113 protein-coding genes (2 of these 113 running past the window's edge) are annotated in these 115,343 nt (G+C 35.1%); 60 read left to right on the plus strand and 53 right to left on the minus strand.

The window, feature by feature from the left end:
- The 5 genes from KORDIASMS9_RS18465 to KORDIASMS9_RS18485 all read right to left on the minus strand — a co-directional run.
- A protein-coding gene (locus KORDIASMS9_RS18465) for an aconitate hydratase (protein ID WP_114904267.1) crosses the window boundary here: on the minus strand, positions 1-492 show its 5' end (the start). The gene continues 1,779 nt to the left of window position 1, outside the view; only the first 492 of its 2,271 coding nucleotides appear in the window; the start codon lies at positions 490-492; its stop codon lies off the left edge, out of view.
- 246 nt (positions 493-738) lie between these two features.
- A complete protein-coding gene (locus KORDIASMS9_RS18470) occupies positions 739-1,692 on the minus strand; it encodes a MoxR family ATPase (RefSeq protein WP_114904268.1) in 954 nt (317 codons plus the stop codon).
- Positions 1,693-1,700: 8 nt separating this feature from the next.
- A complete protein-coding gene (locus KORDIASMS9_RS18475; protein ID WP_240321082.1) occupies positions 1,701-3,122 on the minus strand; it encodes a peptidylprolyl isomerase in 1,422 nt (473 codons plus the stop codon).
- 1 nt (position 3,123) lies between these two features.
- Positions 3,124-3,972 (minus strand): peptidyl-prolyl cis-trans isomerase, encoded by an 849-nt coding sequence (locus tag KORDIASMS9_RS18480; protein WP_114904270.1) that lies wholly within the window; start codon positions 3,970-3,972, stop codon positions 3,124-3,126.
- A 5-nt stretch (positions 3,973-3,977) separates the two neighbouring features.
- Positions 3,978-5,960 carry a peptidylprolyl isomerase gene (locus tag KORDIASMS9_RS18485; RefSeq protein ID WP_114904271.1) on the minus strand — a complete coding sequence of 661 codons (1,983 nt, stop codon included), beginning with the start codon at positions 5,958-5,960 and terminating at the stop codon, positions 3,978-3,980.
- A 235-nt stretch (positions 5,961-6,195) separates the two neighbouring features.
- Here KORDIASMS9_RS18485 and KORDIASMS9_RS18490 point away from each other — a divergent pair, with 235 nt between their 5' ends.
- From KORDIASMS9_RS18490 to KORDIASMS9_RS18505, 4 genes are all read left to right on the plus strand, one after another.
- A complete protein-coding gene (locus KORDIASMS9_RS18490) occupies positions 6,196-6,936 on the plus strand; it encodes a T9SS type A sorting domain-containing protein (RefSeq protein WP_114904272.1) in 741 nt (246 codons plus the stop codon).
- Between the two features lie 99 nt (positions 6,937-7,035).
- The gene (locus tag KORDIASMS9_RS18495) at positions 7,036-7,272 is read left to right on the plus strand and encodes a hypothetical protein (RefSeq protein WP_240321083.1); all 237 of its coding nucleotides are present in this window, start codon (positions 7,036-7,038) and stop codon (positions 7,270-7,272) included.
- Between the two features lie 36 nt (positions 7,273-7,308).
- Positions 7,309-7,971: a DUF2461 domain-containing protein gene (locus tag KORDIASMS9_RS18500; RefSeq protein WP_114904274.1), complete on the plus strand. Its 663-nt coding sequence runs from the start codon at positions 7,309-7,311 to the stop codon at positions 7,969-7,971.
- A gap of 172 nt (positions 7,972-8,143) precedes the next feature.
- The gene (locus KORDIASMS9_RS18505) at positions 8,144-8,665 is read left to right on the plus strand and encodes an OmpH family outer membrane protein (RefSeq protein ID WP_162820045.1); all 522 of its coding nucleotides are present in this window, start codon (positions 8,144-8,146) and stop codon (positions 8,663-8,665) included.
- An 85-nt stretch (positions 8,666-8,750) separates the two neighbouring features.
- On the opposite strand, the gene guaB is transcribed toward KORDIASMS9_RS18505, so the two are convergent.
- The 4 genes from guaB to KORDIASMS9_RS18525 all read right to left on the minus strand — a co-directional run bounded on the left by guaB (position 8,751) and on the right by KORDIASMS9_RS18525 (position 12,775).
- The gene (gene guaB, locus KORDIASMS9_RS18510; RefSeq protein WP_114904276.1) at positions 8,751-10,226 is read right to left on the minus strand and encodes an IMP dehydrogenase; all 1,476 of its coding nucleotides are present in this window, start codon (positions 10,224-10,226) and stop codon (positions 8,751-8,753) included.
- Positions 10,227-10,476: 250 nt separating this feature from the next.
- A complete protein-coding gene (locus tag KORDIASMS9_RS18515; protein ID WP_114904277.1) occupies positions 10,477-11,340 on the minus strand; it encodes a hydroxymethylglutaryl-CoA lyase in 864 nt (287 codons plus the stop codon).
- 70 nt (positions 11,341-11,410) lie between these two features.
- Positions 11,411-12,148 (minus strand): hypothetical protein, encoded by a 738-nt coding sequence (locus tag KORDIASMS9_RS18520; protein WP_114904278.1) that lies wholly within the window; start codon positions 12,146-12,148, stop codon positions 11,411-11,413.
- A gap of 6 nt (positions 12,149-12,154) precedes the next feature.
- Positions 12,155-12,775 (minus strand): LysE family translocator, encoded by a 621-nt coding sequence (locus KORDIASMS9_RS18525; protein ID WP_114904279.1) that lies wholly within the window; start codon positions 12,773-12,775, stop codon positions 12,155-12,157.
- Between the two features lie 124 nt (positions 12,776-12,899).
- Here KORDIASMS9_RS18525 and KORDIASMS9_RS18530 point away from each other — a divergent pair, with 124 nt between their 5' ends.
- Positions 12,900-13,805, plus strand: coding sequence for a spondin domain-containing protein (locus KORDIASMS9_RS18530; RefSeq protein ID WP_162820046.1), 906 nt, complete (start codon positions 12,900-12,902; stop codon positions 13,803-13,805).
- A 9-nt stretch (positions 13,806-13,814) separates the two neighbouring features.
- Here the strand turns inward: KORDIASMS9_RS18530 and KORDIASMS9_RS18535 are convergent, their stop codons facing one another.
- The gene (locus tag KORDIASMS9_RS18535) at positions 13,815-14,834 is read right to left on the minus strand and encodes a quinone-dependent dihydroorotate dehydrogenase (protein WP_114904281.1); all 1,020 of its coding nucleotides are present in this window, start codon (positions 14,832-14,834) and stop codon (positions 13,815-13,817) included.
- 257 nt (positions 14,835-15,091) lie between these two features.
- Here KORDIASMS9_RS18535 and KORDIASMS9_RS23450 point away from each other — a divergent pair, with 257 nt between their 5' ends.
- The 4 genes from KORDIASMS9_RS23450 (at position 15,092) to KORDIASMS9_RS18550 (ending at position 18,266) form a co-directional block, all read left to right on the plus strand.
- Complete coding sequence (locus KORDIASMS9_RS23450; RefSeq protein ID WP_162820047.1) at positions 15,092-15,295, plus strand: hypothetical protein; 204 nt, start codon at positions 15,092-15,094, stop codon at positions 15,293-15,295.
- A gap of 116 nt (positions 15,296-15,411) precedes the next feature.
- Positions 15,412-16,647, plus strand: a complete 1,236-nt coding sequence (gene pepT, locus KORDIASMS9_RS18540; protein ID WP_114904282.1) for a peptidase T — start codon at positions 15,412-15,414, stop codon at positions 16,645-16,647.
- Positions 16,648-16,764: 117 nt separating this feature from the next.
- Positions 16,765-17,592 carry a mechanosensitive ion channel family protein gene (locus tag KORDIASMS9_RS18545; RefSeq protein ID WP_114904283.1) on the plus strand — a complete coding sequence of 276 codons (828 nt, stop codon included), beginning with the start codon at positions 16,765-16,767 and terminating at the stop codon, positions 17,590-17,592.
- Between the two features lie 74 nt (positions 17,593-17,666).
- Positions 17,667-18,266, plus strand: coding sequence for a YdeI family protein (locus KORDIASMS9_RS18550; RefSeq protein ID WP_114904284.1), 600 nt, complete (start codon positions 17,667-17,669; stop codon positions 18,264-18,266).
- A 127-nt stretch (positions 18,267-18,393) separates the two neighbouring features.
- On the opposite strand, the gene KORDIASMS9_RS18555 is transcribed toward KORDIASMS9_RS18550, so the two are convergent.
- From KORDIASMS9_RS18555 to KORDIASMS9_RS18575, 5 genes are all read right to left on the minus strand, one after another.
- Positions 18,394-19,791: a transposase gene (locus KORDIASMS9_RS18555; protein ID WP_205318008.1), complete on the minus strand. Its 1,398-nt coding sequence runs from the start codon at positions 19,789-19,791 to the stop codon at positions 18,394-18,396.
- A gap of 207 nt (positions 19,792-19,998) precedes the next feature.
- The gene (gene yajC / locus KORDIASMS9_RS18560; protein WP_256387000.1) at positions 19,999-20,280 is read right to left on the minus strand and encodes a preprotein translocase subunit YajC; all 282 of its coding nucleotides are present in this window, start codon (positions 20,278-20,280) and stop codon (positions 19,999-20,001) included.
- An 18-nt stretch (positions 20,281-20,298) separates the two neighbouring features.
- The gene (locus KORDIASMS9_RS18565; RefSeq protein WP_114904286.1) at positions 20,299-20,892 is read right to left on the minus strand and encodes a DUF1573 domain-containing protein; all 594 of its coding nucleotides are present in this window, start codon (positions 20,890-20,892) and stop codon (positions 20,299-20,301) included.
- A gap of 42 nt (positions 20,893-20,934) precedes the next feature.
- The gene (gene nusB, locus KORDIASMS9_RS18570; RefSeq protein WP_114905290.1) at positions 20,935-21,843 is read right to left on the minus strand and encodes a transcription antitermination factor NusB; all 909 of its coding nucleotides are present in this window, start codon (positions 21,841-21,843) and stop codon (positions 20,935-20,937) included.
- 125 nt (positions 21,844-21,968) lie between these two features.
- A complete protein-coding gene (locus KORDIASMS9_RS18575; RefSeq protein WP_114904287.1) occupies positions 21,969-23,072 on the minus strand; it encodes a Glu/Leu/Phe/Val dehydrogenase in 1,104 nt (367 codons plus the stop codon).
- 138 nt (positions 23,073-23,210) lie between these two features.
- Here KORDIASMS9_RS18575 and KORDIASMS9_RS18580 point away from each other — a divergent pair, with 138 nt between their 5' ends.
- Together KORDIASMS9_RS18580 and KORDIASMS9_RS18585 are read left to right on the plus strand one after the other, a co-directional pair.
- Entirely contained in the window at positions 23,211-24,965 is a 1,755-nt protein-coding gene (locus KORDIASMS9_RS18580; RefSeq protein ID WP_114904288.1) for an ABC transporter ATP-binding protein, read from the plus strand.
- 80 nt (positions 24,966-25,045) lie between these two features.
- A complete protein-coding gene (locus tag KORDIASMS9_RS18585; RefSeq protein ID WP_114904289.1) occupies positions 25,046-25,432 on the plus strand; it encodes a PUR family DNA/RNA-binding protein in 387 nt (128 codons plus the stop codon).
- 117 nt (positions 25,433-25,549) lie between these two features.
- Here KORDIASMS9_RS18585 and KORDIASMS9_RS23455 read toward each other — a convergent pair whose 3' ends face one another.
- Both KORDIASMS9_RS23455 and KORDIASMS9_RS18590 read right to left on the minus strand, forming a co-directional pair.
- A complete protein-coding gene (locus KORDIASMS9_RS23455) occupies positions 25,550-25,723 on the minus strand; it encodes a hypothetical protein (RefSeq protein WP_162820048.1) in 174 nt (57 codons plus the stop codon).
- A 346-nt stretch (positions 25,724-26,069) separates the two neighbouring features.
- Positions 26,070-26,423, minus strand: a complete 354-nt coding sequence (locus KORDIASMS9_RS18590) for a 4Fe-4S dicluster domain-containing protein (RefSeq protein WP_114904290.1) — start codon at positions 26,421-26,423, stop codon at positions 26,070-26,072.
- Between the two features lie 134 nt (positions 26,424-26,557).
- Here KORDIASMS9_RS18590 and KORDIASMS9_RS18595 point away from each other — a divergent pair, with 134 nt between their 5' ends.
- From KORDIASMS9_RS18595 to KORDIASMS9_RS18620, 6 genes are all read left to right on the plus strand, one after another.
- Positions 26,558-27,625, plus strand: coding sequence for an acyl-CoA reductase (locus tag KORDIASMS9_RS18595; protein ID WP_114904291.1), 1,068 nt, complete (start codon positions 26,558-26,560; stop codon positions 27,623-27,625).
- Between the two features lie 23 nt (positions 27,626-27,648).
- Positions 27,649-28,389, plus strand: coding sequence for a hypothetical protein (locus tag KORDIASMS9_RS18600; RefSeq protein WP_114904292.1), 741 nt, complete (start codon positions 27,649-27,651; stop codon positions 28,387-28,389).
- A 122-nt stretch (positions 28,390-28,511) separates the two neighbouring features.
- Positions 28,512-29,576 (plus strand): 3-phosphoserine/phosphohydroxythreonine transaminase, encoded by a 1,065-nt coding sequence (gene serC, locus KORDIASMS9_RS18605; RefSeq protein WP_114904293.1) that lies wholly within the window; start codon positions 28,512-28,514, stop codon positions 29,574-29,576.
- A gap of 44 nt (positions 29,577-29,620) precedes the next feature.
- Positions 29,621-30,574 (plus strand): D-2-hydroxyacid dehydrogenase, encoded by a 954-nt coding sequence (locus tag KORDIASMS9_RS18610; RefSeq protein WP_114904294.1) that lies wholly within the window; start codon positions 29,621-29,623, stop codon positions 30,572-30,574.
- A 189-nt stretch (positions 30,575-30,763) separates the two neighbouring features.
- A complete protein-coding gene (locus tag KORDIASMS9_RS18615; protein ID WP_114904295.1) occupies positions 30,764-31,441 on the plus strand; it encodes a DUF937 domain-containing protein in 678 nt (225 codons plus the stop codon).
- A gap of 337 nt (positions 31,442-31,778) precedes the next feature.
- A complete protein-coding gene (locus tag KORDIASMS9_RS18620) occupies positions 31,779-32,030 on the plus strand; it encodes a hypothetical protein (RefSeq protein ID WP_114904296.1) in 252 nt (83 codons plus the stop codon).
- 159 nt (positions 32,031-32,189) lie between these two features.
- Here KORDIASMS9_RS18620 and KORDIASMS9_RS18625 read toward each other — a convergent pair whose 3' ends face one another.
- Positions 32,190-32,876 (minus strand): M48 family metallopeptidase, encoded by a 687-nt coding sequence (locus KORDIASMS9_RS18625; protein ID WP_114904297.1) that lies wholly within the window; start codon positions 32,874-32,876, stop codon positions 32,190-32,192.
- Between the two features lie 36 nt (positions 32,877-32,912).
- Entirely contained in the window at positions 32,913-33,503 is a 591-nt protein-coding gene (locus KORDIASMS9_RS18630) for a sigma-70 family RNA polymerase sigma factor (protein WP_114904298.1), read from the minus strand.
- Positions 33,504-33,653: 150 nt separating this feature from the next.
- Here KORDIASMS9_RS18630 and KORDIASMS9_RS18635 point away from each other — a divergent pair, with 150 nt between their 5' ends.
- The 3 genes from KORDIASMS9_RS18635 (at position 33,654) to KORDIASMS9_RS18645 (ending at position 39,871) form a co-directional block, all read left to right on the plus strand.
- The gene (locus KORDIASMS9_RS18635; protein ID WP_114904299.1) at positions 33,654-35,312 is read left to right on the plus strand and encodes a T9SS type A sorting domain-containing protein; all 1,659 of its coding nucleotides are present in this window, start codon (positions 33,654-33,656) and stop codon (positions 35,310-35,312) included.
- 123 nt (positions 35,313-35,435) lie between these two features.
- Complete coding sequence (locus tag KORDIASMS9_RS18640) at positions 35,436-36,959, plus strand: T9SS type A sorting domain-containing protein (RefSeq protein WP_114904300.1); 1,524 nt, start codon at positions 35,436-35,438, stop codon at positions 36,957-36,959.
- Complete coding sequence (locus KORDIASMS9_RS18645) at positions 36,956-39,871, plus strand: CHAT domain-containing tetratricopeptide repeat protein (RefSeq protein WP_114904301.1); 2,916 nt, start codon at positions 36,956-36,958, stop codon at positions 39,869-39,871. The genes KORDIASMS9_RS18640 and KORDIASMS9_RS18645 overlap by 4 nt, the downstream gene beginning before the upstream one ends.
- A gap of 7 nt (positions 39,872-39,878) precedes the next feature.
- Here KORDIASMS9_RS18645 and KORDIASMS9_RS23460 read toward each other — a convergent pair whose 3' ends face one another.
- The 3 genes from KORDIASMS9_RS23460 to KORDIASMS9_RS18655 all read right to left on the minus strand — a co-directional run bounded on the left by KORDIASMS9_RS23460 (position 39,879) and on the right by KORDIASMS9_RS18655 (position 41,074).
- A complete protein-coding gene (locus KORDIASMS9_RS23460; RefSeq protein ID WP_162820049.1) occupies positions 39,879-40,073 on the minus strand; it encodes a hypothetical protein in 195 nt (64 codons plus the stop codon).
- 283 nt (positions 40,074-40,356) lie between these two features.
- Entirely contained in the window at positions 40,357-40,587 is a 231-nt protein-coding gene (locus KORDIASMS9_RS18650; RefSeq protein ID WP_114904302.1) for a hypothetical protein, read from the minus strand.
- A 118-nt stretch (positions 40,588-40,705) separates the two neighbouring features.
- Positions 40,706-41,074 (minus strand): hypothetical protein, encoded by a 369-nt coding sequence (locus KORDIASMS9_RS18655; protein WP_114904303.1) that lies wholly within the window; start codon positions 41,072-41,074, stop codon positions 40,706-40,708.
- Between the two features lie 212 nt (positions 41,075-41,286).
- On the opposite strand from KORDIASMS9_RS18655, the gene KORDIASMS9_RS18660 reads away from it, so the two are divergent.
- From KORDIASMS9_RS18660 to KORDIASMS9_RS18685, 6 genes are all read left to right on the plus strand, one after another.
- Positions 41,287-41,730 (plus strand): DUF6146 family protein, encoded by a 444-nt coding sequence (locus KORDIASMS9_RS18660; protein ID WP_240321084.1) that lies wholly within the window; start codon positions 41,287-41,289, stop codon positions 41,728-41,730.
- A 40-nt stretch (positions 41,731-41,770) separates the two neighbouring features.
- Positions 41,771-42,298, plus strand: coding sequence for a DUF6787 family protein (locus tag KORDIASMS9_RS18665; RefSeq protein WP_114904304.1), 528 nt, complete (start codon positions 41,771-41,773; stop codon positions 42,296-42,298).
- 312 nt (positions 42,299-42,610) lie between these two features.
- Entirely contained in the window at positions 42,611-42,943 is a 333-nt protein-coding gene (locus KORDIASMS9_RS18670; protein ID WP_114904305.1) for a hypothetical protein, read from the plus strand.
- A gap of 42 nt (positions 42,944-42,985) precedes the next feature.
- Complete coding sequence (locus KORDIASMS9_RS18675; RefSeq protein ID WP_205318009.1) at positions 42,986-45,388, plus strand: TonB-dependent receptor domain-containing protein; 2,403 nt, start codon at positions 42,986-42,988, stop codon at positions 45,386-45,388.
- Between the two features lie 13 nt (positions 45,389-45,401).
- A complete protein-coding gene (locus tag KORDIASMS9_RS18680) occupies positions 45,402-45,959 on the plus strand; it encodes a type 1 periplasmic binding fold superfamily protein (protein ID WP_114904307.1) in 558 nt (185 codons plus the stop codon).
- Between the two features lie 153 nt (positions 45,960-46,112).
- The gene (locus tag KORDIASMS9_RS18685; protein ID WP_114904308.1) at positions 46,113-47,240 is read left to right on the plus strand and encodes a DUF6438 domain-containing protein; all 1,128 of its coding nucleotides are present in this window, start codon (positions 46,113-46,115) and stop codon (positions 47,238-47,240) included.
- A 53-nt stretch (positions 47,241-47,293) separates the two neighbouring features.
- On the opposite strand, the gene KORDIASMS9_RS18690 is transcribed toward KORDIASMS9_RS18685, so the two are convergent.
- The 3 genes from KORDIASMS9_RS18690 to folE all read right to left on the minus strand — a co-directional run bounded on the left by KORDIASMS9_RS18690 (position 47,294) and on the right by folE (position 51,393).
- Entirely contained in the window at positions 47,294-49,387 is a 2,094-nt protein-coding gene (locus tag KORDIASMS9_RS18690) for a BNR-4 repeat-containing protein (protein WP_114904309.1), read from the minus strand.
- An 83-nt stretch (positions 49,388-49,470) separates the two neighbouring features.
- Complete coding sequence (locus KORDIASMS9_RS18695; RefSeq protein WP_114904310.1) at positions 49,471-50,754, minus strand: DUF885 domain-containing protein; 1,284 nt, start codon at positions 50,752-50,754, stop codon at positions 49,471-49,473.
- A 42-nt stretch (positions 50,755-50,796) separates the two neighbouring features.
- Entirely contained in the window at positions 50,797-51,393 is a 597-nt protein-coding gene (gene folE, locus KORDIASMS9_RS18700; protein WP_114904311.1) for a GTP cyclohydrolase I FolE, read from the minus strand.
- Positions 51,394-51,608: 215 nt separating this feature from the next.
- On the opposite strand from folE, the gene KORDIASMS9_RS18705 reads away from it, so the two are divergent.
- Positions 51,609-54,089 carry a DUF5916 domain-containing protein gene (locus KORDIASMS9_RS18705; protein ID WP_114904312.1) on the plus strand — a complete coding sequence of 827 codons (2,481 nt, stop codon included), beginning with the start codon at positions 51,609-51,611 and terminating at the stop codon, positions 54,087-54,089.
- Positions 54,090-54,138: 49 nt separating this feature from the next.
- The gene (locus tag KORDIASMS9_RS18710; RefSeq protein WP_114904313.1) at positions 54,139-54,801 is read left to right on the plus strand and encodes an ABC transporter ATP-binding protein; all 663 of its coding nucleotides are present in this window, start codon (positions 54,139-54,141) and stop codon (positions 54,799-54,801) included.
- Positions 54,802-54,845: 44 nt separating this feature from the next.
- On the opposite strand, the gene KORDIASMS9_RS18715 is transcribed toward KORDIASMS9_RS18710, so the two are convergent.
- Entirely contained in the window at positions 54,846-55,982 is a 1,137-nt protein-coding gene (locus tag KORDIASMS9_RS18715; protein WP_114904314.1) for a hypothetical protein, read from the minus strand.
- A gap of 195 nt (positions 55,983-56,177) precedes the next feature.
- Here KORDIASMS9_RS18715 and KORDIASMS9_RS18720 point away from each other — a divergent pair, with 195 nt between their 5' ends.
- Positions 56,178-56,750, plus strand: coding sequence for a hypothetical protein (locus tag KORDIASMS9_RS18720; RefSeq protein ID WP_114904315.1), 573 nt, complete (start codon positions 56,178-56,180; stop codon positions 56,748-56,750).
- 12 nt (positions 56,751-56,762) lie between these two features.
- Here KORDIASMS9_RS18720 and KORDIASMS9_RS18725 read toward each other — a convergent pair whose 3' ends face one another.
- On the minus strand, positions 56,763-57,773 hold the full coding sequence (locus KORDIASMS9_RS18725; protein WP_114904316.1) for a carboxypeptidase-like regulatory domain-containing protein: 1,011 nt from the start codon (positions 57,771-57,773) through the stop codon (positions 56,763-56,765).
- Positions 57,774-57,837: 64 nt separating this feature from the next.
- Between KORDIASMS9_RS18725 and KORDIASMS9_RS18730 the strand changes: the two genes are divergently transcribed.
- Positions 57,838-58,599: a TIGR02757 family protein gene (locus KORDIASMS9_RS18730; protein ID WP_114904317.1), complete on the plus strand. Its 762-nt coding sequence runs from the start codon at positions 57,838-57,840 to the stop codon at positions 58,597-58,599.
- Positions 58,600-58,694: 95 nt separating this feature from the next.
- Here the strand turns inward: KORDIASMS9_RS18730 and KORDIASMS9_RS18735 are convergent, their stop codons facing one another.
- Positions 58,695-59,120: a hypothetical protein gene (locus tag KORDIASMS9_RS18735; RefSeq protein WP_114904318.1), complete on the minus strand. Its 426-nt coding sequence runs from the start codon at positions 59,118-59,120 to the stop codon at positions 58,695-58,697.
- A gap of 105 nt (positions 59,121-59,225) precedes the next feature.
- On the minus strand, positions 59,226-60,782 hold the full coding sequence (locus KORDIASMS9_RS18740; protein ID WP_114904319.1) for an NAD(P)/FAD-dependent oxidoreductase: 1,557 nt from the start codon (positions 60,780-60,782) through the stop codon (positions 59,226-59,228).
- 232 nt (positions 60,783-61,014) lie between these two features.
- Here KORDIASMS9_RS18740 and KORDIASMS9_RS18745 point away from each other — a divergent pair, with 232 nt between their 5' ends.
- The 6 genes from KORDIASMS9_RS18745 (at position 61,015) to KORDIASMS9_RS18770 (ending at position 65,257) form a co-directional block, all read left to right on the plus strand.
- Positions 61,015-61,950 (plus strand): hypothetical protein, encoded by a 936-nt coding sequence (locus tag KORDIASMS9_RS18745; protein ID WP_114904320.1) that lies wholly within the window; start codon positions 61,015-61,017, stop codon positions 61,948-61,950.
- Positions 61,951-61,955: 5 nt separating this feature from the next.
- Positions 61,956-62,693 (plus strand): hypothetical protein, encoded by a 738-nt coding sequence (locus KORDIASMS9_RS23770; protein ID WP_205318010.1) that lies wholly within the window; start codon positions 61,956-61,958, stop codon positions 62,691-62,693.
- Between the two features lie 441 nt (positions 62,694-63,134).
- A complete protein-coding gene (locus tag KORDIASMS9_RS18755) occupies positions 63,135-63,383 on the plus strand; it encodes a type II toxin-antitoxin system ParD family antitoxin (RefSeq protein ID WP_114904321.1) in 249 nt (82 codons plus the stop codon).
- Positions 63,376-63,675: a type II toxin-antitoxin system RelE/ParE family toxin gene (locus KORDIASMS9_RS18760; RefSeq protein WP_114904322.1), complete on the plus strand. Its 300-nt coding sequence runs from the start codon at positions 63,376-63,378 to the stop codon at positions 63,673-63,675. The genes KORDIASMS9_RS18755 and KORDIASMS9_RS18760 overlap by 8 nt, the downstream gene beginning before the upstream one ends.
- 81 nt (positions 63,676-63,756) lie before the next feature.
- Entirely contained in the window at positions 63,757-64,416 is a 660-nt protein-coding gene (locus KORDIASMS9_RS18765) for a hypothetical protein (protein ID WP_114904323.1), read from the plus strand.
- Positions 64,417-64,582: 166 nt separating this feature from the next.
- On the plus strand, positions 64,583-65,257 hold the full coding sequence (locus tag KORDIASMS9_RS18770) for a hypothetical protein (protein WP_114904324.1): 675 nt from the start codon (positions 64,583-64,585) through the stop codon (positions 65,255-65,257).
- A 112-nt stretch (positions 65,258-65,369) separates the two neighbouring features.
- Here KORDIASMS9_RS18770 and KORDIASMS9_RS18775 read toward each other — a convergent pair whose 3' ends face one another.
- The 3 genes from KORDIASMS9_RS18775 to KORDIASMS9_RS18785 all read right to left on the minus strand — a co-directional run bounded on the left by KORDIASMS9_RS18775 (position 65,370) and on the right by KORDIASMS9_RS18785 (position 70,309).
- On the minus strand, positions 65,370-66,446 hold the full coding sequence (locus KORDIASMS9_RS18775) for an NAD(P)/FAD-dependent oxidoreductase (protein WP_114904325.1): 1,077 nt from the start codon (positions 66,444-66,446) through the stop codon (positions 65,370-65,372).
- Positions 66,447-66,759: 313 nt separating this feature from the next.
- Positions 66,760-68,874 (minus strand): LodA/GoxA family CTQ-dependent oxidase, encoded by a 2,115-nt coding sequence (locus tag KORDIASMS9_RS18780; RefSeq protein ID WP_114904326.1) that lies wholly within the window; start codon positions 68,872-68,874, stop codon positions 66,760-66,762.
- 367 nt (positions 68,875-69,241) lie between these two features.
- Entirely contained in the window at positions 69,242-70,309 is a 1,068-nt protein-coding gene (locus KORDIASMS9_RS18785) for a methyltransferase (protein ID WP_114904327.1), read from the minus strand.
- A gap of 149 nt (positions 70,310-70,458) precedes the next feature.
- Here KORDIASMS9_RS18785 and KORDIASMS9_RS18790 point away from each other — a divergent pair, with 149 nt between their 5' ends.
- The 4 genes from KORDIASMS9_RS18790 (at position 70,459) to KORDIASMS9_RS23950 (ending at position 73,795) form a co-directional block, all read left to right on the plus strand.
- Entirely contained in the window at positions 70,459-70,893 is a 435-nt protein-coding gene (locus KORDIASMS9_RS18790) for a MarR family winged helix-turn-helix transcriptional regulator (protein WP_114904328.1), read from the plus strand.
- Positions 70,894-70,930: 37 nt separating this feature from the next.
- Positions 70,931-72,265 carry a S41 family peptidase gene (locus KORDIASMS9_RS18795; RefSeq protein ID WP_114904329.1) on the plus strand — a complete coding sequence of 445 codons (1,335 nt, stop codon included), beginning with the start codon at positions 70,931-70,933 and terminating at the stop codon, positions 72,263-72,265.
- A 467-nt stretch (positions 72,266-72,732) separates the two neighbouring features.
- Positions 72,733-73,671 carry an IS1595 family transposase gene (locus KORDIASMS9_RS18805; protein ID WP_114904331.1) on the plus strand — a complete coding sequence of 313 codons (939 nt, stop codon included), beginning with the start codon at positions 72,733-72,735 and terminating at the stop codon, positions 73,669-73,671.
- Positions 73,664-73,795: a hypothetical protein gene (locus KORDIASMS9_RS23950; protein ID WP_256387001.1), complete on the plus strand. Its 132-nt coding sequence runs from the start codon at positions 73,664-73,666 to the stop codon at positions 73,793-73,795. The genes KORDIASMS9_RS18805 and KORDIASMS9_RS23950 overlap by 8 nt, the downstream gene beginning before the upstream one ends.
- A gap of 266 nt (positions 73,796-74,061) precedes the next feature.
- Here KORDIASMS9_RS23950 and KORDIASMS9_RS18810 read toward each other — a convergent pair whose 3' ends face one another.
- Positions 74,062-74,532, minus strand: a complete 471-nt coding sequence (locus KORDIASMS9_RS18810; RefSeq protein WP_114904332.1) for a hypothetical protein — start codon at positions 74,530-74,532, stop codon at positions 74,062-74,064.
- 271 nt (positions 74,533-74,803) lie between these two features.
- Here KORDIASMS9_RS18810 and KORDIASMS9_RS18815 point away from each other — a divergent pair, with 271 nt between their 5' ends.
- The 8 genes from KORDIASMS9_RS18815 to KORDIASMS9_RS18850 all read left to right on the plus strand — a co-directional run bounded on the left by KORDIASMS9_RS18815 (position 74,804) and on the right by KORDIASMS9_RS18850 (position 80,936).
- A complete protein-coding gene (locus KORDIASMS9_RS18815) occupies positions 74,804-75,244 on the plus strand; it encodes a JAB domain-containing protein (protein ID WP_162820050.1) in 441 nt (146 codons plus the stop codon).
- The gene (locus tag KORDIASMS9_RS18820) at positions 75,180-75,971 is read left to right on the plus strand and encodes a hypothetical protein (RefSeq protein ID WP_205318011.1); all 792 of its coding nucleotides are present in this window, start codon (positions 75,180-75,182) and stop codon (positions 75,969-75,971) included. The genes KORDIASMS9_RS18815 and KORDIASMS9_RS18820 overlap by 65 nt, the downstream gene beginning before the upstream one ends.
- 121 nt (positions 75,972-76,092) lie before the next feature.
- On the plus strand, positions 76,093-76,335 hold the full coding sequence (locus tag KORDIASMS9_RS18825) for a type II toxin-antitoxin system ParD family antitoxin (RefSeq protein ID WP_114904335.1): 243 nt from the start codon (positions 76,093-76,095) through the stop codon (positions 76,333-76,335).
- Positions 76,332-76,631, plus strand: a complete 300-nt coding sequence (locus tag KORDIASMS9_RS18830; protein ID WP_114904336.1) for a type II toxin-antitoxin system RelE/ParE family toxin — start codon at positions 76,332-76,334, stop codon at positions 76,629-76,631. Before KORDIASMS9_RS18825 ends, KORDIASMS9_RS18830 begins: the two co-directional genes overlap by 4 nt.
- 138 nt (positions 76,632-76,769) lie before the next feature.
- Complete coding sequence (locus KORDIASMS9_RS18835) at positions 76,770-78,695, plus strand: BatA domain-containing protein (protein WP_114904337.1); 1,926 nt, start codon at positions 76,770-76,772, stop codon at positions 78,693-78,695.
- The gene (locus tag KORDIASMS9_RS18840) at positions 78,692-79,945 is read left to right on the plus strand and encodes a dihydroorotase family protein (RefSeq protein ID WP_114904338.1); all 1,254 of its coding nucleotides are present in this window, start codon (positions 78,692-78,694) and stop codon (positions 79,943-79,945) included. Before KORDIASMS9_RS18835 ends, KORDIASMS9_RS18840 begins: the two co-directional genes overlap by 4 nt.
- Positions 79,945-80,271 (plus strand): hypothetical protein, encoded by a 327-nt coding sequence (locus KORDIASMS9_RS18845; protein ID WP_114904339.1) that lies wholly within the window; start codon positions 79,945-79,947, stop codon positions 80,269-80,271. The genes KORDIASMS9_RS18840 and KORDIASMS9_RS18845 overlap by 1 nt, the downstream gene beginning before the upstream one ends.
- An 11-nt stretch (positions 80,272-80,282) precedes the next feature.
- Entirely contained in the window at positions 80,283-80,936 is a 654-nt protein-coding gene (locus KORDIASMS9_RS18850; RefSeq protein WP_114904340.1) for an alpha/beta hydrolase, read from the plus strand.
- 71 nt (positions 80,937-81,007) lie between these two features.
- On the opposite strand, the gene KORDIASMS9_RS18855 is transcribed toward KORDIASMS9_RS18850, so the two are convergent.
- The 6 genes from KORDIASMS9_RS18855 to KORDIASMS9_RS18880 all read right to left on the minus strand — a co-directional run bounded on the left by KORDIASMS9_RS18855 (position 81,008) and on the right by KORDIASMS9_RS18880 (position 86,091).
- Positions 81,008-81,346 carry a bulb-type lectin domain-containing protein gene (locus KORDIASMS9_RS18855; protein ID WP_114904341.1) on the minus strand — a complete coding sequence of 113 codons (339 nt, stop codon included), beginning with the start codon at positions 81,344-81,346 and terminating at the stop codon, positions 81,008-81,010.
- Positions 81,347-81,719: 373 nt separating this feature from the next.
- Positions 81,720-82,172, minus strand: a complete 453-nt coding sequence (locus KORDIASMS9_RS18860; protein WP_114904342.1) for a Na(+)-translocating NADH-quinone reductase subunit F — start codon at positions 82,170-82,172, stop codon at positions 81,720-81,722.
- Between the two features lie 199 nt (positions 82,173-82,371).
- Positions 82,372-83,034 carry a hypothetical protein gene (locus KORDIASMS9_RS18865; protein WP_205318012.1) on the minus strand — a complete coding sequence of 221 codons (663 nt, stop codon included), beginning with the start codon at positions 83,032-83,034 and terminating at the stop codon, positions 82,372-82,374.
- 179 nt (positions 83,035-83,213) lie between these two features.
- The gene (locus KORDIASMS9_RS18870) at positions 83,214-83,948 is read right to left on the minus strand and encodes a hypothetical protein (RefSeq protein WP_114904344.1); all 735 of its coding nucleotides are present in this window, start codon (positions 83,946-83,948) and stop codon (positions 83,214-83,216) included.
- A gap of 541 nt (positions 83,949-84,489) precedes the next feature.
- Positions 84,490-84,888: an acyl-CoA thioesterase gene (locus tag KORDIASMS9_RS18875; RefSeq protein WP_114904345.1), complete on the minus strand. Its 399-nt coding sequence runs from the start codon at positions 84,886-84,888 to the stop codon at positions 84,490-84,492.
- Positions 84,889-85,191: 303 nt separating this feature from the next.
- Positions 85,192-86,091, minus strand: a complete 900-nt coding sequence (locus KORDIASMS9_RS18880) for a DUF72 domain-containing protein (RefSeq protein WP_114904346.1) — start codon at positions 86,089-86,091, stop codon at positions 85,192-85,194.
- A 157-nt stretch (positions 86,092-86,248) separates the two neighbouring features.
- On the opposite strand from KORDIASMS9_RS18880, the gene KORDIASMS9_RS18885 reads away from it, so the two are divergent.
- From KORDIASMS9_RS18885 to KORDIASMS9_RS18895, 3 genes are all read left to right on the plus strand, one after another.
- Positions 86,249-86,668: a glyoxalase gene (locus tag KORDIASMS9_RS18885; protein WP_114904347.1), complete on the plus strand. Its 420-nt coding sequence runs from the start codon at positions 86,249-86,251 to the stop codon at positions 86,666-86,668.
- Positions 86,669-86,736: 68 nt separating this feature from the next.
- Positions 86,737-87,336 (plus strand): hypothetical protein, encoded by a 600-nt coding sequence (locus KORDIASMS9_RS18890; RefSeq protein ID WP_114904348.1) that lies wholly within the window; start codon positions 86,737-86,739, stop codon positions 87,334-87,336.
- Positions 87,337-87,465: 129 nt separating this feature from the next.
- Positions 87,466-87,705: a hypothetical protein gene (locus KORDIASMS9_RS18895; protein WP_114904349.1), complete on the plus strand. Its 240-nt coding sequence runs from the start codon at positions 87,466-87,468 to the stop codon at positions 87,703-87,705.
- Here KORDIASMS9_RS18895 and KORDIASMS9_RS18900 read toward each other — a convergent pair.
- From KORDIASMS9_RS18900 to KORDIASMS9_RS18915, 4 genes are read right to left on the minus strand one after another with little or no spacing between them, the layout of a single operon-like run.
- The gene (locus KORDIASMS9_RS18900; RefSeq protein WP_114904350.1) at positions 87,702-88,385 is read right to left on the minus strand and encodes a DUF2461 domain-containing protein; all 684 of its coding nucleotides are present in this window, start codon (positions 88,383-88,385) and stop codon (positions 87,702-87,704) included. The genes KORDIASMS9_RS18895 and KORDIASMS9_RS18900 overlap by 4 nt on opposite strands.
- Positions 88,386-88,437: 52 nt before the next feature.
- Positions 88,438-88,671 (minus strand): hypothetical protein, encoded by a 234-nt coding sequence (locus KORDIASMS9_RS18905; protein WP_114904351.1) that lies wholly within the window; start codon positions 88,669-88,671, stop codon positions 88,438-88,440.
- A 17-nt stretch (positions 88,672-88,688) separates the two neighbouring features.
- Positions 88,689-89,810: an NAD(P)/FAD-dependent oxidoreductase gene (locus KORDIASMS9_RS18910; protein ID WP_114904352.1), complete on the minus strand. Its 1,122-nt coding sequence runs from the start codon at positions 89,808-89,810 to the stop codon at positions 88,689-88,691.
- Positions 89,797-91,752, minus strand: a complete 1,956-nt coding sequence (locus KORDIASMS9_RS18915; RefSeq protein WP_114904353.1) for a LodA/GoxA family CTQ-dependent oxidase — start codon at positions 91,750-91,752, stop codon at positions 89,797-89,799. Before KORDIASMS9_RS18915 ends, KORDIASMS9_RS18910 begins: the two co-directional genes overlap by 14 nt.
- Before the next feature lie 193 nt (positions 91,753-91,945).
- Here KORDIASMS9_RS18915 and KORDIASMS9_RS18920 point away from each other — a divergent pair, with 193 nt between their 5' ends.
- On the plus strand, positions 91,946-93,265 hold the full coding sequence (locus tag KORDIASMS9_RS18920; RefSeq protein ID WP_114904354.1) for a DEAD/DEAH box helicase: 1,320 nt from the start codon (positions 91,946-91,948) through the stop codon (positions 93,263-93,265).
- A 638-nt stretch (positions 93,266-93,903) separates the two neighbouring features.
- Here KORDIASMS9_RS18920 and KORDIASMS9_RS18925 read toward each other — a convergent pair.
- The 3 genes from KORDIASMS9_RS18925 to KORDIASMS9_RS18935 form a co-directional block, all read right to left on the minus strand.
- Positions 93,904-94,692: a tRNA pseudouridine(38-40) synthase TruA gene (locus tag KORDIASMS9_RS18925; protein ID WP_114904355.1), complete on the minus strand. Its 789-nt coding sequence runs from the start codon at positions 94,690-94,692 to the stop codon at positions 93,904-93,906.
- Positions 94,693-94,822: 130 nt separating this feature from the next.
- The gene (locus tag KORDIASMS9_RS18930) at positions 94,823-95,206 is read right to left on the minus strand and encodes a hypothetical protein (RefSeq protein WP_114904356.1); all 384 of its coding nucleotides are present in this window, start codon (positions 95,204-95,206) and stop codon (positions 94,823-94,825) included.
- A gap of 124 nt (positions 95,207-95,330) precedes the next feature.
- Positions 95,331-96,362 carry a hypothetical protein gene (locus KORDIASMS9_RS18935; protein WP_114904357.1) on the minus strand — a complete coding sequence of 344 codons (1,032 nt, stop codon included), beginning with the start codon at positions 96,360-96,362 and terminating at the stop codon, positions 95,331-95,333.
- Positions 96,363-96,541: 179 nt separating this feature from the next.
- On the opposite strand from KORDIASMS9_RS18935, the gene KORDIASMS9_RS18940 reads away from it, so the two are divergent.
- The 3 genes from KORDIASMS9_RS18940 to KORDIASMS9_RS18950 all read left to right on the plus strand — a co-directional run bounded on the left by KORDIASMS9_RS18940 (position 96,542) and on the right by KORDIASMS9_RS18950 (position 101,149).
- Positions 96,542-97,792 carry a hypothetical protein gene (locus KORDIASMS9_RS18940; protein WP_162820052.1) on the plus strand — a complete coding sequence of 417 codons (1,251 nt, stop codon included), beginning with the start codon at positions 96,542-96,544 and terminating at the stop codon, positions 97,790-97,792.
- 531 nt (positions 97,793-98,323) lie between these two features.
- Entirely contained in the window at positions 98,324-99,592 is a 1,269-nt protein-coding gene (locus tag KORDIASMS9_RS18945) for an amidohydrolase (protein WP_114904359.1), read from the plus strand.
- 6 nt (positions 99,593-99,598) lie between these two features.
- Positions 99,599-101,149: an FMN-binding glutamate synthase family protein gene (locus tag KORDIASMS9_RS18950; protein ID WP_114904360.1), complete on the plus strand. Its 1,551-nt coding sequence runs from the start codon at positions 99,599-99,601 to the stop codon at positions 101,147-101,149.
- An 87-nt stretch (positions 101,150-101,236) separates the two neighbouring features.
- Here KORDIASMS9_RS18950 and KORDIASMS9_RS18955 read toward each other — a convergent pair whose 3' ends face one another.
- Positions 101,237-102,772 (minus strand): tetratricopeptide repeat protein, encoded by a 1,536-nt coding sequence (locus KORDIASMS9_RS18955; protein ID WP_162820053.1) that lies wholly within the window; start codon positions 102,770-102,772, stop codon positions 101,237-101,239.
- A 247-nt stretch (positions 102,773-103,019) separates the two neighbouring features.
- Between KORDIASMS9_RS18955 and KORDIASMS9_RS18960 the strand changes: the two genes are divergently transcribed.
- The gene (locus tag KORDIASMS9_RS18960; RefSeq protein ID WP_114904362.1) at positions 103,020-104,834 is read left to right on the plus strand and encodes a hypothetical protein; all 1,815 of its coding nucleotides are present in this window, start codon (positions 103,020-103,022) and stop codon (positions 104,832-104,834) included.
- A gap of 7 nt (positions 104,835-104,841) precedes the next feature.
- Positions 104,842-105,831, plus strand: a complete 990-nt coding sequence (locus KORDIASMS9_RS18965; RefSeq protein WP_114904363.1) for a hemagglutinin protein — start codon at positions 104,842-104,844, stop codon at positions 105,829-105,831.
- 198 nt (positions 105,832-106,029) lie between these two features.
- Here KORDIASMS9_RS18965 and KORDIASMS9_RS23465 read toward each other — a convergent pair whose 3' ends face one another.
- Both KORDIASMS9_RS23465 and KORDIASMS9_RS18970 read right to left on the minus strand, forming a co-directional pair.
- Entirely contained in the window at positions 106,030-106,188 is a 159-nt protein-coding gene (locus KORDIASMS9_RS23465) for a hypothetical protein (RefSeq protein WP_162820054.1), read from the minus strand.
- A 64-nt stretch (positions 106,189-106,252) separates the two neighbouring features.
- On the minus strand, positions 106,253-106,723 hold the full coding sequence (locus KORDIASMS9_RS18970) for a hypothetical protein (protein ID WP_114904364.1): 471 nt from the start codon (positions 106,721-106,723) through the stop codon (positions 106,253-106,255).
- 91 nt (positions 106,724-106,814) lie between these two features.
- On the opposite strand from KORDIASMS9_RS18970, the gene KORDIASMS9_RS18975 reads away from it, so the two are divergent.
- Positions 106,815-107,339, plus strand: coding sequence for a hypothetical protein (locus KORDIASMS9_RS18975; RefSeq protein WP_114904365.1), 525 nt, complete (start codon positions 106,815-106,817; stop codon positions 107,337-107,339).
- Here the strand turns inward: KORDIASMS9_RS18975 and KORDIASMS9_RS18980 are convergent.
- On the minus strand, positions 107,336-109,510 hold the full coding sequence (locus KORDIASMS9_RS18980) for a M1 family metallopeptidase (protein ID WP_114904366.1): 2,175 nt from the start codon (positions 109,508-109,510) through the stop codon (positions 107,336-107,338). The two genes, KORDIASMS9_RS18975 and KORDIASMS9_RS18980, sit on opposite strands and share 4 nt — an antisense overlap.
- Positions 109,511-109,708: 198 nt before the next feature.
- Here KORDIASMS9_RS18980 and KORDIASMS9_RS18985 point away from each other — a divergent pair, with 198 nt between their 5' ends.
- Positions 109,709-110,548, plus strand: a complete 840-nt coding sequence (locus KORDIASMS9_RS18985) for a hypothetical protein (RefSeq protein WP_114904367.1) — start codon at positions 109,709-109,711, stop codon at positions 110,546-110,548.
- A 79-nt stretch (positions 110,549-110,627) separates the two neighbouring features.
- On the opposite strand, the gene KORDIASMS9_RS18990 is transcribed toward KORDIASMS9_RS18985, so the two are convergent.
- Complete coding sequence (locus KORDIASMS9_RS18990; protein ID WP_114904368.1) at positions 110,628-112,247, minus strand: PQQ-dependent sugar dehydrogenase; 1,620 nt, start codon at positions 112,245-112,247, stop codon at positions 110,628-110,630.
- 24 nt (positions 112,248-112,271) lie between these two features.
- Positions 112,272-114,566 (minus strand): TonB-dependent receptor domain-containing protein, encoded by a 2,295-nt coding sequence (locus KORDIASMS9_RS18995; RefSeq protein WP_114904369.1) that lies wholly within the window; start codon positions 114,564-114,566, stop codon positions 112,272-112,274.
- Positions 114,567-114,743: 177 nt separating this feature from the next.
- On the opposite strand from KORDIASMS9_RS18995, the gene KORDIASMS9_RS19000 reads away from it, so the two are divergent.
- Positions 114,744-115,247, plus strand: a complete 504-nt coding sequence (locus tag KORDIASMS9_RS19000; protein WP_114904370.1) for an SMI1/KNR4 family protein — start codon at positions 114,744-114,746, stop codon at positions 115,245-115,247.
- A gap of 44 nt (positions 115,248-115,291) precedes the next feature.
- On the opposite strand, the gene KORDIASMS9_RS19005 is transcribed toward KORDIASMS9_RS19000, so the two are convergent.
- Positions 115,292-115,343: the end of a hypothetical protein gene (locus KORDIASMS9_RS19005; RefSeq protein WP_114904371.1), read on the minus strand. Its footprint extends 218 nt past the window's final position; 52 of the gene's 270 nt are visible here — the last part of the coding sequence; its start codon lies off the right edge, out of view; the stop codon is at positions 115,292-115,294.

The following is a 115,343-nucleotide window of genomic DNA, read 5'->3' on the forward strand; positions in this document are numbered from 1 at the left end:
TACCGTATGTGAATCTGTTCCGATCATCATTCCGCCTGGAAAGGCATAATTTTCTAATACTACTTGGTGAATGATTCCTGCGCCTGGCTTCCAGAATCCGATTCCGTATTTGTTTGATACTGACTCTAAGAAATTGAATACTTCACTACTGTTATTCATGGCAGATTGTAAATCGGTAGTTGCACCCACTTTTGCTTGAATTAAGTGATCACAGTGAACCGTTGTAGGAACGGCAACTTTGCTTTTCCCAGCTTGCATAAATTGTAGTAATGCCATTTGTGCGGTTGCATCTTGGCACGCAATACGATCGGGAGCAAAATCTACATAATCTTTTCCTCTTACAAACGCTTTGCTTGGCGTTCCATCCCACAAGTGAGCATATAGTATTTTTTCTGAGAGAGTTAATGGTTTACCAGTAATTTCGCGTGCTTTGTCTACACGTTCCACTATTGTTTCGTAAACCTTTTTTATCATGTCAATATCAAAGGCCATATATTTCTTTTTTTAGTGTTTTGAAAGTCCTGCGAAATTACGAAATTATCTTGATTTTTGAAAATTAACAGCATCCCATTATTTTGAGTACATTTTTTTTATCGAAAAATTAAATTCATTGAATTAAATTCAAAATAAGATATAAAAAAAGCTTCAAATTATGAATTTCATAATTTGAAGCCTTATTTTTTAGATACTTGTAAAAGTGTGCATTTTTACAAAATCTGTTATTGTAAAATAGTTCGCCTAAAACAAACTTTCTATTATTTTTTTTATCGTAATTCCTTCCGCTTCTGCTTTGTAATTACGAATGACTCTGTGTGATAAAATTCCAATGGCAACCGCTTGCACATCTTCAATGTCTGGAGAAAATTTTCCGTTGATTGCCGCATGTGCTTTTGCTGCTAAGATTAGGTTTTGCGAAGCTCTTGGTCCTGCGCCCCAATCTACATATTGCTTTACAATGTCAATAGCACTTTCTTCTTTCGGACGTGTTTTAGACACCAACGTCACCGCGTATTCTATAACGTTGTCTGCTACAGGAATTTTACGAATCAGTTTTTGAATGGCAATGATTTCTTGCGCATTGAATAATGCTTTTACAGAAGCTTCCACATCTGTAGTAGTTGCTTTTACAACTTGTACTTCTTCTGCAAATGTTGGATAGGTTAAGTGAATGGCAAACATAAAACGGTCTAACTGCGCTTCTGGTAACGGATAGGTTCCTTCTTGCTCAATTGGGTTTTGTGTTGCCAATACAAAGTATGGTAAATCTAGTTTGTAATGATGTCCTGCCACTGTCACCGCGCGTTCTTGCATTGCTTCTAATAAAGCAGCTTGCGTTTTTGGCGGCGTACGGTTGATTTCATCTGCCAAAATGATGTTGGCGAAAATAGGCCCTTTGATAAATTTGAAACTTCGAGATTCATCTAAGATTTCGCTTCCTAAGATATCACTCGGCATTAAATCGGGCGTAAATTGAATGCGTTTAAAATCTAATCCTAACGTTGTTGCAATGGTATTTACCATGAGTGTTTTAGCCAATCCAGGAACACCAATTAATAACGCATGTCCACCAGAAAATATGGAGAGTAATATTTGATCGATTACTTTTTCCTGACCTACAATGATTTTAGAGATTTCATTCTTGAGTTCCTTGTGTTTTTTTACAAGGTTTTCAATAGCAGCAACGTCTGACATAGCGTTTTTTATTTTTTTAACCAGTTATTTTGAAATTCACATTTACGGTTGTCGGAATTGACATTGATGTAGGTGTCTTTTATTTTTTGAGCGATCCATTTTCCAACTTCTTTGAGCTGTTTTTCTTTGAGCGCTAAGTTTTTGATTTTGATGTAATCTTTGGAATAATCAGCTATGTGTTCGTCAAAACGATTGGTTACTTTCAGTAATTTGAATCTTTTTTGACCTGTACGTGTTTCGTCAATTAATGGAATCGAGATTTCGCCACCTTTTAAAGGTTCGATTTGCGAATATTGCTCTGGATCCATTTTTGTCAATTCGAAATGTGTATCAAATGTTGCTGGATTGATCAATTTTCCGCCATTGTTACGGGTTTCTTTGTCATCAGAAAATGAACGTGCTGCATCTTCAAAGGTCAATTCTCCATCGAGAATACGTGTACGCAGTGTGTCAATTTCTTTACGCGCTTCGTCTAGTTTTTTCGAAGAAATTTCTGGAATTAGTAGAATATGTCGTACATCGCGTTCTTGTCCACGTACTTTATCAACCATGACAATGTGCCATCCAAAATCCGTTTTAAATGGATCTGAGATTTCACCTTGTTGTAGTGAAAACGCCATGTCTTTAAATTCTTTTGCTAATGGCATTCTTTTGTTAATCGGCATCAAACCTCCTTGACGTCCAGAAACTCTATCTTTAGAGTATAGAATCGCTTTGGTACCAAAACTAGAACCTGCTTCAACTTCTGCTTTGATGTCTTTGAGTTTTTTAATGACTTTATCAACGGCTTCTTTAGATGGTTCTGGTTCAATGATGATTTGAGAGACTTCCAGTTCTACTCCAATTCTAGGACGTTGTTCTTCAGGAATTCTTTCAAAGAATTGACGTACTTCTTCAGGTGTAATTTCTACATCACGTACTACTTTCGATTGCATGCGCTGCGTTAAGAATTGTATTTTTGTAATTTCCGTTAAACGCTTACGAAGAGAAGCTTCATCTTCCATGGCATAGAATTTCAATAATTTGTCCATGCCTCCGATTTGCTCACTAAAGTATTCTATAGATTGATTTACACGATCTCTAATTTCACCTTGAGATACATCAATACTATCTTGAATGGCATGATGTGCATATAATTTGTCTTCCATTAATTTCCCTAGCAAACCACATTTGGTCAAATCTGCTGAATTGACACCTTGTTGTTTCAAGTCTAGTAAAAATTTATCCACATCAGATTCTAAAATGACAAAATCACCCACTACGGCAGCAACGCCGTCAATTTTTACACGCTTTACATTCGATTTTGTGGAATCGTTTGCTTGCGTTTTCGCTTCCGTCATGGTTTCAGTTACCACCGTTGCATCGTCCTTTTCCTGCGCTTGCATACCAAATGCTACAAGCAGCATAAGTACATATATACCTTGCTTCATGTTAATTATATGTTTCAAACTGTTTTTGCTTAATTGCATCTTTTGTGATGTCTTTTTCTAATTTTCTGATAAATTCAAGTTTGCGTTTGTTCAGAATGATTTGTCGTACTGTGGGGCGAACATACGCGAGTGGCGCAATATCATTCCTACCGATTTTATCTTCAATTCGCACCAAATATAGTTCTAATGAATCTTCTATCTGAGAAAATTGTGATTTTTTTAAGTATTTCTCTTTGTTTTCGGTATTTATGACTGGGATTTTATTGAAAATCTGCGTTTGTTTTACCCAAATAGAATCGTTTAAAGAGTAATTGTTAAACTGAATCGCTAACGAATCTAACACGAATTTATCTTCTGTATCAAAACGCTCAAAACGCTCCGTAATTTCTTCTATATTAGAGTTGTCTTTGGCAATGTTAATGTACCGCAGTTTTAACAACTCTTCATTGAGTTTAAAGTTTTCTTTATTGGTTGTATAATATGCCGCTTCATCAAACGCCGTAACCGTGGTATCAATAGATTGCTTGACCAAGGCTTCTTTGTAGGCTTCAATGTATAAATCGTTGCGATATTCTTCCACCAATTCGTCAAAAGCATCTAGTTTTTCTTGTGGCAAATTGAACTTAGCGCGCTGAATGAACAGTTCTTGCGTAGCCCAACGATCAATATAATTGTTGACGATCATCGTGCTGTCTTCGGAAGAAATATTATCAGAAAGTAATGGCAGAATATCACTTTCATACAAATAACTTTCCCCAACTCTGGCAATTGGTTCGCCCACATTCGTCGATTGAAAGTATTCGCACGAAAAACATAGCAACACGAGCAGTATGACACTTACGTTTCTCAATATGATTATTTTACGAGTTTTTTAAGTTTGCGATAGGTACGTTTGTTAATCTTAACTTCGTAGTTTTCCTTTAACGTTTTTACCCATTCTTTTTCAAGATATACTTGGTAGTCGCTGATGACTTTCCCTTTGATTTCAGAGAGCTTTTTGTCGCTCGCAGGCATGATTTCGTTAACTTTTACAATCGTGAAATCTGTACTGCCATCATTAAAAATTTTAGAAACACCTTGCTCCAGTTTGAAGCCTTTCGGCAAATTTCGATGTCCTTCTTCATACACACCTGGCGAAAAGATAACACTTACCTTACTGTCTTTGTTGATTTCTTGTTTAATTTCATCCAAAGACTTCCCTTCTTTGAGTAATTGTTGTACGTTTTCGGCAGCTTCTTTTTGTGTACAAGAAGCAATGACGCCTTCTATACGTTTTTTCCATTGGTAATCTTCTTTATGGTTATTGAAGAATTTTTCTAGACCAATTGTGTCCGTTTTGGCTCTTTCCCAAATTTCTGTTTCCATCAAATCAAAAAGCAACAATCCATCGCGATATTCACCATAAATAGCGGCAAAATCTTCACTAATGTTTTCTAAGTCATTTTCATAAAAAGCCATCAATTCTTTATCTCTAAATTCCTTGTAATAACGGTTGATAAATCCTTTTGCTTCTGGCTTTTTTACCATGGTACGCGCACGGTTTTTTAATAAAAATGTTGCAAAATCTTTGTACGTAACTTTCGCATCTTCAATTTGAAAAAGCGTTTTGTTTAAAAATGTTTCGTCTGTTGGAAGTTTCCAGCTTTTACTGAAGAATGTTGCATCTGCCAAATTGTAAAAATCAGATTTCGCATTTTCGTTTTCTGTGATTGTATATGTGTTTCGAATTTTTTTAAGAATAGACGAATTGATCACACCTGCACGCTTGTCATTTTTTATTCTGCGTTCTAAGTTTGGCTTTTCTTCCTCATAACTTTTCATTCCATGTTTTGAGATGAGTTTTACAATGTGCCAACCAAATTCTGATTGAAATGGTTTTGAAATTTCGCCTAGTTCTTTTAAAGAAAAAGCCACTTCTTCAAATTCCTTTGAGCGCAAACGTCCACGACCAAATTTTGGTAATTTTCCATCATTTACTCCAGAACTTCTGTCTTCGGAATACCGTTTTGCCAATTTTCCAAAATCAGCACCTGATTGAATCTGCGAATAAATATCTTTTATTTTTTGCTGTGGATCTTCTTTACTTTCGTTTTGCTTTATATTTAATAGCAAAATATGCGCTACGATTACTTCGCCCACATTGGCGCGAATGTCTTCTGTTTTGATGATATGGTAGCCGAATTGTGTGCGAATTGGCATGGAAACTTCGCCTACTTTCGTGTTGAACGCTGCCGATTCAAACGGATACACCATGCGAAATGCTGAAAAATAGCCCAAATCTCCTTTATTAGCAGGAATTCTGTCGTTTCCTTTCGCAGAAGGATCATCAGAATGTTGCATTGCCATTTGACCAAAGTCGGCACCTTCTATGATCGATTTGCGCACGCTCATCGTTTTTTGATACGCTGTCAAGGTGTCTTGCGGAGAAGCATCTTGCGAAACGTTGATGAGAATATGACTTGCTTTTACTTCTTTTTGCAAACGATCATACGCTTCTTTTACTAACTTTTCAGTAGCGTTTGCATCCGTAAGGTAATTTCTTGATAATTGTTTGCGATAGCCTGCTAATTCTTTTTTGTATGCATCTTTTTCGTGTAGCTTCAACTTCTCGGCTTCTTTTAATTTTAATTTATACTCGAGAAACAAATCAAAATACTCTTTAATTTCTTTTTGATCTTTTTCATCAATAATATCTAGATTCTTTTTGTAAACTCTTGAAAATTCAGAAACGTAGGTCGGTTCGTCTTCAATGGTAAACAACACTTTGTCTTTTTCATTTTGTCCAAAACTTGTGAAGGTCACAAAAAGGAGTAAGAATAATTGAATGTTCTTTTTCATAATGTATATTTATTTCTATCAGCTGTAATGTATGTTATTATGCAAACATTTTTGCTTGGAATATTTTTGAGAAAGACAAAAATAACAATTCATCAATATATAGCAACTAAATAGAAAGGCTATTATTGCCTGCTTTTTATATTTTGGCGCAATTGTTGAAGTTTTAAGAAAAAAATATGAACTTTCAACTTTGAAATAGTTTGTATTTAGATTAATTTTACAAAAAACTATATCTATGAAAAAAAATTACCTCTTTTTACTTTTAATGCTATTTGCTAGTATGAGTTACGCACAGGAAGTGATTAGCTTTTTAGGATATGATGGTGTCGGAAGTACCCAAACAGCAGCTACGGCTACTATTAATGATCCTATTACGCTTCGATTTGAAGACAATGATATCATTAATAACTTCTACACAGAAAATCAAACATTTATCCATGTATACTTAGGTTTGAGTACTGCTAGTGGAGATTTTCAAGCTGTTCCTGGTGCTTTTAGCGACCTTTCTTGGCAACCTGTGTTAAACTTAACGGATGGAGATGCTGCAACAGCTACAAATACCTATGAAATTACATTTACACCAGGACAATTATTTCCATCATTAGTGAATGAAAATGTGTTAGGAATTAATTTGTTATTTCAAAACCAATTTGGTGGTGGCGGAAACAATCAATCTGTCGATTTGTTTATTGATTTGGTGGATGATACGCTAAACAGTAGTACGCTAAGTATAGGTAACAACTCAAAAAATAGCGTAAAAACTATGTATAATAATGGACGACTGGAAATTTCTGGTATCAATACCACTTCTAATATCGCTATCTACAACCTATTAGGTCGCCAAGTAGTAGACTTGAAGAATGTAGCGATTAATGGAACGTTTAGTAAGTTTTTAGATTTACCAAAGAATAATATTTACATCGTAAAAATTTCGTCATCCACATTTTCAAAGACATTTAAAATTGTAGCAAAATAAGTTTGGTACACACAATTATATACAAGAGCGGATGATTTTCATTCGCTTTTTTTATGTTTTGAAATGAGTTCAATATGTATTTTTGTAAAAAAATTAACCATGGGAAAAGTCAAACTCATCTGGGATTTTAGAGGTCCTAACGGAAAACGCACAGCAGCACATCATTGCATTCACTTGACTGATTTTGTGAAGATGGAAAACGTGCATGGAGAAGCCATTAAAGTTGTGGAATTTTCCGAAATGCACGCAGCAGCCACTATGATTATCAACGAAGAAGATGTTTCGTTGATGCGTGAAAAACTGAAACCGCATCGTGGACAACGTGTAGAAGAATAAATTTTCTCAAGAAAAGTTTTTCAATCAATATGTGCAATGAACAAGAAAAAATATATTTTTAAGTTTTTAGATGAATTGTCTCGTAACAATTCTAAAAAATGGATGGACGAAAATAGATCCACGTATCAACTTGCCAAAACGTATTGGTTGAGCGAAGTTGAAAAAATGTTGGAACGTTTGTGTAAATACGACTCACATTTTGAAATGTTTACTCCAAAAAATACCATACAGCGCATTACCAACAACCGAATGTTTCATCCTGAAAAGCCTATCTACAAAACTAAATTTGCATTTTCTCCTACGCGAAAAAAAGACGAATACGCGCCTATTTTTTTCTCTATCGGTGCTGCCGAATCACTTGTTGGCGGTGGCATTTGGCGACCAAATACTGATATTTTAAAAAAAGTAAGAGCGCACATTGATACAGATGAAAACAAACTTCAAAAAGCTATTTCTTCTAAAGAATTTGTAACTTTTTTTGGTGGTTTGCGAGAAGATGATCAAAAACTAAAAACAGCTCCTCGCGGCTACGATTATGAACATCCACATATTGAATTGTTACGTTATAAAAATTTTACCGCGGGCATTGAACCAACGAGAGAAACAATAATCAATAAAGATTTGGCAGATATTGCAGAAGAAGTATACTTGAAATTGAAACCGATGAACGACTTTTTCCATGAAGCTTTACACAAATAGTCAAATTATTTTTAAAAAATCAATAATTAAGTATTTCTTTCTATTTCAGTCACATACAGCATTGCTTTTTAAAAAAACCTTCATTGCAAACGTTAATTTTATGCAAGTTTATTTTTTTGGTATGATGTTTTCATTACTTTAGCCAACTTTGAAAAACAAAAAATTTAATCTGATGAAAATTAAACATTTACTGTACACATTCGCTATTGTATTTTGTTCATATACAGCTACGGCACAAACGAAAGTTGGAACTGTTAACGTGAATATTTTGGTATCTAAATTGCCAGAAATTGCACAAGTACAAAAAGGAATGGAAGCGTATGAAAAGGAGTTAGAAGCTGATTTAAAAGCAAAATTAGCAGCTTACGAAAAAGAAGTCAAAGAAGCCAATGCGGCTTTTAAAGAAATGACTGATGAAGCTAAAAAGAAAAAACAACAAGAAATTTTCGAATTGGAAAACGACATCCAAAAGTTCCGACAAAATGCGGTACAATTGGTACAGTTGCGACAAGATGAATTGATGCGTCCGTTGTATAAAAAAGTTGGAGTAGCTTTATCTGCCATTGCAAAAGAAGAAAAGTTTACACAAGTTTTTACACTTGATGGCAACGAATTGGCGTATATAGATCCTAACTTTGATTTGACGTTAAAAACGGCTGCAAGACTTGGTATTACGGTCGAAGACAAAAAATAAAAATAGCAGTATAACAATTAGTATCTAAAAAAAGAGGCTGTCCAAATCAATGGACAGCCTTTTGTATGTTTAAAAACTATTTATTTTACCTTCTTGAATAGTTGGGTGCTTCTTTCGTTATCGCTACATCGTGTGGGTGACTTTCATTGATTCCACTTGCGGTGATGCGTACAAATTGTCCAGTTTCTTTCAACGTTTCAATGTCTTTGGCACCACAATAGCCCATTCCTGCGCGCAATCCGCCAATAAATTGATGAATACTTTCGTCCAAGTTTCCTTTGTACGGTACACGACCTACAATACCTTCTGGCACTAACTTTTTGATATCAGCTTCTACATCTTGGAAATACCGGTCTTTGGAACCTTGTTTCATGGCTTCTACAGAACCCATTCCACGATATGATTTGAATTTTCTTCCTTCGTAAATAATCGTTTCTCCAGGAGATTCCTTAGTTCCAGCCAATAACGAACCTAACATTACTGTATCGGCTCCTGCGGCGATCGCCTTTGGAATGTCTCCCGTATATCGAATTCCTCCATCCGCAATGACAGGAACGCCACTACCTTTAATGGCTGCTGCTACTTCTAATACTGCTGAAAATTGTGGAAATCCAACACCAGCTACCACTCTCGTCGTACAAATAGATCCTGGACCAATTCCAACTTTTACGGCATCTGCACCCGCATCTACCAAATAACGTGCGGCAGCACCTGTAGCAATGTTTCCAACAATCACTTCTAGGTTTGGAAACTTTGCTTTCACTTCTTTTAAAACGCTTACCACACCTTTTGTATGTCCGTGTGCGGTATCAATCACAACTGCATCTACACCTGCTTTTACCAATGCTGCTGCTCTATCTACAGCATCTGCTGTAACTCCTAAAGCGGCTGCTACACGCAAACGCCCATAAGAATCTTTGTTTGCAATTGGTTTTTGAGTCACTTTGGTAATGTCTCTAAACGTAATGAGTCCTTTTAGTTTGTAATGCTCATCAACAATTAAAAGCTTTTCAATTTTATGCTTTTGCAGAATTGCCTCAGCATCTTTTAAGGAAGTTCCTTCTGGAGAAGTGACTAAGTTTTCGCTCGTCATCACTTCTATGATTGGTCGTTGACTGTTATGTTCGAAACGTAAATCTCTATTTGTAACTATTCCTTTGAGCGTTCCGTCATTGTCTACGATTGGAATTCCGCCAATGCTATGTTCTTTCATATTGGCGTTGGCATCTGCTACCGTTGCCGTTAATGGCAAGGTTACAGGATCGATGATCATTCCGCTTTCAGCACGTTTTACTTTTCGTACTTTTTGTGCTTGTCGTTCAATCGTCATGTTTTTGTGTAACACGCCGATGCCACCTTCACGCGCCATCGCAATTGCCATGGAAGATTCTGTAACAGTATCCATCGCGGCCGAAATTATGGGCACATTAATGGTGATGTTTCTCGTAAATTTTGTTTGAATGCTGACTTCTCTTGGAAGAACTTCTGAAAACGCAGGAACTAATAAGACATCGTCATAAGTTAATCCTTCGCCTAGAATTTTGTTGTTGTGTGCTGTCATTATGCAATTAAAATATAATTGCGTGCAAATATACTGCTTTTTATACAATTAATACTATTTGTTATGGTAGATAACAATTTGTTAATGGATTTGTTATGAAACTTTCTGCTTCAAAACGTTAACTCTTAAACTTCATTTTTGTTTATTGTAGACTTGTTTATTCGATTGGACTTCGACTCCACTCAGTCCAAGCTTTGAAACTTCTCAATACTCAATACTCACTACTAATATCTCACTACTCATAAACTAACTAATGATATTGATTGAAAATTTTTGAAGCTTCATTGTAAGCAGACTCAAAACTCATAGTTTGAACATTTGTGTTTGCCTTTGCAGCCGTAAAGTAGGAAACCATCTTTTCTGTAGGCATGTTTCCTGTGAGTTCGTCTTTTGCCATCGGACAGCCGCCAAATCCTTGAATAGCGCCATCAAAACGTCTGCAACCTGCTTTGTACGCTGCATCTACTTTTTCGTGCCATGAAGTTGGTGTGGTGTGTAAATGTGCGCCAAATTCAATTTCTGGATATTTTGGAATGAGATTCGAATACAGATATTCAATGACGTCTGGTGTGGAAGAACCAATCGTATCTGAGAGCGATAAAATTTTCACGCCCATGCTGGAAAGCTTTTCTGTCCAATTTCCGACAATATCTACATTCCAAGGATCTCCGTACGGATTTCCAAATCCCATAGAAAGATACGCTACAACTTCTTTATTTGTTTTTGTAGCAATGTTTAGGATTTCTTGTAAGGTTTCTATGGATTGCGCAATGGTTTTGTGTGTATTCCGCATTTGAAAGTTTTCTGAAATGGAAAACGGATAGCCTAAGTATTGAATTTCTGGATGCGTACTTGCATCGTTTGCTCCACGAACATTGGCTACAATAGCGAGCAGTTTGCTTTCAGTGGTTGACAAGTCTAATTTTGATAAGACTTCGGCCGTATCTACCATTTGTGGAATGGCTTTTGGCGATACAAAACTACCAAAATCAATAGTATCAAAGCCTACACGCAATAGAGATTGAATGTATTGAACTTTTTTTTCTGTAGGAATAAACATTTTGATACCTTGCATGGCATCACGTGGACATTCTATTAATTTAATGTTTTCCATAGGATGCCAAAGATAATCAACGAAAACGTTTTAGGAACTATTTTTTGTGAATAAAAATGACTCCAATTTTTTAAAATAACCAAGGTCCTAAAAACTCAAACCAAAGAATAAATCCAACAATACTTCCCACAAAACCTGCCAAAATAAAGGTGATTCGATATTTTTTGGGCACAATCATAAAGATGACAAAACTTGCGATGATCGCTCCTAAAATTGCGGTCATGATCGGAATTGTCCATTGATTCAATCCAAGATAGGTTGAGATGCGAAATTCATCTCCACTGAAAAATGTACTTCCTTTCAAAAGATACGTTCCTCCTGCCATGACTGTATTGAACACTTCACGCAAAATAAATAACGATAGAAAAACCGCCAGCCAATCTGTAAGCTTGAAATTTTCTTGTTTGTTTACATTTCTATATGCTAGGATAAAAAGCCCGAAAAAACTGGTTAAAATCGTTTGTATTGGTCCGCCCAACGTAATGTAGAAGTCATCTGTTGGATTGGAAGGGAATTTTTCTTCTATTTTTTTGAATAATTGGTCTGCTTCCTCTTTTTTGATTTCAGAAAAATCATCAAACGATTCCACATTTTCAAATATTTTTCGCCACGCAATGACGTCTTCATCTTCTGAAAATCCTTCAAAATTATACGTCATACTGCCATAGTTGAGCGTAGTTTCATAACCTAAAGCTTCTGCCATAGCTATATGACCCAATTCATGCGTTTGTGTTCCCACAATAGTGGAAATGAAGAATGCCAACACAAACCAATAAAAGTATTTTTTATCTATTTTAAGAAACCTCATCACAGTTTAGGTACACATGATAAAAATAGCAATTCCCACAAATACAACAATTTGCAGCCATTTCATATATACGCCAATGTTTTTATTTTTTTGAATGGATTCAGAAATGATTCCCCCAAAAACTGCAACCGCACCAAAAACAAAAAACGAAACTAAAATGAATAGAAAGCCCAATACGTAAAATTGTAGCACTTCGCTCATCGTATCACTAAAAAGAAATCCTGGAAACAGTGCCAAGAAAAACAGTGTGACTTTCGGATTGAGCACATTCATGATAAATCCTTGCTTGAATAACTCAAAAACGGACTTTTTTGGAACGGCACCATTTCCCAATTCAATAGCTCCAGAACTTTTGTACACTTTGTACGCCAAGTACACCAAATACAACGCTCCTAGAAGCTTCACGATAAAAAATAAGGTTGGATTTTGTTTTAAAATGGTAGAGGCTCCAAAAGCCACTAAAGTCGTGTGAATGATACAACCTATCATCAATCCTAAAACGGTGGCAATTCCGTATTTACGACCATTTACAATACTTTGCATGAGCACGTAAATATTGTCTGGCCCGGGCGAAATTGCTAGTAAAAATGTAGCTGTGACAAATCCTATGAGTATTTCTATATTCAATACAACTGAATTTTTTTTTGAGCGTATAAAAATATATCTTTTTATTTTAACAATTCACATTGTAATGAACTTAGTTGTGCTAACGACAGAGTTTATATAACTATTGATCTAAACGATGAAAACAATGAAAGTATATATAAATATTTTGATGCTGTGTTTGGTGTTTACTGTACACGCACAAACAGCAAACGCTAATTATACCATTTCATTTGAAGGAACATGGAGTGCCAGTACGCATCCGCATGCTAATTTTTCCGTAAATGCACATTGGTCAAATTTAGTAGGCGCAATGCATAATAGCAATGTTGTTTTTGTGAATCCAGGCTCACTGGCTTCTGCAGGAATTGAAGATGTGGCTGAAAATGGTCAAAATGATGCCATACAGCTAGAAGTTCAAAATGCGATGAATGCTGGAAATGCAAATCTTTTTTTCAATCAACCGTTTGATGCATTTTCTCCAACAGCAACAGCTGCCACAAGTATTGTTGCAGATCAAAATTTTCCACTACTTTCCTTAGCTTCGATGATTGCGCCAAGTCCCGATTGGATGATTCAGGTAAATAGTATCTCGTTATTGGATACTAATGGCGATTGGATACCGTCTATTGTCATGGATTTATTTCCTTATGATGCAGGAACGGAAGATGGCAATATGTATGCTTCTAACAATCCTGATACTGTGCCGCAGCAACCGATTAGTAGTTTGCAGAATATTGCACCTTTTTCCAATGCAAAAGTTGGTACTTTAACGATTTCATTGGTTTCCTTGAGTACGACAGAATTCAACATTAATACCGCTTTTTCTGTTAGTACGAATGCTGCGAATAAGTCTATTCAAATTTATAATGCTGACAGAAAAACGATGCAACAAATTGAGATGTATGACGCCTTTGGCAATCTTTTGAAACGCTATGCAAATCCTTCAAACGAAGCCATGAAAACCTTTACATTTCCGAACACAAAAAGCGGATTATACATTGTAAAGATTACGACTGATACTAGTACTGTTATTAAGAAAGTATTGTTGTAGCAGTATTTTTTATGCTCTTTTTAAAAGTTCTTTGTTGATATTTTTAATGAGATTTGGACCTTCATAAACAAATCCTGTGTACAATTGTACCAAATCTGCACCGGCGTCCAATTTTTCAAGCGCATCTTTTGCCGTGTGAATGCCTCCTACTCCAATAATTGGAAAGGCTTTGTTACTTTTTTCTGCTAAGAAACGAATCACTTCTGTAGAACGGTTGGTGAGTGGTTTTCCGCTCAATCCACCCATTTCTTCCTTGTCGGGAGATTGTAAACCTTCGCGGGAAATGGTGGTGTTTGTAGCAATGACGCCTGCAATGTTGGTATTTGCCACAATTTCGATAATGTCTTCCAATTGTTCATTGGTTAAATCGGGTGCAATTTTGAGTAGAATTGGCTTTGGCGAAGCCTTTTCTCTATTCATTCCTTGCAAAGTAGACAACAACGCTGTTAGCGGTTCTTTATCTTGTAATTCACGTAATCCTGGTGTATTTGGCGAACTTACATTCACCACAAAATAATCAACATGTGGAAATAAAGCTTCAAAGCATATTTTGTAATCTTCAACAGCGTCTTCGTTTGGTGTCACTTTATTTTTCCCAATGTTTCCGCCAATTAGCACGCCTTTGTTCTTTTTTAAACGTTCTACGGCTTCATGAACGCCGCCGTTATTGAATCCCATACGATTGATAATGGCTTCGTCTTGTTTCAAGCGAAAGAGACGTTTCTTAGGATTTCCTACTTGTGGTTTCGGTGTTAAGGTTCCTATTTCTATAAAGCCAAATCCGAAATTGGAAAGTTCGTTGTAGAGTTTTGCATCTTTGTCAAAACCCGCAGCCAAACCGACAGGATTTTTAAACGTTAAGCCAAAAACCGTACGTTCCAAACGTTTGTCATTCACTACATACATTCTTCTAAAAATGCTAGAAACAAAAGGAATTTTGCAAAGTGTTCTAATCAATGAAAAGGTAAAATGATGCACTTTTTCTGGATCGAAGCGAAAAAGGATAGGTTTTACAAGAAATTGGTACATGCTGTTTTGTTTGTGCAAAAATAGTTTAAATTTTAGAAGTGAAATCTTTTTGTCTGTTATTTTATGTATGAAGTTTCACTTTTTTTAACTTTCGTAAAAGCAGCTCTAACATCTGTTTTGAAAAGTGGCGGTACTTTCATTCTACATAAATAATCAACTTATTTTTATACTTACAATTCATAAAACCAGAGATCTAAAGTTTTCTTTTCAAACTGTTGTCTTTTAATTTTATAAATAATAAATCAAAAAAAAATATCATGAAAAAAAAGAATTTAACATCGTTATCACTAAACAAAAGATCAATCTCTAAAATCCAAGGTCAAGGACTTCACGGTGGAAGTAGTATACTTACAGGACTTTGGAATAGTTGTCGCGCAATTGAATGCCTTTCAGAAGATTGTACTTCTATTGACTGTTTTGTCAGGGAATCTGAAAACCCAACGTGTACAAGTCAAAATTAAAAAATAACTTAGTCAACAAAATGCTTCTTCTTTAAGGAGCATTTTTTTTTGAAAAAGCTTTTGAATTGTGCGTTATTTTTTTTCAGAATCTACTATTTTTGAAAAAAAGACTTCACATGCAACATATTATAGACAGATTTATCAGTTATGTTACGATTGATACCGAATCTGATCCAACTTCTGACACGACACCAAGTACTGAAAAACAATGGAATTTAGCCAATCTATTGGTAGATGAATTGAAACGAATTGGGTTGTCTGATGTTACAATAGACAACAACGCATATATTATGGCAACGTTGCCAAGCAATGTAGATCATGACGTGCCAACGATCGGATTTGTGTCGCATTTTGATACGTCTCCAGATTTTACAGGCGCCAATGTAAATCCTCAGATTATACACAATTATGACGGAAAAGATATTGTGCTAAATGCCGCAGAAAATATTGTGCTTTCGCCAGATTATTTTGACGACTTGTTATTTTACAAAGGAAAAACCTTAATTACTACGGACGGAACTACATTGTTGGGTGCCGATGACAAAGCAGGGATTTGCGAAATTGTGTCTGCAATGGAATATTTGATCAATCATCCAGAAATAAAACATGGAAAAATTCGTATCGGCTTTACACCAGATGAAGAAATTGGTCGTGGTGCACACAAGTTTGATGTGGAAAAGTTTGGTGCGGATTGGGCATATACGATGGATGGAAGCCAAATTGGTGAGTTGGAATACGAAAATTTCAACGCTGCAAGTGCTACAATTGAAATTAAAGGAAAAATTGTACATCCTGGCTATGCAAAAAATAAAATGATCAATTCCATTTTGATTGCGAACGAAATCATAAATTCATTGCCATCACATGATGTTCCGCAAGAAACCACCGATCGTGAAGGCTTTTACCATTTACATACGGTGACAGGAAGCGTAGAAGAATCGTCTTTGGCATACATTATTCGTGATCACGACAAAAATAAGTTTCAAGCGCGTAAAGAGTTGTTAGAGAAAATTGCGGCTGATATTAACAGTCGCTACACGTATGATCCTGTACAATTGACGATCAAAGATCAGTATTACAACATGAAAGAAAAGGTTGAACCTGTGTTTCATATTGTAGAAATTGCCGAAGAAGCCATGAAAGCGTTAGACATTACGCCAATTATTAAGCCTATTCGCGGTGGAACTGATGGTTCGCAATTGTCATTTATGGGCTTGCCGTGTCCAAACATTTTTGCGGGCGGACATAATTTTCATGGACGTTATGAGTATGTTCCTGTAGAAAGTATTCAAAGTGCGATTGAAGTGATTGTTAAAATTGCGGAATTGACAGCGGCAAAGTACCAAAAATAATCCATTGGTCGATTTTTTGTATTCCTACAACGATTGTTCAACATTTATTTTTTTGTAAGAATTAATCCACTGCAGTAGTATTTATTTTTGAGGAAATAACCTTAAAAATAAAGAATTATGGGAACTATTTCAGAATCGTTAAGTACATTTTATGACACTATTGCCGAAGGAATTGGCGATTGGGGATTGAAACTAATTGGTGCATTAGCAGCTTTAATTATTGGCTTTTGGATCATCCGAATGATTATGAAAGCTATTGGAAAAGCTTTTGAAACGCGCCATGTGGATGAAACTTTGCGCCCATTTTTACTGACGGTGATTGGATTTATTCTTAAACTCGTTTTACTAATTTCCATTGCTGGGATTGTTGGAATTCCAACCGCTTCTTTTGCAGCATTGATTGCTGGGATTGGTATTGCTATTGGTGCCGCTTTCAATGGTTCTCTTGGTCATTTAGCTTCTGGTGTAATGCTATTGATCTTCAGGCCTTTTAAAGTGGGCGATTTGATCAAAACAAATGATGCTTTTGGTTTTGTAAAAGAAATTTCAGTGTTTGTGACAGTAATAGAAACATTTCAAAACGAAACCGTGATTGTACCTAACGGCGCAATTACCGCAAATAAAATTACAAATCTTACGAAAATAGGAAATCTTCGTATCGACATGCCTTTTGGGATTCAATATGGAACAGATATTCAAAAAGCAAGAGACATTGTTGCAGAAGTTTTAAAAAATGATAAAAATGTATTGGCTGAGCCAGCTCCGAGAGTTGCTGTGAATAATTTAGGAACCAATGGTGTTGAATTGTTAGCCATGCCGTATGTTGATTGTAATAACTATTGGGATGTATATTGGGATACACGTCAAAAAATCGTAGAAGCCTTAGGAGCAGCTAAGTATGACGCACCTTTTGCACAACGTATTGTAACGATGAAACAGTTGTAAACAAAAATCATTAAAAATATATGAAAGCCGTCCTTTTTGGATGGCTTTTTCTATTTTAGTAAAAAATATTCCCCATGAAAAAGTTTACTTCCGTAGAAAGTTACATCCAAAGTTTCCCTGAATGGGAAGCGAAATTACGTTTGTTACAAAATAGTATTCTTAAAAATTCGAATGTAACGGAAACGCTCAAATGGAGTATTCCCGTGTATACGGTCAACGGAAAAAATGTATTGGGAATTGGCTGTTTTAAATCGCACATCGCCATTTGGTTTTTTCATGGAGCGTTGTTAAAAGATGAAGCGAATATGCTCGTAAACGCGCAAGAAGGCAAAACACAAGCCATGCGCCATTGGAAGTTTACAGCTTCTGATCGTATTGATGAAGCTTTGGTACAACAGTATGTAAACGAAGCCATTCAGCATCAATTGGAAGGCAAAACAGTTGTATTTAAAAAAGAGTCAACTGTCACTCTTCCTGAAGCTTTGGCAAATGCATTTACGACAAATACAGCATTGAAAGAAGCGTTTCAAACATTAACCAATTATAAACGAAAAGAATACATAGAACACATTGCCACAGCCAAAAGAGAAGCAACGCAGCAACGGCGCTTAGAAAAAATTATTCCGATGAGGCGCATTCAGAAAATAGCTCACTTAAAGCTAACAAGAACATAAAAATCCAAGATTTGATCTATTTCATTTCTTGGATTTTTATTTTGGACTGTTTTTATGTTCTTTTTAGTGAGTTTTGTTAACGATAAGACATACCTATGCCATAGTTTTGGTAAACTATTTTAAAAATTTATGCTGCTATTTGTTGCTTTTTGTAGATTCTTCTTCCGATTTCTAAGGCATTAGCGGTATGTATACCAAAGAATATCCACAGGGTTTCTGTAAGCTTTGTTTTTGCTTTTATTTTTTTGAGATGATAATACTCTTTTTCCTTGCCAAAGCTACCTTCTAATCGCGTAGCTCTTTCTTTTGTGATTAAGCTCTTTAATTTTTTCTCTTGCTTGTAGTCTTTAGGAGGCCTTCCTTTTCTTTTGAAGTCGGTTTTAATCTTGTGCTTTGTGACAAAGTTTCTATTCTTGTTTGTGGCATATATAGCATCTGCTCCAATGATCTTGGTTTTTCTATGGGTAAGATCTTGTGCTTTATAGATCGTAGCTTGCAGTCGCGTTCCCTCATTGAAGGCATGAAAACTTAGGTGTTCTATAAAGCTAATTCCATCGATTTGTAGTTTGTTAACTTTGGCTCCGAACTCTACGGGTTTGATTTCTTTTCCTCGAACGATAGGTCGTAAGTAGTCCTTTGCAATACTTACAATACGGTCTTTAATCTTATTACCTGTTCTGAAGTGATATTCTTGTTGAGAGTAAACTTTTTTGATTGTAGCTACTCTGCGATAGTATTGTACACTGCCTCGTAGATGATCATAGCTACGAAGTTCAGCTTCAAAGTCGATAAACTTCTTTAATAACCCTAAAAGTGAACGTGTTAGTGATTTTCGTTTTGACTTGGTCTTGCGACGCATCTTGCTAAAATTGTGATAGCGTCGCTTCCATTTCAGGTATTTGCTCCGTATCATTTTTACTCCCACTACCTTGGCATTTTTACGGAGTTGCTTATACATCCAGTTCACAGCTTCCCATAGTAGCTTTTGGTTGGAAGGATACCGCAGTTCACTCTCGTAACAAGTGGCATCTACGGTAAGCTGATTAGGATTCTCAATATAATCAGACCAGTGTACATATAGACATTTTTGCAATACATCAATGTTTAAGCTAGCAGATAGCTCACATCGTATTTGACTTACGATTTTATAATTAGTGATACGGTCAAAACCCAAATGTAAATCACAAAAAAACTGATAATCAATATTACTGTTGAGTTGTTCTATAAGTCGCTTATCACTGCAACAGGCATAATGTTTTAAAAACATCAGCGCAATCCGACCTTGTGGACTAAAGGACATTTTAGCTCCTTTAGAAGATTCTTTAAGGTCAAAATATCTAACCAAATCAGACCAAGGAATGGCAGTGTAAATCTTACCAAGATCACTCTCTAAAAATCGAACATAATATGCATCAAAATTTTCAACAGAAGATAAAAAGGAAAATTTGTGCTGAAACTCACTAATTCTTTGTATTTTCATAGCTAGAGAAAAAAGAAAACCCCGTTTTTGCACCATATAGGTCATTTTCGGGGTTTTATGTTTCTTTAATTTACAAAGAAATACTAGTATTTACAAGGCTTTAGATATTTTCTGAATGCGCCCGATGATTTTGAAAGGCAAAGGATTGAATGATAAATATAAGTGATTTTTATAGCTAAAATTTGCGGTTACAATTTAAAACAAAAAAAGCACCACTTTCGCGGTGCTTTTGAGTTATATAAAAATAACATATTATTTTTTTGCTGGAGGATTGTTGAGTCTTGCAGAAGCTTCTACTGAAAGTGCTGCGCGTTCAAACTTGATTTTTCCTGCGCCAGTTTCAATAACACACGTAAAATCTTTATCGTTCAATTCAACAATTTTTCCATGAATTCCGCTTTTAGTGATCACTCGATCACCTTTTTTTACAGATGCCATGAATTTTTTCTCCTTTTTTTGTTTCTTTAATGAAGGTGCTATGATTAAAAAATATAGCACGGCAATCATTAATAATAACGGTAAAATCTGTTCCAATCTTTCTAATATAAGTGATTAATGATTGTGTCCTTCGTGACCCGTTTGCTGAGTTTTAGTCGCTCCGTTTTTAGCGGCTGCTGCTTGTTGTGCTGCTTGCTGCTTTTTCATACGTGCTTCTCTTTCCGCTTTTGCTTTTGCTCTTTTCGCTTCCATTTCTGGGTTTGGAGTTGCAAATGCTTTGATACGAACTACTTCTCTTCCTTTTTCAGTATTTGCCGTAATCGTTACCGTATTTGTTTTAAGATTTGGCTTTCCGTTAGAGTTGTACTTTACCGTAAATTGTCCGCTTGCCCCTGGTGCAATTGGTTCTTTTGGCCAATCGTTAGGAACTGTACATCCACAGCTTCCTTTAATGTTTGAAATCAATAATGGTGCATTTCCTGTATTTTCAAATTTAAACACAGTTTCCACTTGATCTCCTTCGTTGATTGTTCCAAAATCGTACTCTGTTTTGTCAAACGTCATTGCTGCAAAGTTTGTAGCAACGGCATCTCTTTTTGCTGCATCTGCAACATTAGCACTTTGTATCTTCTTTGTAGCATCGTCTTTACAAGAAGTAAATAAGACTACCGTCATAGCTCCTAATAGTAAAAATCCTTTTTTGATCATAGTATTTAAAATTTTATGGGGTAAATTTAATAATTGTTTTTGTTACATCAAACCGCGACCGATTTTATTTAACTTATTTTCTTTTTTATATTCTTTAATTAACTTATCTAATATTCCGTTTACAAACATACTACTTTTTGACGTAGAATATTCTTTTGCGAGTTCAATATACTCGTTTATAGTGACTTTTACAGGAATTGAAGGAAATTTTAAGAATTCGCAAATCGCCATTTTTAAGAGAATTAAGTCCAAATTTGCAATTCTATCCTTGTCCCAGTTTGGTGTTTTCCCTTGAATTTCTGCTGTCAACATTTCATCATTTAGTACAGTTTTTCTAAATAAATCCCTCACAAAGGCTTTATCTTCATCATCTTTGTACAATTCTGAAAGAAAAATTCGCTCTTTTCCTTTTTTTGCTTGTTTGATTGATTTTAAGATTAATGTATTCACTACAGGCAAATCATCCAACCATGTTAATTTTTGATCTTCAAAGTATTCATACAGCTTTTCATTAGGTGCAATGATTTGCGAAAATAGTTTCACCACAAAGGCACGATCTTTATCGTAACTAGTGTCTGTGTCTGCCATGTACTTTTTATACACATCACTTTCCAACATCGCTTCAAAAATGACACGTACATATTCATCATTCAATTCCCAATCATCCAATTTACGATCGTGAACGGCATCTTTTAGCTGTTCATTTTCTGCCAAATGGCGAATGATAGCATTTTGAATAAATTTTTTGTTCGGATTTTTGTCTTCAGAAGTCGCTAAGTATTTTTTTTGAGATAATTCAAGTTGATTTTCCGCGTACGCGCTCAATTTTACAAATAAATCTAGCGTGAGCACATGCAAGTCGTGCATATTCGCGATACTCATATTGATAAACTTCAACTCTTTGTCTACCTGATCACTTTGTGATTGATACAATGCATAAATAGATTGCATTACTTTAACTCGAATATGTCTTCTTGTTAGCATCTACGTCAGAACTTTAATTTTATAAAAATAAAAGGGCGAAAAGAGTTTCCTCCTTTCGCCCGCAAAAATATAATTATTTTAAAAAAATGCTACTATTTATGTGCTTCTTTTTTTCTTGTTGCAATTCGATCTAAGGCAATGCTTAATGCAGAGTTGTGTGGAGTGGAATTGTTATCTTCAGAATGTTTGAATATTTCCAACGTCGTATTGTAAATATTTTCTGTTTTACGGATGATTTCTGTTTTCCCGTACCCTTCTAATTCGGCATACACATTGATGATTCCACCTGCGTTGATTAAAAAATCTGGTGCGTAGGCAATACCTTTATCTTTCAACATGGCTCCATGACGGTTTTCATCTTTTAACTGATTGTTAGCAGCTCCAGCAATAATCTGTGCTTTTAACTTGTAAATACTATCGTCATTTACGGTTGCTCCTAACGCACATGGTGCATAAATGTCCATTTCTTCTGTGTAAATATCTTCACCACGATAAATAGTAGCGCCATATTTTTTACTAACAACTTGTAAACGCTCTTCATTGATATCGGCAATCATCACCTTAGCACCTTCATTGGTTAAATGTTCTACCAACGCTTCTCCTACATGTCCAATTCCTTGTACATACACGGTACGATCTTCCAAAATAGCTGAGCCAAATTTATATTTTGCCGCAGCTTTCATTCCCATAAAAACACCATATGCTGTAATTGGAGAAGGATTTCCTGCGCCACCTTTGGCTTCTGAAATTCCAGTGACAAACGGAGTAACGCCGCGAACAATATCCATGTCGCTCGTTTCCATTCCCACATCTTCGGCAGTAATGTAACGTCCGCTTAAAGAATGTACAAATTCTCCAAACTTACGCATTAACTCAGGTGTTTTTTGGGTTTTTGCATCGCCAATAATGACTGCTTTTCCACCACCTAAATTCAATCCTGTTATCGCTGATTTAAACGTCATTCCGCGCGACAAGCGAAGTACATCGTTTAAGGCTTCCCATTCGTTTTTGTATTGCCACATTCGAGTTCCTCCAAGTGCGGGTCCTAAAACTGTGTTATGGATTCCTATTATTGCTTTTAATCCTGTATCTTTGTCATTGCAAAAAACAACTTGTTCATGATTATCAAAAGATAATTGTCCAAAAACAGGGTCAACCTTGTGTAATTCACGGGTATTAATGACGTCTGAAACCATAGGCTTTTATGTGTTATAATTATGATATATATAAAAAATAGACTGCAAAAATAGTGATAATTCAAATTTATGCAACAAACATGTTGTTAAAATGAATATAATTCAAAATAAACCTCAACTAGTTTCGATTTATAACGAATGAAAGAATTACAGCATTTAAACAAATATTTCCTCAAATATAAAGGAAAATTACTTTTAGGAGTTCTGATAACTGTCATTGCGCAAATTTTTGCACTCATTACTCCCAAACTTATTGGAAACTCGCTTACCGCTGTTGATGAGTACATTCATGGAGAAATTACCGATTTGGCCGTTGTAAAAAACGAACTTTGGGTAAATATTCTAATTATTATAGGTGCTGCTGTATTGGCTGGTTTTTTTACATTTTTGATGCGACAAACCATTATTAACATTTCTAGATATGTAGAATACGACCTGAAAAACGAAGTTTACAGGCAATATCAAAACTTATCAACAAATTTTTATAAAAAAAATCGTACGGGTGATTTGATGAATCGAATCAGTGAAGATGTTGGAAAAGTACGTATGTATGCAGGTCCTGCCATTATGTATAGCATTCGAACAATTACGTTGTTTGCCTGTTTGATCCCTTTGATGTTCATTACGGCGCCAAAAGTAGCAATTTATACTTTAGTTCCGCTACCAATTTTATCATTTTTAATTTATAAACTGAGTCGTGCTATTCAAAAACGAAGCACGATTGTTCAGCAATTTCTATCCAAGCTTTCCACATTTACACAAGAATCTTTTTCAGGAGTTTCTGTAATCAAAGCCTACGGAATAGAACCACAAATTAAGGAAACCTTCAACGAAATGGTAATTGAAGGAAAAACAAAGAACATGGACTTGGTAAAGGTAAATGCTTGGTTTTTTCCCATGATGATTTTGCTGATTGGTGCGAGTAATATTTTAGTTATTTATATTGGTGGCTTACAATATATTGAAGGACACATCAAATTTGGAGTGTTGGCAGAATTTATCATGTATGTAAACATGCTTACGTGGCCTGTAGCTACCATTGGTTGGGTAACTTCTATTATTCAGCAAGCGGAAGTATCGCAACAACGTATCAATGAGTTTTTAAAGGTTCAACCTGAAATTCAAAATTTAGTCGCAGAAAAAACGCCCATTACAGGTAATATTGAATTCAAAAATGTATCATTTACGTATGATGATACTAATATTACCGCGTTAAAAAATATTTCGTTCTCGTTGCATTCTGGCGAAACACTTGCCATTGTTGGGAAAACAGGTTCAGGAAAAACCACGGTGTTAGATTTGATTAGTAGAATGTATGATACAGATCAAGGTGTGATTGAAATTGATGAAATCCCGATTAAAAAACTGAACTTAAATAATTTGCGAAACGCAATTAGCATTGTACCACAAGATGCTTTTTTATTTTCGGAAACTATCAAAGACAATATAAAGTTTGGTAAAGAAGATGCTTCTGATGAAGAAGTGATCGCGGCTGCAAAATTTGCATCCGTGCATAAAAACATTGTCGGATTTAAAAAAGGATACGACACCATTTTGGGAGAACGTGGAATTACCTTGAGTGGTGGACAAAAACAGCGTGTTTCCATTGCAAGAGCCATCATCAAAGATCCTAATATATTATTGCTGGACGATTGTTTGTCTGCTGTAGATACCGAAACAGAAGAAGAAATCCTTTCCAACATAGAACGCATTACACAACATAAAACCACAATTATTGTAAGTCACCGAATTTCTTCTGCTAAAAATGCAGATAAAATTATCGTCTTAGACAATGGAAATATCATACAAAATGGTAGCTATGACGATCTTATAGAACAAGATGGATACTTTAAAGAGCTGTATTTAAAACAGCTTTCCGAAAAAGATTTGTAAGATTTTGTTGTTCAGTTAATTTTTTTTTTACATTTTTGAGGGAGATTAACAAACAACTAAAATTTTAGAAAAGAGGGATTATGAGTGATAAAGATTTACTAGAGAAAGAAGAAATTTTCTCCAAAGTACTTAGGGCAGGAAGGAGAACTTATTTCTTTGACGTCAGAGCTACCAAAGCTGGCGACTATTACCTAACCATTACTGAAAGCAAAAAGTTTACGAACGACGATGGATCTTTCCATTACAAAAAACACAAAATCTATTTGTACAAAGAAGATTTCTCAGCATTCTCTGAGATTTTAAGCGAAATGACGCAGTACATTGTGGATGAAAAAGGAGAAGAAGTGATTTCTGAACGTCATCAAAAAGATTTTAAAAGAGAGTACAACACAGAAGATGCCACAGCGTCTGCAGAACCGAATAAAGATGTTGATAACTTTACAGATATCAACTTCGAAGATATTTAAGCAAAAATTACAACCAACCCAAAAACGATAAAAGCCACTGAATGAAACATCATTAGTGGCTTTTTGCTTGTGTAAAATTGGTATTATACCAATTTACATTTAAAATGGTGTTATTTACTACTTTTCCATGTAAAAGCAACGTCCGTCACCTGAACAGGAACCTCCACACGAACGTAAACATTCAAAATACGCTGGATTGTTAAATGGTTGACCGTTTCCGCCAATAATTGATTTTTGTGCTGTTTTAGAAATTGCCACAGCTCCGCTTACTTGTTTTAAGTTTTTTAACATCGTATATTTCTTTTATGGTTAATGTCGCAAAGTTAAGAGTACAATAGGTCTTAAAACAACTACGATTAACCCAAATTGTCTAATTTAAGGAGCTGAAATTACAGGAAATCCCTTTGTGTATACTGTTTTTATCTTTTTGGAACCCATCAACTCGAATAGAAGAAAAATGTAAAAAACGACACTTTTCACCATCAAAAAAGTCACTATATCAAAATGATACGTGACTTTTATATCTTAGCTGTTTGCTTTTAGCTGTTGGCTGTTGGCTGTTAGAAATAAACTTTTCAACTCATAAACTTCTCAACTCATAAACTTCTCAACTCATAAACATTACAACTCCAAAAAACTACTCTTCTGGATGCATAAATGCTTGTTTTCCTAACAATTCTTCTTCTGTTTCTACAATATCTTCATCAGGTACACAGCAATCTACTGGACATACCGCAGCACATTGTGGCTCTTCATGGAAGCCCATACATTCTGTACATTTATCGGGAGATATATAATAAATTTCGTCTGAAATTGGTTCTTGCGCTTCCTCAGCATCCACTTCTTTCCCGCTAGGTAATACAATAGTTCCCGTTAAGGAAGTTCCGTCTGCGTAGCGCCAATCGTCAGCACCTTCATAAATTGCAGTATTCGGACACTCTGGCTCGCAAGCACCACAATTAATACATTCATCAGTTATAATAATAGCCATTATTTCTTCGTATTTCGTTTACAATCTTTTTCGCTTCTACCATGATTGCGGTAAAAGTTTTATAAATTCGCCAAAAATTAGTTGACGCATTAGATTGCAAAAATAACGCCTAAACTATTCATAAACAAATTCAGATGGCTTTAGCAGAAAGAATTAACGCTTTTGTAAAATTGGGAGACTTCATAAATCAATTTTCAATAGTAAATCCGGTACAAAATTTTGAAGTAATTCTCAACGATCCTTTTTTTGATGGAATGAAACATCAATTGAAACTAGCGCAAGAACAAAATGGTTGGTTTACAAAAGAAAATATCTGTTTTGCTATCAAAAATTGGGCACGATCGCTGCAAAAAGAAACGCTAGAACGTTGGACAGCCAACTATACTATTGATAATGTTTCGCCTAAAAAAATAGCGATTGTCATGGCGGGAAACATTCCGTTGGTAGGTTTTCATGACTTTTTATCGGTCTTACTTGCGGGACATGAAGTTTTAGTAAAACAATCGTCCAATGATAAACATCTCCTTCCCTATTTGGCAAAGTACTTAGAATATGTGGAACCGTCATTTAAAGGAAAAATTACCTTTACAGACGAGAAACTAAATGATTTTGACGCCGTCATCGCCACGGGAAGTAACAATACCGCACGCTATTTTGAATATTATTTTAAAGACAAACCAAATATTATTCGTAAAAATAGAAACTCAGTTGCCATCTTAACAGGAAGCGAAACCGCAGCACAATTAGAAGCGTTGAGTGACGATATTTTTACCTATTTTGGGTTGGGTTGTAGAAGTGTTTCCAAACTTTTTGTACCAAAAGGTTACAATTTTCAAGACTTTTTTGGCGGCATGTACAAAAAAAGCGACGTAATGAATAGCGCCAAATACGCCAATAATTACGATTACAACAAGGCAGTTTATCTAATGAGTCTCTTCGATATTTTGGAAAATGGTTTCCTAATGATCAAAGAAGATACACAATATGCCTCACCCATTGCGACGGTTTTTTATGAATATTACGATGATATAGCATCGCTTCAAGCAAAACTAACAACAGACGCCGAACACATACAATGCATTGTGGCAGATATCGGTATGAATAACGAAGTTAAATTCGGTCAAACACAACATCCAGCATTACATGATTATGCCGATGGTGTTGACACGATGGAGTTTCTAACGAATTTAGATCCGCAGTAAAAGCATTAGCAAACCACACATACATGATAAGAATCTTTAAAGAATTCCGTAAAAAACTACTACCAAAAAGTAAGTTCGCAAAATATATATCGTACGCAATTGGTGAAATTGTCTTAGTGGTTATCGGAATTGTAATTGCCTTGCAAATTGACGGCTGGAAAGCGCAACAAGAAACCTATCAGCACGAAAGCAACATCCTTGAAAATTTATACAGAGACTTAACTGCCACAAAAAAAGAGTTGCTAAGAGACATCAAAGCGAATCAGCAATCTAAAGAAAATCTTGAACTTGCGCTGCAACATTTAGACAACAAAACTGCGTATACAACTGCGATGGACACGCTCTTTCCTGCTATTGCCAACTGGGAAAGTCCACTGCCAACATTTACAACGTACGAAATTTTTAAAACGGAAGGTATTCGAATCATTCGAAGTAAAATTATAAAAGATGGTGTGATAAAACTTCACGAATCCACACTTGGATTCATCATCAACGATTACGATAAAGCAGAATGGGCGTTGTTTGAAAGTGTTACCTTGCCATTCATCACCAAAAATCTGAGCTATGCAGACCAAAATGGAACTGTAAGTTTACAACCAAACAATTACACAAAACTTTCACAGCAATCAGAATTTAGAAACATCCTCACGCTTGCCATAGCATTACGCAGCAAAGGATTGGTTTTTTATGATGCATCAGTGCGAGAACTTGATATATTGCTTCAATTGATACAACGAGAAATTGAAGAAAACCATTCACATTAAGGAATATTAGAATTCAAAAATAATTCACTCCATTTGCTAAAATATTCATAAAATTATAACAACTATTCGCTTATAATTTAGGAAATTTGCAAAAAACAACAGCATACAACAAATACCAACCCATGAAAAAACATAACTTTAGTGCAGGCCCTTGTATCTTACCGCAAGAAGTATTTCAAAAAGCTTCAGAAGCGGTATTAAATTTCAATAATGACCATCTTTCTATTTTAGAAATATCACACAGAAGCAAACCTTTTGTCAATGTTATGGAAAGCGCGCGTGCGTTGGCTTTAGAACTGTTAGGTTTGGAAGGAAAAGGCTATACCGCACTCTTTTTACACGGTGGTGCCAGCACACAGTTTTTGATGGCAGCTTATAATTTGCTAAACAAAAAAGCGGCATATTTAAATACAGGAACTTGGAGCGTAAAAGCCATTAAAGAAGCAAAACTATTTGGCGAATTGATCGAAGTTGCTTCTTCAAAAGATTCAAATTTCACATACATTCCTAAAGACTATACCATTCCAACAGATGCAGATTATTTTCACTGTACCAGCAACAATACAATCTTTGGAACGCAAATAAAAAACTTCCCAGAAACCAATGTACCCATTGTTTGTGACATGAGTTCAGATATCTTTTCACGTCAGTTAGATTTCTCTAAGTTTGATTTAATCTATGCAGGCGCACAAAAAAATATGGGGCCAGCCGGAACGACTTTAGTGGTGGTAAAGGAAGAAATTTTAGGCAAAGTAAATAGAGCCATTCCATCCATGTTAGACTATAAAGTACATATTGGAAAAGACAGCATGTTTAATACACCAGCCGTATTTCCGGTGTATGTTTCCATGTTGACACTAGAATGGTTAAAAAACATTGGTGGCATCGCTGCGATTGAAAAAATAAACGAGCAAAAATCTGCCTTATTGTATAACGAAATTGATCGAAATCCATTGTTTAAAGGCATTGTAGCTACAGAAGACCGAAGTCACATGAATGCGACATTTACCTTGACGGAGGAATCTCTGAAAGAAACTTTTGATACCATGTGGAACGATGCGGGCATCAACGGACTTAACGGACACCGAAGTGTTGGCGGATATCGTGCCTCTATGTACAACGCATTGCCATTAGAAAGTGTGCAAGTACTCGTGGATGTAATGCAAGCATTAGAAAAGAACGCGTAATCAGTCTTTAAAACATTCAATTTTCAATCATTCAATTCAAAAAAATGAAAATATTAGCAAACGACGGAATTTCTCAAAGTGGCATTGATGCTTTGACCAACGATGGTTTTGAAGTTATCACCACAAAAGTGGCGCAAGCACAATTGATCAACTATATCAACGAGCATAATATTGCGGGACTTTTGGTGCGAAGTGCTACTAAAGTTCGCAAAGACTTGATTGATGCTTGTGAAAGTTTACAACTCATCGGTCGTGGCGGCGTTGGTATGGACAATATTGATGTAGCGTACGCACGCGACAAAGGAATTCATGTGATCAACACACCCGCAGCTTCTTCAAGTTCGGTGGCGGAATTGGTGTTTGGACATTTATTGAATGGTGTTCGTTTTTTACACGATGCTAACCGTAATATGCCGTTAGAAGGTGACTCTCGCTTTAAGGAATTAAAAAAATCTTATGCAAAAGGAAGCGAATTGCGTGGAAAAACCTTAGGAATTATTGGTTTCGGTCGCATTGGGAAAGCAACGGCAGAAAGAGCCATTGGTTTGGGAATGAACGTCATTGCTTCAGATCCGTTTATAGACAAAGCAACCGTTTCTGTAGAATTTTTTGATGGACAATCCTTAGATTTTGAAATCGTCACAGAAACTATGGAAAGTGTCTTGAAAAATGCTGATTTTATCACGTTACATGTTCCCGCTCAAAAAGAATATATTATTGGTAAGAAAGAAATCGCTTTGATGAAACAAGGCGCAGGAATTGTCAATGCATCGCGTGGCGGTATTATTGATGAAGTCGCACTAATTGACGCGTTAGATGCTGGAAAACTGAGTTTTGCAGGTTTGGATGTATTTGAAAACGAACCCACACCAGCCATCAAAGTATTGATGAATCCGTATGTATCCTTAACGCCACATATTGGTGCTGCAACCTACGAAGCACAAGACCGAATTGGACTTGAATTGGCTACGCAAATCAATACGCTTCTAAAAAAATAAAAGCACTCACATATACTTTAAAAGCACTCTTTTGGGTGCTTTTTTGTTTTTTTTGAACGATCTTAAAGTTCATTCATCTGATATTTGTGCATTTTATACGTTTCAACTAAAAAACACATACACATACTACAAGTCTTACAGAATATTACTATCTTGTTTTCATATTAACAATAAAATATCATTTTTAAAATGTCTGGAATTTTAGATTTATTAAATAGCGATTTGGGAAAACAAATCATTGGTGGCGTGAGTAATGAAGTTGGAGAAGACCAAAACAAAACGGCTTCTGTATTAAGTATGGCAATGCCTCTATTAATGGGCGCCATGAAAAGAAATGCAAGTTCTCCTGAAGGTGCTGAAGGATTAAACAAAGCTTTAGAAAAAAAGCACGATGGTAGTATTTTAGATAATTTAGGAAGTCTTTTTGGTGGCGGAGTCAATCAAGAAGTAAAAGATGATGGTGATGGAATCCTAGGTCATGTATTAGGAAATAGTAGACAAAATGTAGAAACTGCAATCAGTAAGAAATCTGGAGTAGATACTTCTTCTATCGGAAACATTTTAAAAGTAGCAGCACCTTTATTGATGGGAATGCTAGGAAAGCAAAAACGTCAACAAAACGTACAAAGTTCTAGCGGCATTGGAGATTTATTAGGCGGATTACTCGGCGGAGGAAATTCAGCAGCACAAGCACCTCAACAACAAAGCTTTATTGAATCTATTTTAGATGGCGATAATGATGGAAGTGTTTTAGATGATATTGCAGGAATGTTTTTTGGTGGAAACGACAAGAAAGACGACAACAATAACAATAGCGGCGGCAGCGGACTTGGCGGATTGCTAGGCGGATTGTTCGGAGGAAAATAATACTTCACAAAACATACATAATTGAAAAAGCATTGACGAACGTTGATGCTTTTTTTTGTTAGATTGTTTGACGAAATCATTGTTTTATTCAAAATACAACATGTAGCTAAATTGATATAAAATGGCATAAAAGATTTGCAAAGAAAAGTTGATATTCCAGTTCAAGTTAAAAACACAGGCATAGCAAAATTACGACGAGTATTTTAACGCAGAAATTCAGCTTTTATTCATGCAACTTTATATTGATTTAGTTATTATTGTCACGTTTTCATTTTCGGAAAGTTATAGCTACAGAAAGAAGTCAAAGTGGCTTCTATAAAAGCAAAATTTTCATATTATGAAGAAAAGAAATTTAAACAGTTTGCAATTAAACAAAAAATCTATTGCAGGTTTTGCCAATGTGTTACATGGTGGACAGGCATCTTCTGGATTAAATGTATCTTGTCCTAATATTTGTAAGATGACTAAAGAAGATCGTCCTTTGTGCAATGATCTTGATCTTGAATCTCCTATAAAACCGACACCTATAGATAATCCAATGCCAAGTGAAACTGCGGCGGATGCACCTGTAGACGGTCCTGCTGGATAAAGTTTTTTTATTTAACGATAAAGCAAGCTGTCTAAAAAGTTAACAGAAACATCATTCTGTGCTTGATCTAGAATCTCATTACACTGAGTATCAATATTTATCAGAAACCGAATCAAGCGAGGTTTGCTGAAAATTTATACTTTTTAGACAGCTACTTTTTTATAACAATTCAATGAATTGTGCTGCTTTTTTATATTTATACGCTTTCGCGCGAATAATTTCTTGTAGAATTTCTGTTGCTGCCTCTTTTTGATTTGCCTTTAAATAAGCTAATGCTAATGCCCAATTTGCCTCAGGTTGAACGGTTTTTGTTTGTACTGCAATTTTCAGATTTTTAATCACAACGGCTAATTCTACCGGTTCTTTTTGCAAATAACACAATGCCAAATTATATTCCGCAGTTCCTTTATTTTCGCCTAAAGCAACCAACTGTTGCCAAATCCTGATACTTTCATCATACTTCTTATTATTATACGCTTCTAGTGCAGCTACCATTTGTGTCTTTTCAACCTCATTTCCGCGTGTCACGATTGCTTGATTGTCAATCGTAACTAAATTTTCAATGGATTCGTTGAGAACCGTTTCATAACTTGGTTTGGAAAATAAAATGACACTCGCTACAATTCCAGCCACACACACCAAAATGGCAGCAATCGCTACTTTGGAAAATAAAAAGCGATACTTGGTTTTCGCTGGTTGTTTTTCAACTCCATACTGTTCTTTGAGTTGTTGCGACCATTTTGTTTTCTTCTCTCTATCAAACTTTGCTTGAATCAATTCTTCACTAATTGCTTCTAGTTCTTCAGGAGATAATGATTGACCTTCTGTATATTTTTTATGATTCATATACTTTCTACATATTGCATGCCTGCAATGTAATGATTAACGTTTATACTGTTTTAAAAAATAGGAACGTAAAGTTTCTAAACACCGTTGTTTTTGTTTTCGAAGCGCTGCATCTGATTTGCCGAGTTTTTGAGCCAATTCATTCAACGCTATTTTTTTATAATAATAATTTTCTAACAATTTGCTACATTGATCGCCCAAAAGTTTCCAAGCTGCGTCTAAAAAATCAAGAGTGGTATCGTCTATTTCATCTACCGTTTCAACAATGGTTTCATTCGTTGATATTTTAACTGATTTGCTTCTTTTTTTCAAAACTGTGGTCAAAAATTGTCCTGCCATTTGCGTGAACAAAAAGCGCATGTTGTTATAGGTGATTTTCCCTTCTAACAAACGCTTTCTAAACTTTAATAATGCATCCATGGTGGCGTCATACGCCATGGAATGATTTACACTATAACGCTGCATTAAGTATGCAATGGTTTCTTCAAACTGTGCTAAAAATATTTTTTCGAACAAATCATCATTGCCTGCTTTCATACGTAGAAGCATGTTATTAAAAGATGCTTCTGTCAATCCAAAATTTTGCAGCGTATTGTCAATATTATTTTTGGCGGATTTTTGTTTCATAATTCTTCTATAAAATTACAGAAAAAAATTATGCCCTACTTATATAAATAGAATTTTAAAACAACGTGACGCAAAAAAATAGTGTCACGTTTTCTTTTTGAAATGGTTATACATGAAATAATATTTATTAACTAATTAATTTTTTAAACCATGAAACTATTCAAAAAATTACTTTTATTCGTTGCTCTTTTAGCTGCAACTAGTGTGCTATACGCACAAGAAATTTGCTGTGATCCCGACAACAATTTACTCACCAACGGAAATTTTAACGCTGCTACTTGTGGTGGCAATGGTGCTTTTAACAATTGTGTCCCTGGTTGGACAAGTGAAGCTGGATCGCCAAGTATCCATAGTTTTTCTTCCAATCCTAACGCTTGGATGTGGTCGTATGCAGGCGGTGGCGAAGCTATTTCTGGCGGTATGAACTTTCAAAGCGGTGTTACCTACAATATTTGTTTTAGACTCCGAACAGACGATAAAAATTCAGGCGATCCGAATGTTGCCAACAATGCGACTGTAAATTTAGTAGCTACCAACAATCCTGGTGCTATTACAGCGAATCCAAACGGTCACGTTATTTTTCAACAAACGATGGGGCAATATTTAAATACGTGGACAAATATTAGTATACAGTTTACTCCAAATGCAAATTATAGTCGATTGTGGATTTTTCCTTTTATGCAACAAAACAGTAATGGTGTGAGTCAAGCAGAAATGGACATTGACGATATTGTAATTTCTGTAGCTACTCCAACTCCTAATTTTACCATGCAAGATGAATATTGCGATGACGAACCTATTTTACCTATTGCGGTTCCTAGCGGTTTGTATTCTTATCGTTGGCTGATTCATGAGGTAAATCCAAGTGGAAATATTCTTCGTCATGCAACACTTGGCATTTCAGGAAGTGTATCACTGACTGATTTTAGAAATTTATGGAACGGTTTTCAAGCAGGAAAAACGTATACAGTCACTTTTGAATATTATGACAATTGCGGCAATCGTTTTACTGTGGTAAGACAATTTACAATTACCGAAAGAGAGGTACACACTTCCTGTGTTGACCTAGCTTGTGGTGAAGTATTTGACCCAAATACTATTAGTTTTCCAGGTCTTTGTGAAGGGAATATCAACAGTATTGATGATTTGGTAAATCAAGTCTCTTATGCTCCTACTTCTCCAATTGTTTTTCAAAAAAGTACCGTATTAAAATTAACGTATGACTGCTGTGAATTGTTTTTATGTGTAAACGTTGCTAAAGAAGATGAAGTGCAGATTAAGGAAGTGTGCCCAAGTGATGATGGTACTATTTTGATGGAAGCTTGTGGCGGAACGGATGGCTATTATTCATACATCATTAATGGTTTGGGTGAATCTTCTACAGATGCATCACGAGTAGTTGAATATGTTCCTGGTGGAGAATATTCGGTTACTTATATTTCAGATACAGGTTGCAGATGTACTGTGATTTATAAAATAGTGTGTGATGAATGGGTTCGCACAGAAAAAAAAGATTCAGAACAACGCAACGAGCTAAAAGATACTTCTGAAAAACCTTCTAATTTTGTCATTTACCCGAATCCATCGAATGGAAATTATAGCATTCAGCCAAGTTTTCAAACTTCCGTCAAGGAAAAAACGTATGAAATTTCGATTGCAAACATAGCGGGGAAATCGATTTTTACCAAAAGCACCATTTCATTGGAGCGTGCATATCATCTAGATATTTCAAAATATACTGCTGGAGTTTATTTCCTCACCATTAAAGTGGGAAATACTACAGAAGTCAAAAAGCTCATTAAGAATTAACTACTAACTTCTTTTCGTAAATATCACATGATAGCTTCTTGTATTGTGTGATATTTTTCTTTCAGATTCATATATTTATACTATAAGACTTACATGATTATCAAATTTTAATACATAAAAGCAATGAAAACTTTCAATATATTTCTACTAACGTCACTTGTATGGACGTTCTCTTCTTTTTCGTCATATACACAATACAATCCTACTATTGTTGCAAATCAGGTTGGCAACGGATTGGTTTCTTATCAATTGTCAAATATTGGACAAAACACCTTTGTGTTCACTTTATTTGGTGATGGTACTTTTAGTACGCTGCAAAACCCAACACATGTGTTTGCGCCCAATCAAAATGGATATACTACTGAGTCTTATTTTGCACGTTCGTATGATCCGAATGTACCGCCTAAAAGAACTGCACAAACTGGTCCTATTGGAACGTATACAAATTCAACTACAATATCCAATACGTCTGTAAATATGACAGGTTCTGTAGACGTTTTTACCAGTTGGGCAACGGCTCAAAACTATGAGAACTTTTATATTATTGCTTTTCAAAACATTACATCGCCAATGGCTGTAGATGGCTGTTTAGAATTTTATTACAATCACCAAGAGATTACGGTTAATCCTACAGGAATTAAAATTTACAACAATTGGGTAAACAACCAACAAATTACATCCGCTTTAGGAAATTATACCAGTAAAATTCAATGGACATTTAAAGATTTGCAACTTAATGAAACACGGTATGTATATATTCCTGCTGTAACCCACGCTACACTAGGGCAAGACATTCATATTGATGTACGATATAACGAAAATTGTGATAAAAGACCAATAAGCAGTCCACATACATTTAAGTCACGGAAATATCCACACGATCCAAATTATAAAATTGTCAATAAAGAATGTACAAAAGAGAGAATATCAATACAACAAGAATTGATATATACCATTGGTTTTTTTAACGATGGAGAATATTTTGCAGAAGATGTATTTGTTGTAGATGAACTTGATTCAGCTTTGGACGCAAGTACTGCACAGCTTGTTGACTATGAAGTAAAACCCAATTTTAGCATAACAGATAACGCATTATTTTTTGACTTTTTAAATATTAATTTGCCAGGTACCAATCAAATAGTTCCTAAAATGTATACCTATGATGAAGCTGCCACGTATTTTTCTTTTAAAATTTGCACACAAAAAAATCTTGATGAATGTATCAATAACACCGCCAGTATTGTGTTTGATACACAACCTGTATTTTATACCAACACTTCTCAAATTTGCGCCATATCCGATTGCCCTAATTATACGAGTTGTACTGATAGTTCTAAAAAGGAGAATGCCTCGGAAACAGCATTGTTTGAAGAAAACGAAAGTACACAACTCAAATTTTCAGTCTTTCCCAATCCTACAAACGATGTGCTAAATGTAACTGTCATCTTTACAGGATCAACCGTTAAAGAATTTAGCCTAACATTGCGTGACTTTTCTGGAAAAGAAATCAAAACCAGCTATATAGAAAATCAAAACACTTCTATTTTTAACAAAACAATTCCCCTAAAAAATGTGGTAAATGGATTGTATTTTTTAACTTTAAGTACAAATCAAGGAAATTACACAAAAAAAATAATCAAGAATTGAGTTTTCAATATAAAATAACACGGATTCAAAAAATAATCACCTTTGGCGTGGTTATTTTTTGTTTACAGTATACACAAGCACAAACTGTTCAAAATGATACCATTTTAGGAAAAGAGCTATTAGAAAAAGCAATCACGCTCGCAGACAACGAAAAGTACGCGACTTCCAACAAAATTTTAGCACAAGCAGCAACGCACTTTCAAAAAGTTAACAACTGGAATTTATGGTATGATGCATACTACGAAATTTTTAGCAACGGACTTCGTTCTGAAAAATACAAAACTTGCATTGTGTTGATGGAACAAGGACTTTTACAACTTCCCAAGAATGAACTATTAATCACAGCAAAGATATACTCTTTTTTAGGATTTTGTAATGATCAAATTGGTCATAATATTAAGGCAATACAACAGTATGAGAGAAGCTTGGCTAACTTTAAAAAAGTACAGCCGCCCGACCTATATCGGATCAATCGTGTGCAAGGAAATTTAGCTGAAATTTACACAAAAGAAGGCGATAATGGAAAGGCACTAGCATATGCTAAAATTGCCATTCATAGTGCAATTTTAGCAAAAGACAGCATGGCTATATGGAAGAATACAAAAATACTTGGCAATGTATATGTACAGATTGAAGCATTTGATATGGCGCAAAAAACCTATAAAAAAGCGCAACAACTCAGAGATGATAAGGATGGAACTTTTGAACTGATTGAAGCTAATATTTTATACAAATCAGGCGATTATGAAGCCGCATTACAAGCTACATTAGCAACTATCCGTTTGACAAAAAACTGCGATAAAGACAGCTATTGTCATTACAACCTAGAAGAAGCTACTGAATTGCTTGGTGAAATTTTTATGGAACTTGACCAACCTAAAAAAGCGTTACTTCAATTTGAAAACTACCTTAAATTCATTGAACCTTATGAAAATAAACGTGCTATTGGGCAAACCTACATTCGTATTGGTGATGTATATGCGAAACTAAAACAGCATGATGTCGCTTTACAAACGTATCAGAAAGCCTTAAATACCTTTATTCCTGAATTTAAAGAAACAGATCCTAGTCAAAATCCTTTGGAAGATTCAGTAAACTTAGAAATTTGGTTGATGGAAATCTTTAGAAATAAAGGTGACTGCTATTTTGCAAAATACAAAGAAACTGATCGTGAAGATTGGTTGCTCAAAGCCACTGAAAATTATGAACTCGCTGTGAATATGAGTGAAACGAAGCGATTGAATTTTTCTGAAACAAGTTCTAAATTAACGCTTGGTTCCTACACCAATACTTTTTATGAGCAATACATTAAAGCAAAATTAGCACTGTATAAACGTACCAAAGATGCAACACAGCTACAGGAAGCATTTAAAATTTCACAACGTGCCAACGCTTTTGTATTGCGCGAATTGATGAATGAAAAAGATGCTTTAAAAATCGCTAGTGTTTCAAAAGATTCTATGGACTTATTTCAAGAATATGAAGAAAAGATTGCCAATCTCAGTCGAAAAGTAGAAGATTCCATCAATTTGGTAACATCTCAAAAACAACTTTTCGACACTAAAGAAAATTTTAAACTTTTAAAAAAAAGCATTGCTAAAAACTATCCAAAATTTGACAAACTTCGCAACGATTTACAAGGAATTTCAGCAACCAAAATACAGCAACAACTTCAAGATGATGAGCTGTTTATTAAATATTTTTTAGGAGAATCTACTTTATATACTTTTTCAATAACAAACCATCGTTTTCAGGTAGATGAAACGCTTCTGCCTGATGAGTTTCAAACGATACTTTCGCAATACAAACAAGCCATCAGCGATATGTTATTTATCAACAAAACGCCTGATATTGCTGAACAACAGTATTTACAAACGGCACATGCTTTATATAAAACGCTACTACAAAAACCTTTGCAACTTGCCAGAGATCATACGATTACGGCCATCACTATTGTTCCTGATGGTGCTTTGTGTACCATTCCGTTTCAAGCATTGCTGACTGAAAAAAGTGATTCATGGTCGAAATTAGAGCATACCGTGATCAAAAAATACGCAATTGGGTATCATTATTTTTGCAAAATGCTGTTCCATTCGAATGGAAATGATAAAAAAGAAGAAATGTTTACCGCTTTCGGTTTAGAACTTGATCAGCAAACCGTAGATGATTTACAAGAAGTGGTTGCTACCAATGAAACACAACTGCAAACATTGAATCAAAGTGTGCGTGGAAATTCACTCTCAAAACTCTCCTTTTCTGATGATGAAGCACTGGCACTTGCCGAATTAATGCATGGACAATCTTGGATCAACGAAAAAGCTACCAAAACCAATTTCCTCAAACATGCACGCAATGCCACAAGCATTCATTTAGCAACACATGCATTGATGGACACGAAAAACCCCAATAATTCTGCAATCGTTTTTAACAAATCACACGACAGTGTTCACAATCTTTTACGCTTGGATGAAATTTACAATTACGATTTCAATGCAAAAATGATTACGCTAAGTGCCTGCAACACAGGATTTGGAAAATATCAAAAAGGAGAAGGCTTACAAAGTTTAGCACGCGCATTCAATTTTGCCAAAATTCCGAGTGTTACCGCAACTTTGTGGAGTATTCCTGATGCATCTTCGGCAAGCATTATGAAATTATACTACACGTACTTGCAACAAGGATTTTCTAAAAACGTAGCGCTTCAAAAAGCACAAATTGAATACGTTGAAAACGACGAAATTAGCAGTCCCGCTTCTCGCCTGCCATTTTATTGGTCGGCTTGGACACATATTGGCGATGATGCCCTTATTACTTTCAAACAAAAAAACAATACAACACACTACTTTTTAATTGCACTAGCGTTTATAGCTTTTCTTGGTGGATTTTTATGGTTTAAAAAAACACGTGGATAGAAATATATTATTTTTTCTTATTGTTTTCTCTATGAATCTCAATCCACACTATTAAAGCAAGACAAGCAGAAAGTGTCAAACCTGGATTAAAATTCGTACGAGATCTACTATCGAATATAGTCATAATAGAAAATACTGCGATCAGTACAATGATGATTTCTAATTTATTTAATCGAGATAATTTTTTTAGTTTTTCAAACATAAATACATTTTTTTTAGTGAAGTATTAATCGGCTATATCAATCATTTATTTGAGGGAATATTTCCTAAAGATAGCCATTTTAAGAACATAAAAAAGTTTGCAAGTTAAAATTTACTTATATCAATTTGATTATAACAAGCAACTTTAGAGACGAAGTTGCTTTGACATCATAGAACGCCACGAATGCTTTGCATAGTCGTAGCTACAGAAGGTATTTGCAAGGAAATAAGATGCCAAATGAACGAGTATATATGTTGTATTTTATGGTTAAATTGGTATTATTTCATGTTGGTACTTCGTCAGATATATTTTTCTGGCGTAAAAAATCGTGCTGTAATTTCACCTTAGTAATCTCAATCCAAACAATAGAGATAACACAAGTAGCAAAGGCGATTCCATAGTTTAATGATGGCGTATGACGATTAAGCATTTCCATTATAGTTACAAAAGTAATTAGTGTAAGAATGATTTCCAAGATGTCTAACCGAGATAGTTTTTTTAGTTTTTCAAACATGCGTATAATTTTATAAGTGAATATTAGTTGACTACATAAACTATGTATTTGAGGGAAGATTTTATTAAGAAAGTATTTTTAAAAATAAAAGAATCTGAATTTAAAAGAAATTAATCTATTACATATGCGTACTATTTATAATTTTAATCTCATCAGCTGTATTTTTTTGATTTAAAGAATTGTGCTGTAATTTTACCTTTGTAATCTCAATCCAAACAATAGATCCCATACAAGCCATTGCAATAAAGCCACAAGCAATAATAGCGCCTGTATATTCTACAGAGATATTAGCTTGCTTTACAAACCCGTAACTATTAACACGTGTATCATACGCCCCACTATTTTGTTTTCTTTCATAGCGATATGCTCTTTCTAAGGAAAAACTATAAGTGCTAAAAAGACTAATCAATATATTCACAAAAGCTATCGTTAAAATGATATATAGCCGTTTTTTTAAATAATTCAATTTTGAAAGATCTGCTGTCATAAGATTTTTTTAAGTTGATACATAGCGGCTACATCAACTATAATTTGGGAAAGTGTTGGTAAATATAGTTTTTAGAATAGAAAAATACAACTTTTCTTACGAATTTAATTAAATCACTCAAAAGACACATTCACGCAATCAAACCATTACTTTACTCCTTATAACAAGCGTACTACTGAAAAAATCGTACCTTTATATCAAATGATATTTTTATGAAAAAAGTACTATTCTTATTGATCTGTGCGGGAATGATCGTCTATTCCTGTTCCGTAAAAGAAAAAACAATCACCCAGAAAAAAGACGATATCCAAAAAGTGTCTGATACCATCCGACTGGCTTTAGGAAGCGATGAAGACGTAGAACACGAAATCATTATCTTTGAACCTGGCTTTACAGCTTGGTTGATTGGCTATGCGCGTCCACGAGATTACTACTCGCAACAATTTTTAGAAGGTAGAAATCGTATCTATGTTACCGAGTGGAACATACGCTGCATTGAACCTTCGCGCTACGACGCCAATTTGTATCAACAACAAATCAATTACCGAAATAATGTTGATTACGGATACGAAGTCAATTACCAACTGTATTATTATTTTATATTTTTTCAACAAAAGTATAAGCAAAAATTGGCAGCTTTTCCGGCTCGGTTATAATGCAGAAGTTATGTATATTTGCTAGCGCAAAAAAATACACATGACTTCATTTAAAGAACGTTGGGAAATTAAACACAACTGGCAACTAATCTTTCCTTTTTTAGGAATCCTAGCGTTACTCTATACGGCGTATCTTTTTTCAAAAAATATCATTCGTTCTTTTGTAGATCGTCAAGAGTATAAACTACTGTATTATGCACTTGTAGCAATTGCTGTTATCATATTCTATATGATTATGCTGCGCTTCTGTTTGTGGTGTTTTAAAAAGTTAGAAGGCAAATGGATTACCAATTACCGTTGGGAAATCATTGCCATATTCTTAGTATTTGCCATCACAGGAACTAGTGCAATGCGAATTGCCAAACCACTACTCTATTGGTTTGGATTTAGCCGAACACTATTTCCTGAAGGTTTTTTGGGAGGATTTTTATATTGGATGATACGCATCATTATCATTTTACCTATTTATCAACTCCTTCTGATCGTTTACGGTACGCTTTTAGGACAATTTAAATTCTTTTGGGAATTTGAAAAGAAAATGCTCAAGCGCATGCGATTGATAAAGTAAGCTTATCTGTCTTTTGAAAATAGTCCTTTAAAAAAAGCTACTGCCCATAAGAACAAAAGAATCAATACTATGTATTCTAGGCTACTAAGATCAACATCGAATATGGTGTAGATATGCATTAGGTACTTATAAATAATTTACCCAAAACTAAAAAAAATAGCCAACTTTTAGAGTATTACAGTATTGTAAGCACTCAAAAAAGCAAATACTTTGTTATAATTTGGTAATTCTATAAGTTCTTATTTTTTTTACACTAAACCTTTTACTACATTTGTTGCGTTTGATTGCCATGATAGCAAATGAACAAAACCAATGAAAACTGTAACCTACATAAAGGAAATACTCATCGCGGCGTTGTTACTTGTAACATTAACGCTTCCATCTTTCATACAGTTTTCTCACCAATTAGAAGAAGAGCATACGTACAGTATTTGTCTTGAACAAAACGATCACATTCACGAAAATAATGTGCATTGTGATATCTGTGACTATCAGTTTTCAAATTTCTATTTTGAATTCGTTGGTCATTCAGCATTGACAATAACTCCAATTATTTCAATAGCAACTATTGGCTCTACAACGCCTTTATGCTATTATTTACCGCGTACAAACACACAATTACGTGCACCACCAAGCCTTTCTTGAGTATACTCAAAACTTACATTTATTTTTTAATTAAAGAATTACATGCGTACATATTTGTGTATGATATTGCTGTGTAGTGCTATGTTTGCACAAAGTCAAGAGTGCAGCTATACACTCACTGGTAAAATCATAGATTTACATGACAACTCTGTACTTCCTGGAGCCACACTCATTATGATTGGAGAAGGAAAAACAGTTGAATCAGACATCGACGGAAAGTATATGTTCTCTAACTTATGTGAAGGAACATATTCACTTCAAGTATATCATCCTAATTGTGAAACTCAGATTTTCAAAGTAAAAATTTCTAGTAATACGAAACGAAATTTCAAACTAGAACATCACTTAGAAGAACTGAATGCTATTACGTTACGAGCTTCTGTTTTTGGTAGTAAAACCAAAACAAATTTTGAGCAAAAAGTAACTAAAAAACAATTAGATAGATATACAAATGCTTCTCTGGGAGACGTTTTAAATACTCTTAGTGGTGTTTCATCGCTCAATACAGGAAATGCTGTGGTAAAGCCTATTATTAATGGTGTGCATAGCAGTCGTGTCGTAATCATGAACAATGGTGTTCGAATGGAAGATCAAGAATGGGGCGCAGAACACGCACCAAGCATTGATGTCAATACCATCGGTAACATCACGCTGATCAAAGGTGCAGGCGCACTAAAATACAGTGGTGATGCAGTGGGTGGAATGATTGTGACAGAAGCTGCTAAAATTCCAGTAAAAGACACCATTTATGGTAGAACACATGTAACTGGCGCGTCCAATGGTCGCGGTGGCTCAATAAGTTCCACACTCACCAAGAGTTATAAAAATGGTTGGTATGGTTCTGTTCAAGGAAGCTTAAAACGATTTGGCGATTATGAAGCGCCCGATTATGTATTAAGCAATACAGGCAACTTTGAACGTAGTATTGCAGCTACCATTGGTTTCAATCGTTTTGATTACGGTGTAGAAGCCTATTATTCTTTCTTTAAAAATGAGATTGGCATTTTGCGTGCATCACACATTGGTGGTGCGAGCGATCAGGTGCGTTCCATCAATAGTGGAATTCCATTAATTATAAGAGATTTTACGTATGATATTGAATCTCCAAGACAAGATGTAACCCATCATTTGTTTAAAATACGTGGATTCAAAAACGTGAAAAATTTAGGAAAAATAACGCTCCAATATGACTTTCAACAAAACGAACGTCTCGAATTCGATGTTCGTCGAAGTAGTGATGATGACGATAGAGCATCATTGGATTTAGCATTAAACTCACAAACCATTCGTTTGGATTTAGATACAGACAATACCGACTTGTTTAACTTGAAAACAGGAATTATGGCACAATATCAAAAAAATGTGGCAGATCCGAGTACAGGTGTACGAAGATTGATTCCTGATTATGAGCGATTCAATTTAGGAATATACGGTGTTGCTGATGTTTCAATAACGGACAACTTTTTGGTCGAAGTTGGCGCTCGATTTGATTATTTTAATATTGACGCCCAAAAGTTTTATAGAAGTTCTTTTTGGGAAGACCGAAACTACGATATACTGTTTCCAGAAATTGTAGTGGAAGAATTAAGTAATCAAGTATTGACGAATCCACAGTTGGACTTTTCAAACGTTTCGGCGACGTTGGGTACACGCTACAAATTTAATGATGACTATACAATCTACGCAAATTATTCACTGGCTTCGCGCGCTCCGAATCCATCCGAATTATTTAGCGAAGGTTTGCATCATTCTGCATCACGAATAGAATTGGGAGATTTGCGTTTTGACTCGGAAATTGCACACAAAATGTCAATCACCTTGCAAAAACAAGGAAAAATGTTTGGCTTTTCAGTGAATCCATATATCAACTTTATCAATAATTTTATGATTATTGAACCCACAGAAATTCGACAAACCATTCGTGGAAATTTCCAAGTTTGGGAATACCGACAAACCAATGCTACACTCTTAGGTGTTGATATTGATGCGTCGCTCACATTTAACGAAAACTGGAATTTCTATCATCAATTTTCATTGGTAAAAGGACATGACGAAACACTCGATTTGCCATTAATAGATATGCCGCCCGTAAATACAATGAACGGATTGGTTTATCAAAACAAGGAAATAAACAACCTACGAGTTGAACTGCAAAGTGAATTCACATTTAGACAAAATGAATTCCCTAACAACAACTTTGAAGCGTTTATTGCCGAAACTGACTCGTTTGAGTTGGTAGATGTAAGTACGCCGCCTGACGCGTATCATTTACTGCATTTACACACCAATGCTGACTTTTCGCTGAGTAAAAATTCAATGCTCAATATTGGAGTGTCAGTGACGAATATTTTCGATACTAACTATCGAAATTACTTAAACCGTTTGCGCTATTACGCGGATGATTTGGGTAGAAACTTTTCAATAAATCTAAAAATTACCTATTAAAAAAAAATCGAACATGAAAAAATTTAAAATTTCAATCTTAGCCGCAATTGCAATTACTGGACTCGTATTTACAGGGTGTTCAAGCGATGATGATGCACCAGCACCCGTAAATGAAGAAGAAGTTATAACAACCGTAACGGTAACGTTGATTCCTGCAACAGGACCAACTGTAACATTAACATCAAGAGATTTAGATGGTGACGGACCAGATGCGCCTGTTTTTGATATTTCTGGAAATCTTGCTGCTAACACAAGCTATATTGGTTCAGTTGTCGTACTAAACGAAACGGAAACACCCGCAGAAAATATCACGCTAGAAGTTATTGAAGAAGACTTAGAACACCAATTTTTCTACGATGCGTCCACAAGTTTAAATTTAACAACGAACAATCTTAACCAAGATTCGGAAGGGAACGATTTAGGAACTACATTCACAGTAACTACAGGTGATGCAAGTACAGGAACATTTACGGTAACACTCCTTCATGAGCCAACAAAACCAAACACAGGTTTAGGTGATGCTAACGGAGAAACGGATGCAGAAGCTGTATTTAACGTTGTAATCCAATAATCGTTTTGGTAGCTAGTTGCTAAGGATTAGTAACTATCACAAAGTATAAAAAAAGCCATTATCACTACAAATAGGATAATGGCTTTTTTAGTTTTTTAAGTGCATACGGTATACTATTTGTGGCTTCTATAACTTATTCATAAATTCATCCGCATGAAAAGCATCTTCTCCATTCTGCTCATTTCCTTGTTACTTTACAATTGTACCAGCGAAAAAAAGCAAAACTCCTTAAAAAGCAAAATACAAGGTGCTTGGATAGAAATAAACGTGGACTCCATACATAAAAAACGGTCTATTTCCCCTTTTAAAATTCCGTTCGGACTCAACTTTCAGCAAGATGCTGTTGATTTTTTTAAACAATTTACAGCATCTAAAAAAGATTCGCTACGTGGAAAGCGCAGTTATTCCACTTTCGTGGGAATGGTTCCGTATCAACTAAAAGCCGATAGTCTATTTATCCAGCATCCTTTGCAGCAAAATCTACATGTGTTTCAGTTCACAATAGATGCTTCTAAAAAAGATACGCTGATCTTGCAGAAAAATGATCAAACTCGCTACACCCTAATTCCACTACCAACGCCAGAAAAAGACACACTTCACTTTGATCAAGTAGTGTTATCGCGTTCGGGTTGTTTTGGCTCATGTCCCATCATGAATATCTCAATTCACAGAAACGGATCTGTCATTTTTAAAGGTGAAAAACATACTGATGTGATTGGAGTTTACAACACAACACTCTCCCCAAAATTAACCAACTATCTTTTCAAAAAGCTAGAAGCTATTCAAATTTCCAAAGTAAGTGACAATTACATGGTTGGTCATACCGATGATGAAACCATTTCAACAACCTTTCTTGAAAACGGTACGATTGTAAAAACCATTCGCGATTACGGGCAAGCTGGCACCAAAGAAATGTTATGGGCGTATCTAGCAACCTTAAATCTATACAAACAATTACCGCTGGTGGAAACTGCTAATCTCACAGAAATCCCAATACCAGAGTTTCTATATTTCGACAAGGATAAAAAACGATTGTTTTTGGAAAAATCAGAAGCCTTTTTACTATGGTTAGCCTTGCAAAACGCTACAATTACACCTACTAATTTTAAACCTACCTATATATTTTCAGGAGGATATTACGCAAAAAACCTAAAGCGGATTGAATCTGACGGACAATTGTATAAAGTCTATCTAAAAAACGGAAAAATTGACACCTATGATATGGGTTATAATTTCATTGAAAAAAACTTTACAGAAGCAGACTTTAAAAAATTACAATAGAATTCGTGTGAAGTTAAGAATCCCAAACTAACTAGAACTTCTACATCTAAAATTCAATCTTTTACATTTAAAATTTCAAAAACTTCCTTTCCTGCTAATAAAATAGCTCCGCTGGTTTCAATATGTCTAATAGAAATCGAACCCTTTTTGAAAATTTCAGATTGTGACTCTTTCCAAGCTTTCAGTACGTTTTCAGTATACTTTTTGTCAATCAAACCATCATTAATTCCAGCTGCCAAACCGTAAATTAATAAAAACTTTTGCCTTGTAAATCGTTCTGTTTTAAATGTTTCAGAATTCAATTCATCTGCAACGCGCTGACTCATCGCAACGAACTGTTTTTTCAAGGGTGCAAGCTCTAAAATAGTACTTTCAAAGTTTCGCAAAACATATAATAAAGAAGCATATTCCAAATCGATTCGGTATCCTTTAAAAGAATTCTTAGTAAGCTTCTCTATTTTTTGAAGTGTATTCCGATCATTTTTTGCCGTAGGCGACCAAATCAAATCTAGTATTCTACTAAAATCTTCATCGCTATCTTCAATTTCTTCAGTTTGATATTGTTGTACATTCAACAACTCATTTTCATAACGCGCTTCTTTGGTAAGTTCATAAAAAGCTAAAATTCCCGCTTCATATACTCCGTAATCCCAACTGTTTTTAGACAAATTGTGCTTAGGGTTTTCTAACAAAAGTTCTGCAATTTGACGCAATAAAAGCGTGATGTTTTCTTTAGTAAGCTCAGAAGTTACAACTGGCTTTTGCACATTCATTTTCACCGCAGTTTGAAAGCGATCTTTAAAATCAATCGCAAGTCCTTTGCCGCGTGTATCGTGTGCGTAATACATATACTTTGTATTCTGCAACCACATCACTTGCAACAGATTTTCAGGTTGCGCACCACGAACCGCAAAAGGACGTACATTATCTTTGGTAGAATTTTCAGTGATTTTTTGAATATTCCACGATTTTCCACGATTGTTAGTCGTCCACTGCTCTATCTCAAAAATGCTGTCTCTTTTTACGGAAAGATAAATTGTATTTGGCGATTCATGATCTAGCACAATACCACCAGCATAATGTGGTTCAGGTTCGGTCGTTCCAGCTCTTGTTTTCGGAAACCATCCGCCAGCATTGACCACATCATAGCTTTTCCATTGATTGTTCTCAAAAGTCGCATACGCATAGATATGTGTTTCTTCATTCGGAAACTTTGCATAGGTCACAATCGGATTTCCCTCGGCATCTTGCGCAATATCCCAATTCCATGATTTAATCATGTCCGATTCAAAAATCACGTCTAGTTCCGACTGGTACATGGGTAATTGTGAAATCTCTTTTATTTTTTGTCCATCGGCTTTGTAAAAAGCACCATTTTCATAGTACATATAGTACAATCCGTTCTTGGCTTCTTTCGTTGGATGTCCGTCTGTAAACGTAAAATGTATTTTAGAAACACCATCCGAATACACTTTCGTATATGGCGACTTTTGCAAATTAGTCTCTTCTGGCATGAATAATATTTTTCCTGTGGACCATGTTTTTCCTTGATCGGAAGAAACCGCATACGATGGTTTTAAAAACGTACCACGCCAAAACAAATAAATGTTTCCATCTTCGGCAGACAATTGCACAGGATTTGTGTACGTGTGATGCATCACGCTTGCATGGCGAATTTTTTCAGTATCATTCAAAAACAATTCGCGCACTGGCGACCATGCTGAAATAGCTTCTGGATGTACAGAAGTGCGCATGTACAACGGACTCGATTCTTGCAAATGCGTATTGAAAAACACGAGCAATCTACCATCATCATCCAATAAAATCGTGGGATTGTTATGATCGTCAATTTCCAAATTATCATAAATCACTTTGGAAGCAATCTGTTTCGTTTCATGATCGTAAAACCCAATATGCACATCGCCATAATTGTCTATCCAACCTGCGTAGGTGCGTTTGTATTTTCCTTCAAAATACACCGCTCTCGGATCAGAAAACCAACTCCAAACGCCATTAAACGTCATGGATTGATAGCTTTCGGAAGAAGTCGCTTTCGTATTTGCAAGCAAACGTGTTTCTCCATTTTGTGCCACACAACTAATGCACAATAAAAGCAAAATGATGGATGCGTAATTGATGAATTTCATGAGTGTGAACCTAATTATTGATTGTGTTTTTTTGTTGATTTGTTTGTTGAAACTGAAAACCCATACGTGAAAATAGTACGTTATTATTTTCCAAAAATTTCAGAATCAAGCACCGAAAAAGGCAACGCGCCATGTGCTAAAATCTTCTTATGAAATTCCAACCACGGAAAATTGGTTCCTTTTGACAAAGATTTTTCAAGTGCAGTTTTCCACTGTAAAATTTTATTAGCGCCATATTTATAGGTAATCACTTGTGCTGGCCACCGTTTCATACGTTGTATTTCACGCTGTGCAATGTCATCTTGTCCGTGTATGTGTTGTTGCCAGAATTTCAGTGCTTTTTCGTCGCTCCAATCGTAATAATTCAACCCAACATCCACGGCAACACGTACCGAACGAATAATGTCCCATTCCCACTTTCCCAATTCGTCATACATGGTTTCATAGGCATCAAATTCATTGCCCAATTCTTCTACATACGCTGCCCAACCTTCACGGTAACCGTTATAGGAGAACAAATTCCGAACGGCAGATTTTTCTAATTGTTCTTCAAATTTTATTTGATAATGATGCCCTGGAATTGCTTCGTGCAAGTAAATCCAAGCAATCTGACGTGTGTTGAAAGGCTTGTCAAAAAAATTATAATAAAACGTATTTCGCACTTCTGCATAATACGCAGGAACTTGTGCATACGCTTTATTTTTTCCTTGTTCAATGTTCACATCTGGTAATGCTGTCACTTTGGGAAATGCACTCACTAATTTTGGCAACAATGCTGCTTTGTATGTTTCAAAACGTTGTTGAATGGTTGCTACATCATTACAAAAAAAATCATCATTTTTTAAGTATTCTTGATACGCCAAACTATCCAATCCTGAAGCTTTTTGAATGGCTTTCATGGCTTTTTTGGCACGCTTGATTTCGGAACGTCCAAATTGAAACAACGCATCAGGTGTAACTTTTGCATCAATCCATTTTTTGAGAAAATAGACATACCATTGTTTCCCCATCGGAACGTTTTGCAATCCTTCTTTGGAAATTCTTTTTGGTTTGAGTGTCAACCACTTTTTTTCAAGATTGATACGTTCTAAGTGCAATTCAATTTCATACGAAACCAAGGCATAGTCCAATTGCTGTGCTTTTGACAATTGGGCTTCATCGAAGGATTGCAATGCCTTTTGGTAGTTGAGAAACATTTTTTCTTGCTTCGCAATATTTCGCTTGCTCTGAATCAACTCCAAATTATCTACATAGTAAATTTGCAACTCAGCAATATGCAAACGCTTAAAATCTTTGACGAATGCTTTTTCAAAGGAATTCCAATCGGAAAACGATGCTTGTCCAAAGACAAAAGTCTGAACAAACATGAAAAAGAGGAATATGTATCGAACCCGTTTCAAGTGATCTAATTAAGATAAATCAGAACTAATGAGTTTCAAAAATTCATTGCGAGTCTCCATTTTTTGAAAAGCACCGCGGAAGCCTGAAGTTGTAGTCACAGAGTTTTGTTTTTGCACACCGCGCATCATCATACACATGTGAGAAGCTTCTATAACAACAGCAACACCTTTGGGTTTGAGCGTATTGTTGATACATTCTAAAATATCATGCGTTAAGCGTTCTTGCACTTGCAATCGCCTCGCAAAAACATCTACCACACGTGGCAATTTGCTCAATCCCACAATATGACCGTTTGGAATGTACGCAATATGTGCTTTCCCGAAGAATGGCAAAATATGATGTTCACACAAAGAATACAGTTCAATATCTTTTACAATCACCATTTCATTATAATCTTCAGCAAACATGGCACTTTGTAAGATTTCAGCAGCGTCCATTTCATAGCCTTGCGTTAAAAATTGCATGGCTTTTGCAGCACGTTCTGGAGTTTTTAACAAACCTTCTCGCGCAGTATCTTCGCCTAATTCTTCTATAATCGTTTTATAACGATCTTTTACTGCATTGGTGACTTGTATATTGTATTCTTCTAATTTTCTGTACGACATCTTTTATAATTTCATTTGATCAGCATCGCTAAAGATAGGTAAAAAAAGAACATTCATGCTACAGCAATTTCCTGTAAATGTTAACAATTTAACATGAGATTTAACTTTTCTTTAGGACAAAAAAGTAAAGGATCGCGGTAATTTTGCGCAGTCTTATTGTAACAAACCTATTTTCCCTATGTCTTTAAGACAACTTCAATCAAAAAACTAAAATAATGAGCCGTTTCATAGTATTCGTACTACTTTTTTCTTTTTCCCTAAACTGTCTGGCTCAAGATAGCATTCCCAAAAAAACATACAACATAAAACGTACAGATACGCCGCCTAAAATTGATGGTATTTTGGATGATGAAGTATGGAAAAATGCGGATATTGCTACCGATTTTATACAATTTCGTCCTGATATTGGAAATACGCTACCCGATTATCAAAAGACGACTGTAAAAATGACGTATGACGATACTGCCATTTATGTTTCAGCATATTTGCGTGATAAACCTGAAAATATCATACGTCAATTTACAAATCGTGATAATTTTGGAATTAATGATTTTTTTATCATTGCGATCAATCCGAATAATGACGGACAAAATGATACATATTTTGTAGTTTTTCCGAATGGAAACCAAGCTGATGCCATTGCCAATCCGAGTGTTGGTGAAGATTATAGTTGGAATGCTGTTTGGGAAAACGCAGCAAAAGTGGTAGATGATGGTTGGATTGTAGAAGTAAAAATTCCCTACCGAACGCTTCGTTTTACCAATCAAGAAGATCCTACTTGGGGAATTCAATTTCACCGACAATTTCGAAAAACGAGAAAACAATATACATGGAATGCTTTTGATCCGACCAAAGGATATATTGGCTTGTATGCTGGCGAATTGAAAGGTTTGCGCAATATAAAACCACCAACACGCTTGCTATTTTATCCGTTTGCTTCTACGGTATTTCGCTCGTTTGATGGCGAAACAACCGAACAATATAATTTTGGAATGGACGTAAAGTATGGAATTACAGAAAACTTTACGTTGGATGCGACACTTGTCCCCGATTTCAGTCAAGCTGGATTTGACAATCTACAGTTAAATTTAGGCCCTTTTGAACAAACGTTTGCCGAACAACGGCAATTTTTCACAGAAGGTGTCGATTTGTTCAACAAAGGAAATTTATTCTTTTCACGTCGAATCGGAAATGCGCCATCAGGAAGTGTAGAAACTGCAGAAAATGAAGAAGTTGTAGATTTGCCTGACGAAGTAAAATTAATTAATGCCGTTAAAGTTTCTGGAAGAACGAAAGATGGACTGGGAATTGGTTTTTTTAATGCCGTTACGGAAAAGACAAAAGCGACCATTCAAAATACAGAAACGGGCGAATTTCGCCAAGAAGTTGTGGAACCGTTGACCAATTACAATATTATGGTCATCGATCAACAATTCAATCAAAATTCATCTATTAGTTTAATTAATACAAACGTAACTAGAGATGGAAGCGGTTTTAGAGACGCCAATGTGACCGGAATTGTTGCCGATCTTGTCAATAAAAAGAATACGCTTGGTATTGATACACGTTTGCGCATGAGCAATCGAAATCTACCAACAGGTACTGAAACAGGATTTAATTCATTCTTTGCCATTCGGAAGTTAAATGGACGTTTTCGATACAGTTTTGATCACAGTTTTTCCAACACCAAATACGATATTAACGATTTGGGATTGAACTTTCGGAACAACTTTAACAACTTTGGAGCTGATGCTTCGTATCAAATTTTTGAACCGACCAAAAGGCTCAATGAGTTTAGAGTAAATACGTTTGTAAACTACCGCCGTTTGTACGATCCAAGTGTTTTTACAGAAGTGAATTTTGGCGTAAACCTTTTCGGAATCCTAAAAGAAAGTTTGATGGCATTTGGTGTAGATGCGTTTCTTGCACCTGGAAAACAATTTGATTATTTTGAACCGCGCGATTTTGACAACAGACGTTTTTTTACGATTGAAAATCAGTTCAATGCAGGCGGATTTATCTCTACTGATTATAACAAAACCTTTGCATTAGATGTCAATGTAAATTTTTCTACGTTTTTTGAAGACAATCAAGGATTTACGAGATATCGAGTTCGCTTTGAACCAAGAGTACGCGTCAACGAGAAGTGTATTGTCGCATTTAGATCGTCACTAAACGTAGAAAATAACCGTCGTGGTTATGCCAATGATTCCAATGACTTGGAGAACGAAATTGTCTTCGGTCAACGTGATCAAATTGAGTTTGTAAATAGCATTTCTGCCAATTATAGTTTTAATACCTTCAATACGCTAAACTTAACGTTTAGAAACTATTGGACCACGGTAGATTACGATGATACGCCGTATTTTTTGCAGGAAAATGGACGCTTGGTACAATCACCAAATACCTTTGAAAGTTTAGGTTTGGGCAACTCCAATGTAAACTTTAGCACTTGGAATTTAGATTTGAGTTATACATGGCAATTTGGTCCAGGAAATTTTCTAACCGCATTGTATCGCAATCAAATATTCAATCAGACAGAAGCTTCCGATGCTACCTATTTTAATAGTTTGAACCGACTTTTTGATCAACCTATCGATCACACGTTGTCCATTCGTTTGGTGTATTTTATCGACTACAACAACGTAAAAAATCTATTCAAACGTAAAAAAAGGAATAGTAATATCAGTTCCTAATTGTATAGCACAGCTTTAAATAGTACATTTACGCTTATACACACATTGAATGATTACAGCTAAGAATATACACAAACATTACGGCAATTTAGAAGTCTTAAAAGGCATTGATTTAGAGATTAAAAAAGGCGAAATTGTGTCAATTATTGGCGCTTCGGGAGCTGGAAAAACGACTTTGTTACAGATTTTAGGAACCCTCGATAAAATGTCGCCCAACAATAATAGCTCGTTGATCATTAATGAAGTGAAAACGGAACAACTTTCTGAAAAAGAACTTGCTAAATTTCGCAATCATCATATCGGATTCATCTTTCAGTTTCACCAATTACTTCCTGAATTTACTGCGATTGAAAATGTATGTATTCCTGCGTTCATTCAACAAAAAGACAAGGCAGAAGCCGAAAAAAGAGCCAAAGAATTACTAGATTTTTTAGGATTGAAAGATCGGTATCACCACAAACCCAATGAACTTTCAGGTGGAGAACAACAACGTGTAGCAGTTGCTAGAGCATTGATGAACAAACCTGCGATTATTTTCGCCGATGAACCGAGTGGAAATTTAGATTCAGAATCGGCAGAAAATTTACACAATTTGTTCTTTAAACTTCGCGAAGAATTTGGGCAAACTTTTGTCATTGTAACACACAACAAAGAACTCGCAAATATGGCAGATAGAACTATTGTCATGCGCGATGGGAATATTGTGAGTTAGAGACTATCCAATATATAAATTTTAGTTTTAAGCAAAAAATACAGTCAATCATCTTTTTTTAAACTAATTGTATCGACAGAGTATTCTTGTGTAATAACTATATTTCTACATCTCCAATCATTATTTTCTTGAATAATTTGATTAGTGACTTTTAAATTGGATTTTAAAGCTTTTATTGATTTTGATGCATAAAAGGTTTCAAAATAAAGATGTAGCATCTTTTCAAAACTTTTAAAAAAAGAATTAAAATAATTCATATTAATCAGCTCTATTTTTACTGAATTACCTATTATCGTTTCACTTATAATGGAACTCTGAACAAGTTCTCGATGTAACATAGATAAGTGAATACTATCATGGATTGTTGAATTACTATTATTTTCAAATATCTCATCATATAGGGAAGTAGGTATTGTAAAGATTTTTAAATAAGTATAACCATCTAGAAAATCTAAAACCAAATTATCTCCTATTAATTCATACAATGGAATCATATTTGTCTTCATTTCAAATTCCGCAATAATTGAAATTAGGTTTAAAGGAAAATCATTTTTTATAATTTTTAAATAAACTTTATATTCTTCAAAAGATAACTTATTCTTAATTTCTAATACAAGGTTTAAAGTCTCATTAAAGCTTTCAATAAAAAATGATTCACAATATTTATTATCGCTAATTTTTTCATCTAGTTCAATAACTAAATCTGCTAAGTCGTTTCCTTTAATTTTATTATTTTTTAAGAATAATCTTTCATGGTATTTTTTTAAAGCAAAAAATGATAAATTACTACAATCTAATCTACTAAATTTATATAGCAAAGTATCTGTTGTTTTTGAATCTAGTAAGTCAATATAATTGATGAAACTTGTCACCTCACTTTGATTATTTTGATCTAGCTCTAAAAAACTTTTATATATCTCTAATTCTTGAAACTCTCCTTGTTTTCTAGTGATATCAAGCTGAGAGACTACCAAATCATTTTGTTTTTCTGAAATTTTTATTTGCTGAAAAGCAATAATTGTAGTCACGACTGCTATTATAATTCCAAGTATCGAGATAAAAAATTCTCTTTTAGAAATTTTGCTTTCAGTTTTTGTTGAAGAATTAACAATTTGCTCAAGCTCTTGAATTTGAGTTTTTAACTCTTCAATCCTTTTTTGTGTCTTTTTTCTTTTATACATAGAAAAGCATTTAAAATATTTGTGGTGTTAATTCAAAACTTGTTACAAATACTTTTTAAAAAGTAAGAAATTAAATTCAAAAAGCACACTTTTACATTAAAAATTCAAAATTTAGCATTTAACATTTTACACTCAGCATTTCAAAGTGCGCAACCTTTTCATATTTTGAGTATCTATTGATAAAACTTATACAATATGAAAACTAAAATTCTCAAACTCGTTGTTGCCTGTACGTTTCTTCAGATTTGCTTGTATGCTTGCTGTACAGATGTCAATAATATATTCCTAAGCACTGTCGATTTTACCGTAAGAGATTCAGCAGATAACGATATTACAAGCGTTACCAATGCAGATTTCAGTTTGCTCGCCAAAACAGATTATGATTTTTCATTAGTCACTTCACTTGCCAAACAATCAGGTTTGCTCAATATGGCGTATGCAACCAGTTGTGATGAAGAATTTATTATTACCAAACTTGTTACAAATGTGGAATTGACAGCTGATGTACCACTTTTCGGAATTGACGCAGGAAACTCGCTAAACGATCATGTGCTGGTTGGTTTTGGTGTTGTTTCTGGTGACACTGGATTTTCTATGAACGACATGAAAAACGCATTGAACTACGAAATAAACAATATCTACGAAGATTACTTTTTGACCTTTGATACCACAATTCCCACAGAAACAACAACTACTTTTACACTGACAATCACCTTTGAAAATGATGAACAGTTAACGCGTGTTTCCACACCTGTAACCTTTCAATAAACGCGTAGAAACTTACAACCCATAATCCAACGGCAAGGTATTTGCCAAACGCTTGTCTCCCAAAACGCCTCCAAAAGAGATTCTTCTCGGTGGTGAATAATTTCCGTATTTGTTGATTACAAATTCTTTGTCACTATCAAGAATTGTCATGAATGATTTTTCAAAACGATCATACACAATCACTACTTTGTCAGTCAAAAATTTTACGTGTGTATCTTCGCCTTTAGGTGTAATTCTAAAATATTTATACGGCGGTACAATAAATCCTTTGTGGAAAATTTGAAAGCCGTTTTCTGTCAACTGTTTTCTTGCCAACGAACGCATGAAATACAAGACTGATTGCCCAAATTCTAGTTCGCGTGCTTTTCGGTATTTTCTTGGGACACGTTTGTTCAATTCTGTGTAAAAGGTTGCCCCTTCAATATATACACTGCGCGTGAGTACTTTTCCTGTGGTAGTGAGTCGCAAATCCGCTTCAAAATCTTCCATAGTATACGCAACCGTATATCCTAAATATTTATTTTTAATGATGATGGGTTTTTCGGCATACGCATTTAGTTTTTGCGTGGTAGGATTGTAGGTCAATTTAATGTCGTCTAAATTCAGAATTCGACACTCAAAAGGTTCTACGGAAGTCCCTATAAATTCACGTTTAAAAATATCTAACTTTTTTTGGCGCGACCAAGGATCATTTTCTAAATATACCGTTCCTAAGGCTTGAGGTTTGAGTGTCATGTAAATTTTTGCTCCGTTTTCTAGCTTTCGTACATTAAATAATAATGTTTGATAGCCAATAAAACTAACCACCAATGGCGAATTGGTAGATGGTTTATATTTGATGTAAAACTTACCTTCTTCATTGGTGGCAGTTCCAATGGTTGTACCATCAAAATATACAGAAACGCCGTACAAAGGTTCTTGTGTGTTTTTGTCTAATATATAGGCTTCAAGGGTTTGGGCAAAAGAAAATGAAGCAAAGAATACACTAAAGCAAATTAAGAATTTTGAGTAATTTTTCATCATAGCAATTTTGATTGATGGTTCCTTAAAAATAATAATTATTTTTGTCAAAAGAGTATTACATCTTATGAACTTTACCGAACTTAAATCTTTTCTCGACGAAAAAGTACTTGAATACAATCAACCCAAATTCGTAGAAAGTGATCCAATTCAAATTCCCTATCAATTTCAGCAAAAAGAAGACATTGAAATCGCTGCTTTTTTGACGGCTACCATTGCATGGGGCAATCGAAAAATGATCAACAATAATGCCAAAAAAATGATGGATTTGTTGGGCAATTCGCCCTATGATTTTGTGATGAATCACACCGAAGAAGACTTGGAATCTCTGCAATCATTCGTACATCGAACCTTCAACGGAACAGATTTTACTTTCTTTATCAAAGCCTTAAAAAACATCTATGAACGTCATGGCGGATTGGAAGCTGTTTTTGCGAATGCGAACACCAAAAATTTACAAGAAAGTATTTCAGCATTTAAAGAAGTTTTTTTCAGCATTCCACACCCTGAGCGAACTCGAAAACATGTTTCAGATCCCAACAAAGGAAGTGCTGCCAAACGCATTAATATGTTTCTTCGTTGGATGGTTCGCAATGACAATACAGGTGTTGATTTCGGCATTTGGTCTTCACTTTCACCATCGCAACTATCCTGTCCGCTAGATGTACATTCTGGAAATGTGGCACGAAAGTTAGGCTTATTGAAACGCAAACAAAACGATGCCAAAGCTTTGCTTGAACTAGACACAGCATTGCGAAAGCTAGATCCGAATGATCCTGTAAAGTATGATTTTGCATTGTTTGGATTGGGCGTTTTTGAGAAGTTTTAGTTTTAGGTTTTGTAAAAATAGGTAGTGTTTGGTACATACTAAAAAAACCTCATCAATTGATAAGGTTTTAAATTCTATTTTATGTGTGTGTTTTACTATTTCACGCGATCGAAAACAATAGCATCATTCGAAAAATCAGTTGGTCTTCCTGTGCCACCACCAAACGTCATCGCCATTTGCATTTCATTTCTGGATTTCATGTTGATAATGCCTTTCAAACGTCCTAATTCTTTATTTGCTTTGTTATCTATGATGATAAAATCGATTCCTTTTGGAGACATTCCGCTGTTTACGGTATACTTCATAGCTGCATTTACTCCTTGGTGGTTGTATGATTTTCCGCCCATCGTTTGACCGTTGAACTCAAAGGTTGCATAACCGTCGCTTGACAAGGTTAGGAATCCAATATCGCCTTTGTCTTTTCCTTTCCATTTTCCCACATAATCACCTTCTGGTGCAGTAAAGGAAAATAAAAGTAGTAACGCAACAAGAGCAAACGATAGTTTTTTTAAAATTTTCATAATCGGGATTTTAATAAGTTTTCTGTCAACAATATAAATTAATATTTTTAAATTGACTAATTATTTTTTTGTGTTTGATTTGATATTCTTTTCTCTATAAGCAATTTACATGCCAACAATTGCCGCTTCTGCACAACGTTCGCCATCCATTGCCGCAGAAACGATTCCGCCAGCATAACCGCCGCCTTCGCCACACGGAAATAATCCTGCTACTTCTGGATGTTCTAAGTTTTCTTTTCTGGGAATGTTTACGGGCGAAGATGTCCGCGATTCTACACCCACAATATTTGCTTGATCCGTGTAGTAACCATTCATTTTTTGTCCAAATGCCGCAAAGCCTTTTCGCAAACGTCCGCCAATGCTTTTTGGTAATAATGAATGCAACGGTGCCGATTGTAAACCTGGTTGATACGACGTCGGATTCAAATCGGTTGATAATTTCCCTTCTACAAAATCTGTTAAGCGTTGTGCGGGTGCTACCTGACTTCTTCCGCCAGCCGTAAATGCCAAACGTTCCAAATCTTTTTGAAACTCCAAGCCTTTCAACACGCCATATTGTTCGTATTTGTATAAATCTTTGTCTGCGTTGATTTCTACCACAATTCCCGAATTGGCAAACTTGTTATTTCGTCGCGATGGAGACATTCCGTTGACCACGATTTCGCCATTGGCTGTTGCAGCAGGAACGATAAATCCGCCCGGACACATACAAAACGAATATACACCTCGATCGCGCACTTGATGCACCAAACTGTAGGCTGCGGCTGGTAATAATTCGTTTCGTTCGCCTGTACAATGGTATTGAATGTTGTCTATAATTTCTTGTGGATGTTCCACACGAACGCCCATGGCAAAAGATTTTGCTTTCAGTTGGACTTCTTTTTTGTGAAGCAACTCGTAGATATCTCTTGCGGAATGTCCTGTGGCTAGAATCACGCGATTTGCGGTCAATTCGCGTCCATCTTGCAAATGAATTGCTTGTATTTTATTTTCTTTGATGATGAAATCGGTCACGCGGGTTTCAAAGTGAATTTCGCCGCCGTATTTTAAGATGGTTTCCCGAATATTTTTTACAACATTGGGAAGTTTATTCGTTCCGATATGCGGATGTGCATCTACCAAAATTTGTTCGGTAGCTCCGTGATACACTAGATTTTCAAAAATTCTGCGGACATCGCCACGTTTTAGACTTCGTGTATATAGTTTACCATCCGAATACGTTCCTGCGCCACCTTCGCCAAAGCAATAGTTTGAATCTTCATTCACAACATGCTCTTGGTTGATGGCACGCAAATCGCGACGACGTTCTTGTACATTTTTTCCGCGTTCGAGTACAATCGGTTTAAAGCCTAATTCAATACAACGCAAGGCTGCATACATTCCTGCGGGACCAAAACCGACAATGTGAATTTCTTTTGCGTTAGACACATCTTTGTAATCAAACTGATATTCGCTCGCTTCGGGAAGTGCTTCACGAATGTATACGGCAACCTTGTAATTAAAAATAATCAATGGTTTACGGGCATCAATGGATTTTCGCAATACTTTGATTCCTGTGATCTCTTCTGCGGACACACCCAGTTGTTTTTGGGCTTTCTGCACCAAAATGTCTTCCTGTGTTTCTTCTTCCAGCGTAACGCGTAGTTGGAGTTCTTTGATCATGCTGCGAAGTTATTGTTTTTTTAGTTTATATGTTTAAGAGTTTATGTGTTTAGTTTTTCAGATTGGACTACGGGAAACCACATTGTGTATGTGTGAGTTTTGTTTTACTTTTATGGAAAATGACAGAACGTGAATGTAAAATTAGTTTTTGTTATTTACCAATTTTGGTGTAAAAATAGGAATTCTGCATATACATACGTTGAGCACAATTTGAAAAGACATAGAACTAAATATGGGAAATTTAAGAATTAAACTAAAATACAAGAGTTTCGAAATAGAACTTGAGGGAGACAAAGACACCGTTCAATCCGAATTTAAGGACATAAAAGAAAACGGACTTGGAAACATTGTTATGGGAGTTGATATGTCGGAAACAACATATTTAGTTGAGCAACCAGAAAGCGGAATACCAAAACAAATTGCTCAAGCGGAAAGCATTGATTTTACCGATAGTGATGTTCCTAGTTTAAAAGATGTCCTAATGAAACAACTTCCATCAAGCGAGAGAGAATGGATTTTAGTTTATGCTTATTATGCAACCGAATTTGGTAGCAAACCCTTTACTAGTAAAAACATATTAGAAGCTTACGAAAGCACTAAACGAAAAACGACTAGTCGACACGCTAATATGTCTCAAAATATTAAAGCACTTTTCAACAAAGGGTATTTTAGTGCACTTAATGACGAAGAATTTATTCTAACTAATGATGGTAAACATCAAGCAAATGAGATAATTACAAGAACTCATTCCACACCATTAAAACAGAAAAAGCCAAAATCAAAAGCAACTAAATCAAACACGAAATCCAATAAAACAAGTAAAACTTCAAGTTCAAAATTTGTAGTTTTAAGAGATTTGAATTTACGACCTACTGATAAAGTTTCTTTGACCGACTACGTAAAAAACTATGAAATAAAATCTAACGGAGACCGAATAATTGTAATAATCAATTATCTTAAAGAAATTCTGAAAATTGATAAGGTTACTATTAATCATATATATACAGCTTTCTTTGTCCTAAAATGTAAAATACCTGCAAGTTTCTATCAAGTAGTGGCTAACACTAAAAGTCGTAGTAATTTGATTGATTTCAATAAAGTTGACGATATTAAATTATCTACACAAGGTTCAAATAGAGTAAGGCTAGATATTGTAAAAAAGAAGTAGTGTAAATGAAAGGATTAGAAAGTTTTATACTAACTGTAACTGATTTTAATGACTTAACTGCAAGTAAAAAAATAGATTTTTTCGCTTATTTTCTGTTAATCGAGCAAAAAGCAAAAGGATTTACAACTAAAGAAATTGCTGACTGTTTTGACAACTTACATTTAGAACCTTATTCAAATATTTCATCATATTTAAGTAATAACTCTAAAGGAAAGTCAAAGAAATTCTTGAAGAAAAATGGTTCCTATTTTTTAGAAAGAACCCATAAAGAAATTTTAGATTTAGGTTTTGGTAAAATACCTATTCCAAAAGCAATTGATTCAAAATATCTTCCTTTTGAGATATTTAGCGAAACTCGTGGATATATTACAAAATTAGCTGAACAAACAATTAATTCGTATGATTTAGAACTCTATGATGCGTGTTCAGTTCTCACAAGAAAGTTAGTGGAAATCCTTATAATTGAATCATTCGAGAGACACGGAATTGAAAATTTGATTAAGAAGAGCGATGGTAGTTTTTACTACTTAAGTGATTTGATAACAGAATTATTAAAAGAACCTAAATGGAATTTGAGTAGAAACACAAAACAGTCTCTACCAAAGATTAAGAAAAATGGAGATTTGTCTGCTCATAATAGAAGGTATATCGCCAGAAAACCCGATTCGGATAAACTCAAGGATGATTTGAGAATTGTAATAGGAGAATTAATTCACATAATTGACTATCCAAATTGGAAATAAAAAACTGTGCCCAACAATGGTAACCGTTGCACAACCCTATAATTTCAAAAAAACAAGGCATTCTTAACACTTTTAAGCCTGTCTTTCTTTTTGCTCTCATTATAAATTCTAAAATTAATTCCGCTTACAATCAAGATATAATGACCAAATAGCGGCTTTATTTTAAAAATGACTAAAGCAAGTGATGTGGCTCCACTTTTTGTAGTTTTTGTGATGAATTTCAGGTATTTCTTTACGTTATAAGTTTATACTAATAGTTTTTCAATAAAAAGATAAATAGTAAAATTTAAAAATTCGGCTTGTGTTTCATCCAAAAAACAACAGCTTATTTTCAACGCTATTTTTCATACACAAAACCATCAACTATAATTTAAGAAAACGTAACGATTTGACTTATTTACCAAAAATTGGTAAATTTGAAACAGTAAAAGATTTTTAAAGATGAAAAATACATCCATTTCACTTGGCAACTACTTTGATCAATTTGTAAGCGCTCAAGTTTCAGCTGGTCGATATAAAAACGTAAGTGAAGTAATCAGAGCTGGACTGCGGCTTTTGGAAAATGAAGAGAGTAAAGCAATTGCGTTAAAAAATGCAATTCAAGAAGGATTAAACAGTCCATTAGTTGAAGATTTTGACTTTGATGAAAATTTGAAAAGGCTAAAAGCTGAAAAAATAAAAAATGGCTAAAGTTATATTTAGACAAGAAGCCATTAATGATTTGAATGATATTTGGACGTACACTTATGAAAAATGGTCTGAAAAACAAGCCGACACGTATTATGCTACAATTAAAATAACGTGTAGTGGAATTGGAGAAAATCCAACTATTGGAAAAGAATATCATGGAATAAACAGAAAGCTACTCGGACTTACATCTGGAAAACATATAATTTTTTATCAACAAATATCAAATGAAAGGATTGAAATTGTTAGAATTTTACATGAGCGAATGGACTTGGAAAATCAAATAACTTACTAAAAAATCATATGCTACAGTAGTGTAGTTAATAGTTGTTTTTAGTAAACTACCTTTACAAAAATCAAATCACAAAACTCACAAATGCCAAAAACCAAAAAATTCTCAATTTTCATTACATTCATTTTGTGTGCACTAAGTGCCTGCAATACCGAACTTTCTAAAGATATCAATGGCACTTTTGGAATTTTAGCGACAGAATTAGAACGCAATACAATACAGCTAACAGAGGATATTAATTTAAAGATTTCGGAAGCTTCACAATCACGCGTCGAAGTTTCAGAGAATGAAAAGGTTTCAATTTTAAATCCTATACTTGATAGTGTAAGCATAGTTAAAATGAATACTTATCACAAACTGACTGAAGCATATGTAGCTTTCCTAACTGAGATTGAAGACGAATTCATTCAAAGTGATACCAATCCGCTGATTCAAAATGGTGAGATTACACAAAGAGGAAAAGAATACTTGGGTAGAACTAAATTATATTCAGAAAAAATTCAAAAATTATGGGACAATGAATTCACAAAAAATAAAGTCATTCTACAACTAAACACAGATCATATTCAAAATAGAAAAGGCACTAAAATTTCACACATTTCCTACTATTTTGAAGACCTTCCAACAAAAGGAATCATAGTATATTTGAAACAGAAAAAATACAATGTTTTGTTACTAGAAAAAGATTTTTTGAATGATCTAATTTTCCAAAACCTTACAACACAACCAAATTCAAAGAATTAATTAGTTATCTAATTTTTTTAAAAACGCTATATTTTTCTTACGTATTTGTTTCCTGTTTTAATGAATTTAATAAGATATAAATCAGATTTTTTTAGTTTCAACTAATATTATTCTATCTTAAAAAAATCTACGTAACGAAACGTAGATTTAAAAACTGACTTATTTTATGAGTACTTCAAACCCCGCAGCTATTATTGTATTTCGACATGCACATGATCTTCCCACTGATACACAAGCAGCTGAATTAAAAAAGTATAATGATGAACATCCAAATGACAAACGAGGTGAAAGTTATTATTATATTCAAGAAGCAAAAACATATAACCTACCAGATCCAGCACAAGGTTCCGTAACACTTCCGTGGCAACGTTTATCCCCAGACGGTTTTAATGAAGCTCAAAATATTGCTGCCGATTTACCAAGTTGGATTAGTCAACATTGGGCACCTGTGAATTTAGTGATTACCAAAGATCCAAGATCAAAAGATCAGACACAAAATCCATTTCAAACTGTCATTCCTTCTGCAGACGCACTTAAAGCTAGTAACAAAGTGGAAGTTCAATTAAAAGACGATCCAGGTTTTAATAAAGCCAATCTTATTTCAGATGGGCATTCTGCCTTAATTTGTTGGGACAGACAAGGGCTTTGGCAAGATGAAGGTGATCCAGCAGGAACGTATATTTTACAGTCACTTGCGAAAGCGAATCCATTGCCAGGAAACATTACACGTCCACATAAAGCAGGTACGTTTTATGTGTTTACAAATCCAGATACTCATGGTAAATATGACATTAGTCAGTACAATTACAACCATGGACAAGGCTTTGTAAAAGTTGCGTAACTAAAGTACCTGAAACATCTAAAAAGAGTAAAAACTATGAAATGATAGTTTTTGCTCTTTTTTTTTGAGGAGTTTTATATAGCGCTACATGCGTTCACTAAAATATAATTACTTAAAAAAATCGCTTCCAAAAATCTGCATCTTTCCACCGCGTTTCCTGTTGATACAACTGATTTTTAGACTCCAAATACTGTTGAAAAATAGTTTTCATCGCTTTTCCATACGCTGGAAATACTTCTTCATCAGCTTCTGTAAGCTTTTTTTCAATAGCTTTTGCCGCTCTTGCGGAAGTGTATATCGCGTTGGTAATTCCGTGTGATGATAGCGGATCAAAACTCATCGCTGCATCTCCAAGTGCGAGCCAATTCACGCCCGAAATTTGATCAGCAACAGAAGAATTGGCATTGCCGCCTTTGATTTTGATAGCATCATCAGCTACTATAAAATCTTTAAAATAGACGGTTTCCGATAAGACCGATTTCCACCGTGAAACGTCTTTGAGTTGCGATAAAATATTGTGCCCTTTGTATGTGTAAATCGTGCAAATATTCTCCGTTTCGTTCAACGCAGAAACAATGCCCCAACCTTGTTTGAAGCTTTCCACATACACTTCATGCGTCAATTTTGGATGTTTGAGTTTCGGCACATGACAACTTAGCGCGACCAATTCGTCAAAGATTTTACTTTCAACCTTTAATTTCTGCAACACCGCACGATTTCTTCCAGTAGCATCCACCAAAATCTTTCCTTGCACAATTTTAATCCCTTCGTTTTTTGCCAACACTATGGTATTCCCATGTTCTTCATGAATAACATCAAACCCATGATCATACGAAATCATATCATCTCGTATCAAATCTCGCATGCGTTCTAACGTTTGATGCTTGTTAATTTTCAACCCGTTTTTATACGGATTGTGATGGTAAAAATTGATATCTGTCACACGCGCACTTCCCCACATGGAATGATATCCGTAGGTTTTCCGATAAGCATTTTCTTCAAAAACAGACAACAAATCCAGCTCATGCAACAATGGCAATACCGATGGCGGCAAGGTTTCTCCTAAGGCAAAAGGTGGCTTCTCTCCTTTTCTATGCAACAGCGCAAACGAGATTCCTTTGCGTTGCAAAAGCACTGCCAGCGTTACGCCAGCAATGCCATTGCCTATAATAATTACTTCTTTTTTCATGTAATGTTGTGATGTAACATCTATCGTTTTTAGTATTCAAATTTATTTCAGAGTACTTCTCGATACAACTTGAAACAAGTTCAAGACATCTAAGTGACGCTTTTTACAGCTTCTAACAATCTGTGACTTCTACTAATAAATCGTTTCTTGACAGACAGATTACCACGTCGTAAACTCCTCGTAATGACGTATCAAAATATTAGATGTATGATTTAAAAATCTAAAAGTGAAACAAGTCTAACATTCTAAAAGGCAAAGCCGAGTCTAAAAGCGTTCACACTGAGCCTGTCGAAGTGAAGCGCATCTAAAAAACCTACTTCTTCATATCTTTTGAATCATACGCTACGTACACCAAGTTTGGAATACCTTCAATGTCTTCTTCTAATTTTCTTCCTGTAACAACGCCAATATCTTTCCATTGATATACCATATTGATCAATCCGTTCATATAACCGCCTTCTGCGTGATAGCCAATAAATCCTGTATCGGCAGTGTGTAACCACGCCAAACGATTGGCATAAATATTACGTTTCGTATCTGGTAAAATCTTCGGATCTTTTAGTTTCTCATAACTTGACGCAGGTAATACAAATACAGGTAAATTTGCTGCCCACCACGATGGTACTGGATATTGTTCTTCTACATAGACTGCCTGACAACTTCCTGCATCCGATTGCCACGGAATTCCCATCCATTTGGTCATATCGCCTGGCGTTACTTTCCAAAACCAAGCGTTTTCACTGTTTGGTAACATCGAATTACGAACATCATCAGCATCCATTGAGAAGCCAAAATCGTTATAAAAAATACGTTCTTGCTCTTCTTTAGAAGCTACATTGAGTCGTACTTCACGCAAACCATACGCGCCAATTTTATTTTGAGTATTGTCTACGATAAATTGATAGGTTTCTGCATTTTCAGCGTAGAGTTGCTTGTGACGCATTGGCCATGTCAATTCCACACCTGGATGGAATCCGCCACCATATAAGGTTTCTAAAACGGCTCTCGTCATCAATAATGGTTTGCGTTTTTCATCTTCCGCAGATTTTAGAAATTGATTGCGATAAAATGCGCCCATTTCGTCCATATCTTTGAAATTGAAACTTTCTGGAGAATAAAAATTACCATCGCGCCATTGTCTAAGTTGCTCGTAAATCATTGGTGGAATGGCAAACCATTGTGCGGGACTTCCCGGATAATCAATGGCGTCACCAGGATAGTATGGTAATTTTAATTCATCTGTGCCACTACCACGATTGACTAAATCTGTTTTGTTTTTACTTGGGATGATTGGTTCGTTAGACATATTGTACGCAGGATTACGGAACATCTTAAAAATACGTTCACGTACGGCATCAGCTTCTGCTTTTGGTTCTTTTTTGTAAATGTATTTGAATTCATCGTTGGCGATCAGTTCGTCTATTGTTTCTTTGAACGATGGCGCTAAAAAGTCACCCAAGTTTACCCATTGCATTCTGTACAAACGATACATCATTGGAAAAACGGTTGCCAATTCTGGAATGTGTGATTCGTTTGCTGCTCCTGTGATCAAATCGAACATGGTAGAAAGCGGTTGAATTTGCGGCGCGTAATCTGGTGGAGCCGAAGCAACCCAAGCGGCAGATTTTGCATCGTCAAGTTTGTATTCTTCTCCAGAATCTTTTCTGCGAATGTTTGCCGTAATGCGTCCATCACAAATATCATCATACCAATTGGAATTATCGGCAAAGTCTGTGTTTAAGTCTGAAGGATTCAACGCTGCTGAAATTCCGTCAGCTCCATAGAAAATTAATGTTCCGTCATCATCGTATTCAGCCGTTCCTAAATTTACTTCTTTCGCATCTACATTCATACGCTTTGCCAACATGCTAAAGCCTTTTTTAGACATTTTGGAAGAAGGAAATTCTCCTTTAATTTCTTTTCGCTTCTGGTTTTCGTCAACGCTCACCATTCCTGGATGATTGACCAAATCTTTTCGATAGTCATAGCCATCTTCTACACGCAATCCTTGGTTCAATACATTCGGGTTTCTATAAGCAGCACTAATGCCTGGTGCCAGTTTGTCTTTTGCAAAATTTGGCGATAAGTTTTGGTGATCTTCAATCATGATAGATAAATCCAAACTGTTATTAAAGTCATACCAAAACGGTTTCTTATTTGCCACTTCTACCGACCATTCAATGTCGTATTCACGTGCATCAATTTGTCGTACAGGATTTCCGTGATCGTCACATTCATAAATGTAAAAACGCTGTGCTTGCTTCTTTAAGCGTCCGTCATCGGTTAAATAATTTTCATCAGTATTATACATATTTCTCCAAGGAACTTCTGGGCTAAAAATCACTTGATCTTTTGTTGCAGGACCATTTCCAAGTCGCGCAATTCCGATAGACGGATAGATTCTAAATTTTGGGTTTTCGTGTGCCATCTGATTAATTTTTAAGGTTGCCTAAAGATAGGATTGGTACGTTTTTTATACTAGCGTGTTTTTACGTGATTTTTAGAATCAGGTAAGAGTTATTGGTTAAAGTTTGGGTCTAAAAATAGCATTCAATCTAACATCATAAATACAATATGTAGTTGTTAACTAGAGTATTAAGTCTACTTTATGAACCTAATCACTTAGAAATAACATTTAAAAAATTTATTATGCTTAAAAGTAAAGGCTAGAAGAAGAATGTAAAAAAAGAACCGATGAAAACGGCAAAATAAAAGAAAGTAGAGAAAAAGGCTTAGTAGTGTGGTTTTCATTCAATTTCTAAAAGAAAAAATTACAACTCTTGAAAACTCTGTAGTTACACATTCGTTAGCACCCAAAGTTCAACAGACTCATCCGCACGCCAATGTTGATCTCGCTTTGTGTTTTTGGAAGCTGATTTGACCGATTTTTTAAAACACTTTTCCAATTGAAATCTTCCGCCTTCCGCCAATTCTTTTTCTATGGGATGTGCATTTGCTGCATTTGTTAGTTGTCCTAAATTTGAAAAAATCAAGACTAATTTTCCATCTGGCAACAACATTTTTTTTGCTTCCTTGAAGAAATCAGGAAATAAATTTTTAGGATAATAAAGGGCTTCATCAAGTGTATTTATCTCTTTTGTTGTTGGCAACCACGGCGGATTGAACACAATGAGTTCTGTCGGTTTCTCCCATTTCCCAAAAAGGTTTCCAAAGTCAACTTCAATTTTTCGCGACAGTTTTGTGGTTCCCATAAATTCCTTTAAACCAATAATGGCATTCGGGTTTGTATCGGTTCCAAATACTTTTTGAAAACCGTGTTTTATGAGTTGAAACGAAAGGATTCCACTTCCAAATCCAACATCAATGGCTGTTTTTTTAGCGCCTTTGTAACGCTTCAACCAATTGTCAAAAAGTTCTAAATGTTCAAAACGCGTTGGAAAATATACTCCATAATATGGATGCAATTTATTTCGAAGTACCGGAATAGAAATTCCTTTTTGATACCATTGCCAAGCACTATTTAACCCTTGAATTTGTGATAATGGCAAAAAGAAGTTTTTATTTTCTGGATACAACTTTTCTAACCAACCGATGACAGGCGATTTTTTTACGACTAGTTTATGATTGGTAATTTCTATCAAAATTAAGTTTGAAAGTCTGTGATATACAGAACGATACTTGCGCTGCTCCAAAAACGTTCCGTTCAACATTTTTTTCTTCAAGTATATATGCAGCGCTTTCAATAAGTCAAGTCCATTTGAATAAAATTCTGTAATCAATACATGTTTTCCCGATTCTAGAACTTTAATTGTGCCTTTAATATCCATTCCACGATAAAACAGTGCGATTTCTATTTCTGGAATAACTGGAGTAGGTTTATTTGAAATAAGTACAGCATCCATAGAACAGTTGATTTCGTGTGAAGGTAGGCAATCCTTTTGGCTAATTACTACGATGTATGAATTATATCTCAAGCTATTTTTCTTAATATTTTCTAAAAAAGATTGTTTACAATTGATATATCAACTATTATTGTGTCAAATAATTAAATATGAATCTAAAATCTCCTGCTGAAACTATTTTTTACACAATAGAATCCACGATCAAAGAATACCGAAAGTCATCGCAAAAAAAACTTTCTAACGAAGTAAGTGACATGACGATTGATCAAGGAATGATTTTGGCTTTTTTAGATCAATATCCTGAGAAAACTCAGAAAGAAATTGCCTCCATGGCCTTTAAAGACAATGCTTCTATGACTAGAATGTTGGACTTAATGGAGAAAAAAAAGTATTTAAAAAGATCGATCAACCCAGAAAATAGGAGAAGATATAAGATTGAAATTACCGCCAAAGGAAAGCGAGTTTTAAAAACCTTAGCGCCAATTATCACAAATAATCGTGAAAAAGCACTCAACGGAATTTCAGCAGAAGAGCTTCAACAAGTGGAAACCATTCTCTTGAAAATTAAATCAAATTGCAATTAACATACGCGTCATTCATACATTATCAAAAAACGAAAACATGAAAAAAATCACCTTACAAATAATTATTGCTTGCTGCTTCCTCTTTTGGTCAACCAGCAGCCTGAAAGCTCAAAACAAACAAGTCAATGTAACGCAAACACAAATCAGTACTGTTATTGATTCGGTTGTTCGCATTTTAGATGTAAATTATATTTTTCCCGAAGTTGCCACAAAAATGAACGCAAAAATTCAAGAGAATTTTAAAAAAGGAACGTATAAAAAAATCAAAGATCCACAACTATTAGCTTCTACCCTAACCGAAGATTTACAAGCCATTAGCAAGGATAAACACTTGCGCGTTATGTACAATCCGCAACAAATTGCTGCACAAGAACGTGTAGTTACAACAGAAGATAGTTTGGCGTATGTTGCAGATTATGTAAACCAAATGAAGTATCAAAACTTTGGTTTTAAAGAAGTTAAAATTCTCGATGGTAATATTGGGTATTTGGATTTACGCGGTTTTATGGACACGGAATACGCGAGTGAAACTGCCGTTGCTGCTATGAATTTTCTCAGCAGTGCCGAAGTGATTATTATTGACTTACGTCAGAATGGTGGTGGATCGCCAAGCATGATTCAGTTAATTACCAGCTATTTATATCCTGCTCGACGCATTCATTTGAATAACTTTTACAACCGATCCGCAGACGTTAGCACACAAACATGGACGTTGCCGCATGTGCCTGGGAAACGAAATCCTGATGCGAAAGTATTTGTGTTAACAAGCAGCAGTACTTTTTCGGCTGCGGAAGAATTCTCCTATAATTTGAAACATTTAGAACGTGCTACGTTAATCGGAGAAACTACAGGCGGCGGCGCGCATCCTGGTGGAACCATCAATGCTGCAGAAGGTTTTATGGTATGGACACCCACGGGAAGAGCCATCAATCCGATAACGAATACCAATTGGGAAGGCACTGGTGTAGAACCGCATGTAAAAGTAACAGCGGACAAAGCCTTGGAAGTTGCCGAAATGAAAGCCTTGGAATATTTGGCAGCGAAAGCTACGGATGAAGCTTTAAAGTTTCGATACAATTGGGCGTTGACCAACAAAAAAGCCATGTCGAATCCGATGACTGTAAAGGAATCTGTATTAAAATCATACATAGGCACGTATGAAGTTCGCAACATTACGATGGAAAACGGACAACTCATCTACCAACGAGAAAACCGCGGAAAACACACATTAGTGCCTGTAAGCGAAAACGAATTCATGGTAGGAAACATTTCTTTTTTTAGAATCCGATTTGTAAAAGAAAACAACAAAATCGTCGCGCTAGAAGGCTTGTATGACGACGGACGCACTGATAAAAACTTAAAAACCGACTAAACCCTAATCAACCTAAAATTGAAAAGAGAATCTTGTTATGAGGTTCTCTTTTTTTGGTTTTAGGTGATTTCTTAGGATGATTACGGGAAACCGCAATTATAATACTAATGATTCATTATATTAATGATTATAAAACAATTTTTAAGGCAATGATAACCCTGCGTAACCCACTTAAAAAAATCAATAGTGTTTCACTTTGAAGATTTTGTACTCCTTGTAAACAATCGGATATTCTTTTTTTCTTACTAAAGTGTTGTACTTTGGAAAGTCTTTCCCATCCATAAACTCACAAACCTTTTTAAGATTCCCGAAAGTAGAAATAACTTCGCAATTTTGTAACAAAACGAAAAATTTTCTGTCTTTTATCTGTTCTTTATATGTAGGCATTGAACAAATATACTAATATTTTCGAATAAAGTTGTATATATCAATATTTTCGAGTATATTTGTATTGTAAATATTGAACTATGTGTAACAAAGCAAAAGATTTAAGGGATTTCGATAGTTTATTTGAGTTATTAGATTATTTTTCTACTGAGGAAAAGTGCGAAGATTATCTTTCGGTTTTACGCTGGAACGGAAACCCTGTGTGTCCACATTGCGAAAGTGACAGAGTTAATATATTGAAAGGTAAGAATAAAAGATACAAGTGTTACGGATGCAGAAAGCAATTTAGCGTTAAGGTTGGAACTATTTTTCATGATACCAAAATATCTCTAAGAAAATGGTTTGTAGCTATTTACCTTGTAACATCACATAAAAAAGGGATTTCCTCGCATCAGTTAGCAAGAGATATAAAAGTGTCTCAAAAAACAGCTTGGTTTATATTACAACGTATAAGAGAAACATATAAACCTGCAAAAGAGAAATTTTCAAATGATGTTGAAGTAGATGAAACATACATAGGCGGTAAAGAAAAGAACAAACACCACAACAAAAGAACACCAAATACACAAGGCAGAAGCGTGAAAACAAAAAAGCCTGTACTTGGAATACTTGAAAGAAACGGAAAAGTTTATGCTATTCCTGTAAAAGACACCAAAGGAAAAACCATAATTCCAATTATGAGAGAAAAAGTGGTTAAAGGTTCTAACGTTTATACAGATGAATACAGAGCGTATCAAGCATTGAAAAAAGACTACAATCACGATATAGTTCGACATTCAGCAGATCAGTACGTTAGCGGTGTAGTTCATACAAATAGTATTGAGAACTTTTGGTCACTATTAAAAAGAGGTATTGATGGAATTTACCACCATGTAAGTGAAAAACATTTGGATAAGTACGTAAATGAGTTTACCTTTAGATATAATAATAGAAATCTAAGTGAAGGCTCAAAGTTTGATATTGCAATAGCTAATGGAGTAAATAAACGCTTAGATTATAAAACACTAATAAGTGAGTAAAAAAGAAAATAAGGACGATGTAGAGCGTCCAAAAGAAGATATTAAAATAGAAGATTCAGAACCAAAATTCAAAGAAGTTTTAACTTCTATTATTAGTAAAAAGCCGAATAAAAATAAAAATTAGTATATTCGCTTAATGAAAAAACGCCAATGGTACGAACATTGACGTTTTAAATTAGCTTTCTGGAGTGCTTAACAGCAAGGATATGAGCCAAGTGTTAACATAACTTTCAGCGATGTATGCTTTTGCAAAGCCCTTCGGCTAATTTTCGACTTTCAGTTAAACGCCGTACTCTAATGAGAAGCCGCACACGTTTAACCTACGGTCTGACACTTCCAAATGAGGGAAGCCAAAACAAGTATTTTACAAGCACTCGAAAGAGTGCTTTTTTATTCTCCAATAACAACTTCTGTTTTTTCTATATTCATTGGTAGCAGATTTTCGTTAGGTCTATATTCCTGTTTAAAATCGTTTTCATCTATCCATGTTGGAAGCCCCCAATAACTTTCTCTGTTAGAACCATTATATTTCACTATTGCTAACTCACTACTTTTCTTTAGTTTTCTAGCTATATTTTTAATATCAATATCATTGGTATTATTAAGCTTGTCAAATGTTTTTTGAACTTCATCTAATTTAACAGCATTCTTTAACGTGTTATTAAATATCCACATTATTTGCTTCGATCTGTTAGCCCTTAAAGGGAATGAGTTTTCGTCTTCGATAACTGTTGGCTCTTCGTAAACAATAGAAACCTGCTTATCTTTTCCATATCCGTATGAATCTAGTAGCAAGTCTATTGCTTCTATTCTGTTTTGCAAAGACTTTCTTTCTTTTAATAATTCATCTATTAATACCATTTCTTTTCTTGTGAAGATTAATACAAAGCAAAGATATAAATTAAATTTAATAATAAAAATAAAAATTAAATAAAATCAAATAAAAGTAAAATACACTTTACTATCATGGTATTGTTTGTAATATTAATGACGCATAAGATGTTTTTAATATTTGCTTATTAATAAAAGATTAAAGTAAAATGTATTTTACTAAATGCACAAAAAAATGTATGTTTTTTTTAGATAAATGTATTTACATTATATTGTTATCTTTGATTCAAAGACGAATACCATGAATATACGTTTACCAAAAGACGAAGACATAAATATCGCAAACGGCGAAGACATAGCGCGTATCATGCGCAAAATACTATTAAGGCAAAATCGACTGCATCCTAAAAAGGAATACTTTTGGACTATTGGATTAAGCGCGGGAAATGATATTGACTACATAGAATTAGTATCATTCGGAAAAATAAGCCTTGATAAAATCGAGCCCGTAGACGTTCTAAGCTTCGCAGTATCGAAAAAATGTACTAAAATTGTGATTTGTCACAACAAAACAAAAGGAAATCTACAACCAAGTAGAAGCGCGCAGAAACTTACCTATAAAATACTACAAGGCGCAAAGACACTAAATATTTTACTGCTTGACCACATAATTATATGTGAAAACGAAGAATATTTCAGTTTTGGAGATAGTAAAGCGTTTCCTAAAGAGGGAGATTTTTAAAATATTGTCTTTGGGTTACGCAGGGTTATCATTGCCATTTTTAATCATGAAAAATGAAAATTTAGAAAATTCTCTTTTTGAGACTTTAACCGATAATACTTTAGATTTAGGATGTGACATAAGTGAGTTAACAATAGATCAATTTATAGAAAATGATATGTTAAAAGACATCCCTTTCTTCTCTCTTTTTTACAAAAGTTTTAAAGCTATTCAAGGAGTTAGAGAAACATTATTCATAATGAAAGTTTATAAATTTATAAAAGAATTTGAAAAAATTAAGCAAAATGAAAAAATTCAATTCAACAATAAAATAACTTCTAATAAAAAAGAAAGAATTAAAGTAGGACAAACTCTTATTATGATTCTTGACAAAATTGAGGAAGTAGATAAAACACAAATAATAGCAAATCTTTTTTCTGCATATATAAGATCTGAAATTACTAAATCAGAATTTACTAAACTCGCATCCATAGCCGAAAAAGTTTTTATAGATGAGTTGTTATTATTTTCTAAAATGAAAGACTATGATGAAATTGATCTTGAAGTTCAAGCTAATCTCAGCTCTGTTGGATTAATGTTTCCAATAATTATGGATACAAAATCAATTTATGGAGATTCTGTGTTAATTGATGAAATTAATAATAAAAATAGGATCGTTTATGTAATTAGCAAATTAGGTCTTAAAATGAAAAAACATGCTTTACATAATAAACTTATAATCTCTTAAAAAACATTAAACCTCTAATCAAACCCTATTTTTAAAAATACAATCCAAATACTAAAAGCAATTACCATAAGATTTTGAAATGTTACCAAAACTTGGTAACTTTGAGTGAAATCATTTTTTTATGGGGAAAAACACATCTATATCACTAGGAAATCATTTTGAAGAATTTATTAACGAAGAAGTGAAGTCTGGCAGATACACTTCTGTGAGTGAAGTGATTCGCTCAGCTTTACGCTTACTTGAAAGTGAAGAAAAAAAAGAACGTGCTTTGATTAAGGCCTTGGAGATTGGAGAACAAAGTGGATTTGTTGAAGATTTTAATCCTGATGAAAATTTAAAAGCACTGCATCGTAAACACCTATGAGTTCCTCTAATTATCGCATCAGTAAAGAAGCTATTAAAGATTTGAACTCTATTTGGACGTACACCTTTCAAAAATGGTCTAAAGCGCAAGCAGATTCTTATTATCAAACTATTATTAGTGAATTTCAATATATCTCAGATAATTTCTTGATTGGGAAATCGGTTGAAAATACTAGAAAAAATTATCGTGTATTAAAAGTTAAATCACACCTCATATTCTATAGAAAAATAGATGATAATATTGTTGAGATCGTTAGAATTTTACATCAACAAATGGATAGTAAAAAAAGATTATAGTAATTAAATAGATTCTAAATAATTACCTAGACATATAAACTAACAAACTCCTAAACTCCTTTTAACAAATCATTATAAACCCCAAAACACCATAAAATAAAATTAATCGTTTATATTTGAACAAATGTTTAGTTAGGAATGCAATTCAAATACCCAGAAGTACTTTACGCACTATTTTTACTCCTTATTCCTATTCTCGTTCACCTTTTTCAGTTACGACGTTTTGAGAAAACCGCATTTACGAATGTCAAATTTCTCCAAAATGTAATTCTGCAAACGCGAAAGAGTTCACAGTTAAAGAAATGGCTGATTCTCTGTACGCGCTTGTTAGCCATTGCTGGCTTAGTGTTTGCCTTTGCACAACCGTATTTTGCGAATCGTGATATTGTGAAAACGGAGAAAGAAACGGTGATTTATCTCGACAATTCGTTTAGCATGCAAAGCAAAGGTGAAAAAGGTGCATTATTGAAACGCGCCGTGCAAGAATTGCTAAACACGGTTCCCGAAGAAGAAGAAATTTCGATTTTTACAAACACAGAAACCTTTAAGAATACGACGATTAAAAGTATTCGAAATGAATTGTTACGCTTAGAATATTCGCATGAACAAGAACCGATTCCTAGTGTGATTCTGAAAGGAAGAAAACTATTTTCAAAACAACAAAATTCTGTCAAAAACCTAATTCTGATCTCTGATTTTCAGCAGAATGAACAATTGTCAGTTCAGACAGACAGTACATTCACAACAAATTATATTCAACTGAAACCTTCCAATGGCAACAATATTGCGCTCGATAGTCTGTACATTGCCGAACAAGACGCAAATTCGGTAAAAATTGCCGTTGTAGTGAAAAATTCAGGTGTTCCGGTGCAAGATGTGCCCGTTTCATTGTATGATGGCGAAAGTCTGATTGCAAAATCGTCTGTGAGTTTGGAGGCGGAAAAAAGCTCGGAAGTGCGCTTTTCCATTCCTTCCAACAAAGTAATTCAAGGAAATGTGCGCATTGATGATACAAGTTTGCAATTTGACAACAATCTGTTCTTCAACATTAACAAACCCGAAAAAATTAATGTGCTCGCCATCAACGAAGCAGATGATGAATTTCTGAAAAAACTATACACGGACGACGAATTCAACCTGATTTCTTCACCACTCACACAATTGAATTATAACGACATTTCTACACAACAATTGGTCATTTTGAATGAATTAAAAACCATTCCGAATCCGTTGTTGACAGCACTGCGTAGTTTCAAACAAAACGGTGGTTCACTCGTGATCATTCCCGCCAAGGAAAGCAATCTAGCAAGCTATAACGAACTTTTAAAAACAAATGGGTTTAGCTTTTTACAAGAAGTGAAAGACACCAACGAAAAGAAAATTACCAAGATTAACTTTTCGCATCCGTTGTTTACCAATGTGTTTGAGAAAGAAGTGACAAATTTTCAATATCCGAAAGTAAATCAGTATTACGGTTTGGTGACGACTGCCGCAATTTTACGGTTTGAAAATAATCTGCCATTTTTGATCGAAAATAACGAAACATACATATTTACGGCACCGATTAATACTGAAAATTCCAACTTTAAAAATTCGCCCTTAATCGTTCCAATTCTCTATAATATTGGAAAAAATAGCTTGCGTTTAACCAATTTATATTACACGCTAGGGCGCGAAAATACCTTTGATGTACAAACATCTCTCGGACAAGATGCCGTCTTAACGATTGCAAAAGCTGATGAAGAATTTATTCCGCTACAACAAACCACCAATACCAAAGTTCGATTGACTACAGAGGAATTTCCAGCAAAAGCAGGTATTTATAGCATCAAAAATCAAGCTGCTGAATTACAACAAATTAGCTATAATTTTGATCGAAACGAAAGTGCATTACAATACCATACTATCAAAAATCTGTATCCTGAAAATACGCATACAACCGTGGCGCAATTTTTTGAAGATTTAAAAAATGAACAGTCCGTAGCTTCGCTTTGGAAATGGTTTGTTATTTTTGCGCTAGTATTTCTAGGTATTGAAATGTTGATTTTAAAATTCGTTAAATGAACCTCATCATAAAATCCGCCACTATCATTGATGCAGCGAGTGAACATCATCACGCTACAAACGATATTTTGATAGAAAACGGAATCATCACACAGATTGCCACTTCCATAGAAAATCCAAACAATTACGACGTTATTTCACTTGAAAACCTCCATATTTCGCAAGGTTGGTTTGATAGCAGCGTGAGTTTGGGTGAACCTGGATTTGAAGAACGCGAAACGATTGAAAATGGATTGAAAACGGCTGCAAAAAGTGGTTTTACAGGAATTGCAGTAAATCCGAACGCACATCCAATTGCCGATACGAAAGCAGATATTGCCTTTTTAAAAGCACAAGCCTTTGAAAATGCCGTGAACCTCTACCCTATTGGCGCGTTGACGAATGCAAGTGAAAGTGTGGATTTGGCGGAACTATTTGATATGAAAAACGCGGGCGCGATTGCGTTTGGCGATTATCAAAAAGCCATTGAAAATCCGAACTTGCTGAAGATTTCGTTGTTATATGCAGCTAATTTTGACGGTTTGGTATTGTCCTTTCCACAAGAACGTAAAATTGCAGGAAAAGGAATTGTCAACGAAGGACACAACAGTACGCGATTAGGCTTAAAAGGCATTCCGTCCTTGGCGGAAGAATTGCACGTGGCGCGCGATTTGTTTTTGTTGGAATATACCAAAGGGAAATTACACATTCCGACGATTTCTACAGCAAAATCGGTTCAGTTAATTCGGGAAGCGAAAGCAAAAGGTTTGAATATAAGTTGCTCGGTTGCGATTCATAATCTCATCATGACGGATGCAGAATTGGAAGAATTTGACACCAATTACAAAGTATTGCCTCCATTGCGCACAGAAAACGACCGAATTGCGTTGATAGAAGGTTTGCAAGACGGAACCATTGACATGGTGACTTCCGATCACAATCCGATTGACGTAGAACATAAAAAAGTAGAATTTGACAATGCCATGTATGGAACGATTGGTTTGGAAACTGCTTTTGGTGCCTTGCAAACGATATTTGATACAGAAACGACAGTAAAATTACTGAGTTCTGGAAAAGAACGATTTGGTGTGGAAACTTCGTCAATTTCAGTAGGACAAAAAGCGAATTTCACGCTTTTCAATCCAGAAGGAAATTACACATTTACCAAAAAACACATTCACAGTAGCTCACAAAACAGTGCTTTTTTAGGCAAACAATTAAAAGGAACTGTGTACGGAATCATTCATAATCAACAAAAAGTAGTTTCGTAATGGATGCAAAAACCATAGAAGAAGGTAGACAAGCCGCGATGATTTCGTACTTGACACTTATTGGACTCGTAATTGCCTATTCGATGAACATGGAAGTCAAAAACAAATATGCTGCCATGCACATTCGTCAGTCCTTAGGATTGAATATTATGTTTTATTCCATTGCCATTTTTGTTGGCTATTTTAATAGTTGGATGGTTTCTGGACCGTTTTACGTGTTTTTCGTCGTATTATGGACCTTTGGATTCGTCAATGCCATACAACGCGAACACCTACCAATTCCACTCGTCGGCGATTATTTCCAGGAATGGTTTAAAAATTTTTAACACACATCAACATGCAACCAAAAAAACTATCACTCCATCATATCATCAGAATGCCAAAAGTGGAAACAGAAAACGCACCTGCGATTATTTTGTTGCACGGCTATGGAAGTAATGAAGAAGATTTGTTTTCGTTTGCCAAAGAATTGCCTGAGAATCTATTTGTGATTTCGGTTCGCGCACCTAGAGATTTGCAACCATACGGATATTCTTGGTATGACATTCACTACACGGCGACGGAAAAAATAAGCAATGACGAACACGCGATTGAATCGAGAGATTTGGTAGCACAGTTTATTGATGAAGTTATTGCGAATTATCCTGTGGATGCAAAAAATGTAACGTTGCTAGGATTCAGTCAAGGAACAATTTTGAGTTATTCTGTAGCGTTTACCTATCCTAAAAAAGTAAAAAATGTAGTTGCGTTGAGCGGTTATTTGAATCACAATATCTTTGATTTTGATACTGATAAAAACTATCATCATTTAAACTTTTACTGTTCTCATGGAAGTGTAGATCAAGTCATTCCTGTAGCAGCCGCACGCCAGATTGAACCGTTTATGAAAGAACACAAGCTCAATTACGTGTACGAAGAATATCCTGTGGGACATGGTGTTACTCCGCAAAACTTTTATTCGTTTAGAACTTGGTTGGAGAAACGGATTTAGCTTAGAAAAATTAGCCTATTTTCAAAATGTGAAAATAGACTAGTTTTCAATAAAAAAAATTACGGTGCTTATTATCTACCTACTGTATTAGTTTTCCACGTGGGAGAATAAATGACAAAATTTCCATCATTTTGAACTTTAGCAAACCCACCTGCATACTTTCTATTACTTGATTTCCATAAGATTTTTCCGCTTCCTCTTTGTATGACAAGTCTACCACTATTTTTCATAATACACTTATTACGATCATCTTCTTTGACATGAGTTCGCCAAATTACCTCATCATTGATTGCATTGTATAAAAAGAGATTTCCTTTAGTGGAAAATCGTAACTTATAATTTTTATTCTCAGAGAAAATCTCGCTTCCTCTATTTAATACTTCTCCAGATAATAATCTGTCTTTTGACATGATTTAAAATTTTAATTGGTTTTTCCTACTCTATTTAAGCTTTTCGGATGTCGCTCGTAGAAAGCTTTTAAGACGTCTTTTTGTTGCTTTTACAGTGTAAATGTATTTACGATATTGTTATGAAAATGATTTTTTTCGTGAGTGAAGAAAAATTAGAAGTCAATGAAGAATTATGCAGAATAAAATTATAGAAACAACTTAAATATGATCATGAAAGCAACAGATTGCCATGATTCGCTCGCAACGAATCGTAGTTTTAGCTTGTTTGTTAGCACAAGTATAAATTCAAGCTAACTTTCTTTTAAAACGTTTTTGAGAAGTAGCTGGATTGTGTTTGAAAAGTTTCTCAATACTCAATACTAACACCAAAAACCTAAAAAACCAACTCATGTGTTGGTTGATCATTCTCGTAATCGAATAGTTTGGAGTAATCCATAATGTTGGAGATGCCTTCCAATTGACAGAGATACGCAATCACTGCGGAAAGTCCGTTGAAAAGGATTTCTTTGTCTCTGGGATTGTCAGGTTTTTTATTTTTGTGATGAAATGGAAGTTCATATCCGCAAGCATCTAAGAAAACAGCTTCGATTTTTAACAATTCTACAGGTGTGTAGCCGCCAAATTTACGTCCAAAACCTTGATTCACCTTTCCAACATAGTTCAACTCTAGTGAACCGTGATCGTCTGAAAGATGCTTCCAACTATCGGTATTGTCTAGGATGTTTCCAACCGCACACTGTTTGCAACATTCCGGATTGATGGTGTTGTTATGAAATGCTTCATACAGTTTTCTAATGGCGTCTTCGAATCGTTTTGAAATTATCATGTCACAAATTTTTCTTATCCTTTCAAAAGATACAAAAAAGTCAAAAAAAATCTAGTTAAGAAATTGTACAGAAGTTATTAATTGGAATGAATCTAAATAATGAGCAATAAAAATTTTGAATCTGACAGGAAAATGCAGCAAAGAAAAGTTTAATTCATTTCATAATATTTCGACTCCGCTCTATGTGAAGAACAAAAAACTACTCCTCTTTTACAATAATCATCGTCGCTTTGATACCTGTGGTTAAATTCCATTCGTTGGCAGAAATGAGTTCACCTTTGTCATCATACACACGGAATTCGGCAGTATTTGGTCCAGAAGAACCTTGGTTTAAGGCTTGAAAGTCTATTTTATTGAACCCTTTTTGTAGTGTAACGTCTATTTTTTTGTAGGCGGCACCTAACAGAATATTTTCTATCACCACCACATCATTTACATATACACGCACGCGATCACCGTCTACAAATTCATGATCTCGACATACAATTTCGACAAATTTTCCATTGCTTTTAAAATCACCCAAGTACTGCTCTACTTTGTATTCAGGGCGAATTTGTTTATCTTTATTATTGAGTTTCCGCTCAAATTCTTTGTTGCGCGTTACATATTGTTCCGCTCCTGTAAAACTAATTTCTTTTTCTTCTTTGAGAGAAGCACGCTTGGATTTTGGTAATGGAATAAAGCTAGAACGCTTATTTTTAAATAAACTTGGCGTTTTAAATTCCATGAATTGTGACGCTTTTTCTTGTGGTTTTAGCGGTTCTTTTGGTTTCGGAAATGAAAGCTTGATACGACCTTTGGAGATATCAGTGTCGTTTGTCTTTACTTTTGTAGAATCTTTTTGCGCATGCATTGTCAGCATCCCGAGAAAGATACAAACAAAGGCAACACGAAATTTCAATTTTACACGATTTGTGAACAACATTCCTGATTTCTTAGGCTAACGTTTATGTATACTACAATATTACACATTTTTTTAGTTAGATATTTAAATCTTAACATACAATTATTATTCCAACTTTAAAAGTTCAAACGAGTTCATTACGTCCATTCAATTTCGGTTAATTCTAAATGTACAATTTTTTTGATTCCCAAATTGATATTTTTTCGCTTCCAAAAACCACTATTTGGGTGATGCACTTGATATTCAACATCAATGACACGCGACAGTTCCTGTGAAATGATTCCTTTAAAAGCACGTGTACTTCCGTTGATATAATAGTCAAATTTGTGCTGTTTGAGGTAATTCATAAAGTCGTTTCGGTACTTTAGATTGATCCAACCGTAAAACCAAAAATTTAACCGCGTTTGGTTGCTTCCTGTTTTTCCTAATAAGTAATGCAATGAGGTTTGATACGGAACTAAAGTATAAAACGTAATTTCAAAATGATCACTTTCTACTGTTGAAATTTGCGGCATTAATTCCAAAAAACCTGCTTTAAAGCTTTGAAAATATCCTGCAAGTGGGTTCATGGCTCTAAAATCATTTTTATAGTCAAATTCATTCTTATCTGGTGCTTCTACGGTAAAAAGTATTTTGGTGTAGGTTCTATTTTCCGAAGGTTCAACTTGCGGTTTGCCGTTTTCAATCCAAAATGTCCAAGGTTTTACCAAATGTGGTGCTCTGAAAAAACGATCTTTAATGATGACAAAATCACTTTGCACGTCAAAAAATTCTTCATTTTCATTCGCAATTCGATTAAAATCATCCAGTTTCAAGCTGGTTACACGTTTACTTTTTCTGTTATATACAGGAATTGTTTGCACAATTTTCATATCGGGGAATGCTTTTGCAGTGCATATTTAAGTATTCTTTTGTAGACTGAAAATTATTTTTTTCAACAATGAATTTGTTAACTTCTTTTTAGATTTTTTGTGAATGGAAATAAAGTCAACAGCAATAACGATTTACGTGTATTTTATTCTGCAAAAAGAAAAACGTCCTTAATTATATAATTTAGGACGTTATACGTATCTGATTGATATATTAAGCCGAATCAATCAGTATGTGAAAATAGTAACTAAACAGCAAATTATGTTAATATCTTCCTTTATAAAGTTACAAAAAAAAGAGCCCAATTAAAATTGAGCTCATAAAAACTTTTGTTAAAGTTTTTTGATAGTATTGCTGAATTACAAACCTAACACTTTTATTTTTTTGTAGGAAATTATATTTTAAATAAATATACTTTTCTTAATTTTTTAACGCTTTTAGTTCAAAAAACACAATCTTTTCTCTAGTGGTTTTCAGAAAAAAGCAAACAAAAAAAGGAGAAACCAATGTGTTTCTCCTTTTTATACTATAAAAGTATGCGATTTAATCAGTATTTGAATTCAAGCGATCACTTACAAATTCTACTTTTGTTTTTCCATGTGGCAGTGCTTTTCCGTTCGCATCTAAATTCACCATCACAATATTATCTACTGTAATTATAGTTTCTTGCGTCATTTTGTTACGCACTTCGCACTTGAGAACAATGGAGGATTTTCCAAATTTAATGACTTCAATACCAATTTCTACGATATCTCCTTTTTTGGCTGAACTTTTAAAGTCAATTTCGGAAATATATTTGGTCACAACTTTTGCGTTTTCAAGCTGTATGATGGCGTATAAAGCTGCTTCTTCATCAATCCATTCTAGTAATCGGCCACCGAATAAAGTGCCATTAGGATTTAAATCTTCGGGTTTTACCCATTTTCGTGTATGGAATCTCATTGTTTTAGGTCTTGGGTTCTATTATAGTTGTTAGTTGTTAGTTGTTAGCACAGTTGTTATTTCTGCACTTCGTTTCAACACATAAACTCTTAAACTTATAAATTTTTCAACTTCCTATTTGTCAGTTGGTTACTCCGCTCCGTTAGCTGTTATCGGTTGGCTTAGTTTTCATTTAAAATTTTGAGTTTTTTATTGTAACTTTTAATAGTTGCTTCTTCTCAACGCTTCTCTTGTTTGAAGCATGAATCTCAAAAAGTCTTTTTATTTAAATTTCAACATTTAGCATTCAACATTTTATTTTCATTAAAATAACGTCTGTGGTTTTGGGGGTTCTGAATTGGTTCTTGGTACTGTTAAATTTATTTGTAAACGCTCATTGAGTTTTTTGATGAAATATGCTGATAGCAATGGTGATTCAACTTCCAGATTTTGATGCACAAAAAAGTGAATGTTTTGCAATCCAGTTTCAATCCAGTGTTCCAAACGATCTACCCAATCGTCCAAACGCGCATAATCGCTTTCATGGTTGGCGCCAACGTATCTGATAAATGCTTCATTATTCGTTAAGCGCATGTGCATAATATCACGCCTTCCCGCCGTATCTACCAACGTATTCGAAATATTATTTTCTTGTAAAAGATGGTACAATTCGTTCGCTACTTTTTCATCATTGAACCAATCTGTATGGCGGAATTCCATCGTTAAAGCGACATCTTTTGGCCAAAATTCTACAAATTGAACAACGCTGTCAAAATCTTTTGGAGAAAAGTTCGTGTGCATTTGTAAAAAGATCGTTCCGAGTTTTTCACGCAAGTGTGAAACATGGAAAATGTACTGATCTACAAGCGCTTCAGTAGCTTTCAAACGCTTCCAATGACTGATTTCCTGATTGATTTTTGGGAAAAACTTAAAACCTTCGGGTGTTTTATCACGCCATTTTTCAAACTGTTCAACAGGAAACAGTCGGTAAAACGTTGCATTGAGTTCTATCGAATTGAACTGTGACGAATAGTATTGCAATTCATCTTTGGTTCCACGCGGATAAAAACCTTTCAAATCTTGCCGATTCCACTTGGCACAACCAACATAAACAGACGGTTTTTCGTTATTTTTGTAGGGTTGCAACACAACTTCCGTTTCAGGATGATCTTTTGGGATTGTAAAATCAATCTGTTCAGGATTGGTGACTTTTCCAAATTTCATTTTTGAGCATTTTAGGAAGTGTAAAAATACGGAATTCTGACAGGAAATATAAATTTGTTCTTTGTTTTCGTATTGTTGATAAAATAGTTAACAAGTTGTTTATAACCTGTTGAAAATGAACATCTATTATCTCTAAATTTAATAAAACTTTAGTGTTATGAACGATCGAGAAAATGATTTAGTGAAAGCGCGTCCACAAATTTCTCCGAAATCCATTTCTGAAAATATGTCTAATGACGAGCGTTTTCAAAATTCCACACTTCGTCCAGTTATCAAACTTCAAAGTTCCTTACTGATTGCAGCTTTTCGAAATTACATCATCAAACGAAAGAATGTTTTTTACGATTTATCGCTAGAAAAACGTTTGCAGTATATCGAAAATGCCATTCAAAAAGATATGAAGTTTCGCAATTCTTTAAAAGGAATGATTATCGGACAGTTTACGCTGAAAGAATACCAAGAGTATATTCAAAATTCGTCTCCGTTAAATAAACGCATGATGAATATTGTGGTAGAACGACTGAAAGACAATGTGTTACTTTTTGAAAAAGACGTATCGTTTACAGCAGTTATCTAAAACAACCACAAGTTTACATTTGTAGTACATTTTCAATATCTTTGTGACCTATTTTTAGAAAATAAGTTATGAAGCGGTTTCCTATTGCATTTGTTGTCATTGTTAGTACAATTTTAATTTCCTGTAATTTTATTAGAGAGAAACTTCCTGCGGATGGTTTTCGCAACATAACTCTTAAAAATAATACATTTGCGATGCAATATTGGTTGGGCTCTCACAAAGATATAGATGATAAAGATTCCTACCATTTGTATATTAAAGGTGATTCTTTATCAAATTTTAAACGTGTCGTAACAGATTTATTTAATGATGAGTACGATTTAGAAACTGTGCAAGTTATCACGTTTTATACCGATACAACCTTTAATGCGCAGGATGTCGTGCTAAAACCACAAAATATTTCTGGTGTACAAATATTTTATTTAGAAGATTCTTATTTGAATACAAAAGTATATAAAAACACCAACGGTCAACTACAGCCTATTGAAGCATTACACTCTTTTGTAGATTATTTTAAAGCTGAAAAAATAGTCTATGAAACTTCAAAAATTTTCGGAAATGCTACAAATAGTAATTTTATTTTAGCAAATCCTGAAGCAGCTCAGAAATACGAAACTGGAAAGTCTAATTACGACAAAAACTTAGCAGATTATCAGCTAAAAAACTAGTAATCAACACCTTTAGTCTTATTGTTTTTTGCACTTTAACTTTTTTTAACAACCTTTTAACTACTTTTTTAGCTGTTTATCTTTACATGTGTTACTTTTTATGATCTAAAAACTTAAAATTTTTAAATCATGAAAAAAAGATCCTTATCAAATTTAAAATTAAAGAAGCAAACCGTTTCCAACCTAGACAGTAGAGTTCAAGGAGGTGTATTACCTACTTTTGGTATCATCTGTGCTACTATTTATTCGTATTTACAGTGCGAGGACATTACGCATACTTCAAAAGATTATGATGGAAAACATTGCGATATAGCAACAATTAATGACAGTTGTTTATCTGTTTGTGATGACAAATGCAACGATTTTTAATCTTCTATCAAAGAAACACCGTTTAAATCGGTCGTTAGCACTTCGCTCATAAAATTAAAAAATGGGCGAATTGCTTTAAAATCGCCATTCACTTGTTCCATAAAACTAGCAGCAATCACTTCTTTATCGGTATATTTTTTAGTAAAAATAAATTGTTTCTTTTTGATTAAATCAATTGCCGCATGTTCTTTGCTAAATCCTTTTGGTGCGGTTTTCACTTCCTCTCCTTCCAATTCGCCCCAAACATTTTTGAAACCGTCCTCGTTGATGATTCCGCGAATTTCTTGATCATCCATTTCAATTTCTTTACGAATTCGAAGCAAATCCTCCTTTTTCGGATCCCAAAAACCCGTCGCAATAAACGATTCGTTGTTCGGTTTAATCTGAATATAATAACCGCCGCGCAATCTTGGTTTTACTCTGTGAAAACTACCTGCAAAATGTGTTTTATACGGCGTTTTATCTTTTGAAAAACGAACATCTCTATACACACGAAATACCTTTACTTTATCAATTTGATCGTGTTTATTCAAATGTTCCCCCAATTGATTCACAAACTGCTTTACCTCTCTTTCAATTTCCTTGAATTCATTCTTATGTTCAGTAAACCATTCACGGTTGTTATTCTTTTGTAGTCGTTTCAAAAAAGCAAAAGCTTCTCTTGGGATCGTTTCGTTCATCGTTGATTATTTTTTACTAAAATACGAAATAAAGATGGTGTAGAAAATTCTATTAATAAGGCGATGGCGGACGTGTAAAAACAATATAAAACGTTCCAATCAAAATTATCAAAAGTACAATAAAGAAAATCGTTCCAACGACTGAAAGTAATACAGTGGCTCCAGCCGTCACATAGCTATTTTCATAGTATTCTTCTTTTACTTCTTGTACTTTATCGTTGTCCATATAACGAATCCATAAGTACAAATATCCAACAATGGCATACGCAAAATTAACTAGTAACATGCCGCAAAATACAGGAATTACATTTTTTTCACAATTTTTTGTTCGTCAAATATATGTGCAATTCTATTTTTCCAATAAAAGCTATCTGACCAACGTTTTTCGCGGGAATAATGGATGATTAATTTTTGCATATACGCACTAAACGCATTTTCAACCACATAACGATATCCTAAAAACGCTTCTTGTTTTCCTGCCAAATAATCTGCCACTGCGTGACCTGCGTAAAATCCAGAAGCCAACGCAGAAGTAATTCCATACGAAGAAATAGGATCGTACGAATACGCAGCATCGCCAACAGCCAACCAGTTTTTTCCAAACGGAATTGACAAACAACTTGTACCCGCAGGCATCATTTTTACGGTGTCTATCTCTATATGTTGAATGACTTTTGAAAGATGAATGGTTTTGTTTAATTCATCTTGAAGAAAAGTATTGGCATTTTCTTTTTTGGGAAGTAATTCTTGCAGCGTAAAAAACATCATAGTGACTTCTCTTTCCGAGTACGGCGCTACATACCACCAACCATTTTCAGTAGCTTCTACCATAATTTCATGTGGTATTTTTTTGGGAAGTTTCACATTAAACGTCAACGCGAATTGTGAATCCAAATTTTCTTTCTGCACGTTAAAATGTCTACATACCGAAGCTTTTCGTCCTGTAGCATCAATAATAAAATCGCTTGTAAGTGTGCTATTTTTGTTTGAATTTTCAATGATCGCTTTTACATTCGTTCCGTCTGAAACTACTTTTTTCAGCTTGAAGCCTTTGTAAAACCCTTGATCGGTTTTTTGATACGTTTCTTGTAATTGTGTTTCAAAGTGCAATCGATCTAACAAAAAACCATGTCCCATGCGATCCGAAATAAATTCTTTTTGTTGCAACGAATCACTTCCCCAGCAACTTTTATTTCCGTAATACACAGTATGTTTTTCATTTTCAACCAACGACAAAATTCCCAATTGCTTTAACAACGGTTTTGCATTTGGCGGAATGGCTTCTCCAGCTTTCCGAACAGGTGTTTCGTACGCTTCCACCACACAACAGTGAATTCCTCTCGCATGCAAGGTTAAAGCGGTGGCGATTCCCGCAGGACCGCCACCGACTATAATTACTTGATATGTATGTTTATCGTTCGCCACGAGAAACTCTTCTTCTTTTACGAGTGCTTGTTTCAGAATGTGAAGCCGCTTTTGCTTTGACTTCTTTTTCGCCTTCTATCGTAGCTACTTTCAATAATACCGTATCTTTTTCTTCTGTAATGGTTTCTGCCGTAACGACTTGATCAAATGTTGGGTCATGTTCCCCGAATTTACGTTCCGTTTCTTTCCAAACCACATTTGGCAAGAAACCATCTGCGTTTGCGACTTCACTTTCCGTTTTGGCAATGATTCCCAATTCATGCCACTCCGAAATCATGTGATTGATTTTTGTTTGATAGACAGAACCTAAATCGCGCAACCAATCTTGACGATAGTCAAAATGCTTTAAACGCTGCGCAATATTTAAGTTTTCAGCTTCTATACTTCGCTTGTAACTATCTTCACTCAACACTTGATTGGGTACACGCGCCGCCCAAAATGATGGCAATGGTAAGTATAATGTAAGATCGTAACCCGATAAACAACTTGCTTCATCTGTTTGCCACGGAACGCCCAACCAACGTGTCAACGCGCCAGGACCACTTTTTGCCAAAGGACCATCTTTTCCTAAAGAAACTTCTCCTAAAACAATTGAAGGTGATAATAACGGCCCAAAATCTAAATCGGTTGCTTCTCCTTCTGCCACTACGTTGAGTCTGTATGGTTTTTTCCACATTTGCTTCACGCGCATGGGCCATGTCAATTCAATTCCTGGATGAAAAGGACCACCCAAACATTCTTCCATCGGTGCTTGGTTGAGTGCGTTTACTTGCGCTGCAGGCGATAATTTTCCAAATGGAATGTATTCTTTAGGATGTCCTGTAGTAAAATCTCCGTTTGCCCATTTTTTTAAACGTGCGTATTGTATTTGTGTAATTGGTAAATCGACAATGGCAATTTTCTCATATTCACCAAAACCATCACCGTAAAAAGGTGGCACTTTTGCAGGTGTATAATCTTTTGATTCTGGATCTCGGAACCATTCAAAAATACGTTCACGCAAGGCTTTGTGATCTTCCGAAGGACTTTCTAATTTTTCTTTGAGTACAGGATCTGTAAAGTCAGATGGAGAATTTTTTCCAAATAACATAAAGAAACCTTGGTTTACCCATTGCGTATCCGTCATACGTTCCAACATTGGGTAAATATGTTCGTAAAAGACAACACCATCTGCCGCAGGATCTGGATAGTTCATTTCACGAATGAATAAATCTTGTACAACATCATTCATCGTAACAACTCCGTACAATCCTGGACCGAAGTTTGGTGGTGTTACCGCTACATTTGCAGGTTCTGCTTCAAATTCTTTTCCGCCAATAATTACGGTTGCACGTACAACTCCGTCACAGGTATCATCATGCCAACCTTCATTGTTTGCAAAGGTAATGGCGGGTTTGTTCTTTTTTGATGCCGAATCGCCATCGCCACCAAAAAAGAGCAATCTGCCTTCTTCATCTGTTTCTACATGACCGAGTTTTACTTTTTTTCCAAAAAATTCGCCATCATCAAAATTGTATTCCTTTCCTTTTTCGCTTCTGCCTGAAATACTCACAGGTGTTGGTGTTATTGCTAATTGTGCTCTGTCATCATCTGTAATATCTGCATTTCTGTATGCAGAAGGAATTCCTGCGCCGGGTACATCTAAGGCATTGTTGAACATATACCAAGCCGCTTTTACATTAGCTACTTGAATGCGCCAATGAATGTTTTGACTTTCAGTTTCAGTGATTTCACCTAAAACAGTATCATTTTCGCCCAAAGCATAGATTCGGAAACGGGCAACTTGTTTCTTTACGCGTCCGTCACCGTCTTTATAGCCGCCTTCTGGCGTAATTTCTACACCTGGAATGTCTGGTGCAAAAAAGTATTCTTGGGAGTTTCCAATGCGTGCAATTCCGATTGGAGGATAAATTGCCACGCTTTTAATGTCGTTTGTGTTCATGGTTTTATATTGGTTAGGGTTTGAATTCTAAAAGTATCGAATTTAATTGGAATTTGTAAGATTGTCAATGCGTAATTGTACGTGATTATTATATTGATAATGTAAGGACGTATCCAAAAAATGGTTGTACTTTTGGACTTTCACACAGGAATGAGGTTTTATCATAAAGATTGTCATTTCACAAACAATTTTTATGTCATTCAAATCATTAGGATTATCTGATGCCTTATTACGCGCCATCAGCAAAAAAGGCTACACAACGCCTTCTCCCATTCAAGCAAAAGCAATTCCGTTAGTTTTAGAGCGCAAAGATGTTTTAGCATCTGCCCAAACAGGAACTGGAAAAACAGCAGGTTTTACCTTGCCTATGTTGCAATTGTTATCGCAAGAACCACCATTACGCAGACGACCAATTAGAGCGTTGATTTTAACGCCTACGCGAGAATTGGCGGCACAAGTGTATGCCAATGTACAGGAGTATAGCACTTTTTTAGACATTCGATCTACCGTAATTTTTGGTGGCGTGAACGCGAAACCACAAATTAGAACCTTACGAAACGGCATCGATATTTTGGTGGCAACACCTGGAAGATTACTCGATTTACACAGTCAGAAAGCGTTATCATTGGCAAAAGTTGAAATGTTAGTGTTGGATGAAGCCGATAGAATGTTGGATATGGGATTTTTGCGCGATATTAAACGTGTGATTGATTTGATGCCCAAACGAAGACAGAATTTGTTGTTTTCGGCAACGTTTTCAAAAGATATTAAGAAGTTAGCGAATAGCATTTTACATCATCCTGTTTCGGTAGAAGCAACTCCTGAGAATACGACTGCTGAGAAGGTAAATCAGATCGTATATAAGGTAAATAAACCTGAGAAAACGGCTTTGTTGATCAAGTTGATTTCTGATGGTAATTGGAGTCAGGTTTTGGTGTTTACACGCACGAAACACGGCGCCAATCGTTTGACAAAGAAGTTGATTGCTAAGAATATTAGTGCAGCTGCCATTCATGGAAATAAAACACAAAATGCACGTACCAAAGCACTTGGTGGTTTTAAGAAAGGAGATATTCGGATTTTAGTGGCAACAGATATTGCGGCGCGTGGTTTGGACATTCCGTTGTTGCCGTATGTGATTAATTATGAATTGCCCAATGTTCCTGAAGATTATGTACACAGAATTGGACGTACAGGTCGCGCTGGTGCAAGTGGCGATGCAATTTCTTTAGTTTCTGCGGAAGAATATGAGTATGTTCGCGGAATTGAAAAGTTGTTAGGCGAAAAGTTAGTTGCAGAAGAGATTGAAGGTTTTGAAGCAGATCCAAATTTTACACCACCACCAAAACAAGAACGTCCACAGCGATCGCGACAGAAATCGAAACTATCATCGAGTCGTAATTCTGGTGGAAGTCAAAAAAATAGCACTGGTAATTCTTCAAATTCAGGTTCGAGTTCAAACTCAAGAAATAAGAAGCGAAATTCTCGTTCAAGAAATAGACGACGTGATTAGGTTTAGACTTTCTAGACTTACTTAGATTTGTTTGATTGAAAATACAACTATTTTGTAGTTTTAAATCAAAAAAAGAGGCTTTTTAAACCTCTTTCTATTGTTCTTTATTTCTATAATCCATCTAAATCATCAGTAATTACAAAGTCGTCTGAGTCTGCTGCATCACCTTGAATTTTCTGTGGATTTTCAATAATTTGCGTTTTGATTTTTTCTAATTTAGTTTTAGAATTTTAATCATTTATACTCCATCAATTGCATCATCAATAATAAAATCATCTGCGTCTGCTGCACCACCTTGAATGTTCTGTGGATTTTCAATAATTTGCGTTTTTAATTTTTCTAACATATGAATACGTTTTAAGTTAGTATTGATTTATAGCTTCCGTTGATCATCCAAGATCATCCGTAATGATAATATCTTCCGCTGTGGCGCCACCTTGAATGTTTTGTGGATTTTGAATGCTTCTTGTTTTGAATTTTTCTAACATGCTTTTATATTTTTGAATTAATAATAGCATGAAAGTAGCATGGAAAATATGCGCAAACAAGTAATGATACCGTTGGTTTATGAATTAAAGGTTGTCTTTTGAAGTGATTAACTTAGGCGAAATCTAGAGTTGAAACAAGAGTCAAATACGCTATAAGTCCTTAAAAGTCATTTTGTTAAGCATCAATCCTGAAGCTGGTGCAATGTAGTTGACTTCTAATGTTGAACCTGGCAATAACGAACGTTTGATGAAATCAAGATCAAGTTCGTGTTTTCCTAGTAGAATTAATGTTCCCATCATCATGCGGATTTGATGCCGTTTGAATCCCGCGCCTTGTACGCGCAATAGATAACTATTTTCGGGGAAGAAACTTGCGGTAAAAAGTTTGTTTTCAATAATTTCACACAATTCAATTTCGCCTTCTAAAACCGTATGTTCGGTGGGTTTGTAACAGTAGGTTTTTAGATAGTGTTTGCCTTCAAACAGCTTTGCTCCTTTTTTCATCAATTCCACGTCTAAATCGCCTAAAACATTGGTCATATACGGTGCCGCAAACGGATGATATTTTTCTCCAAATGCAAATAAATAGATGTATTCTTTTACTTTCGGATGTTGAATGATGTTGAATTTCTCATTGGTTTCCGTAATTGCCAATGCACGAATATCTTGTGGTAAGTTTTTGTTGAACAATGGCAGAAACTCTGGAATGTCAAGTGTTTCATTGTCTAAAAACAATTCAATCGCAATTTCATTTGCAGAAACTTTGGCATCTGTACGACCTGAAGCTAAGAGTTTGAAGTTTTTGTGCCCGAAAACATACGCTAATGTACGTTCTGTCATGCGCTGTACGGTATTTACATCAGGCTGTTTTTGCCAACCATGATAGCGAAATCCTAAGTATTGAAGCGTAATGAGATAGTAATAGCGTTTTCTTTGCAAGAGTGTTTGTTGTTGATTGTTAGTTGTCGATTCGTCAATTTGTCAATATGTTCTTTGAAGCCATTTAAAATTCAACATTTAGCATTTAGCATTTAACATTTAAAATTTAAGTTTTAAAGTTTTAAAGTTCCTAAGCTGCTTTTAGCAAAATAAAACTTAATGCAAATATGACGATTGGAATGCTCCATAGTTTCCAAACTTCTGTTGGTTTTGTATTTTCTTTGATTGCTTTGTTTTTGATTTGTAACATGCGTTTTCCGTTATAATACAGTGCATTAAACAGATACAAGACAATTCCCGCCAAGGCAACATAAAAAATTTGCAGATATATGGAAGTGAACAATAAGAAACTACTATTGGTCGCTTTGATTAATACGATACACAATACACATAAAATACTGAGGTGCAACACTGTAATGTACGTAGTTGCCTGCGACATGAGTTTTTTGTGTTTCGGTTTTTTAGATTGTGCTTTGTAGCTCAGTACCGTTTTGTAAAATAGTTGATCGAACATAGGTTTTTACTAAAGACAGTACAATGATAGGATTTTTTTATTGTTTGTGGATTTGTTTTTTGCGAATTTGTCTATTTTTTGAAGTTTTTTCAATACGAATGTCTATTTGATTATAAAACTAAAATTACAACGCTTTCATCTTGGCACGACTAATTTGAAAAGGCTGAAATAAATCCCAACTGACACCAAAACCGAGTTGATTTCCAGAATCTACAAAGCGATAATTATAATTGTCATGTCCATAAACGTAGGTTGCAAAAAATCCAATATCACGATTAAACGGATATACCGTAAAAGTGGTTTCGCTGCGTACTGGTTCTACAAAAGGATGTGCGCCTTGGATGATTTCAAATTTTTGTTCGATAGCATAGCGCAATTTCGGTTTTACTTGATAGATATATTCATAGCCCAATCCGAAACGATGTCTGCCATAAATACGGATGTCAAAGTCTGAGTAACCACCAAAATCAAACAATCCGAAAAAGCGATTATGATACAGCTCCCAAGAAGCTGTAAACGAATGGATTTTAAATGGTTGATCATCGCCATTTAATTCATTGAATCGAAAATTCAACGATAGTTTTGTGGTATTTGTAGAAAAGTTTCCATTGGTTCTGTTAAGTAATTCCGAAAGATTACTTTCATCAGTAATCGTAGCATGAAAATCTGTACACGGCATGGATTCGTCTTCTTCTCCCGATAAAAAAGCGCAACCCGATTGGCCGTTGGAATAATGTCCGCTTTCAATTGCCCAAGTAAAAAAGTTATTGCTCTTGGTTTTAATCATGTGTTGCCAGCCAAATAAGATGCGATACGAAGGCGTTTTTACAGGCTTCGAGTTTTCTGCATACATGCGAATATGCGGTTGAAATGAAAGATAAAAAGCGTTTCCAGCTTTATTGTCGTCACTTTGCATCCTTTCAATAATATCATTGATAATACTGTAATACACTACAGGTTTTGCATCAAAAATGATATCTTCTTGCGAATTCATGTTTGACAAATACCCAAGTGCTGGTTTTACAGCAATCGGATAAAAATCGTTAAATGCATTGGAACCGTTTTTAGTTTCCTTAGAAACTTCATCTGTATCAGAAGTTTGTGCAAAACTTACTTGAAATAACAAAAGGCATGTGAGAGTAAGTACTTTTTTCATGAGTGCGTGTATTCGTTAACTTTTTTAAATGTAGGAAAAAAGTTGGTTTCTTGCCAAAGTTCAATCTATGAATTGTTACTTTGACTTGATGAATTCCTTTTATGAATTTGTAAAAATTACGTGAAACTACGTTGCCAACACTTTCAGATATTTTGCTACTTTTAGAAAAAATTATTTCCATGGGATATCCAAAAGAAATCTTGATCATACGACATGCAGAAAAACCTGCTGAAGCAACAAATGAAAACTTATCCACCAAAGGGTACGAACGCGCCGCCGCACTCGCCTACTATCTCCCAGCTACTTTTGGTACAATTGACCATGTTTTTGCGGCTGGTGTCGGATTGAAAAGTCCAAGCAAACGTCCTGTAGAAACCGTAACTCCTTTGGCTACTCGTTTTCATAAAAAAATTCATGACGGATTTTTAAAGTATCAATATCCAGAAATGGTGACACATATTTTTGATGATCATACGTATACCGATTCCAACATCGTAATTGCATGGCAACATACCGATATTGAAGCAATTGCAACTGCTTTTGGCACTAAAGATGTTCCTATTACTCCATGGGCAGAAGCCTGTTTTGATTTGGTTTGGAAACTTACATATAATGGCGATAAAACATATTCGCTGACACAAATTCCGCAATTATTAATGTATGGCGATACGGACCAAACGATTGTAGATCCTGTAGAAAAAACATTCTGTCAAGAATTGCAAACTATGGATCCACGTGATTTATTTGGCTCGCAAATACCTGTTCCCGCAGGAAACTTCCCAAACATTACCATGACATGTGTCTTTCAAGTTCCAAATGCCAATGTTCCTAAAGGAGTAACGGAACAATATATATTTGTAGGCGCAGGTTTTTTACTTTCAGAAAAAGTCATTATCAACAATCAAATTGCAGCAATATTGAATGTTGCCGTTGAAGCAAATGATGCAAAAGATTTAGAAATTCCGTTCTCTGATCCACGAATAGATAATAGAGCTGCGTTACCTTTTGACAAAGCTGCTAATGAAAATTATTACCTCAATCAACTGCGTAAAGTCGGTTTGGCAAACAACAACGAAAATGAAATCAATACGTTAGTTGCTGCGGTATTGGAAGCGGAACAATTACTCAATTTTCCATCGCCAACACAACAAAAGGCTGACGGAAAGACTGATTTCTATGCACAAGGAAACTTAGTGATTCATTGTGACGATGGCGGAAGTCGTGCTGTAACGGTTGCCGCATTATACTTGTATTACAAATATTATGTGCAAACGGATGTTCCGTTTGTAGATGTCTATAAAAATATGATCGCTTTGCGCTGGAATCATTCCGTGAACAATCACCCTACACAGGGAATTTGTGAAAATGCCTACGAAGTCTTGAGTACGTATGCGGCACTATTTCCAGAACCAATTCGTAAACTATCATAATTTAATGTGAGTTCGATACAACTAACACCACATTTAACTGATTTTTAAGTACTTATAACAAGTATCAAATCGAGTGCAGTCAAGATTCGATTGAAACGCACAGTTTTCTAGTGTTCTCGACTGCGATCGAACGGACAAAGACCTATTCTTTAGTAAATTATGAATAATATGACGATTTCTTACGTCGAACTTACGTTAAATTAAAATAGAAATCTATGGCATTCCCGTAATTCAAAACGAGGAAACTTATATAATTTTAGGGAATAACTTAAAATTATTAAATCATGAAAAAACAAAAATTAAAAAAATTCCTGTTTCTCAACTTACTATGAAAAAGATTGTGGGAGGTGGTGAATCAGATTTCAATACTGTTTGTCCAATGTGTGCAGGACAAAAATAACAGCTATTTAGAAATACAACAAAAGCTTTCAGTGAACTGGAAGCTTTTTTTATGAACTTCATGTGATAATTTGAATTCTAGGGAAACAAACCAAAAATTTGAATATATTTGAGAATACAATGATACCAATTATGAAAAAAACACTTCTTGCCTACTTTTTACTGGCTTTCTCCTTTGTAAATGCGCAACACGGACTTGAAAAAGATATTGACGCTATTGAATCGAAAGTCATTGAATGGCGACGCGATTTTCACGAAAATCCAGAATTATCAAATAGAGAATTTAAAACGGCTGAAAAAATAGCAAAACATTTAAAATCGCTTGGTATTGAAGTACAAAAAGGCGTGGCACATACAGGCGTAGTTGGCGTTTTAAAAGGTGATTTGCCAGGGAAAGTCATTGCATTACGCGCCGATATTGACGCGCTTCCCGTAACAGAACGCACAGATGTTTCTTTTAAATCTACCGTAAGAACAACGTTTAACGGCGTAGAAACGGGCGTAATGCATGCCTGTGGACACGATACGCACACTGCGATTCTCATGGGAGTTGCTGAAATCTTTTCCAAACATAAAGACAAAATAAGAGGAACGATAAAGTTCATTTTTCAACCTGCGGAAGAAGGTGCGCCCAAAGGTGAAGAAGGCGGCGCAGAACTCATGGTAAAAGAAGGTGTGTTAAAAAATCCGGATGTTGATGCCATTTTCGGATTGCATATCAGTGCAGGATATGATGTAGGAACCATCAGTTACAAATCTGGAGGAATTATGGCAGCTTCACAAAGCTTTGAAATCAACATCAAAGGAAAGCAAAGTCACGGTTCAAGACCTTGGACAAGTGTGGATCCGATTGTAACAAGTGCCAAAATCATTGACGGTTTGCAAACCATCATCAGTAGAGAATCTGAATTGACAAAAGAAGGCGCTGTTATTACTGTGGGAAAAATTACAAGCGGCGTACGAAGTAATATTATTCCTGAAAAAGCACAACTCATCGGAACCATTCGTACGTTAGATTATGACATGCAAGCATTCATCAATCAACGCATGAAAGAAATGGTTCCCGCAATCGCTAAAGCATACAGAGCAGAAGCTACGATTGAGATTGCCAAAGGCTATCCAATTACGTACAACGATCCGCAATTAACTGCACAAATGTTGCCGTCACTACAAAAAGCGGCAGGAACAGAAAATGTCATAGAAATTAAAGCAATTACAGGTGCGGAAGACTTTTCTTTCTTCCAAAAAGAAGTGCCAGGATTGTATTTTTTCTTAGGAGGAAAACCTTTAGAACAAGAAGCAACTTCACATCATACGCCCGATTTTTATATTGATGAAAGTGGTATGAAACTCGGTGTAAAAACATTTGTTCAACTTACTTTAGATTACCTCAACAACTAACAAGATATGGACGCAGTTTTAAACTTTTTAGGCAATATTTCATGGTGGATGTGGATTTTGATTGTGTTACTTTTAATTGCTATTAGAGATGTTTTTCAACGGAAACATACCATCAGTCATAATTTTCCTATTGTGGGACACATTCGGTATATGTTTGAAAGTATCGGACCAGAAATTCGCCAGTATTTTGTAGCGAACAATCGAGAAGAATTACCTTTCAATCGTATAGAACGCGGTTGGATTTATGCCTCTGCCAAAAAACAAAACAATTACGAAGGTTTCGGAACCGATAGAGATATTTACAAACATCATCACATGTTTATCAACAATGCCATGATGCCGTATAAAGTAGCGGAAAACCATCCGAATGCTGAGGATAAGTCGTTTTTACCGTGTGCAAAAGTCATGGGCGAATTCAACAAAAGAAAACGTCCGTATCGTCCTGCTTCTATTATTAACGTATCTGCGATGAGTTTTGGATCGCTTTCCGCCAAAGCGGTAGAATCGATGAATAAAGGCGTGAAATTAGCGCATGCATATCACAATACAGGAGAAGGCGGTTTGTCTCCACATCACAGTCACGGCGGCGATGTCGTTTTTCATTTTGGAACAGGATATTTTGGTGTTCGTGCGGAAGATGGCGGGTTTTCCATGGAAAAAATGGTCAAATTGGTAAACGAAAATCCATTCATCAGAGCGATTGAAGTAAAACTATCGCAAGGTGCCAAACCAGGAAAAGGTGGTGTGTTGCCTGGAAAAAAAATTACACCTGAAATTGCTAAAATTAGAGGTGTAGAAGTTGGAAAAGATGTATTATCGCCTCCAAATCATAAAGCATTTTCTAATGTTCCTGAACTCGTAGATTTTGTAGAAGCCATTGCAGAAGCTACTGGATTGCCTGTGGGAATTAAAGCTGCTATTGGGAAACTTGGTCAATGGGAAGAATTGGCAGATATTATGAAAACTACCGGAAAAGGACCTGATTTTATTACAGTTGATGGTGGCGAAGGCGGAACTGGTGCTGCGCCTCCAAGTTTTGCAGATCACGTTTCGTTACCTTGGGTTTATGGTTTTGCCGATTTGTATAAATTGTTTCAAGATAAAGGACTCAGCGAACGCATTGTGTTTGTTGGTAGTGGAAAGTTAGGATTTCCTGCCAAAGCTGCGATGGCTTTTGCGATGGGCGTTGATTGTATCAATGTAGCGCGTGAAGCCATGATGAGCATTGGTTGTATTCAAGCGCAGGTTTGTCATACCAATCGTTGTCCAGCGGGCGTAGCGACACAAAGTAAATGGTTGCAAAACGGAATTGATCCAACGTTGAAGTCGGTGCGATTGGCACAATATTTTAAAACCTTCCGTAAAGAATTTATTGAGATCACACATGCTGCTGGTTATGAGCATCCGTGTCAATTTAATATGAAAGATGTGGTGATGAATGTGGACGACCATCATTTGTCAAAAAACTTAGACATTGCGTATGATTATCAAAAAACGCCTGTGCCGTTTGACGGAATGAAATCGCTTCAAGAGTGTGAGTATTTGGGTGGAAAGTGATGTTTTTTGTTGATCTGTTGATTTGTCTCTTTGTTGATTTGTTTTTGTGAATTTGCTGTTTCATTGAATCTCTTCAAAACTCATAAACTAAAGTAACTTTCTAATAAACAACTCAAGCTCCTCTCCTTTTGGAACGTCTAACTTTTTACGAATACGATAGCGCGCAGATTTGATAGAAGATAACGTTGCATTGCGCACATTCATAATTTCTTTCAGACTTAAATTGAGATACATTAAATGGCAAATTTCACGTTCTGATTTTGTCAAGGTAGGAAAGCGTTCGGCTAATTCTATTTCAAAATTAGCTTCCGACATATTGTTTACTTCTGATACACTATCTAATCGTTTTTCAGTAGTAATTTGGTTTTTAAGTTGCACTAAAATTGTTTGATAACGTTCTATTACACCCGAACTACTGTCTTTTGTTTGGAGGTCTTTGATAGTATCTAGCAGTTCTTTTTTAAAATCAATACGCATCTTATTATCCATCAATAAACGTTCTGTTTTAAAACGAAGAAAATTCACTTTTTCATTCAATAATTCAGTCTCTAACTCTTGTTTTTGATGATTTCTAAGAGCAATTTTTCGTTTGTAGCGATACAGAAAAAATAAGCTGACCAACGCAATGACTGCAAGAAAAAATAAAATAGCGAACAAACGTTTTTGCGAACGTTGTGTTTTGGCAACTCGTTGTAATTCTATTTTTTCTGTGGAAGCTTGCAAACTGTCACGATACGATTCTTGCTTAAACCTAAATTCTAAAACCAGTTTTTCAAAACGTGCTGACTGTTCTAGGGTTTTAGAAGAATCTCTATACTTTTTGTACGTTCTATAATAGAACAATGCTTTTTTGTAATTCTTTTGATCGCGTTGAATCTTGTAGCGTTCTAAATACAAGTGTCCCAACAATGATTTATTTCCATATTGAGCAGCCAATACTTCACTACTATCGAGATATCTTGATGCTTTATCAAATTGATTCATTTTTCGAGCACTATACGCTAAATCTTTCATCGTAGAAGCCAACCGCTCTATTTTTTCTTCTTTTTTATAAATGACAAGATTTTTTTTGTGAAGCTCTAAAGCTTTTTTATACATTTTTTTATCTCTGTATATTTTCGCTTTATATCTATTTACATCTGATAGATAAAGAGGTGCCGTAAAATAATTTTTGGCACTATCTAAAACAATAAGTGCGCTATCATGGGCTTTCTTCAAGTATAAAAAATGTCCATAATTACTTAGCGATACTCCATAATCTAAACTATCATTACGGCGCATTACTAAAGCTTTCTTCATATAGGAAATAGCTTTGTCATATTTTCCTTGCGAACGAAACAACATGGCAATATTATGATACGAGCGGCCAATTTTTGACGAATCTTTAGCTTTTTCTTTAATTTCAAGAGCCGTTAAGTAATAGTGTAATGCTTTATCGTAATTATTACGTCTGCGTTCAATAATTCCCAAACAATCGTATGCTAACGCTTTTTGTTTTGACTGATCACTGTGTGTATATGAATCATCTAAAATTGACAATGCATTTTTTAACTGTTGTTCTGCGTATAATGGATTTGAAGTGTCTGTTAAAATACCCAAATTAATAGCATATTTTACACGCAAAGAATCCGAAGTTTCAGTTTTCAGCAGAACAGAAATTGAATCTATTTGTTGTTGTTTTGTTTGTCCATAAGCGAACGAAACACAAAAAAAAAGGAAAAAAAGTAGGTGTTTTTTCAATGTGACTAATTTACTGCAATATGGCGAAAAAAAAGAATTATTTAGACTTTGCTACCTTTTGCTACCAGTAATTTTATCTGCTTATATAGCATTTACAATACTTTTGGGCAATTGATTAATTTATTTTATTATGAGAAAAATTGCCTTACTACTACTCTACTTAGTTGCTGTACAAACTTTACATTCACAATCGCCTGAAAAAATTAACTACCAAGCAATCATTAAAGATTCTAATGGTAATTTAGTCAGTAATCAGAATATTGCGATTCAAATCAATATCAATCAAACTACAGCAAATGGAACTACCGTGTATAGTGAAACCCATGCAGTAACTACTTCTGATGATGGTTTGATTGCTTTACAAATTGGAGATGGGACAACTACCGATAATTTTTCTGCAATTTCTTGGGGAAGCAATACGTATTTTTTAAATGTTGCTGTCGATTTGAATAATGGAACAAACTATAGTGATTTAGGAACGCAACAATTGGTGAGTGTGCCGTATGCATTACACGCCGTCACAAGTACCACTAGTACTTCAGTAGCAGATTCAGATAATGATACTAAAATTCAAGTAGAAGAAACAACTGATGAAGATGTTATTCGTTTTGATTTGGAAGGAACTGAATATTTTAGAATGAATGCTGGTAAAATCGCCACCTTAAATAACGGTTTTAGCGTTTATATTGGAGAAAATGCTGGTTTAAATGATGATTTCAGTGATAATGAAAACGTCGGAATCGGATACAAAGCGTTGGAACTAAACGTTACCGCAGGAGCTAATACAAGTATTGGAGCGTTTTCACTTGGTAAATCTGAAACAGGATTTAGCAACACAGCTATTGGAACAGGAGCCATGCAAAATAATGTTTCTGGAGATGAAAATGTAAGTATTGGTGTTGGAAGCTTGGGAAATATTATTGATTCTAACGGTAATGTAGGAATAGGATTCAATTCAGGACTCAACAATACGGGCGAAAAAAATGTTTTTATAGGATCTGAAGCAACTATTTCTGGAAATATTTCTAACAGACTTGTTATTGATAATAGCAACACTACAGATCCACTGATTGATGGAGACTTTCTAGCCAATACATTAAACATCAATGGAGAACTTTCTATCAACGATAATTTCAGTTTCCCTACAACCGATGGAACTAATGGACAAGTATTGAGTACCAACGGATCAGGAGCGGTTTCATGGCAAAGCATTCCTATTACATCTAACACAGGAAATTTATTCGTAGGAAATAATGCAGGTACTAACGTCAGTGATTCTGGAAATGTACTGATAGGTCCTAGAGCTGGTAGAGATTTAACAAGCAATATAGATAATACCATGGTTGGGAATGGTGCAGGAGAAAGCAACACAGGAAATAGAAACACCTTCATGGGATATTTAGCGGGTCAAAATAATACAGGAAGCGACAATACTTTTATTGGCTATAGAGCAGGTCAAAATAATGCGTTAGGAACTAATAATGTATTTATCGGACCAAATACAGGATCTAATGAATCAGGATCTAATAAATTATATATTGACAATTCAAATACATCTGCTCCGCTTATTTTTGGAGATTTTTACGCAAATACGCTCAAAGTGAATGGAACTTTAGAAACAACTTCCAATACCACAGTAGGAGGAACTCTAAAAATTGGTTCTAGCTCAACTTTAAGTGGGATTTACAAAGCTTCTATATTTAAAAATGTTGGGAGTGTGAGTGGAAATAGTAGCCGAATTGAAACATTTACAATAAATGGTGTAAGTCCAGGCGATGTGGTGTTTGTTTCACCTAGTGAAAATTTAAGTGGGCAAATAGTAATCTCGCAATGTTGGGTAAGTGCAAATAATACGGTGAGCGTTAAATTTAGAAACACTGATGGAGGAAGTAAAGATCCAGATGAAAGCAATGGTGCAACGTACTATTTTGGAGTAATTAAGTAACAGAAAGATGAAACAATCAATAACAATTATAAGTATTTTCTTTTTTACTACTTTCTATGTAAATGCACAAACCATAGAACGTCAAGTGATAGGAGCCGCAGGAACTACGTTTTCGAATGCCAATATTACAGCTGAATTTACCGTTGGTGAAACAGCTACTGCTACAATTTCCAATGGGATAGTGACATTTTCGCAAGGATTTCATCAAGAAACGATAAAATTAGAAATTTTCATCAATCCAAAAATATATTTACAAGGAGCAGCTTTGAGTCCAAATACAGGAGAAGAAAACCTCATGAGAGATGATTTACGTGTGGCAAGTTTAGTACCAACAACTTCACCATATACAGACGGATTAACCTGTGATGCAAGCGTTTTCAATACGACTGGCGCAAATGCTATTGTGGATTGGGTTTGGATAGAATTAAGAGCTGCAACTGATAATACGAGTATTTTATATAGTACTTCTGCCCTATTACAACGTGATGGAGATATTGTTGCTACTGATGGAGTTTCTGTACTGTCTTTCAATGCGGCTGTAGACAACTATTTTATAGCGATAAAACACCGAAATCACTTAGGAATCATGACCTCAACAGCGATTTTGATAGATACCACTTCTGCTGACTTTACCAATGCAAGCAATCAAATTACTTTTGGAAACAATGCACAAACAACATCAGGAATGCCTAATGGAATTACAGTCATGTGGTCTGGAAACGCCAATAATGATACGGTAATACAATATTCAGGCATCACACCTGATACGCCAGCTATTTTATCAGAAATACTAAACGATCCCGGAAACTTTCTAAACTTCCCAACGTATGTCGTAAGCGGATATAATGCCAATGATGTAAATATGAATGGAAGCACACAATACTCAGGGACAAACCCAGATACACCATTGATCTTGCAAAATGTATTGGCACATCCTGGAAACTTCTTAAACTTTAGTACGTATCAAATCACAGAACAATTACCAGAAAACAATTAAAAATAGTCGTAACAAAAGTAAAAGCAAAAGAGGTTATCTTGGAAGTTGCAATTTCGTCAAACCGAACTCTTGTGCTGAACTTGATTCAGTATGATTCGGTTTCTCATAACAGTTAAAAATCAGCTTTATGAGATTCTGGATCAAGTCCAGAATGACGCGTTTTAGAACTTTTAAGACAGCCTCAATGTAGTTTATTTTTTATTTCTGAGAACCACAAACATGCGGACAGGATTTCGTTAAGTCACCGATTGTAGTTATTGTCGTTGTTGTCCAAATTCCTCCTTTTACTTCATTTGAAGAAACGTTCGCAATTGCTTTTTTGTTAAGCGTTAAGGTTTTAATACTTTTTGTTTTCATGATTAAAAATTTTGATTTATAATCTTAAAGATATCAAATTGGTGAAAACAATTGTTTTAATTTTTTATAATTCTTCTATCATTAACTGAAAATCATATTGTAAATCTTCATGCAAAGTACTGATGGCTTTTTTTGCCATTCCTAATTGACGTTCGTAAATGTTGTTCATTTGTACGCTTCTTTGATGCGAAGGTTTTAATTCTTTCAACTTTCCACAGAAATGGAGTAAAATGGCAGCTTCCGTTTCTTTCTTTTTGGAATAGCGAATGTATTTTTTGAGCAATCGTAGAATTTTACGCGTACTTTTTTTTACATAATACAAACTATCGTGATTCAGTTTTGAAAATGCTAGGTCTACTTCTTCGTTTACCGAATCTATGTATGCATCCTCATCATGAGAATCGAACAATACATACGTCAACAACTCTTTATTCTCTTTCTTAAACTTCGCTAATTTCAAGCAAATCTCCATCAAATCTTGATGGGAATGTTCTTGTAATTCTTTTTTGAGTATGGTAACCGTAACAACTTTCATGTTTGTAAATGAATTTCGGTGTAATTTAAACAATAAATCTTTATTTGTCTAGTTAGTTAAAACGTATTATGTTTGCTAAAAATGCTATTTTATGGAAGACAGAATTTTTGATTTGTTAATGTATTCGGTACCAGCTATTATTACGGGCGGACTTGCGTATTTTTTCTTTAGAGATCACATGCAAAATGAAGATAAGAGAAGACGTTATTTATTGCACAAAGATTCCCAAAAAGAAGCGTTGCCAATACGTTTGCAAGCGTACGAGCGACTTTCTTTATTTTTAGAACGCATTACACCTTCCAAATTATTGATTCGCGTGACGCCCAATTCTTCCAATAAAGAAGATTACGAACGCTTGTTGATTATGAGCATTGAACAAGAGTTCGATCATAATTTATCACAACAAATTTACATGAGCGATCAATGTTGGAATATCATCATTGCCGCAAAAAATACCACGATACAACTCATTCGCAAAGCAGGATTGTCTGAAAAAGTAACCTCTGCCGATAAATTGCGTGAAGTCGTTCTCACAGAAATGATGGAACAAGAATCGCCAAGCAATACTGCATTATCATTTATCAAAAAAGAAGTCGGGGATTTGTTGAATCCTTAATTTTTAATTCGCTTTTCTAAAAATACTTTTTCGGCTTCTGAAAGCAACTTTTTAGTACGCTGTATATTTTCTTGATAGGAAGAGTTTTTAATGAAACTATCTAACAAATCTCTGCAAAAACTCGCAAATCGCCAGTTGTGATGCATCGCTCCGTTGACCAAATCTGCTAAGTTTTGATCGGTAAACGCACGCAATTCATTGAGGAAAATAAACGCATTTTGGCGTACTTCAAAATGATTGTGAGTTTGTGTGTAATTGGTCAATTCTTGATAGTATTTTGGTGTATTGCGTCCGCTGTAATCTTTGGTTACAATTGCCAAGGTGAGCCAAAGCGTTCGGAAACTTTTATCGTTAAACCCTACAACATCTTTGGTTTGATCTAAATACTTTTTTTGATCTGTTGCAAAATTTCCCCATAAATTATACAAAGCCGCTTCTTTGGTCATGTAAGAAGCATCATTGAGCAAACTTTCATATTCAGTTTTTAATTCTTTAGGAATTTTAGTGAGTGTTTGTGCAATGGTTTGACGCACTTTCAGATTTTTTGTGGCGAAAGCGACTTTGTAAACGTCATTGCTAACTATTGGATTATCGTTTGGAATATTTTTTATCAAATTGACTAACAATTCTTCTGAAATAGGACCTTCTTTCTGCACGACTTCATTTTGTGACAACTCAAAAACTTTGGAGATATTCAAACAAGTAGTAGCACTTTCTTTAGACGTTTGAAATGTTCTGAACGAAGCTACTTGTCCAGGCGCGCCACTAATTCCACCCAAAAGTGAATACATATTTTCACTAATACCAGAGTTTTGTGTCAGTAATTTATCAAAATCGTAAAAATCATCAGGTAATTGCGGATTTACCAACCAAGTCTGCACAAAAGCATCTAAATTTTGTCCGCTTTCTTCTGCTACTATTTGAATAAAATCTTCTGTTTCAGCACTCTTGAATTTATAAGTATTTAAATAACGCTTTACCGCATTTTTAAACGGCTTCTCTCCTACTTTTGTTCGCAACACATGCAAAACCCAAGCACCTTTTTGATAAAACGTTAAGCTACTTGCTTTCGGATTTAACAACGATTCGCCTTTTCCATCGTTGAGCTTTTGTAATTGCATCGCAGAAGTATATAACTTCCAATAAAAATAATTGTCGCCAAAAATTTCCTTTTCCGCCAACAAGGCATAATAGGTAGCAAAACCTTCTTGCAACCAATGATGTGTGCCACTTTTTGCCGTCACCAAATCGCCAAACCATTGATGTGCCAATTCGTGCGCGTTGACGTTTACGTAGTTTTTATCAACAAAACTCGTACTATCTACCACAAAAGCATCTGAAAAAATAGTGGTTCCCGTATTTTCCATGCCTGCATACAAAAAGTCTTTTACAGGAACTTGCTTGTAATTTTGCCACGGATATGCTACGCCAATTTCTTCTTCTAAAAAGTCAAAAATACGTTTCGTATGTCGGTATGTCGGTTCAAACTTGGCTTCATCTTCAGGATAATAATACAATTCAATTGGAATGCCACTTTTAGAAGCAATAACTTTCTTTTTGTACTTTCCGATGGCAATCGCCGCTAAATAACTACTCATTGGCTGTTTCATGTCGTAATACCATTTCGTCAGCGAATCATTAGGCGATTCTTTTTTGAGTAATTTTCCATTGGCAATTACTTCGTAACGCTTGTCAAATGTGATGCTAAAGTCAAATTCCACCTTTTCATTCACATCGTCAAAACTTGGCAACCAACTGCTCGTATATTTTCCTTGACCTTGTGTCCAAATTTGCTTTCTGCCTTTGCTTTCGTGCCAATCAATAAAATACATCGCTTTTTTAGGATGTGTAAATGTTGCCAATCCAACGACATGTTTCTCTCCTTTTTTAAACTTATATTTCAGAATAATCTTTTGATCACGATACGAAGTTTCCGCTTGAAACGTTTGTTGATATACTTTATACGTATCCACTGTTCGCATGTCAAAATAAATACTGTCCACATCTTGCAGCACTTCAAATTCATACTGCACATCAATGCCAACTTGTTCCGTAGCAGGATTTATTACAACATCAACCGTTGCCTTTGTAAAATCGACAGCGTTGGTTTGTTGCGCAAAAAGCAGACAATTTGCACATAAAAAAAGGAATACTAAAAAGCGAGAATTCATGAAAAGGGTTTAGATCATTACAACGGTTTCAAGGTATTATTTATTGGAAACATAAAAAATTCTTTTTTGAATAATTTTGAGTGATATGCATCAAAAATAGTTCAATTTGCGTTCATTTTCGACACGTACAGACTACAACAGACCGTTTTTATTATTGTACTTTTACAATCAGAAAAATATATTTTCAGGTACATTTACATGAAACCACTAAAAAAATCAATTCAAAAATTCTTAAAAAGTCGGGCACGATGGAATCAAAAAATTCAATCGAATGCCATCAACGACGAAGATGTTGCGTTGATTGTAAATACGTCTATTTTGGGCGAATTGTGTTATGTGTTTTTGGAGTTTGACAAACCGCTGCATTTCCAGTTGTTAGACGTAGAAAATTTGTTGGAAACAGCATCGAATTTATTTTTTGAATATCTCTGTTTGGAACGAAAATACCAACCAGAGTTGTATGCAGAAGCACATGCCGATTTGGTAGAAAAGTATCAAGTTGTTTTGAGAGATATGTATAAGGGAAATCCAACATTAGCCACCTTTTCGCTCATTTCCATAGTGTCTTTATTACAGAAAAGAGATGCAATTATTAAAGCGAAATCTATTGTGTCGTTTGTGCCCGAATTGTTTACAGAGCAGCCAAGAGAAGCGATTGAAGCTAGTATGGATTTGATATTTTTTCAAACTAACTTTGGACTGCGAACGACGACAAAACTTGATGAAAAATGTATCAAATTACTAGAAAAATATTTACTTGAAGCGATTAAGGAATTTGACTTTCTGTTTGTATCCAGAATCTTGCGAACGCTCGCGTATGTAAACGCTCCAGAATCTACCGCGACCAAAAAAGCGATTGCATTTTTACTCAATTACAGACCAAGAAGAATCAATCTTATTTTAGAAATTGTGACCGAAAAAGGACGCCAACGCTTGGATGAAGATACTGAAATGGTAAAACTCAACAAAGAAATCATGATTGCCGTATTGGAATGGGAAACAGATTTTCGATTTTATCGTGATTTGGGAATTTTATAAAAAGCTGAAACTTTCGACCAACAAAAAACCTCAAATGTGTTGTTTTGAGGTTTTTAAAATCTAAATGTGTTTACAAACGTTATTTCTTCTCTTTTTGTACTTTGCTTACGGCTTCTTCCGTGTAAAAATTCTCAGTTTCATTGCCCCATGAAGTAGAAGTATAATTCATCACGTCGGCAACTTGTTTGTCGCTAAGTCCAAGTGGCGACATAATTCCTCTGTATTTTACACCGTTGACCAAAATTTCACCTTTTAGTCCGTATTTGACAGAATGGATGCTTTCTACAACTTTATCCGTTAACCAATCAGAACCTGCTAATGGTGGATATACTTTGGCTACACCTTCTCCTTTGGCTAAATGACATTGTACACACACATTATTATACACCGCTTCACCTCTTTTAAAACTTTCTTCTTTTTCTTTTGCAGATGCTTCTGAACGTTTCATAAAAGTAATTGCGGTAGCTTCACTCATATTGCTATCAGTATCAGCTGTATTTTTTGGTTTTTCTTGAGATTTTTTCTGAGATACTTTCGAAACCATTCTGAAAACGCCTTCACCATCAATTCCCACATAAATATAACCGTCTGGACCTTGGCGAACCGAGCGTACACGACCAATTCCGTCCAATAATTTTTCACGCTTGGCAACTTTTTCATCTGGCGTAAGCGTTAATAATTCTAAATATTGAAATTTTAAAGAACCTACAACGAGATTTCCTTTTAAATCAGGATAGACATCACTTGTAACAAATGCCATTCCGCTTGGCGCAATCGACGGCACCCAATAGTACAACGGTTGTTGCATGCCTTCACGAGCCGTTTCGTCTGTGATGGTTGTTCCACTGTAATTGATTCCGTACGTTATTACTGGCCAACCGTAATTTACTGCTTTCGTAATTGGATTGATTTCATCGCCACCGCGTGGACCGTGCTCATGCACCCAAATTTGTTGCGTACGCGGATTCATTGCCATTCCTTGCGGATTTCGATGTCCGAACGAGAAAATAGCTTCTTTGGCATCTTTTTGACCGACAAACGGATTGTCGTCTGGAATGCGTCCATCTTCATGCAAACGATATACTTTTCCACCATCTTTGGTGATGTCTTGCGGATTTTCATCACGTTTTCCACGATCGCCAATGGTAAAATATACGTATCCATCATCAAACACAATGCGCGAACCAAAATGATGCGCCGTTTTTACATTTGGACTTCCTTCGTATAGTTTTTCAATTGAGGTCAATTCATTCCCTTCTAGTTTCGCTCGGATTAATGCGGTGTGACTTCCTTTTTCATTTTTCTTTACTAGAGAATAGGTAATGTAAATCCAGCCATTTTCTTTATAATTTGGATGTGCTGCGATGTCTAACAATCCACCTTGATTTCTAGCAAAAACTTCTGGCACATTTAATATAATTGTTTTTTTACCATCTTTTACATGATATAAAACTCCTAATCGTTCTGTAACCAACATGCTTCCATCTGGCAACCACGTCATTCCCCATGGAATATCAATTCCACCAACGACCAATTCGGCTTTGTAGTTTTCTTGATCTTTTGTGATTTCTTTCGTGGTTTTCACAGCTTTCAACTGATTGAATGGTGCTGGCGTAACTTTAGCAACTTCTTTTTGTTTTTCTCCACAAGAAATAAAAAGTAAGCTGACTAAAAAGAGAAAACTAATGGATTGTTTCATAATATGATGGGTATTATTTTTAGTTTATAATTGATAATTTAGTTGAACGCCGCCGTACATATTGAACGGTAATCCAGGATAAAAATAACGCGCTGAGGTATCATTTCCAAAAGCATTGACTTGTAATTGTGATGCATACGCGGTATCAAAAATATTATTGGCACCGATGGAAATGTCATAACTAAATTGACTTCCCAACGTGTTTTGATACCCAATTTTACCATTCAACAATTCAAAAGCGTCGCTGTAGAACGTGTTTTCATCATTTGCGGGCATTTCGCCAACGGCTTGAAAATCCAATCGTCCATAGAACCCTTTTTGGCTCGTGATTTCAATTCCTAAATTTACAACAGATTTTGGAACTCCCGTTAGGTCATTCCCAGAAAAATTTGCATTGGTTTCCGTAAATTCATCAAATGTGAAATCGTTAATGCTTGCATTTACATAAGAATTCAATGTAAAACTTTCAGTATTCACTATTTCATATCGAAGTGCAGCTTCAATTCCGTTATGCGACGTTTTTCCTGCATTGAGCGTGATGTTTTGATCCGTTTCTGTTCTTCTGTTGACCAATAAATCGCTGACTTTCATACTGTAGATCGAAACCGAACCTGATAGTTTTCTGTTGGTTGTGTGGAATCGTGAACCGATTTCAACATTCCAACCGCGTTCTGCTTTTATATTTGGATTGAACGCACCATTGGGAAATAAAGTTTCTGCCGTTGTCGGAGTTGAAAAACCATGCGCAACACTTCCAAAAAGATTGAAATTGTTTGAAACCGCATAGTTCAGTCCAAATTTGGGAGATACAATCGCATCAAAGGTAAAATCCTCTTCTACAGAAGCACTCAACTGATCTTCAACCGTATATGTTGTTTTATTGAGATGCAAACCAACACTTACGGTGAGCTTTTTCCATTCGTAAATAGCTTCAGCAAAGAGATTGAAATAGTTTCGGTTTTCGTCAATATTTGATAAAATTTCGCCAGCGACACTTCCAGTTCCAACAGGAAAATCTTGATACAGATTGTCAAATTGTTTTGCGTTGTAATTGTCAAAGAACAATTCGCCACCAAAAGACCATTTTAACGAACTATTTTCAAAGTCTTTCGTAGCTAACAAACGTGTTCGGATGCCGAAGGTAGTTGCTTGTTCTTCCAAAATATTAAAAGGTCGCGGTTCGTAATTGTTGTTAAAACTTGTAAATACGCTCGTTTTTTGCGTGTACGTTTCATTAAAATGATGACTCCAGTTTACGCCCAAAAGTGTTTTTTTGAAATCTTCAAATCCGCGAGCATTCTGCCAAATTGTGGCGGCATTTTGTGGCGAATTTTCAAAATCTTCTCTGTTTAACGAACTTGGAATAAAAGCTTTTAAGGTTGTGTAGTTTCCGATGAATGTCAGCTCGTTTTTATCATTTACAAACCAATTGGACGTAATCGTTGCCGTAGCTTTGTCTAAGGAATTGTTATCGCGATATCCGTCGGAATGTGTATTGCTATAAATAATGTTTACATTGGCTTTTTTGCCGCCGTGCGATACTTTTGCAACCGTTCTGAACAATCCAAAACTTCCCACTGTGGTAAACAAATTGGCATTCGTTTCGTTGAATTCTCCAAATTCTGGATATAATAAAATCGTTCCGCCCAACCCAACACCATAACTACTAGACGAAGGTCCTTTATGGATTTCCATGCGTGAAATCGCCGCTAGTTCTAAATCTTCAATGGCAGATTCGCCGTTTCCATCCGTTAATGGAATATCTGCATAATATGCCCGAATGTTTGCCGTAGAAAATGGACTTCGCGCGCCAATTCCTCTAATGGTAATTCTATTGGTATTCAGCGAACCGCTTTGCATGAAAACGCCTGGCACTCGGTTTAAAATAGGCGCTAATTGTACCGTATTTTCGCTGTAAATCTCACCTTTTGGCACAATACTCACAGCTTCGGTAGCTTGCGTTAATTTTTGATCAATCGTGATTCCATTGATGACTACTTCATCCAAAGCATTGGTTTTTGGCTGTAAAGCAACGATGGTATTTTCACTATTAACTTTAAAAATGAGTTGTGTATAATATCCTTCTAAAGAAATCCTTAATCGGGCATTTATTGAGTTTACGGTGATAGAAAACTTTCCTTTAGCATCTGTCTTTACAGTCACTTTCGAGTCAAAATCTTCTACGCTTGCATTCGCTAGAGGAATATTCGTAGCTTGATCAATCACAGTTCCTTCTACCAAATATTGCGCATGTACGGCAAAATTCACACAAAAAAATAAAAAAAGGAAAGAAAGCGTTGGAAAAGATTTTATGGGCACGAGTTTGGTTTTAGCACGTAAAAATAAACAGATTATTTGTCTTTTGTGGAAGCTTTTCCAAAAGTTAACATTTATTGGGTGAAATGTGAGACTTACGTAGATTGTTGGAGTGCTAGAGTATTAGCGTTTTCTTTAAATTTTAGTATATTGAACCTTCTACACATATTAAAATACTATATGAAACCGATTCTAGAAACGATTTCTCTAGAAATGATCAGATTGGCAGAATTTGATTATTCAGAAGCACAATTACAAGCTAAATGGTTTGGAAATGAACCTGCGACGAATGAAACAATTCAAAAAGTGGAGGAAAAATTAAAAGTTTCTTTACCAGAAGACTACAAGGAATTTTTATCTATTACAAATGGTTTTCACGCGTTTAGTGATGTAGAACCAACTTTTCATCCTGTAGAAACTATTGACTATTTACGAACTATTGATCGTGAATTTATTAAAATATGGAGAGAAACAGGAAATGAAGAAATTGCTGATGTTTTAGCGCAATCAATTGTTGTAGCTGGTATGAATGACGAGCAACTGTATTTATTAATTCCACCGAGTGAAGAATGTAAAAATTGGCGTTATTGGAAATTTGCTTCATGGATTCCAGGAGAAGAAGCTTTTGATAGCTTGAAACACTATTTTAAGGATACATTGAGCTATTTAAAAGGTGATGACTAATTTTATGGAGAAATTCATACAATAACTCTTCCTAGAAAAGTAATTTATTTTTGAGAAGTTTCTTCTTTTTTTCTAACTTTTGAATCTGCACTGGCT

Source organism: Kordia sp. SMS9 (assembly GCF_003352465.1).
GTDB lineage: Bacteria > Bacteroidota > Bacteroidia > Flavobacteriales > Flavobacteriaceae > Kordia.

Coding starts and splice junctions, on each gene's coding strand:
- KORDIASMS9_RS18685 (WP_114904308.1), top strand. CDS start 46,113: ATGAAAAGCATCTTCTCCATTCTGCTCATTTCCTTGTTACTTTACAAT.
- KORDIASMS9_RS18625 (WP_114904297.1), bottom strand. CDS start 32,876: ATGAATCATAAAAAATATACAGAAGGTCAATCATTATCTCCTGAAGAA.
- KORDIASMS9_RS23460 (WP_162820049.1), bottom strand. CDS start 40,073: ATGTTTGAAAAACTAAAAAAATTATCTCGATTAAATAAATTAGAAATC.
- KORDIASMS9_RS18690 (WP_114904309.1), bottom strand. CDS start 49,387: ATGAAATTCATCAATTACGCATCCATCATTTTGCTTTTATTGTGCATT.
- KORDIASMS9_RS18500 (WP_114904274.1), top strand. CDS start 7,309: ATGAACAAGAAAAAATATATTTTTAAGTTTTTAGATGAATTGTCTCGT.
- KORDIASMS9_RS18550 (WP_114904284.1), top strand. CDS start 17,667: ATGAAAAAGTTTACTTCCGTAGAAAGTTACATCCAAAGTTTCCCTGAA.
- folE (WP_114904311.1), bottom strand. CDS start 51,393: ATGTCGTACAGAAAATTAGAAGAATACAATATACAAGTCACCAATGCA.
- KORDIASMS9_RS18980 (WP_114904366.1), bottom strand. CDS start 109,510: ATGAATTCTCGCTTTTTAGTATTCCTTTTTTTATGTGCAAATTGTCTG.
- KORDIASMS9_RS18970 (WP_114904364.1), bottom strand. CDS start 106,723: ATGAAAGTTGTTACGGTTACCATACTCAAAAAAGAATTACAAGAACAT.
- KORDIASMS9_RS18580 (WP_114904288.1), top strand. CDS start 23,211: ATGAAAGAATTACAGCATTTAAACAAATATTTCCTCAAATATAAAGGA.
- KORDIASMS9_RS18935 (WP_114904357.1), bottom strand. CDS start 96,362: ATGAAAAAAGTACTTACTCTCACATGCCTTTTGTTATTTCAAGTAAGT.
- KORDIASMS9_RS18490 (WP_114904272.1), top strand. CDS start 6,196: ATGAAAAAAAATTACCTCTTTTTACTTTTAATGCTATTTGCTAGTATG.
- KORDIASMS9_RS18875 (WP_114904345.1), bottom strand. CDS start 84,888: ATGAGATTCCATACACGAAAATGGGTAAAACCCGAAGATTTAAATCCT.
- KORDIASMS9_RS18675 (WP_205318009.1), top strand. CDS start 42,986: ATGCGTACATATTTGTGTATGATATTGCTGTGTAGTGCTATGTTTGCA.
- KORDIASMS9_RS18680 (WP_114904307.1), top strand. CDS start 45,402: ATGAAAAAATTTAAAATTTCAATCTTAGCCGCAATTGCAATTACTGGA.
- KORDIASMS9_RS18890 (WP_114904348.1), top strand. CDS start 86,737: ATGAAGCGGTTTCCTATTGCATTTGTTGTCATTGTTAGTACAATTTTA.
- KORDIASMS9_RS18845 (WP_114904339.1), top strand. CDS start 79,945: ATGGATGCAAAAACCATAGAAGAAGGTAGACAAGCCGCGATGATTTCG.
- KORDIASMS9_RS18585 (WP_114904289.1), top strand. CDS start 25,046: ATGAGTGATAAAGATTTACTAGAGAAAGAAGAAATTTTCTCCAAAGTA.
- KORDIASMS9_RS23465 (WP_162820054.1), bottom strand. CDS start 106,188: ATGAAAACAAAAAGTATTAAAACCTTAACGCTTAACAAAAAAGCAATT.
- KORDIASMS9_RS18905 (WP_114904351.1), bottom strand. CDS start 88,671: ATGTTACTAGTTAATTTTGCGTATGCCATTGTTGGATATTTGTACTTA.
- pepT (WP_114904282.1), top strand. CDS start 15,412: ATGCAACATATTATAGACAGATTTATCAGTTATGTTACGATTGATACC.
- nusB (WP_114905290.1), bottom strand. CDS start 21,843: ATGCAATCTATTTATGCATTGTATCAATCACAAAGTGATCAGGTAGAC.
- KORDIASMS9_RS18975 (WP_114904365.1), top strand. CDS start 106,815: ATGGAAGACAGAATTTTTGATTTGTTAATGTATTCGGTACCAGCTATT.
- KORDIASMS9_RS18620 (WP_114904296.1), top strand. CDS start 31,779: ATGAAGAAAAGAAATTTAAACAGTTTGCAATTAAACAAAAAATCTATT.
- KORDIASMS9_RS18860 (WP_114904342.1), bottom strand. CDS start 82,172: ATGATAATTTCAAAACGATTCGAAGACGCCATTAGAAAACTGTATGAA.
- KORDIASMS9_RS18485 (WP_114904271.1), bottom strand. CDS start 5,960: ATGAAAAAGAACATTCAATTATTCTTACTCCTTTTTGTGACCTTCACA.
- KORDIASMS9_RS18790 (WP_114904328.1), top strand. CDS start 70,459: ATGAATCTAAAATCTCCTGCTGAAACTATTTTTTACACAATAGAATCC.
- KORDIASMS9_RS18590 (WP_114904290.1), bottom strand. CDS start 26,423: ATGGCTATTATTATAACTGATGAATGTATTAATTGTGGTGCTTGCGAG.
- KORDIASMS9_RS18835 (WP_114904337.1), top strand. CDS start 76,770: ATGCAATTCAAATACCCAGAAGTACTTTACGCACTATTTTTACTCCTT.
- KORDIASMS9_RS18945 (WP_114904359.1), top strand. CDS start 98,324: ATGAAAAAAACACTTCTTGCCTACTTTTTACTGGCTTTCTCCTTTGTA.
- KORDIASMS9_RS18900 (WP_114904350.1), bottom strand. CDS start 88,385: ATGAACGAAACGATCCCAAGAGAAGCTTTTGCTTTTTTGAAACGACTA.
- KORDIASMS9_RS18610 (WP_114904294.1), top strand. CDS start 29,621: ATGAAAATATTAGCAAACGACGGAATTTCTCAAAGTGGCATTGATGCT.
- KORDIASMS9_RS18705 (WP_114904312.1), top strand. CDS start 51,609: ATGAGCCGTTTCATAGTATTCGTACTACTTTTTTCTTTTTCCCTAAAC.
- KORDIASMS9_RS23770 (WP_205318010.1), top strand. CDS start 61,956: ATGAAAGGATTAGAAAGTTTTATACTAACTGTAACTGATTTTAATGAC.
- KORDIASMS9_RS18710 (WP_114904313.1), top strand. CDS start 54,139: ATGATTACAGCTAAGAATATACACAAACATTACGGCAATTTAGAAGTC.
- KORDIASMS9_RS18720 (WP_114904315.1), top strand. CDS start 56,178: ATGAAAACTAAAATTCTCAAACTCGTTGTTGCCTGTACGTTTCTTCAG.
- KORDIASMS9_RS18595 (WP_114904291.1), top strand. CDS start 26,558: ATGGCTTTAGCAGAAAGAATTAACGCTTTTGTAAAATTGGGAGACTTC.
- KORDIASMS9_RS18950 (WP_114904360.1), top strand. CDS start 99,599: ATGGACGCAGTTTTAAACTTTTTAGGCAATATTTCATGGTGGATGTGG.
- KORDIASMS9_RS23450 (WP_162820047.1), top strand. CDS start 15,092: ATGAAAAAAAAGAATTTAACATCGTTATCACTAAACAAAAGATCAATC.
- KORDIASMS9_RS19000 (WP_114904370.1), top strand. CDS start 114,744: ATGAAACCGATTCTAGAAACGATTTCTCTAGAAATGATCAGATTGGCA.
- KORDIASMS9_RS18870 (WP_114904344.1), bottom strand. CDS start 83,948: ATGAAAATTGTGCAAACAATTCCTGTATATAACAGAAAAAGTAAACGT.
- KORDIASMS9_RS18670 (WP_114904305.1), top strand. CDS start 42,611: ATGAAAACTGTAACCTACATAAAGGAAATACTCATCGCGGCGTTGTTA.
- KORDIASMS9_RS18575 (WP_114904287.1), bottom strand. CDS start 23,072: ATGGTTTCAGACGTCATTAATACCCGTGAATTACACAAGGTTGACCCT.
- KORDIASMS9_RS18965 (WP_114904363.1), top strand. CDS start 104,842: ATGAAACAATCAATAACAATTATAAGTATTTTCTTTTTTACTACTTTC.
- KORDIASMS9_RS18640 (WP_114904300.1), top strand. CDS start 35,436: ATGAAAACTTTCAATATATTTCTACTAACGTCACTTGTATGGACGTTC.
- KORDIASMS9_RS18770 (WP_114904324.1), top strand. CDS start 64,583: ATGAGTACTTCAAACCCCGCAGCTATTATTGTATTTCGACATGCACAT.
- KORDIASMS9_RS18630 (WP_114904298.1), bottom strand. CDS start 33,503: ATGAAACAAAAATCCGCCAAAAATAATATTGACAATACGCTGCAAAAT.
- KORDIASMS9_RS18745 (WP_114904320.1), top strand. CDS start 61,015: ATGGGAAATTTAAGAATTAAACTAAAATACAAGAGTTTCGAAATAGAA.
- KORDIASMS9_RS18715 (WP_114904314.1), bottom strand. CDS start 55,982: ATGTATAAAAGAAAAAAGACACAAAAAAGGATTGAAGAGTTAAAAACT.
- KORDIASMS9_RS18825 (WP_114904335.1), top strand. CDS start 76,093: ATGGGGAAAAACACATCTATATCACTAGGAAATCATTTTGAAGAATTT.
- KORDIASMS9_RS18535 (WP_114904281.1), bottom strand. CDS start 14,834: ATGTACCAATTTCTTGTAAAACCTATCCTTTTTCGCTTCGATCCAGAA.
- KORDIASMS9_RS18775 (WP_114904325.1), bottom strand. CDS start 66,446: ATGAAAAAAGAAGTAATTATTATAGGCAATGGCATTGCTGGCGTAACG.
- KORDIASMS9_RS18895 (WP_114904349.1), top strand. CDS start 87,466: ATGAAAAAAAGATCCTTATCAAATTTAAAATTAAAGAAGCAAACCGTT.
- KORDIASMS9_RS23455 (WP_162820048.1), bottom strand. CDS start 25,723: ATGTTAAAAAACTTAAAACAAGTAAGCGGAGCTGTGGCAATTTCTAAA.
- KORDIASMS9_RS18735 (WP_114904318.1), bottom strand. CDS start 59,120: ATGAAAATTTTAAAAAAACTATCGTTTGCTCTTGTTGCGTTACTACTT.
- KORDIASMS9_RS18495 (WP_240321083.1), top strand. CDS start 7,036: ATGGGAAAAGTCAAACTCATCTGGGATTTTAGAGGTCCTAACGGAAAA.
- KORDIASMS9_RS18930 (WP_114904356.1), bottom strand. CDS start 95,206: ATGTTCGATCAACTATTTTACAAAACGGTACTGAGCTACAAAGCACAA.
- KORDIASMS9_RS18915 (WP_114904353.1), bottom strand. CDS start 91,752: ATGAACACAAACGACATTAAAAGCGTGGCAATTTATCCTCCAATCGGA.
- KORDIASMS9_RS18785 (WP_114904327.1), bottom strand. CDS start 70,309: ATGGATGCTGTACTTATTTCAAATAAACCTACTCCAGTTATTCCAGAA.
- KORDIASMS9_RS18880 (WP_114904346.1), bottom strand. CDS start 86,091: ATGAAATTTGGAAAAGTCACCAATCCTGAACAGATTGATTTTACAATC.
- KORDIASMS9_RS18985 (WP_114904367.1), top strand. CDS start 109,709: ATGAAACCACTAAAAAAATCAATTCAAAAATTCTTAAAAAGTCGGGCA.
- KORDIASMS9_RS18725 (WP_114904316.1), bottom strand. CDS start 57,773: ATGATGAAAAATTACTCAAAATTCTTAATTTGCTTTAGTGTATTCTTT.
- KORDIASMS9_RS18695 (WP_114904310.1), bottom strand. CDS start 50,754: ATGTTTGTTCAGACTTTTGTCTTTGGACAAGCATCGTTTTCCGATTGG.
- KORDIASMS9_RS18615 (WP_114904295.1), top strand. CDS start 30,764: ATGTCTGGAATTTTAGATTTATTAAATAGCGATTTGGGAAAACAAATC.
- KORDIASMS9_RS18555 (WP_205318008.1), bottom strand. CDS start 19,791: ATGACCTATATGGTGCAAAAACGGGGTTTTCTTTTTTCTCTAGCTATG.
- KORDIASMS9_RS18765 (WP_114904323.1), top strand. CDS start 63,757: ATGCCAAAAACCAAAAAATTCTCAATTTTCATTACATTCATTTTGTGT.
- KORDIASMS9_RS18520 (WP_114904278.1), bottom strand. CDS start 12,148: ATGAGGTTTCTTAAAATAGATAAAAAATACTTTTATTGGTTTGTGTTG.
- KORDIASMS9_RS18475 (WP_240321082.1), bottom strand. CDS start 3,122: ATGAAGCAAGGTATATATGTACTTATGCTGCTTGTAGCATTTGGTATG.
- KORDIASMS9_RS18545 (WP_114904283.1), top strand. CDS start 16,765: ATGGGAACTATTTCAGAATCGTTAAGTACATTTTATGACACTATTGCC.
- KORDIASMS9_RS18755 (WP_114904321.1), top strand. CDS start 63,135: ATGAAAAATACATCCATTTCACTTGGCAACTACTTTGATCAATTTGTA.
- KORDIASMS9_RS18730 (WP_114904317.1), top strand. CDS start 57,838: ATGAACTTTACCGAACTTAAATCTTTTCTCGACGAAAAAGTACTTGAA.
- KORDIASMS9_RS18855 (WP_114904341.1), bottom strand. CDS start 81,346: ATGTCAAAAGACAGATTATTATCTGGAGAAGTATTAAATAGAGGAAGC.
- KORDIASMS9_RS18990 (WP_114904368.1), bottom strand. CDS start 112,247: ATGAAACAATCCATTAGTTTTCTCTTTTTAGTCAGCTTACTTTTTATT.
- KORDIASMS9_RS18795 (WP_114904329.1), top strand. CDS start 70,931: ATGAAAAAAATCACCTTACAAATAATTATTGCTTGCTGCTTCCTCTTT.
- KORDIASMS9_RS18515 (WP_114904277.1), bottom strand. CDS start 11,340: ATGGAAAACATTAAATTAATAGAATGTCCACGTGATGCCATGCAAGGT.
- KORDIASMS9_RS18960 (WP_114904362.1), top strand. CDS start 103,020: ATGAGAAAAATTGCCTTACTACTACTCTACTTAGTTGCTGTACAAACT.
- KORDIASMS9_RS18565 (WP_114904286.1), bottom strand. CDS start 20,892: ATGATCAAAAAAGGATTTTTACTATTAGGAGCTATGACGGTAGTCTTA.
- KORDIASMS9_RS18805 (WP_114904331.1), top strand. CDS start 72,733: ATGTGTAACAAAGCAAAAGATTTAAGGGATTTCGATAGTTTATTTGAG.
- KORDIASMS9_RS18600 (WP_114904292.1), top strand. CDS start 27,649: ATGATAAGAATCTTTAAAGAATTCCGTAAAAAACTACTACCAAAAAGT.
- KORDIASMS9_RS18470 (WP_114904268.1), bottom strand. CDS start 1,692: ATGTCAGACGTTGCTGCTATTGAAAACCTTGTAAAAAAACACAAGGAA.
- KORDIASMS9_RS18760 (WP_114904322.1), top strand. CDS start 63,376: ATGGCTAAAGTTATATTTAGACAAGAAGCCATTAATGATTTGAATGAT.
- KORDIASMS9_RS18505 (WP_162820045.1), top strand. CDS start 8,144: ATGAAAATTAAACATTTACTGTACACATTCGCTATTGTATTTTGTTCA.
- guaB (WP_114904276.1), bottom strand. CDS start 10,226: ATGACAGCACACAACAACAAAATTCTAGGCGAAGGATTAACTTATGAC.
- KORDIASMS9_RS18665 (WP_114904304.1), top strand. CDS start 41,771: ATGACTTCATTTAAAGAACGTTGGGAAATTAAACACAACTGGCAACTA.
- KORDIASMS9_RS18830 (WP_114904336.1), top strand. CDS start 76,332: ATGAGTTCCTCTAATTATCGCATCAGTAAAGAAGCTATTAAAGATTTG.
- KORDIASMS9_RS18840 (WP_114904338.1), top strand. CDS start 78,692: ATGAACCTCATCATAAAATCCGCCACTATCATTGATGCAGCGAGTGAA.
- serC (WP_114904293.1), top strand. CDS start 28,512: ATGAAAAAACATAACTTTAGTGCAGGCCCTTGTATCTTACCGCAAGAA.
- KORDIASMS9_RS18655 (WP_114904303.1), bottom strand. CDS start 41,074: ATGACAGCAGATCTTTCAAAATTGAATTATTTAAAAAAACGGCTATAT.
- KORDIASMS9_RS18780 (WP_114904326.1), bottom strand. CDS start 68,874: ATGGCACACGAAAACCCAAAATTTAGAATCTATCCGTCTATCGGAATT.
- KORDIASMS9_RS18635 (WP_114904299.1), top strand. CDS start 33,654: ATGAAACTATTCAAAAAATTACTTTTATTCGTTGCTCTTTTAGCTGCA.
- KORDIASMS9_RS18810 (WP_114904332.1), bottom strand. CDS start 74,532: ATGGTATTAATAGATGAATTATTAAAAGAAAGAAAGTCTTTGCAAAAC.
- KORDIASMS9_RS18865 (WP_205318012.1), bottom strand. CDS start 83,034: ATGCTGACAATGCATGCGCAAAAAGATTCTACAAAAGTAAAGACAAAC.
- KORDIASMS9_RS18920 (WP_114904354.1), top strand. CDS start 91,946: ATGTCATTCAAATCATTAGGATTATCTGATGCCTTATTACGCGCCATC.
- KORDIASMS9_RS18530 (WP_162820046.1), top strand. CDS start 12,900: ATGAAAGTATATATAAATATTTTGATGCTGTGTTTGGTGTTTACTGTA.
- KORDIASMS9_RS18650 (WP_114904302.1), bottom strand. CDS start 40,587: ATGTTTGAAAAACTAAAAAAACTATCTCGGTTAGACATCTTGGAAATC.
- KORDIASMS9_RS18740 (WP_114904319.1), bottom strand. CDS start 60,782: ATGATCAAAGAACTCCAACTACGCGTTACGCTGGAAGAAGAAACACAG.
- KORDIASMS9_RS18815 (WP_162820050.1), top strand. CDS start 74,804: ATGAATATACGTTTACCAAAAGACGAAGACATAAATATCGCAAACGGC.
- KORDIASMS9_RS18940 (WP_162820052.1), top strand. CDS start 96,542: ATGGGATATCCAAAAGAAATCTTGATCATACGACATGCAGAAAAACCT.
- KORDIASMS9_RS18850 (WP_114904340.1), top strand. CDS start 80,283: ATGCAACCAAAAAAACTATCACTCCATCATATCATCAGAATGCCAAAA.
- KORDIASMS9_RS18660 (WP_240321084.1), top strand. CDS start 41,287: ATGAAAAAAGTACTATTCTTATTGATCTGTGCGGGAATGATCGTCTAT.
- KORDIASMS9_RS18885 (WP_114904347.1), top strand. CDS start 86,249: ATGAACGATCGAGAAAATGATTTAGTGAAAGCGCGTCCACAAATTTCT.